The sequence below is a fragment of the Phenylobacterium kunshanense genome (assembly GCF_003254525.1).
GTDB lineage: Bacteria > Pseudomonadota > Alphaproteobacteria > Caulobacterales > Caulobacteraceae > Phenylobacterium > Phenylobacterium kunshanense.
In genome coordinates, this window is sequence record NZ_QFYS01000009.1 from 1 (window position 1) to 110,792 (window position 110,792).

Genomic DNA, 110,792 nt, shown 5'->3' on the forward strand with positions numbered 1-110,792 from the left:
CTCGTCACCGTCGCCGTCATGCGAAAGCTCATCGAAGCCGCCAACCTCATCCTCAGCCGCGGCCAACCCTGGCTCGCTCACCCGGCCACCTGAAACATGGTTGCTCCCGCCGCTTCGCGGGGGAGGTGAAGGACGAACAGGGACATTGCGAGCTGAAAAGGACCGCTAAGGGTCGAACACCGTCATGGGTTCTTCGCCAGGAGCCGGACACTCGCACCAGGTCCGCTCTGAGCTCGGGCGGCAATCCCGGGGTGTTACCCTTGGCTCACGTTTCGCCTCCTCGGCCCCGGGCGAGCGTCGAGAGGGGAGAGGGTGGCGAGCGGGCGTCGCAACCTTGGCTGCTTGCACAGGGCGCCAGCCATGGTCAGCCTACAGGCGCTTGTGCGATGGCGGGGGATGCGATGACGATTGCGGCGAGAAGCCTGCTGGATCAGATGGCCCGGCATCATGTCTGGGCAACGGAGCGCCTCCTGTCTTCGCTCGAGGCTCTGCCGGAAGACGACTACAGGCGTCCCTGCGGGCTCTTCTTCGGTTCCATCCACGGCACCCTGAACCACCTGCTCCTGACCGACCGTGAGATCTGGTTTCCCAGGTTTGCCAGCGGCCGCTCGCCAAGCCTGCCCCTGGATGCTGAGCTCGAGCGTGATCGGCGCCGTCTGGCCTCCGGGCTGATCGAGGCGGCCGCGCAGTGGTCCGACTATCTTGAAGGTGTCAGCGAAGGCGACCTGGCTGGCGACCTCCACTACGTCATGACGACCGGGCAGCCGCGGACACTCCCCACGGCGGCGACGCTGCTCCACGTCTTCAATCATGCCACCCATCACCGGGGCCAGATCACCGCTGCCATCTCGCTGCTGGGCTATGAATTCCTGCCGCTCGACCTGGCCTATCTGCTCATCTCAGAACGAGCTGCGCAGCTGACGCCCTGAGAGGCGAGCGCCAGCGGGCAACCTGAGGTGTTTTGTGAGCGCGTGCAGGCCCATCTGATCGGTTGCCCGGTCGCGCAAGTCTGGTGAGCGGGGAGGAAAGAGGGGGACAAATGGCGACGGAATTCGGAGCGTTGATCCTGGACGTCGGCGGGGTGCTCATCGAGACGCCGACGCGGGACGCGCGCAGCGCCTGGGAGCGGGCTCACGGGTTGGGGCAGGGTCAGCTCGACCGGATTCTCGTCGAGGCGATCGGGCCCGGCTGGGAAGGCGGTCGGACCGAAGCCGAGATCGAGGCCAGACTGTGCGCGGCGTGCGGGATCGCGCCGTCCGGGCTGCCCGACCTGCTCGAGGCGCTGGCCGCCGACGAGCGGGTCTGCCCGCGCTGGCGGCTCGCGCTGGACCGGATGGCGGGGAAGCTGCCCCTGGCGCTGCTCACCAATTCAGGCCCGAAGACGCGAGAGACCCTTGTGGCGCGACATGGGCTGGAGCGCTGGTTCTCGGTGATCGTGATCTCGGCCGAGGAAGGGATGTCGAAGCCCGATCCGCTGATCTATCGGCGAACGTGCGAGCGACTCGGATGTGCGCCGGGGGACTGCCTGTTCGTCGACGATCGGCCTTCAAATGTCGCGGGAGCGGAGGCCGCGGGGCTCGGGGCGCTCCATTTCGCCTCCTCCGCCGAGACGATTCCGGTCGTTCTCCAGCGCCTTGGCCTGGCGCATCTACCGTAGAGTTACGCCGACAGGTAAGCCATCGTCATCGTCGCCGCCGGAGCGCCGGCCGCGGCGCTCGCCGGCTTCGTGTTCGTCGGCGCTGCGGTGGCAGCGGGCGCAGTCCTGGATGTCGCCGCGGACGCCTTCCTCGCGGTGTTCGGCCTCGATGCGGGCGGGCTGGTGCTCGTGGCAACCGTAGCAGGTGTAGGCGCGGTAGGCGCCGCCCGTGTGGCAGGTCGAGCAGGTCGTGTCGTGGGGCGAGGCGAGGCTGAAGTAGCGGTCGTGATCGAAGCTGGCGGGCTTCCAGGCGGTGGTGGCGTGGCACTGGGCGCAGGACCCGGTGACGCCGCGGTGCAGATCGTCCTTGGGCGGGGTGTGGCAGGTGGCGCAGCGGGCCCGCAGCTCGGGCTTCAGGAGCTGGTGGTCGAAGGCCAGGGTCAGGTTGCGCGTCAGGCGGGGACGCGGGTGATCGGTGTGGCAGGCCATGCAGTTCTGCTGGAGCAGCGCTTCGTGGAAGGGCGGGATGCGCGACCAGGCGATCGGCGCGCCCTTGGTGGTGCGGCGGCCGATGTCGGCGACGGCGTGGCATTTGACGCAACGCTCAGGCGCGGCGCCGCGAAAGGCGTCGTGGCAGGCGAAACAATCCTGCTGCAGGCTCGCGTGGGCGGGCTGCAGGTCGCCCGGACTGACCATCTGGTGGGGAAAGATGACGGCGAGCGCGAGGATGGCGGCCAGCGCTGCGCCCAGCACGATCCAGACCCAGCGCGGCGTCATTTCCAGCCCCAGAAGATGAACACGGCGACGATGTGGGCCAGCGCCAGGACGGCGAAGGCGAGCGAGATCGGCAGGTGGATCTTCCGCCACTGCCGAACGAGGTCGACGGTGAGGCTGTCCCGATGGAGGCGCGCCTTGATGTCCGCGTCGGAGAGCCCCTCGTCCTTCAGCTCGGCGCGGGCGGCCTTGAGCCACGCCTGGGCCCGGCGGAGCAGGAACTTGCCGGTCAGTCCGCTACTGATGTTGACCAGCATGGCGGCGAGGGCGAGCCAGGCCAAGACGGCGTTGAAGTGCACGCCGGCATGGACCAGCACGAGCAGGGAGCCCGCCCAGGCCAGCCATTCGTGCAGGCGCAGCAGGAAGACGGGGTTTCCGCTGTGGATCACCCCGCGCTTGCGCAGGGAGTGGCCGAACGAGACCAGGATCAGGATGACGCCCGGAATGCCGAGGTAGCGGCCGATCCAGACGGCGTCGAGCAGATGCAGGCCCGCGTCGACGAGGAGCGTCGTGGCGATCAGCGCCATCAGCGACAGGAAGAACGGGAGAACCTCGCGCAGGAAGACGCTGGATCTCATCTCCTCACGCGCTCGGCGGTCATTCCCTTGTGCTCCGCAGCTCACGACATGCGCCCCAGGCAGGCGCCGCTTCGACATGCCGCCAGACTCGGACCAGCGCCTTGACCCAGATCACTGTGGACACCCGCGGCGCCGAAGCCGAGGGAGCCCCCTCATGCGTGGTGCGCTTCGTACTCCGTGCGGGTGGGGAGTTCGTCGAAGGGGGGCTCGTGGCAGGCGGCGTCGTATTCGGAGCGGGGCACGTCCAGCTCTGAGCCGTCGGGGAAGCGCACGCGGGCGCTGTCTTCCGTGCCCCAGCCGTCCGTTTCCCTGTAGAGCCCGATCGCCATGGCGGACCCTATAGCATGAAGGCGAACATGGCGGCGACGGCGAGGGCCATGACGCCGGTGGCGGTCCAGCCGAACAGGCGCTGGCCGGTGGTGGCGACGTAGCGGCCCATCTCCTGGCGGCGGCTGGCGACGATCATCATGGCGGCCATGATCGGCACCGAGATCACGCCGTTGAGCACGGCGCTCCAGAACAGGATGCGGATCGGATCCAGGGGCGAAAAGACGACGCCGATGGCCAGCAGCATGGCGGCGACGATCACGGCATAGAAGGCCCCGGCGTCCCTGGGCGAATACTCCAGGCCGGTCTTCCAGCCGCGGGCCTCGCCGATGGCGTAGGCGGCCGAACCGGCGAGGACGGGCACCGCCAGGAAGCCTGTGCCGATGATGCCGAGGGCGAAGAGGGCGAAGGCCAGTGGGCCGGCGATAGGTCGAAGCGCCTCGGCGGCCTGGGCGGAGGTCTGAATGTCGGTGACGCCGGCCTCGTGCAGCGTCACGGCCGTGGTCAGGATGATGAAGAACGCCACCAGGTTGGAGAAGGCCATGCCGGTGAAGGTGTCCCAGCGGATGCGGGCCAGTTCCTGTTCGGCGCGCGGGGCGGACTCATGCAGCAGGTCGGCGCCGTGGTTGGCCTCCAGTTCCTCCACCTCCTCCGAGCTCTGCCAGAAGAAGAGATAGGGGCTGATGGTGGTGCCGAAGACCGCGACGATGACGGTGAGGGCCGGGCCGGTGAGCTCGATCTGCGGCGACAGGGTGCGGGCGACGACCCTCGGCCAGTCGATATGGACCGTGAAGACCACCCCGACGTAGGCGAACAGCGCCAGGGTCAGCCATTTCAGCAGCCGGACGTAGCGGTGGTAGGGCACGAAGAGCTGCAGGCCGAGCGAGCCCAGGGCGAAGACGACGGTGAAGGCGGCGGCGCTCCAGCCGGTCATCAACTGGGCGGCCGCGCCCATGGCGGCGATGTCGGCGCCGATGTTGATGGTGTTGGCCACGAAGAGGAGCGCGACCAGCACCGCGACGACCGGGGCGGGAAAGACCCGCCGCAGGTTGGCTCCGAGACCCGCGCCGGTGACGCGGCCGATGCGGGCGCTGATGAGCTGGATCGCCACCATCAGCGGATAGGTGAAGGCGACGGTCCAGAGCATGTTCAGCCCGAACTGGGCGCCGGCCTGGGAGTAGGTCGCGATGCCGCTCGGATCATCGTCGGCCGCGCCGGTGATCAGCCCGGGGCCAAGGCGCCGGAGCAGGGGCTGGCGTTCCCCGGAGGCTGGATCGACGCGGTTCACGCGGCCCTCAAGGCCACAACCACCGGCGCCCGCGCAAGGGCGTTGCGGCGCCAGGTCGCCCCTGTGGCGTGCGTCAGTAGCCGCCCTGGGCCCGCGGCGGTCCGTCGCCGCACGCCAGGGCGCGGACCTGGACGGCCAGTTCCAGCGGATCGAATGGCTTGGGGAACATCAGCGCCTCGACCTCGGCCGCGTAGATGTTGCTGGGCAGGCCAGTGACGTAGACCACGCGAACGTCGGGGTTGGCGGCGCGCGCGGCGGCGGCGACGTCGAACCCGGTGACTCCGTCGCCGAGATTGATGTCGGTCACCAGCACCTGGAAGCTGCGCGGCTCGGCCGCCAGACAGCCCAGGGCGTCGCGGCCCGAGTGGAGGGTGCGCACGTCGAGGCCTTCGTCCTCGAGGGTCTCGCGGACCAGTTCGGCCACCAGCGGTTCGTCTTCGACCAGCAGGACCCTGCCCATGGCGTTGCGCCTCCTAGCAAAGGCCCCTGGCCGGTTGGGGAGAGCGGCCAGGGGCTGAACGTCGCGGCGGACGACGGCAGGCCCGAAGGGGCGGCCGGCGCGGCGCCAAGTCAGCATGAACGGAGACGGGCGCGGGAAGGTTCCAGCGCCCTCGGAACGCAGGAGAGAGGCGATGACAGAGACGTCGAGGCGCGCACGGCCCGCGCGACCCAGGAAGGAGGCCGCCAAGCCGGAGGCCTCCAAGCAGGCGGTCCAGAAGCACCCGAGGAAGCGGCGCGTGGGGTTCACGCCCGAACTGGGGGAGACGATCTGCGCGCGGATCGCGGCGGGCGAAACATGGTCGAGGATCTGCGGCACGCGCGGCATGCCCTCGTATGCGGCCCTGTACCAGTGGCGGGACCAGCATCCGGACTTCGGGGCCGCCCTCGCGCGCGCCAAGGACATGGCGGCCGACGCGCGCGCCGACGAAGCTCTCGATGTGGCGAAAGGCGCGACGGCCGGGACGGTCCAGGCGGACAAGCTCAGGGTGTCGACACTGATGTGGCATGCGGCCAGGGCGGCGCCGCATCGCTATGGGTCGAAGGTGGAGGCGGTGGTCGGGAAGACGGGTGTCTCCGCCATCTCGGTGCGCATTCGGGCCTTCACGCCGGTGATGCGCGAGGACGGGTCGGTCTTCGCCCGCGAGATCCTGCCGGACGGGAGCTTCCTGGACCATGAAGGCTGAACTGGCGCTGCCGATCGAGTGGAAGCCCCGCGGCTATCAGGCTGGGCTCTGGGAAGCCCTGCTGAACGGTTGCCGCCGGGCTGACGTGGTGGCGCACCGGCGCTGGGGCAAGGACGAGGTGGCGCTGCACTGGACGGCGGCGTCGGCGCTGGCCTGCCCGGGTATCTACTGGCACCTGCTGCCCGAGGCGGCGCAGGGACGGAAGGCCATCTGGGACGCGGTGAACCCGCACACCGGCCGACGTCGGGTGGACGAGGCGTTTCCGCCGCCGATGGTCGCCCGGGCCGTCGAGGGAGACATGAAGCTGGAGCTGACCAACGGCTCCATCTGGCAGGTGGTGGGATCGGACAACTACAACAGCCTGATGGGCGCCTCCCCGCGGGGCGTGGTGCTGTCGGAATGGTCGCTGGCCAAGCCGCAGGCCTGGGACTACCTGCGGCCAATCCTGGTGGAGAACCGCGGCTGGGCGCTGTTCCTCTGGACGCCCCGGGGCCGCAACCATGCCACGCGGGCGTTCGAGGCCCGGTCGGGTCGGGATGGCTGGTTCTGCCTGAAGTCGCCGGCGACGCAGACCACGGTCTTCGAGCCGCATGACCTTGCGCGCGAGAAGGCCGAGCTGGTGGCCGAACTGGGCGTGGAGGAGGGCGAGGCGCGGTTCGCCAGCGAGTACCTGGTCGACTTCGACGCCGCCGCGCCCGGCGCCTACTACGCGAGCCTGCTGGGGGAGGCGGGACGCGCGGGGCGGATCGGCGGCGTGCCGGTGGATCCCGCTCTGCCCGTCGATACGGCCTGGGATCTCGGCATCGACGACTACACCGCCATCTGGTTCTTCCAGCAGGCTGGCCGGGAGGTGCGGGTGGTCGACTACTTCGAGACCAGCGGCGAGGGCCTGCCGGCGATCGTGCGCCGCGCCATCGCGGAGCGGCCCTATCTGTGGGGAACGCATCACCTGCCGCACGATGTGATGGTGCGCGAGCTGGCGACGGGCCGGTCGCGGTACGAGACGCTGACATCGCTGGGACTGTCGCGCATCCAGGTCGGCGCCGCGGCCGATCCCGAGGAGCGGGTGAACGCCGCGCGCCTGATGATCCCGATCTGCTGGTTCGACGCCGAGCGGTGCGCCACGGGCCTGGAGCGGCTGCGGGCGTACCGGAAGCGGTGGAGCCGGGCGACGCTGAGTTTCGGCGGGCCGCTTCACGACCGCGCGAGCCACGGCGCCGACGCGTTCGGCGAGTTCGCGCTGAACCGGCGGGCTGCGGCGCCTGCAAGGCCGCCAGCTTCGGCGCGTTCGGCTGGCGGGACGCTGTCGTGGATGGCCTGAGCGCGCGCAGTTAATCGTCTTGGCTTAAGAGGCGTTAACCGCCTTGAATCGAAAAGGAATTGTCGGGGGACGCGGGCGGCTTTTGGAGACGTCATGCCGGACCTCTTGCGGCAGCTGATCGACCTGGTGGAGGCCCGCCCGATGACGAGCGTGGGGGTCGCGATCGCGGTGATCCTCTATCTGCAGCTCATGATGTCGGACCCGCACATCCGCTGAAGCGGTGCAACCCGCCGCCGCCCTCCGCATTTCCGTCGCCGAGGCAGACGGAGGACACTCGAATGGATGGCGTAGGAATTATCGGCGCGATCATCATCGGCATCGTGGCCGGCTGGATCGCGGAGAAGGTCATGCGGCGCAACCATGGCCTGCTGACCAATCTGATCGTGGGCGTGGTGGGCGCTTTCCTCGGCAGTTTCGTGGCGACCATGCTGGGCTTCAGCGCCGGCGCGGGCGTGATCCCGAGCCTGGTGGTGGCCACGGCGGGCGCGATCCTGCTGCTGTTCCTGCTGGGCCTGTTCCAGCGCGGCCGGGCCTGACGGCGCGTAGCTGATCGGCCGGTTGACAGGGTTTGTTACGTGTGTAGTTTTGATTTGCTACACACGTAACAACACTGGGAGGCCGTCCGATGGGACGCGAGTTCATGACGATCCTGGCGCCCGCGGCGGGCCTCGTGCTGGCCGCGGGCGCGGCGCGTGCCGAGGAGGTCGCCTACCGCCTGGTCCCGGCCAGCGAGCGCCTGACGTTCGGCGACGTCTTTGCGGACGCATCGCTGGAGATGAAGACGGTGTTCGCCATCCTGATCCTTTCGGCGGTTGGAGCCGTGGCGATCTGGGCGATGAGCCTCGGAAAGGTGGGGCGCGGCGACGCGGCGGGGCTCGCCACGGCGCTTGGTCGGCTGAAGATCGTCCGCGCCGGGGGAACGCCGCTGGGCGCGCTGGCCGCGGCCTATGTGCTGCTGTGGGGTTTCATCGGCATCGCCAATGTACGCCCGGCTCCGGCGATCACGGTCATGGCGCCCGGGTGGGCCGAAGCCGCGCTGGCGGTGATGCTGGGCCTGCTGGCGACGACCGTCGGCGTGCTATGCGAGCGGCATCTGGAGGCGCGGATCCGGCGCGCGGCCGCGTAGGCGGATGACGGAGCCGAGGATTTCCGAGGCGGAGAGCCGCGTCATGGCGGTGATCTGGGATGGGGCCGAGGCCGGACGCGGCGGGGCGGGGGTGGAAGACATTCTCGCGGCCGCCGGCGCCGCCAACGGCTGGAGCGAGACGACGGTCCGGACCCTGATCCACCGGCTGATCCGCAAGGACGCGGTGGCGTCCGAGCGGCGAGGCGGTCTGGCGCTGTACACGCCGAAGGTGAGCCGCGAGGCCTGGGTGACAGCGGAGAGCCAGGGGTTTCTGGATCGCCTGTTCGGCGGCCAGATCGCGCCCCTGGTGGCGCATTTCGCGCGGCAGCGGGGGATGGACCCTACGGATCTGGCCCGCCTGCGGAAGCTGGTCGCCGAGTTGGATGCGGAGGCGGCCGAAGACGACTGAGGTCGAAATGGTTCGCGTTTTGTTCTTGACGGGCGCGCGCGAATTTGATAGGTTTTCACTACGGTTGATCACTGCGCCTGAGGCGCCCCGCTGAGGCGGGGGACCAGTCCTCGGCGCCGCTCGAGTGATCGCCGAAAGATTCGACATGCGGCGACCGCTCGCGGTCGCGTTCACCCGCCGGGCCCCCCGCGCGGGCCTTTTGTCATGGGGCTTTGCCATTGTCAGACGACGAGATCCTGGCCGAGGCGCGCGAGGCGTTCGCGCTGGCGGCCGACGCCGAAGCGGAGAACCGGCGCGAGGCGCTGGACGACCTGCGCTTCGCGCGTCTAGGCGAGCAGTGGCCCGAGCGCGTCCGCCGCGAGCGCGAGCTGGAAGGGCGGCCTTGCCTGACCATCAACAGGTTGCCGGCGTTCATCCGCCAGGTCGTGAACGATGCGCGCCAGAACAAGCCGGCGATCGCGGTCCACCCGGTCGACAGCGGCGCCGATCCAGAGACAGCGGAGGTGTTCAACGGGCTGATCCGGCACATCGAGCAGAGCTCGGATGCGGATGTCGCCTACGACACGGCGCTGGACTTCGCGGTGACGTCCGGGATCGGCTATTTCCGGATCAACACGCGCTACGCGACGGATGACGGCTTCGACCAGGACATCGTCGTCGAGCGGGTGTCGAACCCCTTCTCGATCTACGGCGATCCGGAGTCGGTCGGGGCGGACTCGGCCGACTGGAACACCGCGTTCGTGGTGGACAGCCTGCCGCGCGCCGCGTTCGAGGCGCGATGGAAGGGCGCCGAAGCAACCGACTGGAACGGCGAGCGTGCGGACGGACCACAGTCTGACGGCCCGCGGGTGACCATCGCCGAATACTGGCGGCGTGAGCGGGCCAGCCGGACGATCCTGGCGCTGTCGGACGGCCAGATCATCGAGGAGGGCGCATACAAGGCGCAGAAGGCCATGTTCGACGCGTTGGGCGTGAAAGTGGTCGGCCGCCCTAGAACGGTGGCGGGGCACAAGGTGACCCAGCGGATCCTGAGCGGCGCCGAGGTGCTGGAGACCGTGGACTGGGCGGGGCGGTTCATCCCGATCGTGCCCGTCTACGGCGAGGAACTGATGGTGGATGGCCGGCGCCGGCTGCGCAGCCTGGTGCGCGACGCCAAGGACCCGCAGCGGATGTTCAACTACTGGCGCTCGATCTCGACCGAGCTGGTGGCCCTCGCGCCGCGGACGCCGTTCATCGGCCGCAAGGGAGCTTTCGACACAGACTCGGCGAAGTGGGCCACGGCCAACACCCAGAGCCACGCCTACATCGAATACGACGGGCCGGAGCCGCCGATGCGGCAGGGCTATGCCGGCGTGCCGGCCGGGGCGCTGCAGGAGGCGATGAACGCCTCGGACGACATGAAGTCGATCATGGGCCTCTACGATGCGAGCCTGGGGGCGCGGTCGAACGAGACCTCGGGCCGGGCGATCATGGCGCGCCAGCGGGAAGGCGATGTCTCGACCTTCCACTACATCGACAACCTCAGTCGCGCGATCCGCCACGCCGGGCGCGTCCTTTTGGACCTGATCCCGAAGGTCTACGGGACGGCGCGGGTGGTGCGCGTGCTGGGGCCGGACGGGGCGGCGCAGTCGGTCGGGGTGGCGCCTGGACGCCAGGGCGGCGAGGCGCTGAAGGCGATCGGCCCGATCTACGACCTCTCGGCGGGGAAGTACGACCTGACCGTGCGCTCGGGACCGAGCTTCACGAGCCGCCGGGAAGAGGCGGCCAACCAGATGATCGAGCTGATCCGGGCGTATCCGGCCGCGGCGCCGCTCATCGGCGACCTGCTGGCGCGGAACCTGGACTGGCCGGGCGCCGACGAGATCGCCCAGCGACTCGGCGCGCTGTTGCCGCCGCAGGCGCGAGGCGAGCGCGCCGAGGGGCAGGCGGCCCAGGCGCAGCTCGCGCAGCTGGGCCAGGCGCTCGCCGCCGCGCGCGCCGAGGTCGCGGCGCTGAAGCAGGACCGATCGCACGCCGCGCGTCGGCTGGAGATCGAGGCCTTCGAGGCCGAGACCAACCGCCTGAAGGCGATGCGCGGGGCGGCCGCAACCTGAACTTGACGTTCGGGTTCTGTTCTGATGGAGTTGTGGATGAGCGAAGCGCCTTTCCGCAAGAGGCCAGAGTTGTTTCCAAGCACGCCACCGCGAGCGAAGGCGTCGAGGTTGGCGTTGCCCACCAGCATGCCGTCCTGCCTTCCCGGAATTCTGCCAGCCGAGATGATCGAGGCTGGACCGCGTGCTGTCCTAGACCGTAGCCGGGCACGGTCGGGCCGGATGATCGTCTTCCAATCGACGCCTGGATGGCTGCGCGAGGCAGGCGTGTGGAACGTCGCAAGTGAGTGAGCCGCCGGTGACCGTGTTCACGTTCTGGAGCTATCTTGCGGGCGCCGTCTGGTCGTTGGGCCTCCAGCCCGGCAGCTACGTCACCTGGGTGCGGATGCTGTTCATGTTCGGCCTGCCGACGCTGCCGCTCTGCGCGCCGCTATTCTTCTTTGGTCGGCGGCATGGCGTCTGGAAGGGGGTGCGGCTTGTCGGCTCCGTCGTGCTCGTCGTGCTGGCGCTGGCATGGGTGGCGTTGCTGGGCACAAGCACAGGATCGCAGGATTTGCGGACGGCGCTGCGCATGCTGTCGGCTCTCGTCATGGGCTTCGTGACCGGGATTTGGGCGCCACTATCGATCGTGGCGGTGCTGCTTGGCGCATGGCGACGAGAAATCGAACGACGCCGCGCCACCAGCGGCTGAGGCGTTCGCCCAAGGCGGGGCACGGCCCCGGATCCACCTCTCGACCTTAGAGTCATTCAATATCTGTTCGCTGCCGGAGGATTTCAGCCTCCTGCTCGCGGCGCCGGCGGCGTCGCGTCATCCGCGCTGCGACCTCTCGCGGCGCCAGACCCAAGGGACATCCATGACCGATCACGACCCCTTCGCGGCGGGCGGCGACGACGCGCGCCTGGACGAGGCCCAGTTCGTCGAGACCGACGGGCTGCAGCCCGAGCCGGAAACCTTCGAGCTGGAGGTGGACGGCGAGATCCACGCGCTGCCGGCATCGCTCAAGGGCGCGTTCCTGCGGCAGGCGGACTATACCCGCAAGACGCAGGAGCTGGCCGAGGGCCGGCGGGCGCTGGAGGCCGAGCGGCAGGCGCTGTCCGACCATCGGCGCGGCCTGGATGGCGAGGCCAGCGACCGGGCGACGCTGGCGGCGCTGGATCGCCATCTGGACGAGTTCGAGGGGCTGGACTGGGAGCTTCTGGCGCACGAGGAACCGCGCCGGGCGCAGGCGCTGTGGGAGACCTTCCAGGAAACCGAGGCCCTGCGCGAGAGGTTCGCCTATGCGCTCGCCCACCACGACCAGCAACGCGCGCTGGAGGCCGCGCGGGAATCTGCTGCGGCCATGGCGGCGACGGGCGCGAAGCTGCGCGAGGAGATCGAGGGCTGGTCGCCAGAGGTGGCGGCCAAGCTTGTGGAATACGGCCAGGCGTTCGGTGTGACCCTGGACGAGTTGGCCCAGATGGCCGACCCCCGTCTGTGGAAGGTTCTGCACAGAGCCTGGCGCGCCGATCAGGCTGGCCAGGGGGATGCGGAAGCCGCGGCGCGCGAGCTGCGGCCCGCGGTCACTGTGGGCGGGGGCGGTTCCGGAGCGGGCGGCGTGCGCGACGAGCTTGGCACTCGTGAGTGGATGCGCCGCCGCGGCGAGCAACTGGCGCGGGGGCGGTGATGACGGAGCGCAATCCGATCGACGGCCTCCGGGCGGCGGCGCAGCGGAGGCTGGTCGACAACACGCGGACGCTCGCGCGGTTCTTCGATCGGCGGCCGGATTCGCCGCTGACGCTGGAGCAGCGCGCGGGGCGGGTGTGGGACCTAGGCGCCAAGACGGCGTTCGCGGAGCGGGTCATGGACGAGGAGATCAACCGCTCTTTCGCGGAGTCTGCGGCCGCCGGCATGGGGCGTCCGCACAACAACGACTTCGACGCCCTACGGCACGCCCGTGCCTCGAAGCGCATCGCCGAGGTGGCGGGACCGGCCTTCGCCACGGCCGCCGGCGTAGGGCATGAGGTGGACAACTTCGTCGGCAGTCTGCGGAAGCACAAGCGCGCCACCGGGGACTATGGAGGTCCGTACTCCCACCGGGAGAAATCGCCGACGCCGGGGCAGACGCTCGACGAGATCCGCATGGACCTTCGAAACAATCTCGAGGGCGTGAGCGCGGCGGTCCGCGGGGGCGAGATCGACCCGGGCCGGCTCCAGACCCGGGTGAGGGAAACGCCGACCGGGCCGCTCTACCGATTCCCGCCCGCCGGGCTGGAAGGTCTTCCACGCCGCTGATGGTTCCTGTTGTGTTCTCGGGCGGACTTGCTAAGCTCAACCATGAAACGAGTGGAGTGGTGATGCCGTCAGAGCGAGAGTTGAGCGCCGCCAGGGGCGGGATCGCTCGTGGTTTGCGTGGAAGTGTCAGGCTGTTCCTGGGCCTGCTGGCCGGCATGGCTACGCTCCCGGCGCTGACGCTGATCGGACTGTTCGGCCTCGACCTTGTCGGCCGTGTCTCCCTGGTCACGCGGGAAGACAATCCCCATCTGCCCATGGGACCGCAGGGCCAGGCGATCACCGCCGCCGGCGGATCGACGGTCATCTGGCGGGGGGCCTCGACCGTCACCGGCCAGACCTGTCGCGGGGCCTGCGACGACCTGCTGTTCCAGAACGATACGCCGGTCCGGGTGGAGATCCATGGCCGCGACGGCGGCTGTGTGGTCTGCGAGGCGCCCGCCTTGAAGGCGCGGCTATCGCCCTGGTGGAATGGGCCCGCCGCCGTGGAGGTGCAGATCGCGGACTTGAAGGGGGCTCGGCCGTGAACCTGAAGTCCATTCTTCGCCCGACTGCGTTTCGGCTGGGCTATGCGATCGGGCTCAGCTTCGTCCTGCTCGTCATGGCCATCTTCCAGTGGGCTTCGAACAACCAGCCGGACTACGAGATCGAGATCATCGGCGCGGGCGCGGACCTGGACGCCCACCGCGTTCGCGAACTGGTGCTGAAGACGGACAACGGGGTCCTGTTCTCACAGGCTTGCCGCGGCGGATGCGACGACCTCTGGCAGCGGGCCAGCCTGCCAGAGGGCGCCTACGAACTGCGGGTCCTCGACCAAGACGGCGCGTGCGTGGCCTGCAGCACCGCGGGATATGTCACCAGCGGCTTTCCATCCGGCTGGAACCTGCGGGGACGCGAGCACCTGGACGGGGCCGTCCATTTTCTGAAGGGCGCGCCGAACATCAGGCTCCAGGACTGGCGTCCTGTCATGCCGAAGGGCGACTGACGCCGTCGGCGGCCCGCCCTCGCTCCTGAGCTGGAGCCTCTACAGACCTGACGTCATTGGCGATCTTCCTTCGCCAGCGATGAGCTGAGCCGACGTCTCGGGCCGAGCTTCCGCGGCGAGACAACCCGCGCTCGAGCCTCCCAGATCGTGGCCGATCCTCCCGCCCCGCGGGGACAGGGTCGCGCCCTTCCGACATCCGCCGCCGCCGGCCCGGCCGGCTCGCGACCGAGCACCCGCGCCCAGGCGCGGCTCGGACGCCTGTGCGCGGTTTTCCCAAACTCCAAAGGACAGACATGCCGAATACGATCCTCACGGCCACCGCGGTGACGCGGGAGGCCCTTCGCGTGCTGCACCAGAAGCTGAACTTCGTGGGCACGATCACGCGGGACTACGACGACCGCTTCGCCCAGCAGGGCGCCAAGGTCGGCGACACGCTGAAGATCCGACTGCCGAACCAGTACACGGTCCGGACCGGCGCCACGCTGTCGGCTCAGGACACCACCGAGAGCTCGGTGGACCTGAAGGTGCAGACCCAGAAGGGCGTGGACCTGAACTTCACCTCGATGGACCTGACCCTGGGCCTCGACGACTTCTCCGAGCGCATCCTGGAACCCGCCATGAGCGTGCTGGCCGCCAACATCGAGGCGGACGCCATGGGCATGTACCGCGACGTCTGGAACCAGGCGGACAATGCGGGCCAGCCGGCGAGCTTCGCGAAGGTGCTCGAGAGCCGGAAGGTGCTGGTGGACAACCTGGCGCCGCTGAACGGCCGCACCTGCAACCTCAACACCCAGGACAACGTCGACCTGGTGGACGCTCTCAAGGGCCTGTTCAACGACAAGTCGACCATCGCGAAGCAGAACCGCGAAGGCTTCATGGGGCGCACGGCCGGCTTCGACTTCATGGAGAACACCCTCTGGCCGCGCCACGCCCGAGCCGCCGGGACGGGATATCAGGTGAACGGCGCCGGCCAGACCGGATCGGCGCTGGCGGTGAACACGGGCACGGGGGCGCTGAAGCAGGGTGACGTCTTCACGTTGCCGAACGTCTTCCGCGTGCATCCCGAGACCAAGCAGACGACCAATGTGCTGCAGCAGTTCGTGGTGACGGCCGACTATGCGGGCGGCGCCGGCGCCCTGCAGATCGCGCCGGCGATCGTGACCAGCGGGCCGAACCAGACCGTCTCGGCCTCGCCGGCCACGGCCACGTTGCTCGGGTTCGCGGGCACGGCGGGGCAGAGCTACGGCATTTCCATGGCCTACCAGAAGGGCGCCTTCGCGTTCGCCACGGCCGACATGGTGATGCCGCGCGGGGTCGACTTCGCCAGCCGCGAGGTGTTCGACGGGATCTCGATGCGGATCGTGCGTCAGTACGACATCAACAACGACAAGTTCCCGTGCCGGCTGGACGTGCTGTACGGCTTCAAGACCATCCGGCCGCAGCTCGCCTGCCGCCTGGCGAACCGATAGCCGGCGGGCGCCCGCCGCAGCGCGGCGGACCGCCATTCACCACCCTTGCGGGGCCGCCTTCGGGCGGCCCCTTTCATTTGCGGAGATCCCGATGGCGATCACCACCTACGCCGAGCTGCGTGCGGCGGCGGCGAACTGGCTGGTGCGGGCGGACCTGACCGACCGCATCCCGGAGTTCGTCGCCCTCGCCGAGGCGCGTCTCAACCGCGTGCTGCGGAGCCGTCTCGCCGAAACCGAAGTTGAGCTGACCACCACGGCCGGCTCGCGCCTGGTCCCGCTGCCGGCGGGCTTCACCGAGCCCCTGAGACTGTGGATCGAACGGTCCGACGGCCGCTGCGAGCTGCCCTTCATGGAGGCCGCGCTGATCGGCCGGTCCTCTGTGCGCGGTGAGCCGGGCGCCTGGGCGGTGGACAGCGGCTCGGTCCGTTTCGACCGGCTCTGCGACCAGGCCTATGTCGTCATCCTGCGGATGCTGAAGGCCTACGCCCTGTCGACCGCCGCGCCGACCAACGCGCTGCTGGCCGAGGCGCCGGACGTCTACCTGTTCGCGACGCTGAGCGAGGCTGGCCCGTTCCTCCGGGACGCCGAACTGGCCGGCGCCTATGAGACGAAACTGGCGCGGGCGATCGAGGAGCTGAACGCCAAGGACGCCCGCAGCCGGGCGTCGCGCCGTCTGACCACCGAGCTGCCGGCCCTGGTCGGCGTGGGAGCGGGCTGATGCTGCTGCCCATCGGGCCGGTGACGCCCGAACCCCTGCGCGGCGTGTTGAGATCGTTTCACGACGCGCTCCTGGCGCTGATCGCGCCAGCGGCGCCGACGCCGCTGTTCGCGTCCACCCTGGCCGGCCTGCCGGCGGCGGCCGCGCATCCGCACACCCTCGCGCTCGTCACCGACCTCAACATCCTCGCCCATTCGGACGGGATCCACTGGATCCGCCAAGACACGGGAGCCGTGATCGCCTGATGCCTTCCTCCTGGTCTCCCTCGCTCCGGTTCGAACTGCAATTCACCGGCGAGAACATCAATCTGTGGGGCGAGAAGCTGAACGCCGTCCTGCAGCACGCCGACTATGCCGTGGCCGGCTGGCTGACAAAGCCGCTGTCGGGCCCGGCCGCGCTCAGCACCGCCAACGCCGGCGACGACGAGGCGCGGGCCGCGATGGTGAAGTTCACCGGCGGGGCCGGGCCCTTCACCGTCACCATCCCGCCGGTCAGCAAGAGCTATCTCGTCTGGAACGCCTGCGACGGGCCGGTCACGCTGACGACCGGGGCGGGCGCCACGGTGACGGTGGATCCCGGCGATATCCTCTGGATCGTGACCGACGGCGGCGCGGTGAAGACGCCCGGCTATGGCGGCGCCTCGATCAAGGACTGGGTGTCGAGCGTGGCCTGGTCCTACAACGCCGGCGCCCTGCCGGCTCAGGCCGGGAACGCCGGCAAGTTCGTGAGAACCGACGGGTCCAGCGCGAGCTGGCAATCGCTCTCGACATCAGACCTCAGCGACTACGCGGGCGCCGTAAAGGGCCTCGCGCTCGCCTTCGCCATCGCCCTTTAGGAGACGACCATGCCCGTGACGCCGAACAGCATCGTGACGCCCCAGACGCCGAGGGCCAACGTGGTCAATGTGGCCGCGGCCAACGCCACCTATTCGACCAGCCCCACCAACACCCAGCTCCTCGTGACGGCCGGGCCGAATGGGGCTCGCTTGACGAAGCTCCAGGCCATCCCGTGCGAAACCATCACCTCGGCCAATCAGCTGCAGGTGTTCCGGTCGGCGGATGGCGGAACCACGCGGCACCTGGCAGACAGCGCCCTGATGGGCGTCTACACCATGGCCCAGACCACGGAGGCCCCGACCACGGACTTCGGCTACTCCGACGACTCGCCCGTGATCCTGCAGCCGAACGAGCGCCTGTACGTCGCGGAGGGGCAGGCCAAGAGCGTCAACTTCATCGCCGAATGGGCGGACTACTGATGGCGGTGGGGCAGAAGATCAGGGGCCTTGTGGGGCAGGGGCTGAACGGGCGGCGGGCCCGAGCGCCGATGCTGGCGTACAGCTTTCCGGCGGGATCGCACACTTGGACCTGTCCACGAACCGGCGTGTGGCGGTTCGTGCTTTGGGGCGCAGGGGCTGGGGCGGATCAAGCTGCACCCTTCGGCGGAGCATCAGGAGCGTTCCACCTCGCAGAAAGATACATCCTCAAAGGGGCACAGGTGTCGCTCTCAGTGGGCGCCGGCGTGCAGCCTGGTGCATCGGCCGGCACGGATGGTGGCAACACAATTGCTGCATTCCCGGGTGGCGAAGTCTTGAACGTCGGCGGCGGCCGCGGCGCGGGCGGAATCAATGCAGGCGGAACGGCCATCGCAACCCGGCATTCGGATATCGTGCTTTCTGGGACTGCTGGCGTCACTGCCACCACTGCAGGCGCTGGAGGGGATGGTACCAATCCGGGACTTGGCGGCACCGCTTCAGGTTCGCAGCGACCTGGCTCAGGAGCTCCCGGACATGGGCCATACCGAGGCGGCAATGGGGCAAGTGGGCTTAGTGCTCGGGGCGGGTTTACGCCGGGTGGCGGCGGCACAACCACCTCCACCGGGGGTTCAGCCGGCGGCGATGGTCTAGTGCTTGTTCATCTTGTGCGGGCAACTACGTAGTCGACAGCGGAAGCCCAGTCTCCCTCCTGGGGTTGTCTAACCAATTCAGCGCTGTCGTACCAAGGCGAACGGCTTGAATGTGTGAACCAGCGCCAGCAGGCAACGTAGGGGAGAAGGATGAGCGTCCTTATACCCATTCCGCCTGCCAAATGTGCGGAAGCAGTGTCGACACTAATTACGAGATCTAAGCCAGCCATCAATGAAGCTGTATCGAGAAAATCTCTGGCACCGGTGTGCTCTGGGGCGAGATCAATTGCTCCCGGGATAGCTCGAATACGATCTGCCTGAAGCGGTGGCAGAGACTTCTGTGGACCGTCAGCGTGTATCGGGGATGCGCTTGTTACGACGCCAATGCGTGCTCCCCGGATATCGGCCGACGGGGGCGCAATGAATGGGTGCCCTTCAATTGCCGAGAGAGTTACACCAAAGACCTGGGGGAGCGCGCTCGACGGACAATAGAAATCGGCGTCCGAGATAGCAAAGGGTTGATCGTTCGGAAGCGGGGATATGCCCATGTGGGCGATGAGGCTGGCAAGTGGAGGGGGACAAATCCACGATACGCGGGCGCCCCGTCGAACAAGAGCGACGGCGTATCGCATGTACATGATCTGGTCGCCGAAGCCGTCCTCACCCCAGATTAGAAAATGCCTGCCTTCAACAGGCTGCCCGGCCCAGGCAGGAATTGGAAGGCGAATTGCAGCTCGCCGCCCTGCCTCGGCGCTCCTCCAACGGTTGAGTAGAGGGTAGCCGGATTGAAGGTCACCAGCCTTTAGCAGGGCGCAACCAAGGGCATAGCCGTAGGCGGCATTCTCCGGTGCCGCAGTTGCCGCCGCGCGAAGTGAAGGGATTGCCGCCCTCGGGTCATTCCGAAGCCATGCGGCGCGACCCTGCTGAAATAGGACTTCAGCGTTAAGTTGAGCTTCTAGCATTCCGGTATACTAACAGGCGAGGTTGTAGCTGCTAACTGGCAGTTCGCGGCGATTTCGGCCGACCGCCATCAAGTTTGAGTTTCGATGGCCGAGAAGGGCGGTTGGTCGTCGCCTAGGCAGGCCACCCCCATCTTAAGCAGCAACCCCGCAGCCCGGGTGGTTGGGGCAAGGCTGGCGCCGAGGGTGGTGGCGGCTTCGGCCAGGGTGATGTCGCCGGCCTTGATCAGGGCGAACAGGGCCTCGATCGAGTGGTGCTCAACGAAGAGCGAGCCGAACAGGGGGTGGGTCAGAGCCGCCCGCAGGTCGGCGATCGTCGCTGAAGGCGCGAGTCTGAGCCGCGTCTGGCCGTCGAGCGTGGCGGTCGGGTAGTGGCCGAAGGTGTGGAACGGGTCCATGCGGGATGGAGCGACATTGGGTGCGGCCTCTATCCAGCGTCGCGTGTCCGGATCGCAGAGGGCCGCGGCGCGGCGGGCGTTCAGGTCCGCCCAAAGGGCCTGGTACTGACGATAGATGACGGGCCAGTCGTAGACCTCGCGGGCCCGCTGGCGTCCGGCCTCGCCCATCGTGTGGCGCAGGTCAGGACTCTGCACGAGGGCCGTGACCGCATCTGCCGTCTCGGCGATGTCCACCGCGATCGCCGAAGCCGTGGCCCAGCAGTACTGGTCATAGCTGAGCGCGCGGGACTCCGCGCCGCGGGCGAGGGCGACGCCCATGCCGTCCGCCGGCGCAAGGGTGCGGACCCGGAAGCCGTCCACCTTGTGGCGCACCGTGTCGCGGTAGCCGTCCCAGTCGCTGACGACCACGGGCAGACCGGCCGCCATCGCCTCGACGGGGGTGAGGCCGAACGTCTCCTGGATGTTGTCGGAGAGCGAGATGAAGAGGTCGGACGCCGCCCAAGCGTGGATCCGGAGGGTCGGATCGCGACCTTCAACGAAGATGACGCGGACATCGGGCGCGAACTGCTCGGCGCCCGAGCGAAAGGCCGCGGCGATGGAGTCGTTCGGCGCCCACCCGGAGAGGACGAGCGCGATCCGCTGGCCTGTCCGTTCGGCGGCAAGCTGCAGCGCCCGATACATCGGGAACGGGTGAGCCTTGGCGTGGAACACGAGGCGGCCGACGAACAGGGCCGCGACTTCGTCGGGCTCCAGGCCCAACGCCTGGCGGGCGTCCTCCCTCGCGCCAGGGTCGAACGCGTAGTCTTCGCAGTGGACCCCGAGCGGAATGACGGGCAGCTGCGGCGCCTCCGCGCGGTTCTCCACGCCGAAGCGCCAGCGGAAGTAGTCGCGCTCGGCTTCGTGGATCCGCCGCACGGTTTCAACGACGGACGACGAGGTGCAGACGAGCGCATCCCAGGGCATCACCGCCTCGCGCAGCAGCCCGCCGATCTCGTCCATGGTTCCCAGCGAGGCTGTGGTGTGTGTGACGCCGCAGATCGAGAAGGCGGCCACGCCGGTTCGCTGGCGCAGCCGCGCATGGGTCGGAAGGGTCGCGTCGGCGATGTAGAGGACCCCGACGTCGGCGATCCGGCTCAGGCGGTCCGGAGAGATCCATTCGAAGTCGGCCGCGGGGTCGATGGAGCCGACGATCGCGCGAAATCCGTTGGCCAGCGCCCGGCCGGGCGAAAAGCCGTAGATCGGCTGATCACCCCGCGCCTGGACGGCCGCTCGGAGGAAGCCGTGGCCCGCCGACTGTCGTCCCATCAGCCCCGGCTTGGCCATGTCGTAGCCGTCCGGCTCACCGCGGATCACGGCTTGAACAAGCGACGGGTCTGACATCTGCGCCTTTTCGGAGGACCGAAGGGGAGGCGGATCAATGGGGCCTGCTGGCGCCGGAGACAAGCGCCGGCTGTGGCCGCGGCGCGCGAGCATCGAAGCAGCGAGATCACGATGAAGATTGCCCTGGAGCTCCCGCCGGGACTGAACGGCGACGACACCACCCTGGCCGGCGCAGGTCGCTGGTCAGACGGATCGAACGTGCGCTTCCGGCTGGGTCGAGCCGAGACGATCGGTGGTTGGGAGCGCCTGACGAGCGAGCCGCTGACTGGCGTCTGTCGAGGGGTGTTCCCGTGGACCGACAACGCGGGGGTGCTGAACATCGGCTTCGGCACGCACGCCAAGCTGCAGCTCTGGCGTGGCGGCGAGCTGTTCGACCTGACCCCGACGAGCGGGTTCGCCGCCGGAGCCATCGACGGCGCCGGTTCGGCGGGCTTCGGGACGGGCGCCTATGGCGTCGGCGGATACGGCCTGCCGTCGGAGTCGGATTATTTCCCCCTGACCTGGTCCTTCGGCGCCTGGGGACAGCATCTGCTGGCGAGCCCGCGCAACCAGACCATCTTCGCCTGGACAAACGACACGGGGCAGAAGGCGCAACCGCTGGCGAACGCGCCTGCTCAGGTCACCCATATGCTGGTGGCTCCACTGAACGGCGGCTACCAGGTGTTCGCTCTGGGCTGCAACGAGGAGGTCTCCGGGACCTTCAACCCGCTGTGCGTCCGGCACTCATCGATCCGGAACAACACGCAGTGGAGCACCGCCGCCAGCGGCTCGACCGCCCGAGAGTACGTTCTGACCGGCGGCGGACGGATCGTGGCCGGCCGGATGTGCGGTCCGTCGATGCTGGTCTGGACTGGTGACGCCCTTTTTCTGGGAACCTATGTGGGCGCGCTCAACCAGCCGTGGCGGTTCGATCGGGTGGGGCGCAATTGCGGTCTGATCGGTCCAAACGCGGCGGTGGTGGTCGGACAGACAGCGTTCTGGGTCAGCCCTGACCGTCAGTTCTACAGCTATGCGCCGGGCGGCCAGCCCGAGCCGATCGCCTGCCCGATCCGTCGCGACTTCGCCGAGGAACTGGCCGCTAGCCAGGGCGACAAGGTGGTCGCCTCGTCAAACGCCGAGTTCTCCGAGGTTCGGTTCGACTACCCGGACCGGCGAGAGGGCTACGAGAACAGCCGCTACCTGGCGCTGGCGATCAGCGGTCCGGATGCGGGCGCCTGGCATCGCGGCGTCATGGCCCGCACCGCCTTCGTGGACGCTGGCCCCACCGCCTATCCCATCGGGGTGAGTTACGACGGCGCGGTGTTCCTGCATGAGAAGGGACGCTCGGCGGACGGCGCCGCGTTCTCCTGGTTCATCGAAACGGCCGACTATGCGCTCGAGGCCGACACGACGATGCTGGTCCGCGGGGTCTGGCCGGACTTCAAGGACCAGGCGGGCCCCGTCACGCTGACGCTCACGTCCAGGCTGTTTCCGCAGGGCGGGACGCAAGTCGCGGCCACGCCTCTCGCACCGGGCGAGACCAAGACGGATGTGCTGGCCACCGGCCGCTACTTCCAGGTGAGGTTCGCTGGCGAGAGCGCGCCGACGGGGTGCCGCATAGGCGCCCCCGCATTCGACGTCGTTCCGGCGGGTCGACTTTGACCGGCGGAACCTGGCGGCGGTGTGCGCCCTGGCTCGACGCGGCGCTGGCGCACGCCGGGCGGACACATGCGCTTTCCGACGTCTGGGAACTGGTGGCCGCGGGGCAGGCGCAGTTCTGGCCGGGCGAGCGCGCCGCGATGGTCACGCTTGTCGAGGATGATCCGGGCGAGCGCCGCCTGCTGATCTGGTTGGCGGGAGGCGATCTGCAGGAGCTGGTCGATCGCTTGCGCCCCGCTGCCGAGCGCTGGGCGAGGGGCCAGGGCTGTCGCCGAGTGTTGGTGATCGGCCGCCCCGGTTGGGAGCGGGCGCTGGCGTCCGAGGGCTACGCGCCGCTGGCGCGCATTATCGCAAAGGAGCTGTAGATGAGCCTGAAGATCGGTGGCTCTGCGGAGAAGAGCAAGACAACGACCAGTCGCAACAGCACGACGCGCGGGAGGACCACGCCGATCGTGCCGGATTGGGCGCTGGGACCGGTGCAGCGCGGCGCGGAGCGCGTCGGTGGTCTCTTCGACCTGGATCCTCAGACGCTGGTGGCGCCGAGCCATGCCCTGGAGAACCAGGCGGCGGCGAGCGCCGCGACGCTGGGTCGCTCGAACTGGGGTGACGCCGAACCCGGGCTTCCTCAGGGGCCGGGCGACACCTCCTGGCTGTCAGGGTTCATGAATGCGGACACGCCATTCGCCTCCGGCGGCAAGGCCTACAACTACATGGACCGGTACGTGAACCCGTACCTCAGCGAGGTGGTCGACGCCTCGGCGGCCGACTTCGACGCCAATGCCGGACAGGTGCGGGCCCAGCAGGCGCTTGATCTGGCGGGCGCCGGAGCCTTTGGCGGCTCGGGCGCGGCGCTGACGCAGAGCATGACCGAAGGAGAGCTGGCCCGCGGCCGGGCCTCGACGCTTTCCGGCCTGCGCTCCAAGGCGTGGGAGACGGCGCTGGGCGCGGCGGCCGGCGACGCTGACAGGGCCACACAGGCCCGTATCGCCAATGCCCAGACGGCCCTGCAGGACCGGGCGCAGAAGGCGGGCTTCGGCTTCAGAAGCCAGGAGCAGCAACTGGCGGCCCAGGCCGCGCAGCGCGCGAACATCGCCACCCAGGCCGAGCTGGGCGCCACGCTCCGCGGCGTCGATCAGCAGCAGCGGGCCGCGCCGATCACCACGGCGCAGCAGATCGTGGCGATGCTCAGCGGCCTGCCGATCGGGCTGTTCGTCGGGCAGGAGAAGGACGAATCCAGCAGCGAGACGGGGACGAGCAAGACGAAGGGCGTCAGCGCGACGTTCAGCGCCGACATCCCTCTTGCCAAGGGATAGGGCGACATGAGCACGCCATCGGAGAGGCTCGCCGCCCTTGAGCAGCGGCTGAACGACCACGAGGCCCGCTGCGAAGAGCGGCTGGTGGAGATCAAGGCCACGGCCGCCTCGACGCTGCAGGCGGTCGAAGGCCTGAAGAACCGGAGCTGGGGCGTAGCGGCCGCGTTGCTGGCCTGGGCTCTGGCGCAATTGTGGAGCGCCAACGCCGCGCGGTTCGAGCGGCTGGAGGCTGGCCCGCCCGCCCCCCTCCACGCCACGGCCGGCGTCCGCGCCGGCTGACGTCCAACACGGAGACAAGGGATGACGACCAAGCTTACGGCGCACTTCGCGCTGGAAGAGCTCACGCACACCCAGCACCGGGAGCTCGACAACACCCCGCCTCCGGAGGTGGTGGCCAATCTGCAAACCACGGCCGCCAGGATGGAAGAGGTGCGCCGCCTGCTCGGCGGGCGGGTGATAACCGTTACAAGCGGCTATCGCTCTCCGGCCCTGAACCGGGTTGTGGGCGGGGCGCGAACCTCGGCGCACCTCGACGGGCATGCGGTGGACTTCAACTGCTACGGCTTCGGATCGCCCAAGGCGGTGTGCCGCAAGATCGCGACGTCCGACGTCGATTTCGATCAGCTCATCGAGGAGGGTTCGTGGGTCCACATATCGTTCGCGCCGAAGCTTCGCCGGCAGGTTCTCACGAAGCGGCAGGGCGGTGGCTACGCGCTCGGACTGGAGGTCGCACGATGAGGGGCCTGCTGTGCGGACTGGCGATGCTGGGTCTTTCCGGCTGCGGCACGCTATCGACGATCGCCGGCGCGTCGGGCGGATCGGACAACGCCGAGATGCTGCGGGCCCTGGGGGCGCACCTGGACGGATGTGACCGGCACTACCAGGGCGGTCTGGGCGTCGGGGCGAGCTTCACCTTCACCATCGACTGCAAGGCGCAGGCCTCGATCCCGCCGGAGACCTAGTCGGCGGCGCTCGCCCGGACGCTTGCTGAGAGATGAGAAAGGTAGGCGGCCACGTCCGGGGGCCATCGCGAGAGGACGGCGTCGAAGGCGCCCCAATCGGGCCGGAACAGCGCCCGCGAAGCTTCTTCGAAGCCGGGCAGGTCTCCTGCCAGGGCGGCCATCGCCCGATAGGCGGCGTCACGGGCCTGGCGCAGTCGATCGCCCGGCGCGCTGGTCCGCCGGGCCGCGTCCACCAGACGTCGGAGGGCTGCCGATGCGCCGCCGGGCTGGCCGGCCAGCCAGTCCCAGTGCTGAGGCAGAAGAGTCACTTCACGCGCCGTAACGCCAAGCCTGGGGCGGCCGCGTCCCGATCGGGCAGGTCCAGGTTCCACCTGGGGCAGGGTGCGCCGGCGAAAGTCCGCTATGGCGGCGTCCGGACCATGCCGCAGGTCGAGCTCCACTGCGGCGCCGGTGGCGTCATCGAGAATGAGCGGCGGCGGGCCGGCGGAGAGGTCGGCCAAAGCGACCGCCACGTCTTCGATGGAGCCCGACCCCACGCAACGCGTGTCCACGAAGGCGGTGTAGCTGGAATGGGGAATCAAGGTGGCGCCGCCGTTCGAACAACGTCGGCAGACTATATTCCGACACTATCGGCGAGAAGCCGGTGCAGCCCCAGGCTGGCGCGGGACATCCGGTTCTGATCGGGAGTGGCGTCCCCCCGGGCCATAAGGACCGGGGGGACATGGTGCCGCCGGGCAGGATTGAACTGCCGACCTCAGCCTTACCAAGGATGCGCTCTACCACTGAGCTACGGCGGCGAAGGCGGGCGCTATAGCGGGAGCCGGGCGCGGCGTGAAGCCCCAAATCGACATGGATGTGCTTGACGAGCGGGACGCCTCGCCGCACCTGCAGGCCATGCCCGGCCATGATCCCAAGGACAAGAAGGCCAGCGACTCGCGCGAGGCGAAGCTGGCGCAGGCGCTGCGGGCGAACCTGCGGCGACGCAAGGCCGCCGATGCGCCTGCCGCTGCACAGAAGGCTGACAAGCCCTCGGCCGATTGACCGCTTGGCGCGTCCGCCGACGCCGCGCTAGATACGGCGCCGAGGCGTCGCGACGGAACGCGGCCCACGCGTGCTTCGTAAGGATGACTATTGGATCGCATCGCCATCACCGGCGGCGCGCGGCTTGAGGGCGAGATCCCGATCAGCGGCGCCAAGAACTCGGCCATCAAGCTGATGGCGGCCAGCCTGCTCACCGAAGAGCCCCTGCGTCTGACCAACATGCCCCGGCTGGCGGACACCCGCTTCCTGGGCAAGCTTCTTCGCCGGCTGGGGACGGACGTGGAAGAGCAGGATGGGCCCGAGGGGGGTGAGACGCTGCTCACCACCCGAGAGATCGTCAGTGGCTTCGCGCCCTACGACCTGGTCCGGCAGATGCGGGCCTCCTTCAATGTCCTGGGACCGCTGCTGGCCCGGACCGGGCAGGCGAAGGTTTCTCTGCCAGGCGGGTGCACCATCGGCGCGCGGCCGGTTGATCTGCATCTGAAAGCGCTCGAGGCGCTAGGCGCCAAGATCGACCTGCATGAGGGCTACGTCTACGCCCAGGCGCCGCGCGGCTTGAAGGGCGGCGAGGTCGAGTTTCCCTTCGTCTCGGTGGGCGCCACCGAGCACACCCTGCTGGCCGCCGTCCTGGCGGACGGCGAGACGGTGATGCGCAATTCCGCCTGCGAGCCGGAGATCACCGACCTCGCCGATTGCCTGAACAAGATGGGTGCAAAGGTCAGCGGCGCTGGGACGCCGACCATCACCGTCCAGGGAGTCAGCCGCCTCTCGGGGACCACCCACGCGGTGCTGCCCGACCGGATCGAGACCGGCACCTATGCGCTCGCCGTCGCCATGGCCGGTGGCGAGGTTCGGCTTACCCGGACCCGCAGCGACTTCATCCAGGCGCTGGTCGACAAGATGATCGAGGCGGGCGTCGACGTCAGCCCGAACGCGGACGGACTGACCGTGAAGCGCAACGGCGGCCGGCTGAAGGCGGTCGAGATCCACACCGACCCTTACCCGGGCTTCGCGACGGACCTGCAGGCGCAGTTCATGGCGCTGATGACCCTGGCGGACGGGGAGAGCGTGATCCGCGAGACCATCTTCGAGAACCGGTTCATGCACGCGCCCGAGCTTGGGCGACTGGGCGCGGACATCTCGGTTCATGGGGGCGAGGCGCGCGTGCGGGGGGTGGCCGCCCTGGAGGGCGCGCAGGTTATGGCCACGGACCTCAGGGCTTCGGTCAGTCTGGTGATCGCCGGGCTTGCAGCGCGGGGCGAAACCATCGTGAACCGCGTGTACCACCTTGATCGCGGCTTCGAGCGGCTCGAAGAGAAACTTGGCGCCTGCGGCGGACAGGTCCGTCGGCTTAAGGGCGAGAGCGTCGAACCCGAGGTGGACTAGCGATGTCCGAAGCGCGACCGCTGCAATTGCTCGCCGAGGACGAGGGGGATCTCGCCGTGCTCTCGGCCGCCCTGCAGGATGCGGTGGCCAAGGTGGGCGACATCGCGTTCGAGCCCCGCAGCCGTCGTCTGACGATCGTCTTCAATCGCTACAGATGGGAAGCGGGCGTGCGGCAGCGGGTGCGTTCGGCGCTGCAGTTGGGCGGGGTCATGCAGGTGCAGACCCGGAAGATCCGGCGCGACCGTCCTGACGGAGTGGTGGAACTGCTGGCCATCGGGTTCCAGCCTGAAGAGGCGCCCGGCGGGACGCTGACCCTGAGCTTCGCCGGAGGTGGTGATCTCCGGGCCAGGGTCGAATGCGTGGACGCCGTGCTGGCCGACGTCTCGGCGCCGTGGCCGACGCCGCGCACACCGTCGCACGAGGCCTGAGCGCCATAGCGTTGCCGGGCCAGCGCGGCTAATAGACCGCGCCATGCGCCGCTTCCGCTTTGATGATCCAGGTTTCCGGGCCGCCTTCACCTCCTTTGTGGCCGAGCGCCGCGATACGCCCGAGGAGGTGGACGCCCTTGTCCGGGACGTGCTGGCGGCTGTCCGGTCCGAAGGCCTCGACGCGCTGCTGAGATATGCTCGTGAGTTCGATCGGATCGAGCTGACTGAGGCGACGATGCGGGTCAGTTCCGAGGAAATCGCCGACGGGGCCGCGGCGTGCCCTGCGGACGTGCGTGACGCCATCAGCTTCGCGGCGGCCAGGATTCGCAGCTACCACGAGCGGCAGCGCCCCGCAGACCAGCGCTTCACAGACGCCTCTGGGGTCGAACTCGGCTGGCGATGGACCCCGCTGGAAGCGGTGGGGATCTATGTGCCAGGCGGGCGCGCAGCCTATCCCTCGACGGTGCTTATGAACGCGGTGCCGGCGTCGGCCGCGGGCGTAGAACGGATCGCCATGGTGACGCCACCTGGCCGGTTGCAGCCCGCCGTGCTGGCGGCGGCGCAGGTGGCGGGCGTGACCGAGATCTGGCGAGTGGGCGGTGCGCAGGCGGTGGCCGCGCTGGCCTATGGAGCAGGGCCGATCAGGCCGGTGGACAAGATCGTCGGCCCGGGCAATGCGTTCGTCACCGCCGCCAAGCGGCGCGTATACGGAACCGTCGGAATCGACGCGCTCGCCGGCCCTTCCGAGATCGTCGTGGTGGCCGATGGCCAGAACGACCCCGAGTGGATCGCGGCCGACCTTCTGTCGCAGGCCGAGCATGATCCCGCGGCGCAGTCGATCCTGATCACCGACGACGCGGACTTCGCCCGTCGCGTGGAGCAGGCTGTCGACAGGCAGCTCGCTGCGCTGAGCACCGGCGAGGATGCTCGCGCATCCTGGCGGGACCACGGCGCGGTGGTGATCGCCCCCCTCGACGAAGCGCCCGGGCTGGTGGACGAAATCGCGCCGGAGCACGTGGAGTTCGCGCTGGATGAGCCCGAACGGCTCGCGGACCGCGTCCGTCACGCAGGGGCGATCTTCCTGGGACGCCATGCGCCGGAAGCCGTGGGCGACTATGTCGCGGGCTCCAATCACGTGCTGCCTACCAGCCGCGCCGCGCGTTTCTCGTCCGGGCTGTCGCTCTACGACTTCATCAAGCGCACCTCGATCGTGAAGTGCGACGCTGAGTCGTTTGCCGCGCTGGCGCCTGCGACTATCGCCCTTGCCGAGGCGGAAGGACTGCCCGCGCACGCGAGGTCCGCGGCAATTCGACTGGGGCAGGGGCGCCCGCCTCAAAGCTGAACGATTCCTGTCGCGGTGGCTCCCCGCGCGTTCAGGCTGGCTCGCCTAACTCTCCATCGACTGGAAGCAGATGACGGAGATTCGGCCATGCGGAATGCGATGGGCAAGATGATCACCAGTGGCGTGATGACGGTGGCCCTGGCAGGCGGTTTGACGCTCGGCGGCGCCACGATGGCGAACGCCGGAGTCACGAGCTGTTCGGCGCCCGGCGGAAAACAAGAGGTTGGCGCGGTCATCGGTGGGCTGGTCGGCGGCCTGATCGGAAACAAGGTCGGCGGTCGGCGCGCCACCGGCGAGACGATCGCTGGGGCCGCGGTCGGCGCAGCGGCAGGCTCGGCGATCGGCTGCGAAGTTCAGAAGAGTTCGGCGCGAAGCCCCGGAACCTACACGCGCAGCGGCTATCGCCTGCAGTCGAATATCTTGCCCGCCAGCTATCGGAGGATTGGCGAGGCCTTCGTGGCCGAGGCCGGGGTCAACCTGCGAGCCGCGCCGACGACGAACTCGGCCCGCGTCGGTCGGCTAGCCGCCGGCGAGCGGTTCCAGGCCCTGGCGGAGGTGCGCGGAACCGACTGGATCCTCGTGGGCCAGGGCGGTGTTGGCTTGGGCTATGTCCGTGGAGATTTCGTGCGACCGGTCGGACAGCGGTATGCGGCGTACTGATCGGCCCTGACCCGCGCGACGCAGACGCCCGGCGCCCAGCGGCGTCGGGCGTCCTTTGCATATCTGCGCATTCCGCGCGCGGCGGGATGACGACTGGCCCCGGAATGCAATAAAGCTCGGCTCCTAAGCCATGGCCGACGACGCGATAAAGAATCACAGGCTGCAATCCGTCGAGCTCGACGAAGAGTCGCTCGCGGCGGTTTCGCGCGACCAAGAGCAGGAACGGCAGATCGCGATCTTCGATCTGCTGGAGGAGAACCATTTCCACCCGGATGGCGCGGAAGGCGGACCTTACGATCTGCGGATGGGTCTGCTGGAGAACCGCCTGGTCCTGGACGTGCGCGGACCGGGCTACGAGCGGCGGCACATCCTCTCGCTTTCGCCGTTCCGGACGCTGATCAAGGACTATTTCCTTATCTGCGACAGCTACTACCAGGCCATCCGGCACTCTACGCCCCAGCAGATCGAAGCCTTGGACATGGGTCGCCGCGGCTTGCACAACGAGGCGTCCGAGCTGCTGCAGACGCGGCTCACGGGTAAGATCGAGACGGACCTGGACACCGCCCGCAGGCTCTTCACCCTGATCTGCGCGCTGCACTGGCGAGGCTGACTCCGGATGTCTGACGACCCCGGGGAGCGGCTGCCGGACGCGGTCCTCTTCTGCTGTAACTTCAATCAGGTGCGTTCGCCGATGGCGGAAGGCCTGCTGAAGGAGCTCGCCGGAACCCGCATTTTCGTCGACAGCTGTGGCCTGAAACGCGGCGCCTTCAATCCCGACGAGGACGACATGGAGGTGGACCCGCTCGCCGCCGAAGTCATGAAGCAGGTCGGGATCGATATCAGCCAGCACCGCTGCAAGACCTTCTCCGAGCTGGAGGACGACTCCTTCGATCTTGTGGTGTCGCTGACGCCCGAGGCTCAGCACAGGGCGGTGGAACTTGCGCGGGGCAGGGCGGCCGACATCGAGTACTGGCCCACGCTCGATCCCACGCTGGCCGAAGGCTCGCGGGAGAGCCGGCTGGAAGCCTATCGTCAGGTGCGTGACAGCTTGGCGGCCCGAATCCGCAAGCGCTTCCGGCTATGAGCGGCGCCCATCGACGATCACAATCGCGATGCGCTATATTGACAACGTAGAATGCGGCTCGCAGCCAGACGGCGCGAGCCGTCGTCTTATTGAAACCGCCTAGGAGCGCAGGGAGCCTGCATGGCGAAGGAAGAGTTGCTGGAGTTTCCAGGCACGGTGAGCGAGGTGCTGCCGAACGCCACGTTCCGCGTGAGACTCGAGAACGACCACGAGATCATCGCCCACACCGCCGGAAAGATGCGAAAGAACCGCATCCGTGTATCGGCCGGCGACAAGGTCCTCGTGGAAATGACTCCCTACGACCTTACCAAGGGCCGTATCACCTTCCGCGTCCGCTAAGCGTATCCAAGGCCTGACCTGGTGATTGAACAGCGCCTCGTTCTGGCCTCAGGGAGTCCCCGCAGGCTGGACCTCCTCCGTCAGATCGGACTGTCGCCCAACGCCGTCGATGCGGCCGAACTGGACGAGACTCCTCAGCATGATGAGACGCCGCGGCAATTGGCGCTACGCTTGGCTCGAGCCAAGGCTGCGCTCGTCGCCGGCCGCAGCCCGGAGGCCTATGTCCTGGGGGCCGACACCGTTGTCGCGGTCGGGCGGCGGGTGTTGCCCAAGTGCGAGAACGAGGGCGAGGTTCGCGCATGCCTCAAGCTGCTGTCCGGACGCTCGCATCGCGTGCTGACTGGCGTCGCTGTCTGCGGGCCGGGCGGCCGGGCGGCGGCGAGGCTCGTCGAAAGCCGCGTTCGCTTCAAGCGGCTGGGGCCGCCGGAAATCAAATCGTACGCGGCGAGCGGCGAGGGGATCGGCAAGGCGGGCGGGTACGCCATCCAGGGCCGTGCGGGTGCGTTTGTCGTGACGTTGCAGGGTTCCTATTCGGGAGTCGTCGGTCTGCCGCTGTACGAAACCGCCGCGCTTCTTGAGGGGCTTGGATTCCGGACGGCATGAACGAGCGGCTCATCTTCCTCGATCGAGGGGTCGGCGAAGTTCGGGGCGTCGTCACCCTCGATGGTCGTCCCGAGCGCCTCATCCTCCAGCGCGATGATGACGACCCGCGGTTGGCGCTCGGCGCGGGCCTGATCGCCCGGGTCGCGACGATCGAGGCTGCGATCGGCGCGGCGTTCCTGGATCTCGGGGGCGGTCTGGAAGCCATCCTTCCCTTCAAGCCCGATGCTCGCCCCGTCCGTGGGGCCGCTGTGGAGGTGGAGATCCGCAGTGAGCCCAGGCGCGGCAAACTCGGGATCGCCCGCCTGGTCGGCCAGGCCGAGGGGCCGCCCCGCCTCCTGCGAGAGCCTCCCCAGATGGCGGACATACTCCGGGAGATCGCACCGGACGCGCAACTGACAGAAGGGCGTGAAGCCCGCCAGATGGCCGACGAGGCCGAGCTTGAGGTGCTCGAGACGATCCATTCGCTGCCCGGTGGCGGCAACATCTCGATCGAACCCACCCGGGCGCTGACGGCTATCGATGTCGATCTGGGAGAGCGCAAGGGGCAGGACTCCAAGCGGGTGACCCGGCAGGCGAATCTGGCCGCGCTGGCGGAAGCGGCGCGGCTCCTGCGGCTGAAGGGTCTCGGCGGATTGGTCGTGGTGGATCTCGTGGGGCGAGGGCATGAGGGCGCGGCGCTTGTGGCGGCGGCCCGGATCGCCTTCGGTCCCGACAATCCCGGCGTGGCGATCGGTCCCGTGGGGCGCTTCGGCACCATGGAGATCTCGATTCCCCGACGCACGAGCCCAGTCCTCGAGCGCCTTCAGCGGGCGGAGGGCGGGCTCACCGACCGAGCGCTGGCCCAGCGCGTGATCCGACGACTCGAAAGTGAGGCGGCGGCTCAGCCGGGGTCGCGCCTCACCGCCCGCTGCGCGCCGGCGGTCGCCGGCGCCGCGGAGCCCCTGGCCCGGAAACTCGCCGAGCGGATAGGCGCCCGCTTTTTGATCAAGGCCGATCCGACCGTCCCACGCGAAGTGATTGACGTGGCGGCGGCATGACCGGTTCTGGATGTCCGATCTGCCGGAAACCACCCGATCCGTCGTATCGGCCCTTCTGCTCGAAGCGTTGCGCTGACGTCGATCTTCAGCGGTGGTTGTCGGGTGCGTACGCCCTTCCTGCGGAGGATGAGGGCGGTCAGAACCGAGACGATTCCGGCGACGAATGAAGAGGCTCGATTCCTCTCTTCACCTCGCTGGACTTCGGCGATCCGCTCTTCTATAGACGCGGCTCCCGCGCGGCGGGACCCAAGCCTGGGTAGCTCAGTTGGTAGAGCAGCGGATTGAAAATCCGCGTGTCGGTGGTTCGAATCCGCCCCCAGGCACCATTCTTCCCATACCAATGTGACGCACCGGGGCTGGCGGATTTGCTGCGTCGCAGCATCCTGCGCGACGAACGGTGGTGAATCCGCAGGCTCAATACGCTTCTTGCTTGTGCAGCGCACAATCCGTGCTCGTGCGTCAATAATTTGACGATGGAGGGGAAGCTTCTGCCCCTTGACGCTTCGACAAGGGGTTGCCAAAGGGTCCGGGCCGCTTGTCTTACAGAGCGGTAAGACTTTGGGGTCCCCTCGTGGGAGTTCAAGGCCGTCCGCACTTCGAAACGCCAATCCCTGCGAAGAGTTGGGAGTCGCGTTCCGGGTCGGGCGCCGCGACAGCGCCTCTGGAGTCACGAGCTGCGTTTGCAGTTTGGGGCCCCGGGCTTGTTTCAACTAGGGTGGAGACGCTCTCGCGCGACGACCCTCCGGCCAATCGTGCTAGACCAACCAGGAACTGGCGACAGATGCTCGACAACAAACTGAAGATGACCTTTTCCGCTCTCCTCGGCGCTGTGGCGCTGAGCGTGAGCGCGCCGGCGTTCGCTCAGGACGCCGCCGCCCCGGCCGCTGACGCCGCCGCTGCGGCCCCCGCCGCCGATGCGGCCGCCGCCGCGCCTGCCGCCGCCCCCGCTGACGCTGCGGCCCCGGCTGGCGAAGCCGCCGATCCGCCGACCATGAAGCACGCTGGCAAGCTCAACGTCGGCACCATGTTCATGGACGCCGACCCCGTCGTGAAGGTGATCATGATCGGCCTCGCTCTCGCCTCGGTGCTGAGCTGGACGATCCTCGTCACCAAGATCCTCGAGTTCCGTGCGCTGACCCGCGTGTCGGACAACTTCGTGGAAGCCTTCCGCGGCGCCAAGTCGATCACCGACATGAGCCGCATCGCGCTCTCCGAAGAATATGATGGCAACCCGCTGGCCGACATGGCCGCCGCGGCCGCTCAGGAAATCGAACTCAGCCGTCAGGCTGGCCTCGCGATTACCGGCGAGCACCGCGACACCACGATCGATCGCGCGCAACACGCGGTGAGCGCCGTCCAGGCGGCCCTGACCCGTCGCCTTTCGGGTGGCATGCAGTACCTGGCCTCGGTCGGCTCCAACGGCCCGTTCATCGGTCTGTTCGGCACCGTCTACGGGATCATGAACTCGTTCATCGGTATCGCGAACACCAACACGACCAACCTGGCCGTCGTCGCGCCCGGCATCGCCGAAGCGCTGCTCGCGACCGGTCTGGGCCTGTTCGCCGCCATCCCCTCGGTTATCTTCTACAACTACTTCCAGACCCGCATTTCCGCCTTCGGCGCGCGGTCGGAAGGGTTCGTGGCCGAGCTGATGAACGCGATCTCCCGGCAGCTCGACAAGGGGGCGTAATCTAGATGGCCGCCAAACTCTCGAGCGGAGGGGGCGGGCGCTACGAGGAGAGTCAGAACGCCGACATCAACGTGACGCCTTTCGTCGACGTGATGCTCGTTCTTCTGATCATCTTCATGGTTGCGGCGCCGATGGCGGCCGTGACGGTCAAGGTGGCTCTGCCGCCGGCCGTCGCACCGCCCGGCACCAACCCCCCGAAGCCGGTCTACATCTCGATCCAGCCGGGCGGGAACCTGTTCATCCAGGATTTCCGGACCGACCTGGCCATGCTGGGCGACGACCTCCGCAAACAGCTGGGCGAGTCGCGGAACCCCGAGAAGGAGCGCATCTTCATCCGTGCGGATAAGGACGTGCTCTACGGCGACTTCATGGGCGTTATGAACATGTTGCAGGACAACGGGTTCTATAGCGTGGCCCTGGTCGGCGAAGACGACAGCTAGGTGGTGACCCATGTCTGATACTCACCACGAAGCTCTCGCTCGGCATAACCCGTTCGACGATCCGAAGCCGAAAGCCCGGCCTGGCGTGATCGTCGCCCTGATCGGGGCGGTGATCGTGCACGGTCTGCTGGGGCTGTACCTGTGGAAGACGCGGTTCGAGCCGAAGTACAAGGAGTACTCGGACGAGGTGACGGACGTGGCGCTGATCAAGCCCGTTCCGCCGCCGCCTCCGCCGCCTCCGCCGCCTCCGCCGCCGAACACGCCGCCGCCGCCGCCGCCGAAGCTGCAGCCGCGACCGCCGGTCGCCGTGGCCGATGTCCCCACGATCCCGCCGCTGCCGGTTCCGCCGGTCGAGCGTCGGATCGAGGAGCCCCGGCCTCCCGCGGCGCCGCCGCCGGAGCCGCCGCGGCCGTCGGTCATCACCAACCCGGACTGGCAGCGTCGCCCGTCCGCCGATGACCTGGCCCGGTACTATCCGGACCGCGCTCAGCGGATGGAAGTTGAAGGTCGTGCGACCCTCAGCTGCTCGGTGAACGCGCGGGGCACTCTGGAGAGCTGCTCGATCATCTCGGAAGACCCGGCCGACATGGGCTTCGGTGACGCCGCGATGAAGATGAGCCGGCTGTTCAAGATGCGTCCGCAGACGCGGGACGGCCAGCCGGTCGACGGGGGAACGGTGCGTATTCCGCTCCGGTTCACCCTGCCGAAGGGCTGATCTTCAAGGCCGAACGAATGGGCCCCGGTCGCTGACGCGACCGGGGCCTTTTCTTTTTCTGCTATCCGACAGCGGCGGGTTGGTTCGCCGACGGGCGTGGCAGGGGCTTCAATCCAAGGGGAAGCCGCAGCATCGGCACGGCGCGCGCGATGGCGTAGGTGGCCCAGCAGCTTCCGATGGTGAGCGCGAGGATCGTGACCGCTTCGACGGTAAGCGACAGCTCAAGCCGCTTCAGCAGATGTCCGGCCACCACGATCGTCGTCTGATGGATGATGTAGAATGGAAAGACGGCTTCGGTGAGCGTGCTGAGGATCGGCGATCCCGAGCGGATGTAGCGGCGGGCGTAGCCGAACAGGGCGCAAATCGTCGTCCAAGCGTAGCCTTCGCGGAGGAACGCAAAGCCGATGGCGCCGGGGCCGCCGCCGGTCTCGACGTCCTTGAGCGCCAGTCCCGTAGCGAGGAGAACAACCGCCGTGAGCGCCAGCCCAGTGCGGAGGCGCTGAAAGAGACCCCAGGCGGCGTCCATGCGGGCCAGCAGCAATCCCAGCAGGAAAGCTGAACCATACTGCAGGTGGCCGTACGCATCCGCCCATACGACGTGGGTCTCGCCCCACGTGCGCCCAGCCGTGGCGAGGTACAGGCCGAAGAGCGCCGGCGGGACCAGCAGGAGGCCTGGCCCTTTCAGGATCCGTGCGGCGAGCCAATCCAGGCGTTCCCAAAGGGGGCGCGTGGCGATCGCCAGCATCGTGTAGAGCCAAAGGTAGGCCACGAACCATAGGTGGTTGTAGGTCGGGAGGATGATCCCAAAGCTCTGATCGAAGCCCAGGTAGCGAGGCCAGAAGTCGAGGAACGAGCCGGCGTAGCCGTTCTTCTCGACCACTTCGGCCCAGCTTTGCGGCGCGACGACGACCAGGATGCCGAAGGCGAGGGGGATCAGCAGCCGCTGCGTTCGCTGAGCCGCCAGGACAGGCGCCGGCATGCGAACCGCCATGAACCGCGTTGCGGCGCCGGAGATCACGAACAATAGGGTCAGGCGCCACGGATTGATCGCCCCCATCCAGGGTTCGAGCTGGGGGACCAGGTGGTCGCTCTTCACGTGCCACCCCCAGGGCACGTAGAACATTCCGAGGTGGTAGAGGATCAGCAGCAGGAATGCGGCGACGCGCAATGCATCCAGGTCGTGCCTGCGCGGCGTGGCGAGAGTCATGGGGCGGCTCCGGTGAGTGAACATCTCGGCCATGCCGCAGCGGCCCCGCCTGCCGCCACGGGCGAGGGATGCGCGGCGGAGGGATTGTGACGGACCGCGGAACCCCAGGGACGAGCGGTGGGCCTCTGGTGACGAGCGGGAGGCGGGACGATCTGCTGTTCGTGGCGATCGCCGCGGTCACGGGCCTGGCCGTGACGGTCTTCAACACCCTGAATGTCGTGGACGATCGGGCGCGGGTTGGCCGTCCCATTCCTGTCTGGGAGCCGGCGGTGTGGGAGGGGACGAGCGTGATCGTCCTGCTCTGCCTGCTGCCGGTGGTCATGTGGGCGACGAGGCGGGCCTGGCCGTCCAGGGCGGCTGTCGTCCAGTTGGCCGCGATCCATCTGGCGACCTTCCTGGCCATCTTCCTGGTTCACGTGACGGTCATGGGCCTGCTTCGGAGCGCGATCTATGGGCTCGCCGGCGCGACCTACGAGCCGCTTCAGCCGCTTCGGGATTGGCCCTACGAACTGCGCCAGGACCTGCCGATCTACGTGGCGGTCGTTCTATTCTACGTGGCGTGGACGAAGCTGCGGCGATCAGGGGGGACGACCGCTGCGCCCGACCGGAACAGGCTTGAGGTCCGCGACGGCGCGCGTCGCATCTATGTCCCAGTGGACGAGATCGACTGGATCGAGGCGGCCGGCAACTACGTCGAGCTGCACCGGGCTGCAGGGTCGCTGCTGCACCGGTCCTCGCTGGCCGAGATGGAGCGCCAGCTGGCGGGCCGGGATTTCGTCCGAATCCATCGCTCGCGCCTCGTGCGGCGGTCCGCTGTCCGCCAGGTGGAAACCAAGCCATCTGGCGATTTCGTCGTCCGCCTCAGCAGGGGCGGAGAACTCGCGGGATCACGTCGCTACCGGCGCCCGCTGCTGGAGCCTTGATCGGGCGGCGTCACACGACTAGAAAGCGCGCTCGCGATGCGCCGCCCTAGCTCAGTTGGTTAGAGCGCCAGATTGTGGCTCTGGAGGTCTCCCGTTCGATCCGGGAGGGCGGTACCATCGCTCCGACGTTGAAACGTCGGGATTTTCCGGTGATCCGGCGATACGCTGAGATGGGCCGATTAGACACTTCTAGACGTCCCTTTAGACAGATCGCGTTCAGCGCCTGTTCCGGCACCCCGTTCTCGCAGCGCCGATATCAGCGCAGCGCCATCGTCGGACATCCGCAAACGGCTCGCCTGGCGTCGGTAGGTCGAGAATGAGTTGGGGCTGCTGTCATGCTTTGCCTGTCCAATAGGTCCTGGTCGCAGTCAGCTGCTGTTGCTGCGATGGGGAGTTGGTGACGAAAGGCGAGGGTGCGCAGCGCTCAGCGCCGCCGTTCAGGTAGGCAGTCGCCCTTCCTAACTCGCTGAAAACACGCCGTACTCCCCAGATTGTGGCTCTGGGTGTTCCCGCGTTGATATTGAAAGGCGAGGAGGACCCCAGGCCGATATCGGCGGCCTTTCGCCTGGGTCCGGGTGAACAACCTCTCGGCAACGACAGCTAGAGAACGACCACCGCATTGAGCTTGTCTGCCGTCGCCCGGACCTCGCCATTGGCTCGCTCCACCAGTCCGGCTCTCTCGAGCACTGTCACGTCTTCATGGACGCGGCGGTATTGCCTTTGAAGCGATTGGGCGAGTGCGTTGATGGACTTCTCGGGGTGGGAATGCAGATGCCGCAGCAGCCGGTAGCGTTCGCCGGTCATGACCGAGGCGAGGCCTTCCCAGCTCTCGAAAGAGAGGATGCGTTCCTTCTGAAAGTCTCCGCCCTCGGCCCGCTTCCACGCCTCGCGGAACGCGACAAGATCGTCGCGGAGGGTCCCTCCAACCTGAACCTTCACTTCCTTCGTCATGATGTCCTGCCTCTGACCTTCGCCACGTCCGCTTCGAAATCCGCGATCAATTGGTCTACGGACCTGAACATGTATGGCTCTTCCCGGTCGCCGTAGTGGCGGTGGTCGCCCTTCCCACGCTCGTTGTCGTACCCAACAAGGCGAGCGCCGCGTTCGCCGTAGAAGAGCGAATACTTGAGGGTGTGGCCTGAGCCGAGAACCGGGCTCTCAAGGAGCCAGATCTTCAGCTCAACGATCGCACCATCGTCGTAGACGCGCTTCGAGTGAAAGAGCAGTTCTGCGGACGGCATGGGTGTAGCTATGCATGCTCGACTATGACGTCAAGAGACATGTGTCAAATTATGTCATAATCCTCGGCGAGGAATAGGCCGCGCGTAGTGGTGAATGAGCTATGGCCAGGTTGATCCTGCGCGCCTGAAAGGCGAGTCCCTTAGACGATGGTACCTGAGGACGCCCGATGAAATCGAGGCCGAGCGAACGGCGGCTGCAGAGCAGGCATACAATTCCGTCTTTTCGGAACCCAATAGCAGGGCTGCATCCGACTTCGGCAATACCACCAGAGGCGCAATTGCACCTGCTTCCGACAGGTTCGGGGCAGTTGGAAAATCGGCGGCCTTCGGCTCTGCTCGGCAATATCATGCCGGAGGCGATGAACTCTCGCTCAAGGTGGAGGGCAGAGCCGGCCCATACGTTCAAGCGGCGGCGGCGAGATCGCCGGGCTTCTGGGACTACTGGTCGCCGCAAGGCTGCGCGAATTGCCATGGGTAAGGCCCGGCACGCTCCCGCCAGTTGGTGGCCAATCGCCGTTTCCGCCCAACTACAGCCCCCGCTCTGGGGGAGATGGCCAGGGTCGTTCTCAGCAGCCTGAGCGGCGGGACAAGAAGGAGTGTGATTTGCAGCTTGAATCTGACAGCCAGATCTGCGGGCGATTGCCGCGACCCAGCGACGTCACAATTTGTCGTGGAACAGCGTCTGAGCGATACGCCCATTGCCTAAGGCCCGACGGCACGATCGGCTTCCCTCATCTTGAAACGAGAGGCGGCCGTCGCCGCTGAGCTGATCCCGTCGGCGCGGTGGCTGTCGCCGAACTAGGCCTCACCTGTCGGGTCCGCCGGAGCCTCTGCCGAGAACCCGAAATGGATGACTGATTGGGGCTCAGCGTCGTCGTCAATCCACATATGGATCTGGCGCCAGATCGAGCCAAGGCAGAAGATCACCCTTTGCAGAGTGTCCTCAGGCAGGAACAGGTTTGCAGAGAAATCGAGATCTTTGTGTTCCTCGTGTTCCGTGTACAGGCTGCCGACGTCCCGCTCGTCGCGATCTCGGAAAATGACATCGCGTGGCAACGGCAAGAGTCCAATGTGTATGACTTTGGATCGATGCTCTTGCGGCTCCAGGACGAGCCCTTCGATCGCGATGGTTTCCACGCACATCAGATCGTCGTCGAGGCCGCGTTCCGCACTAGCGGGACGCGGCCTCACCCCAACGTGGAGGGGCCAGTCCCAACTCCGGATCTCGACGACAAACAGGGTTGAACTCATCGGTCGTGCGTACGTGTTTTGTTCCAACTGTACAAGCCGCGATCGTCGGGATCGAAACGCCGCAACCGTGTCCGCGCGCCTCCCTGTCAGACGTAGGGCGCGATAGACCGATGACGTAGCCAACTCATGGAAAAGGCAACGCGTTCTCCAGATTGTGGCTCTGGAGGTCTCCCGTTCGATCCGGGAGGGCGGTACCATCGCAAGACTTAGAAAGGGCCGGGGAACTTCCTGGTCCTTTTTCGTTTTCAGCGACCTTTCTCACACTTCAAGTGTCCGGCACGCCGCCGGCGCCAGGCATCGCGCGCCGCCTTGGCGTGTGAGAGCGGGCGATTCCTGCGCACTCCCCTCAGCGTCGGCGGCGTCGGCCCGGCCGCACGACGTCCCGACGCCGGCCCGCGTTTCGTCCAACGACTGTGCACTCCGGCGTCTGGGCGTCGAACTCGTAGGCATCGGGACGGACTCTGGTCGAGGCGCCGCCGCCGCGGGTTGGCGCGACACCGGTGCGACGCCCAGCGTGACCGGCGACAGACCACAAATATAACAAGGGGATCATCATGAACTATGGGGAAGGTCGCGCGCGTGCGGCCCGGTTACTGAAGCTTGCATTGGTGTCGGGGACGGCCCTGGCGATCGCAGGACCGGCCTGGGCGCAGTCGGCGCCCTCGGATGTCGAGGAGTTGGTCGTGACCGGCGCGCGCCTCTCGGAGGCGACGGTCGCCATCGGGACGGACGAGCCGACGGCCACGGTCTCGATCACCAGCGACGCGCTGCTCTCGGCGCCTGCCGGGATCACCGGTCTGAAGATGCTGGAGAGCCTGCCGGGCTTCAACGTCCAGGCCAACGACGCGCTGGGCATGTACGAGTTCGGTAACTCGGTCTCAGTGCGGGCCTTCAACTTCCAGCAGATCGGCTTCCTGCTGGACGACATCCCGATGGGGCGTTCGGATCAGTTCGGCGGCAGCCCGATCTATCGCTATGTCGACAACGAGAACCTGGCCCGCGTCACCGCCTCGTCCGGCGCGGGCGACGTCTCGCTTGCCAGCTATGCCTCGCTGGGCCCCATCGTCAGCTACATCGGGCGCGGACCGGCCGAGACGTTCGGCGGCCGGATCAGCTTCAGCCGCGGCAGCGACGAACTGCTCCGCGCGTTCGGGCGGATCGACACCGGCGAGCACAACGGCTTTTCGGCCTTCGTCAGCGCCTCGACGGTCTCGGGCGAGCTGTGGCGAGGGCCGGGGACCATCGACCGCGACCACTATGAGGGTCAGGTCCGCTACCGCTGGGGCGCGGGCTCGCTGACATTCCAGACGGTGCACAACAAGTACTTCGACTATGACAGCCCCTCGCTCAACAAGGCGCAGTACCTCGGGACCGCGGGAGATCTCTTCGGCCGCAGCGGACGCGATTTCGCCTATCTCGGCTACATTCCGACCCCCGGCGCGCTCGGCTCGACCGCCAGCGCCACCTCGCTGCCGATCACAGCGGCGGGCGTGCCGTACTCCAACGCGGCCTACAACCAGTACTACAAGTTCGCCATCAACAGCCGGGAAGACCACCTCTACGGCCTGACGCTGAAGACGGCGCTGACCGACGCGATCGACCTGTCGGTCACCGGCTACTTCGAAGACAAGGAGGGCTATGGCGTCTCGCCCGAGGCGTATTCCACCTCGCTGGCGAGCCACAACGCTCAGCGCCTCATCGTGGCTGGACTGACGGCGCCGCGTGGCATCCAGTACGGCCTGTCCACCATCGATGGCACGCGGAAGGGCGTGAACAGCAATCTCGTCTGGCGTTGGGGCGTCCACACGATCCAGGCCGGCGCCTGGTACGAGGATGACGACTATCACCGCACCCAGCAGCGCTACAACGTGGAGAACGGCCACCCGGATGGCGCGCCGCTGCTCAACGAGCCGGTCCACCTGCAGCGGAACTTCGAATCCACCCGCAAGACGACGCAGGTGTTCCTGAAGGACACCGTGAGCCTCCTGGACGATCGGCTGAAGCTCGATCTGGGCTTCAAGGGGCTTGATATCGACTATGCGATCGAGGGCTACCGAAACCCGGCGGACTTCATCAATCGCCGCCAGCCGCGGATCACGGCGAACTGGAAGGACTACTTCCTGCCGCAAGTCGGCGCGGTCTGGAGCTTCGGGCGGGAGCAGGTCTTCGCGTCGTACTCGGAAAACCTGGCGCTGCCCCGCGGGGCTGACGATATCTTCGCCCTGGCGAGCCCCGCTGCCCCCGGGCCGGACGCCGAGCGGGCGAAGAACTACGAGATCGGGCTGCGGACGAACCGGCCCACCTTCAACGCCTCGCTGGTCGCCTACTTCACCCGGTTCGCGAACCGGCTGCAGTCGTTCGCCTCGCCAGTGCCCGGCAGCACGACGACCGAGACCTTCTTCCAGAACGTGGGTGCGGTGGAGGCGCATGGCGCCGAATTCAGCGGCCAGTGGAAGCCTGAGGCGTTCGGCGGCAAGGTCTATTTCAACAGCAACCTGTCGTACAACGTCTCCGAGTTCCAGGATGACTTCGCGACGTTCCGGATCGCCGGAAACCGGGTGCCGGACTTCCCCAAGTGGGTCTTCCAGGGTGGGGTGACGTTCGAGCCCACGGCGGGGGCGATCTTCAATCTTTCGGCGCGTACGATCTCCAAGCGCTACACCAATTTCCTGAACACCGAGACCACCGGCGGCTACACGATCCTGGCGGCCTACGTGGACCTCGGGGATGGCGTGGACTGGGGCCATCTCAAGAACGTGAAGGCCCGGATCAACGTCGATAACCTGCTCGACAAGGACTATCTCGGCACGATCAGCACCACGATCAACACGCCGGCGACGTTCCGACCGGGCCCGCGGCGGACCGTGCAGTTCACGCTGTCGACCGAGTTCTAGGCCATCGCCCGCGGCGTTCCGCTCGGAGCGCCGCGGGGTGTATGCTGGTGGCCGGCCGGCCAAGGCCCGCGACCAACGGTCTCGCCAAATATCTGTGAGCTTAACGACTCCGGTCACTCTTCTATGGTCTCAGGATGTTGAGGCCAGGGTGACAGGGGCGGAAGCTGAGCGAGGCTGAGGCGGTAGGACCGGAGGACGCGACGTTCGAGGCGGCGTTCCGGCACGCATCCATCGGGATGGCGGTGGTGGCCTTGGACGGGGCGTTCCTGCGGGTGAATCCGGCATTCTGTCGGATAACCGGCTATGCCGAGGCCGATCTGCTCGCGCGGGATGCGCCCGGCATCACCCACCCCGACGATCGCGCTGAGTCCGCGGCCCTCATGGGCCGTCTCGGGTCCGGTCAATGCGAGAGCTACGAGGTCGAGAAGCGCTATCTACGCCTCGACGGAAGCGTCGCGTGGGTTCACCTGTCGGTCTCCGCGATCCGCAACCGCGACGGCTCGATCCGGCACTTCCTGGGCCAGGCGCAGGACATCGGCGCGCGGCGGGTAGCGGAGGCGGCGTTGCGGGCGAGCGAGGCGCGCTATCGCACGATCGCCGAGACGACGTCGGACATCATCGTGCTCACCAACCTCAGGGGCGAGGCCGAGTATGTCAGCCCCTCGGTCCGGCTCGCGGGTTGGCGACCGGAGGACCTGATCGGCAAGCGGTTCGTCGACCGGCTGCACCCGGATGACATCGGGGTCGTCAAGGCCGGGGTCGGCCGGCTTCTGAAGACCGGGAGCGTGGATCGACTGCGTTGGCGCGCGCGTCATGGGGTGACGGGCGAGTGGCGCTGGTTCGAGTCGAACGCCAGCCTCATCCATGATGGCGACGGGGAAGTCACCACCATCCTCGACGTAGTTCGGGACGTCCACACGCAGGTCATCGCCGCCGCCGAGATCGCAGCCGCGCGGGCGGCGGCCGAGCAGGCCGCGCAGGCCAAGGCCCAGTTCCTGGCGAACATCACCCACGAAATCCGCACGCCGCTCACCGCGGTGCTGGGCTTCACGGATCTGCTTCGTCGCCGGACTGATCTCCCGGCGGACGCCGCCGATCAGATCGAGCGCATCGAGTGGGCGGGGCGCGGCCTTCTGGCCCTCGTGAACGACGTCCTCGACTTCTCCAAGCTGGAAGCGGGGCGCTTCGAGATCCGCCCGACGCCGACCGAGCTCGCGGTCCTGGCGGAGGAAGTGGCGGCCATCTTCGAGGAGACGGCGCGATCCAAGGGACTCCAGCTTGACCTGACGCTTGATCCGGATCTGGCCGACGCCGTCAGTCTCGATCCCGACCGGGTTCGTCAGATGCTGCTCAATCTCGTCGGCAACGCCCTGAAATTCACCCAGGAGGGGCGGGTCGGCCTGGCGTTTCGGACCGACGATCTCCCGGACTGGATCCGCGTCGAGGTGAGCGATACCGGGCCGGGCATTCCATTGGAGGCGCAGGGAGAGCTGTTCCAGCGCTTCAGTCAGGTCGATGGGACGCGCGCCCGGGGGTACGGCGGCGCCGGCCTTGGCCTGGCGATCACCCGCGGGATCGCCGAGGCGATGGGCGGGGAAGTATCGGTGCGCAGTGCGCCGGGCGAGGGCGCGACATTCACCCTTCGGCTTCCGGCGCCGCCCGCCGTGGTCGAGGCCGGCCGGTCCGCGCCGGAGGCGCCGGGCATTGCCGGCATGCGGGTTCTGGTGGTCGACGACAACGCCGCGAACCGCGTTCTGGCCGCACAACTCCTGGACATGCTGGGCGTCGTCGTCACGACCGTCGATGGGGGCGAAGCGGCGCTTCAGGTCATGGCCGCAGAGCCGTTCGACGCCGTTCTCATGGATCTTCGCATGCCCGGGCTCGACGGTGTTGAGACGCTGGAGCGCCTGCGGGCCGCTGAGGGACCGAACCGCGCGGTTCCCGTCCTCGCCTTCACGGCCGATCCGGAGGCGGAGGTGGCCTCCTGTCAGGGCTTCTTCGGGGTGGTGGGCAAGCCGGTCGATCCCGCGGCGCTGGCCCTGGCCCTGGCTGCCTGCGGCGAGGGCGCCGCCAGCATCGGCTGACGCCCTTGCCTGTCGATATCCCTCGAGGGCGGTGGGCGGCCGCCGCCCTGAGTGACGACCCTAGAACGTTGCGGTGAGGCTTGCGGCCACCCGGCTGCCATAGGTTTCGCCGAACCGATGCCGGTCGGTGTCATGGTAGCGGAGGTCGAGCCCCAGGGTCTCGGTCAGCCTGTAGCCGACGCCGATGTTCCAGGTGGTGTAGTCCCCCGGACCATCGAAGGTCTGGCGGCCAAGCGCAGCGCTGAAGCTGATGTTGTCCCGTGGCGAATAGGCCCCGTTGATTTCCACATAGGTGGAATGATCCACGCCGCCGTAGCTGTCAGGCGCATGGTAGACGCCGGCGCCGAGCGTCGCCGGTCCAAGTGGCAGGCTGGCGGTCGCCTGCAGTTCCACATAGTCGTAGTCGGCCCCGGTCGGCGCATCGACATAGCCGAAGAAATAGACGCCGAAGTCCAGGGACACCGCGCCGATCGTGGGCGTGTAGCCAGCGTAGAGATCGTATTCGAGGTCGGTGCCGTCGCCATAGTCCACGTTGGAGGCCCAGGCGCCGACGTAGAACTGGCCGGCGGTGGCGTCGACTCCGCCAAACACCTGCGGGTCCTCGTCGGTCTGGCTGACGCCCCGGAAGACGTAGTCGGTGGCGACGCCCACATTGAACGAGACCTCGGGCCCCTCCTGGGCCACGGCGGGGCCGGCTGCGAGGATCGCCGCGACGGCGAAGGCGGAGCGGAGCTGGCGACGGTCCATGGACGGTTCCTTCACGGTCGGAAACGTCCTTGTGGAGCCGAATTGCTTAACCGGACCTTGGCGCCTAGCCCAGCAGGCGCTCGCCGAAGGCGCCGCGCATGCAGTGGTTCGAGCTCATCGCAGCGGCATAACCCCCGGCGTTGACGAGCGCGATCGGGTCACCCTCCTGCATGGGGGGCATCAGGTGGTCCCTCGCCCAGACATCGAGCGCCTCGTTGATGTTTCCGGCCACGGTGACAGGGCGCCAGGTCGTGCGGTCGAGGCTGCGCGGCGCGCAGGCGGCGGGCTCGCACGGCAGGTCGTAGTAGGCAGGCTCCGGCGCCAGGTTGAACCCGCCATCGACGCTCACGAAGGCGACGTCCCGCTTCATCTCGACGTCCGTCACCTGCAGCAGGAGCACGCCTGCATCCTTCACGATGTAGTCGCCGGGTTCGACCGCCACGGTGACGCCTCGGCCCTTGAAGCGCCGCGCCAAGATGGCGGCCCAGCTGTCGAGCGGCAGGGGGGCGTCGCCCGCCCGATGAGGTACGCCCAGACCACCGCCCACATTGACGACCGAGACTTCCGGCGCCGTGTCGAGGAACGACAGGGCCTCCCCGACCGCTGCGTCCCATGCGGGGAGCTGAGCCTCGAGATAGCCGCAGCCGACATGGAAATGCAGCCGCCGGACTTGGAGCCCGAAGGCGCGCGCCGTCGCCAGCGCCTCGGCCCATTGCTCGCGGTAGATTCCGAACTTGGTGACTTCCGCCCCAGAGTAGGTGAGGCGCGCATTGTCGCCGTAGCCGACGCCGCACCCGGGGTTCACCCGGATCCCGATCTCGCGGCCCGGCGCGCGCTCGCCGATACGGCGGATCATGCCGATGGTGTCGCAATTGATCACGAGGTCCGGGTGCGCCAGCAACCGGTCGAGGTCGCGCCTGGCGACGCCCGTTCCGGTGAAGCTGACGTCGCTCGCGCGAAATCCGCAGGCGAGGGCCAGGTCGAGCTCGTCGGGTGAGCAGATGTCGATGCCGCAGAGCCCCCGAACCGCCAACCTCCGGAGGAGGGGGGCGAACCGGTTGGCCTTCATGGCGTAGTAGAGGCGCGTCGGGGCGCCGATGGTCGCCAGGGCGTCACGCAGCCGCACGAGGTTCGCCTCGATCCTGGCCGCGCAATAGACGAACAGCGGCCCGTCGGCTTCGGCGGCGAGCTTGGCGAGGTCTTCGCCAGCCAGATGCAGCCGGCCGTTCACATAGCCGAGGTCGGTCCTCGACCACCACGGCGCCAGCGTCATCGGCGCCCGAGGTTCAGCGAGGCAAGGTGGGCTTGCCCCTCGGGGGCCGGCAGTTCCCGGCGGCCCGTGACCCAACGCCGGCAGTCCGGCGCACCGCACTCGCAGGCGAACTGGCGGTAGAGCCGGTCCTCGGTCTCGGCATAGTCGATCGTCAGCCGCTCGCCCGGAGCGATGTCCCGCAGCGCGGAGAGCTCGAACCGAACCATGTCCAGCCGGCAGTTGGGCTCGCAACTATGCGACAGATAGCCGATGAACCGGGTCTCGGAGATGTGCAGATCCTCGGTGACCTGCAGACTGTGCTGCCGCAGTTCCGGGCTGATCACGCCGGTGAAACGATGGAAGGTTTCGCCTGCATGGCGCGGCGCGAGGGTGCGCACGCCCAGGCCGTGGGCCGAGCCGGTGTCGCAGACCTCCAGGGCATCATCAGGGTCGCGGATGGGTTGTGCGGTAACGGACATCGTCCCCTAGGGTGCGTCAAAGGTCTTTGAGAATCGCAAACGGTTGCGACCGTCGCGTCGCTCGTAGCGCACCTCGTCCATGAGTCGGCGGACGAGATGAACGCCGAGCCCGCCTACGTCGCGGGCTTCCAGCGCAAGGGTGGTGTCCGGCGCCTCGACCGCCAGGGGATCAAAGGCTTCGCCGTCGTCCACGACCTCGACCGTCACGAGGCCCGCGACCGCGCGGGCGGTGATGCCCACGCTCTGCGCCCCGCCATGGTCGAGGACGTTGCTCAAGATGTCGTCGGCGGCGACCATGACCGGGCCCGTCACCGATGGCGCAAGGCCAAGTCCGTTCAACCACGCCTCCAGGGCGTCGAGCGCGGCCGGGAGTCCGGCGCGGCCGGCGGCGAGCGTATGGGAGAATTCCGTTTCCATATCGCCCGACCGTCCCGGGGGTCTTGCGGGGACTCACCTTTGCAGTCTAGTCGCCGGTGGCGGCGATCTCAAACGGCGCCGCTGCCGGACCGCGAGGGTTGTCCATGCAGATCCGCGAAGACATCCGCGATGGCGCCTGCGTGATCAGCGCGGAAGGGCGGCTGGACTCCGGGTCGGCCGGTGAACTGGAAGCCGTGCTTCCGGCCCGCGTCCAGGCGCAGGGGAAGGTCGTGCTGGATCTCGCCGCCGTGCCCTATGTGAGCTCCGCCGGCCTCCGCGTCCTGCTCCTCGGCGCCAAGGCGGCGCGCAGCACCGGTCACCGGCTCGTCCTTTGCGGTATCGCGCCGGCCGTACGCGAGGTGTTCGACATCAGCGGGTTCACCAGCCTGTTCACGCTCGAGGACGACCTGGACTCAGCGCTGGCCGCCCTCGGCTGACGCGCGGACCACGCCGATCAGGCCATCCACCGGGAACAGGGCCTCGATCTCCTCGATCACGGCTTCCGGCTCAAGCGTCGCCGCCCGATGCACGTACTCCAGGGCCTGACCAGCTTTTCCCCCATCGAGGACAGCCGCGGCTCGTGGTTCAGGGGGCGGCGCCTCGGCTGGCCAGATCAGCCAGTCGAACCTCGCGATTGCGAAGGCGGCGCAGGCCTCCTTCAGCCGGGCCTCGGGGGCGCCATCGAGCATGTGATCCGTCAGGAAGCGGCTGGCGGCCAGCGCCAGCGCGACGGCCTCGCCGGGCGTATCGGCTGCACATTCCCCGATCACCAATGCGCCGTGGTTCCGGGTTGAGCAGGTGGCGTGGAAGCTGCCGGCCGGCGCCTCGCCCAGCGCCCGAACCGCGATTGTTGCGCCGCCCATGGTGGCGACGACCGGGGGGAATGCGCCGTTGCGATAGATCTTCGCCGCGCGATCTTCGGTACGCAGCCGATCGCGTCGGGCCAGGTCGTGGCCACCGCGCGCAAGGCGCGCTGCGACGCTGGTCTGCATCAGCCTCACGGCCAGGGCGAGATCGCGCGTTTCGCGGAGCCTGAAACCCTCAACCTTGTCCAAGGGGGCGCCGGTCTCAAGCGCCTTGATCGCGGTCGACGTCCGAGACAGTTCACGGGCGATCCGACGCGCGGTCAGGCTGGCGAGCAGCATCCCCAGCGCGCCGGCGGCGAGGAGCAGGGCCGTCAGCACCCGCCGCAGCATGGACGCCCTGGCCATCAAGGGCCCGGCGTCGACCTGTGCGACGACGAAGGCGTCCTTCCCCGCGGGCGCCAGGGCCGACGTTACGGCCCGGCCAGCGGAACCGTGGGACCTGGACATGGCGATCGGCTTGTCTGGTCGCCGCACGGGGCCGAGGTCCTGCATCGGGTATGCCCCCGCGATCCTGGCCGATCGGCCGTCGGATCGGACGAGGTAGACGCCCCTCAGGCCGGGCGCCTGTGCGATGGCGCGACGCAGCGCCTCGGCGCGATGGGGTTCCTTCAGGCGCAGGATGAGATCGTCGGGGTCGTCGGCGAACGCCGCCAGCGCGACGGCGGCCGCCAGGGCCTGCTTCTCAAGACCGCGCTCGGCCTCCGCCTGCTCCCAGACATAGAGCAAGGCGCCATTGATCCCCGCCAGCAGCAGGAAGAGGGGAACGATGAGCAGTAGGAATCCGCGCTGGAGCCTCATGGAAGACCGCCGTCCAGCAGGTTCCGCAATCCGACGACGAACTCGGGACACTCCCGGGCGATCGTGAAGACGTGGGGTTTGGCCAGGACCAGGGCCCTGAATCCCTCAGGTCCGGACACATAGTCGGCCGTGGCGGCAAGACCGAAGAGCAGTCCGGGGGCGTCGAAAACCGGCGGCGCCGGCCGCCCTGCCACGAAGACGCTCCCGTCAGCCTCGACGAACAGCGCATCCGCGACCGTCCCCGCCGCCAGGATCACCTCGCCGGCGGAAAACGCGCGCAGGCGGGCGTGCTCGGCGACGAGCTGGAGTTCAGGTTCGTCCAACGCTCGGAAAGGCGCTGCGGCGCGCAAGGCCCTCAGCTTCTCGGCGACAGCCGCGCCGTTCATGGCTCAGCCTCCATCCGCAGCCGCCCGCGAGACGGCGCCGCCAGGACGCGCCAGCGTCTCGCCAGGGCGGGATCGGCGGCGAGGCGGGCCGCGAGCGAAGCCATCGCGCGAGCCTCCAGCCGCGAGGCGAGTTCGTCATCGGCTGGCTCCCAGATGACCCGCGTCCCGCCATCCACGGTCACGACGACTGGCGTGGCCGGTGGAAGCGCTGACTCCAGAGCGGCACGGTTCCTCGCATGGTCCGTCGTCTGCATGTCGCTCCAACTGGTGCGCATGGCCGCGATCAGACGTGTTGCCACGTCCGAAAGCTCCCGGCGCACCCGCGCGACCTCGCGGGGGCCGCCCCTCTGATCCGGGGGGGCGCGATCGCCGGCCGCGATGCGGAGGGCGTCGGCCTTGAGGCCTTCAATGGGCCGCGCCACCCAGCGCACGATCACCAGGGTCACGATCCCACAGGCGGCGAGGGAGGCGGCGCCGATCAGGGCGCTGGCGAACAGGGCGTTCTGGGTCGCGACCTCGATCACCGAGATGTTGACGTCGGCCCCTGCCGTGGCGACGACCTTTCCGCTGCGGTTGCGGATGGGCGCCGCGGCGGTCTTCAGGAGGCCCCACTGCTCCTGGAACTCGATCGGCGAGATGTAGATGGCGTCGTCCCGCGCCACCCGTGCGAGCCCGGCCCGCGTCTCCGCCGTGAGTTCGTCTTCCGCGCCGAGGGCCGAGTGTTCTTCGCCCTCGGTGGCGTCCAGGACATAGATCACGTCCTTCGTCCCGCCCAACACCTGTGTGTAGAGATAGGTCAGTCCAAGTTCGTTGCGTATGCGACGCAAGGGTTCGACGTTGCGGCGGTAGGCGGGCAGGGCTTCGACGAGATCGGCGGGCGCGCGCACTGTCGCCGCCTCGGTGAGCCACTCGTGGTCCGCCGGATCGATCAGCGCGCCGGCGAGCGCGCTCGTGGTGACAAGCTGGCGGGAGAACCCGTCCAGGATGGTCTCATAGAGCCGCGTATAGACCAGCGCGGCGAGCGCGATGGCGAGAACCACGATGGCGGGCGTGAACGTCCGCCAGATCAGGGCTTCGATGGGGGTTCCGTCAGGCCGCATAGGATCGGGCGTCCCGCGCCTTCAGCATCGCCAGCGCCAGGTCCGGATACCTCGCCGCAAGGTCCTCAACATCCGCCGCGTCCAGCCACCAGGTTCGTCCTTGAAGCCGCAGCTCGATCGCGCCTGCGCCTGTGGCGTCGGGCGCCGCGCGTTCAGCAAGCGCCTGCTGGGCGTCGAGCGAGGCGGGGGCGAAGTCGGACCGCTGTCGGATCGCGCAGACGAGGTCGACCAGGGTCGGGCGCTCGTCGAGGCCCATCAGGACGGCGAAGCTCTCGCGGATCGCGGAGGGCGTCTCAAGCGAGACGGCTCCGCGGAGTCGCTGGGGCATTTCGCGAGGCGCGACCCGGTCGCGCAAGGCCTGGGCGGCGCAGAGGGCTTCGAAGCCACGGCGCGACCTGGCGGCGTCTTCCAGCCGGGTCACCAGATCGCCGGGCTCGTGGATCTGGTGGGAGGCTGTCCGGCGATTGAGCAACGGGTCCAGGCGGCTCCAGGTGGCATGGTCCACGCCGCTGGCTATCGCCTCGATGGCATTGCCGCGCACCTTCGGATTCGCGGAATGGAGCGAGACCACCAGGAGGTCGAAATCCGGGAGGCGACCGCCGAGGGCAAGGAGCTCCAGGACGAAGTCCACTGCCTGGCCGACGCGCTCCCGGTAGGCGTGCGCAAGCAGGGCCAGGGCTGGCGATGGCTCGGCATCCGACTCGAAGTGCTCGGCGAGGTAGAGGGATCGTCCAGCCTCATCCAGCTCGTCATTCGCGATGGGGTGGAGCTGCGCTTCGAACTGTGCGGGCGAAAGGTCGCTTAGCGCGCGTGCGGCGACCGAGCGGGCGCGATACGACGCCTGCGGTGAGGCGAGAACCTGGATGAGCCTGGGGACCGCGGCCTCCCCGAATTCGACCATCAGGGCCTCAAGCCGGCGAAGGTCCCGCGGGCCAAGCTGCGGCGCCGCGCCCAGCACCTGGGGGATGGTCTCCACGTCGCCGATGCGCGCGAGCGCCTCCAGGGCTGCGGCACGCCCCTCGCGATCCAGGTTCGGCAGGATCGACACGAGCGGAGTGACCACCCCGATATCGCCAGGCCCCGCCGCGGTGCGCAGCGCCCCCACGGCCGCCTTCAGGGCGCTGGGGTCAAGCCCGGCCAGACCCTCGGCGATCCGGTCGGCCGATGCATGCGACGCGTCAGAGGCCGGCCCCCTCTGCGGCCCTGGCGCCCTGGCTGCCAGTTCGCCGAAATTGAGCCAACCCCGCCGCATATTGGCCGCCATGGCCTGTGGATAGAGGTGGCGCAGGCCCAGCACGATGGCGATCAGCACGGCGCCCAGCAGGACGCCAATCCCCGAGAGCTCGCGCATGTCCACCTGGGTCGCCATGGTCAGAAGGAACCCGCCGGCGAGCAAGCTGGCGAGCGGCTCGGCCATGCCCTCGACGACGGTCCGAAGGGGGCGTCTCACATCGGACGGCGTCGCGTTGAACAGCAGGTTCTGATTGTTGTACTCGATGGACGTCAGCACGCCGTGATAGGCGAAGAACGCCGCCAGGGCCGCGAGTGTCCCGCCCGCCAGGAAGAAGACGGCGAACACGATGAAGTAGGTCGCCGGCAGGATAAGGGCCACGTTCCGCACGCCGATCCGCGTCACGAGGCGATTGAAGACGAACAGGCAGACCACCAGGTTGAAGACGTTGGCGGCCGCGTAGAGGCGCCCGAACAGGGCCGCGAGTTCAGCTTCGCTCCGTCCCTTCTCAAGGATCACGGCGTACTGATATTCTGCCAGGTTGGTGAGCAGCAGCGTGACGAACATGGTCAGCGCGAGGGCCGCGGCATAGGGCGAGGTTCGAAACGTACGGGCGACCTGGGCGAGCTGTGCGCCGACGCTCGCCGGCTCTTCATCGAGGTCCACCTCGCCGTCCGACAGGCGCCGCCAGCGTAGGCGAAGCCGCCGGGCCACCGGCGCTGTGAGAAGCGCCAGGCCCGACCAGACCAGCAGGAAACCGTGCATCGGAAGGCGCCCGGCGAACAGGCTCACGATCAGCGCTCCCAAGGCCGTTCCCAAGGCGCAGAACGCCGCGAACAGGGGGAACAGGCGCTTGGCGTCCTGGATGTCGAAGTAGGCGTCGGTGAACGTCCAGAACAGCGTGTAGATGCCGATGTACCACATCGCCAGGTACAGCTTGAACGCGTAGTACGGCGCGCCGCCCCAGGCCGGGGGACTCAGTTCGATGAAGGCCCAGAGCAGGGCGCCGCCGGCGATGAGCGCCGCGAGCGTCACGTCGACGATCTGGTCCGGCGACAGGCGGACGGTGAGAACCGAAAACACCGCCGTGTAGACCAGCATCACGCCTGGCGTGAGCAGGAAGATGAGCGGAAGCCTGTCCGGACCCACGTGGCTCAGGAAGGCGGCGTCGCCCGCGGCGAATCCGACGCCCATGCCGGTCTGCAGCAGCAGGCCGAACAGGCCGAACTGCAGCAGCTTTGGCCATTCGCCGGTTTCGATCCGGAACAGGCGGTTCAACAGCCGCAGCACCCTTGCCCCTCGCGTTAACGTGCGCCGAAGTTCCGATGGATTAGCTTCGGATTCGCGAACGCATTCCTCATGGGCCCTGACAAGCGATGAACCATGCCGCCGGAGAGACCCAGCGTCGCCGCTGGCGGTTCGGGCTGAAGGCCCAGCTGCTCCTGCTGCTGCTCGTGCTGAACCTCGTTGCGGCCGTAGCCTACTCGATGGTGCTCTACACGGTCGACCGTTCCGAGATCATGAGCGGGATCGATGGTCGCCTGCGTACCGCGGTGCTGGCGGCGAACGAGATTGTTCCTGACGCCTATCACGCGCGGATCCAGGGCGCGGACTCCATTCCTCAGGAGGAATTCGACGCCTTGCAGGCCCGCCTCTCGCGGTTCGCCGCGCGCGCTGATCTGGCCTACGTCTACACCTACATGCAGTTCGGCGAGGAGATCCGAACGGTCTCGACGAGCGCGACGCCGCGTGAGCTGAGCACGGGCGCCCAGACCCGCTTCTACGCCCTCTACGACACCGCGCCGCCCAAGCTGCGTCGCAGCTTCCGGGACGGGCGCATACGATTCGACGAGTACAGCGACGCGTTCGGGGATTTCCGCTCCATCTATCTGCCGGTGCGCGGCGCCGACGGCCGGACCTATGTGGTCGGCGCCGACGTCGAGCTGGGGATGGTGCAGGCCCGCCTGGTCCAGGCGCTTCGGATGTCGGTCGGCGTCGGTATCGCGATGTTCGCGCTCTCGATGGCCCTCGGCTGGCTGCTCGTGGACCGGATCGTCAGCCCGCTGATGCGGCTGACCGACTTCACCCGCAACATGGGGCAGCGGAACTTCCAGCCCGACGAGCGGGAGATGGCGGCCATGGAGGCCATCGGCGCCCGTCGCCGGGACGAGGTGGGCAGCCTCGCCGAGGCGATGACCGCCATGATCGCACGGCTCCAGCGTTACCTCGTGGAGATGGAGGCCGCGACGGCGGCGCGCGAACGCGTCGAAGGCGAGCTGTCGGCGGCGCGCGACATCCAGGTCGGGATGCTGCCGCGCACCTTTCCGCCGTTCCCGCAGCGGCGCGACATCGACGTCTACGCCCTCCTGGAGTCCGCCAAGCAGGTCGGGGGCGATCTTTATGACTATGTCCTCGTGGATCGCGACCGTCTGTTTTTCGTCGTGGGCGACGTCTCCGGCAAGGGAGTGCCGGCGGCCCTGTTCATGGCCATGACGACGACGCTGTTCAAAGCGACGGCGCTCTCAGGGCAGGCGCCCGACGAGGTCATGGCGCGGGTCAACGCCGAACTGGCTCGAGACAACGCGGCTGAGATGTTCGTGACCGCCTTCTGCGGCGTCCTCGACCTGCGGACGGGTGCGGTGGCGTATAGCGACGGAGGCCACGAGGCCCCCTTCGTGCGCCGCGCCGACGGCAGGGTCGAGCGCCTGCCGAAGCTGAAGGGCATGGCCCTCGGGGTCATTGACGAGGCGACGTTCGAGACCGGGAACTTCCGATTGGAGGCGGGTGACGCGCTTGTCCTCTTCACCGACGGCGTCTCCGAGGCGACCAATGCCGAGGATGCGCTGTTCACGACCGCCCGGATCGAGGCGGCTCTGGCCAGCGCCCGCCGGGAGCCGGGCGCCCGCGACCTGGCGGAAGGACTGGCCGAGGACGTGCGCGTCTTCGTCGGCGCAACGCCCCAGTCCGACGACATCGCCATTCTCGTCGTACGCTACGAGGGCGGCGAGCCTGCCGGATCAGCCTGACGGCTCACGGCGAACGGCCTCGATGGTCTGGCGGAGGTCGTGCGTCGACGCCGGCGAGGAAGAGGCCGCCGCCGCCATCTGCGGATTCTGCTCCACGTCGGTCTGGCTGAAGACGAAGGCTTCGCCCGCGCCGAGCATCCAGATGATGGGGTAGGGACGGCCGAACATCACGCCCTTGAGCGTCTCGGACCCGACGATCCGAAAATCGGCCCGGGCCCGGTTTTCCGCTCCAAGGATCATCTCCAGCACGTCCGCCGACACCACGAGCGCGCCAGGAGGGGCATGCTTGCTGATCCGGAAGCCCAGGTCGATGTCGGGGCCGATGAAGTCGAGGTGAGTTCCCCGTGCGGCGCTCGAGAGTTCGGGGATTTCGATTTCGATGTTCCGGCCGTCGAAGTCCGCCAGCCAGGCCGTGGCCTTGAGCCGGAGCGGCAAGTCGCGGAAGTGGCGCTCCTCGTAGAGGTTCAGCGTGCGAAGCAGCGCGAGCAGTGTGGAGGTGACCTCTTCGGGGCTCTGGGGCGTGGAAACGAACACCACCTCGTCGCCCATGACCTTCCAGACATCGATGGCGGGCGTCGCGTCCTCATCGAGGAACTCGAAGCCGATCTGGCCGGCCACCATCAGGGGAAATCGCGTGAAGAAGGCCTGGAAGATCTCCAGCCATCCATCGGCCCCCTGCGCGCCGAGCCGCGACTTGAATTCCGTCGATCCCGCCATGTCCACGGAGAGGAAGAGGCGAAGCATGCGAATCTCCGGCGGCGGCGCTCCCGTCGGTCCCTATCGCGCCAGCGTCTGCCGAAGCAAAGGCGAACCGGCGGATGACTGGTCAGCCGTGCGAGGACGGCCGGCCCTTCTCCTGTGCAACGTCAGAGCGAACTTGCCAAGCTGAGCCGCAGGAGGTGTATTTCCTGCCGCGGGGCGGGGTGTGTCCATCCCCCAGAGTATCGGGGGATACATGCCGACGGTTACGACTTATGACGCCATCCTGAGCGGCGTTTCCTGGAACGGTATTGGGCTCACGGGCCGACCGACGTTCGTGACCTACTCCTTCGATGCTGTCGCCTCGGCAAGCTACGCCGGCGCCTTTAGCGCGGCCTTCCTGGAGAGCTTTCAGCCTTTCACGGACGCGGAACAGGCGATCGCCCGCCAGGCCCTGCAGGCCTGGGCCGACGCCAGTGGCCTGACGTTCTTCGAAGTTCCGGCGGGACAGGGCGATATCCGCTTCGGGACCTATGACTTCCGGCTGGGCCCGGAGGACATCGAGGATGCGGTCGCCTTCGCGTTCGAGCCGCTGGTGCTCAACTATTCTGACGGGGCGGTGGAGTACGAGATCGGCGGCGACGTGTTCGTGGACGTCGGCCAGGCGAATTTCGACACGCTGGTGCACGAAATCGGTCACGCCATCGGTCTGAAGCACCCGTTCGAGGGGACCGTCACCCTCGATCCGTCGGTGGATAACCTGGCCAACACGGTGATGACCTACAACCCCACCGGGGGGCCGGCGACAGCCCTGGGCGTGCTGGATCTGGCCGCGGCGCAGTTCCTCTACGGCTTGCCGTCCACGGATGGCGCCCAGGCTCTGAGCTGGTCCTGGGATGCGGCCCGCTTCGTGCTCACCCAATCCGGCGGCGTGGGCGCGGACACTCTGGCGGGTGTCGCGACCCGGGACGTCATCACGGCCGGCGCCGGCGACGACTACGTCATGGGGCGGGCGGGCGAGGATCGGCTGGATGGCGACGACGGCGCCGACACCCTGTCGGGTGGCGACGGTTCGGACACCCTGAACGGAGGGGCCGGCGCGGATGAGCTGAATGGCGACTTTGGCGACGATGCGCTGAACGGTGGCGAGGACGGCGACGATCTCTGGGGGCTTCAGGGCGCCGACACCATCAACGGTGACGGCGGCGATGACACGCTGCACGGCGGGTCCGGCGTCAATCGCCTGTCGGGCGGCGTCGGCAACGATGTCCTGGTCGTGGTGGACGGGCGGAGCGTCGTCGATGGCGGCGAAGGCTACGACGAGATCAGGCTGTCGCCCCTGTCCAGCGCCAGCGTCTCGCTGAGCTATGCCGACTTGACGTCGGGTGGTGGCAGCTACACCGGCATCGAAGCCGTTACGATGTTCGGCGATGTCAACATGGACACCCTCCAAGGCGGGGCGTTGCCCGACGTCCTCGTCGGCGGCGCGGGCGCCGACTCGCTCTCGGGCGGCGCCGCGGACGACGAGCTGTTTGGCGATACGGGGGCCGACACCCTCTCCGGCGGAGACGGGTCCGACTATCTGGAGGGGTGGAGCGGCGACGACCTGATCATTCCGGGCTCCGGCGCAGACACCATCTGGGGCGCCACCGGCGTGGATACGGTCGACTTCTCGGGCGAGTCCGAGGGGGTGGACGTCACCATCAATGCGCCGCGTTCGGTGGGCGGCGCGACGGAGATCATGGAGGATATCGAGAACCTCATTGGCTCCCGGTTCGACGACAACATCGTCGGCGACATCGGCGCCAACAGGCTCTTCGGCGGCGGTGGAGCCGACACGATCCGGGGCGAGGCGGGCGCCAACTACCTGCGGGGGGATGACGGCGCCGACAGCTTGATGGGCGGGGCGGACTTCGACGATATCAACGGCAACGTGGGGAACGATACGGCTGCCGGCGGCCTCGGCAACGACTGGGTGGTCGGCGGCAAGGACCACGATCTCCTGACCGGTGACGACGGGAACGACCTCGTCTACGGCAACCTGGGCGACGATACGTGTGAAGGCGGCGCCGGCGCGGACACCATCCGTGGTGGTCAGCAGAATGACGTCCTGCGCGGCGGGGATGGCGCCGACTATCTGTCGGGGGACAGGGACAACGACACGGTCGCGGGCGGGGCCGGCGCGGACATCTTCCACACGTTCGGCGACGCGGGCGTCGACCGCGTCACCGACTTCAGCCTGACCGAGGGGGACCGCGTCATGCTCGATCCCGGAACGACCTACACGGTCGCCCAGGTCGGTTCGGACACGGTGATCAGCATGGGCGGCGGCGGGCAGATGATCCTGGTCGGTGTCGCCATGGACACGCTCACCACCGGCTGGATATTCGGCGCATAAGGGCCGTCAGCCCGCCCCTTGCGCAGCGGTTCCGGTCCCCTTCACGAACCGCTGCGGCTTCCACTGGACCAGCGAGCGCCAGGCCCATTCGAAGGGGCCGTAGTGGAAGTGCTCCAGCCACGGCCGGCTCCACAGCAGGATGAAGGCCCAGACGCCGGCGACGACGTAGATCAGCTCGAAGCGGGAGAGCTGTCCGTACAGGCCGAAGCCGTATCCGCAGAACACCAGGCTCGTGATGATCGAGGTCATCAGGTAGTTGCTGAACGCCATGCGGCCCGCCGCGGCGAAGCGGTCGATCAGCCACCCGGCCGCGCCGGCGCGGACGACCAGCAGCACGACGCTGGCATGCGCCAGGCCGATCAGGGTCCGCGTCGTCTGCTGCCAGACCTCCTGCTCATGCAGCACCAGCGGGTCGAAGCCGCTGCGGACGATGTTGGACGCCAGCCAGGCGGTGACCGGCACGCAGACCAGATACCCGACGGCGATCATGGCCGCGTAGGCGCGGCTGGACCAGCCGAGGGTGAAGAAGCCCATCCGGAACAGGGCCATGCCCACGAACATCTGCCCGATCGCCTCCGGCAGCATGTCGGTCGGCAGCAGCACGAAATAGAAGAGCTGCAGCATATTGAGGCGTGCCGCCGTCGCCGCGGCGAAGTCGCCGCCGAAGCCGGCGATGTCGGCCTGGGCGGCCTCGGGCGAGGCCTGGATGGCGACGGAGACCTCCTGCCAGGCCTTGACCGCGGCGGCCGTGGCGCCCGGCGCGTTGGCGGCGGCGTGCAGTGCTTCCAGCTGCTGGGCCTGCCAGACATTCTTCGCGAGCAGCGCGACGAGCACCACGACCCCGATCACGAGCTGGGTGCGGGGGGCCAACTTGCGGAACGGGAAGATCAGCAGGCCGGCCAGGGCGTAGAGCACCAGGACGTCGCCGAACCAGGCGAAGACCGCGTGCGCGAACCCGAAGAGCAGCAGCCAGAACATCCGCCGGTAGTGCGTCGCCGCCGGGCCCAGTGCGCCGCCGGTCGCGCGCTCGGCGATCAGCACCGTGCTGGCGCCGAACAGCATGGTGAAGAGGGCGCGCATCTTGCCGTCGGTCAGCACGTTGTTGACCGCCCAGGTCCAGAAGTCGGCGCCGGTCGCGCCGCCCGCGTGGGTCGGGTCGATGTAGGCGAACGAGGGCAGGCCCATGCCCACGATGTTCATGAGCAGGATCCCCAGGACCGCGAAGCCCCGGACGGCGTCGATCGAAAGATGCCGTTCGGCGCTGGCCGTGGTCATGGTCGTCTCCCCCCTTATCGTTGTCCGGAGGATGGACGTCGCGCCGCCGCTGTCAACGCATGCGAACAGTGCTAGCTGAAGGCTTGGCCGCAGGGGAGGGCCGATGGCGCGGGCAGACGGACAATCGGGCGGCGCGATCCGGGGGCGACGCAGGAAGGGCGAGGGGCCTGATCTGCGCCAGGCCATCCTGGATTCGGCCGAGGCGCTGTTTTCCAAGCACGGCTTCTATGGTGTCACGGTCCGCCAGGTGGCCGCGGAGGCGGGCGTCGATACGGCGCTGATCCACTACTACTTCGGCGCCAAGCGGGAGCTGTTCGACAGCGTCTTCGCGCGCCGGGCCGAGATCCTGAACGACGAGCGGATCGCGGCGATGCGGGCCTACGCCGACGCGCACCCGGGCGCCATGACGGCCGAAGGGATCATCGAGGCCTTCATCGGCCCGCTCGTGGAGCGCTCTCTGACCAACGATGAGGGTTGGAAGAACTATTTCCGGCTCGTGGCGCTGGTGAACAACACCCCCGCCTGGGGCGGCGAGACCATGCACCGGTTTTTCGATCCGGTGGTGCGCCAGCTGATCGACATGTTCAAACTGGCGCTGCCGGGCGCGGAACTTCGTGATCTCTACTGGGGATATCAGTTCCTCACCGGGGCCATGATGCTGACTCTGTCCGAGACCGGCCGCATCGACCAGCTGTCCGATGGGCTGTGCCGTTCAACTGATCTGGAGGCGGTGAAGGCGCGGCTCTACGCGTGGTGCGCGGCCGGCCTGGAAGTGATCGTCGAGCGCCGGGTCCCCGCCTGAGCGGCACTGTGTCGCAAATTCATCAGTTGATTAAAAATGCCGCGCCGGTTCGCCCGGGCCTCTGGCGCATCGGGCCGGATCGCGCCAACACTCCCGCCTAATTCACCCATGGGTGAAAAAACTTCGACGCCGCTCCGTCCATGGGGGACGTCCCGGCGCCGTCGGGAGGAAACATATGAAGAGCTTTCTGAAAGCCGCCCTCCTCGCGGGGGCGGCCTGGTCGGTCGTTCCCACCCTGGCCTTCGCCCAGTCCGCTGCGGATGATGTCGCGGTCGAGGAAGTCACCGTCACCGCCCGCCGGCGGGAGGAGAGCCTGAAGGACGTGCCGGTCGCCGTGACCGCTGTTTCGGGCGAGCGGCTTGAAGTGACCGGCGCCGTGGATATCACGACGCTGCAGCAGTCGACCCCGAACCTGACCGTCCAGGTCGCGCGCGGCTCGAACTCGACGCTGATCTCGTTCATCCGCGGCGTTGGCCAGCAGGACCCGCTGTGGGGCTTCGAGCCCGGCGTCGGCCTCTACATCGACGACGTCTACATCGCCCGGCCGCAGGCCGCGGTGCTCGACATCTTCGACGTCCAGCGCCTGGAAGTGCTGCGCGGCCCGCAGGGCACGCTTTACGGCCGCAACACCATCGGCGGCGCGATCAAGTACGTGACCGCCAAGATCGAGGGCGAGCCCGAGCTGAAGCTCAAGGCCAACGTCGGTTCCTACGACCAGCGTGATTTCGTCGCCTCGGGCAAGGCGATGGTGAACGACTACCTGGGCGTCGGCCTGACCTGGGCCACGTTCAACCGCGACGGCTTCGGCAAGAACCTGACCACCGGCGCCGAGCACTACGACAAGGACGTGGTCGCCGCCCGCGGCACCATCGAACTGACCCCGACCGACAACCTGTTCTTCCGCCTGTCAGGCGACATCGTCACCGACCGGTCGAACCCGCGTCACGGCCACCGCGAAGTGCCTGGCCTGAACGTCCTGGGCCAGCCGATTCCGACCGCCACGGTGCTGGACGACGTCTACGACACCCGCGCCGGCGCGGGCGACAAGAACCACGTGGAAGCCCGTGGCGTGTCGTTCCTCGGCGAATGGAAGGCCAGCGACACCCTGACCTTCAAGTCGATCACTGCCTACCGCGCCGGCGAGACCGAGGGCGTCATCGACTTCGACAACGAGCCGGCCGCGCTGCTGGACATCCCGGCCCGATACAACGACCACCAGTTCACGCAGGAATTCCAGGCGCTCTACACGAGCGACCGGCTGCAGGGCGTGTTCGGCCTCTACTACCTGAACGCCACGGCCGCCGGCGCCTTCGACACCGTCGTCGGCCAGGCGAACCTCAGCATCGCCACCGCCGGCCATGTGGACACCAAGAGCTATTCGGCCTTCGCCGACGTCAGCTATGACGTGACCGACCAGCTCTCGATCTCTGTCGGCGGCCGCTACACCAAGGACAAGAAGACCGGTCAGGTCTATCGCCAGAACTTCACCGGGCTCAAGAGCCCGCTGTTCGGCAACCCGACCGCCATCCCCGGCCTGGTCCGGTCGAACTTCACCAGCTCGGACACCTACGAGCGGTTCACGCCGCGGGTGAGCATCAGCTACGACATCACCCCGGACGTGACGACCTACGCGTCGTTCAGCCAGGGCTTCAAGTCGGGCGGCTTCGACATGCGCGCCGATGCGATCCTGACGCCGACCTCGATCAACGGCTACGACCCCGAGAAGGTCGACAGCTACGAAGCCGGTCTGAAGGGTAATTTCCTCGACGGCCGCCTGTCGCTGAACTCGGCGGTGTTCTACTCGAAGTACAAGGACCAGCAGGTCACCCTGCAGACGCCGGTCGGCGCCTCGATCGCCTCCCAGGTCGCCAATGTCGGCAAGTCGCACATCTACGGCGCCGAACTGGAAGGCGTGGCCCGCTTCACGCAGGACATCTTCGCGAACTTCTCGCTGGGCTACACCAAGGCGGAGTTCGACGAGTACCGCGCCCTGGACCTCACGCGCACCCCGCCTGTGGTGCGCGACTTCGCCGACGAGCGGGTGTTCCAGAACACGCCGAAGTGGAACGGCTCGGTCAGCCTGACCTGGCGCCACGACCTGGGCGACCACGGCTCGATCGCCTTCATCCCGTCGGCGTCGTACCGCTCGTCGTTCAACATGTTCGAAGTTCCCTCCATCCTCGACCAGGACAGCTACTGGCTGCTCGACGCGAGCCTCGTGTGGACCTCGGCGAACGACCGCTACCGCGTCGGCCTGCACGGCAAGAACCTGGGCGACGAGGAGTACCGCGTCGGCGGCTACAACTTCCCGCAGACGGCCGGGGTGCTCTTCGGCAACTCGGTGACGGGCTACTACGGCCCGCCGCGGACCGTCACGGTCTCGCTCGAAGCCAAGTTCTAAAGCGACCCCAGCGCCCGGCTTCACCAGAGGCCGGGCGCTTCTCTTTGCCTGGAGGATGACAGTGGAAGCCAGCCCGCGCCGCGGCGCCTATCCGATCGTCGTGCTGGTCGTCCTGATCATCGCCTACACCTTCAACTTCCTCGATCGGCAGATCCTGGGGATCCTGGCCGGGCCCATCAAGGCGGACCTTGGCCTGACCGACAGCCAGCTTGGGCTTATGGGCGGGCTCGCGTTCGCCTTGTTCTACACGGGCCTCGGCGTGCCCATCGCCGCCCTGGCGGATCGGACGAGCCGAACCTGGATCATGACCATAGCGCTGGCGCTGTGGAGCGGCTTTACCGCGCTCTGCGGCCTGACCGGCAATTTCTGGCAGCTCTTCCTATGCCGGATGGGCGTCGGCGTGGGGGAGGCGGGCGGCGTGGCGCCGGCCTACTCGCTGATCAGCGACTACTTCCCGAAGGAGCAGCGGGCGAGGGCGCTGGCGGCCTATTCCTTCGGTATCCCCATCGGCACGGCGCTGGGCATCCTGTTCGGAGGCCTGATCGCCCATGCGGTGAGCTGGCGGGCGGCCTTCATCGTCGTCGGGCTCGCCGGCGTCGCCCTGGCCCCGCTCTTCCGGCTGATCGTGCGCGAGCCTCCACGGGAAGTCGCGCCGGCCTCCGCGCCGACCGGCGGCGTCGGGCTGCTGATCCGCAAGCCCAGCTTCTGGCTGATCTCGCTGGGCGCGGCGGCGTCCTCGGTTTGCGGCTACGGCGTGGCGTTCTGGCTGCCCAGCTTCTTCGAGCGCAGCCTGGGCATGAACCTCGTGGACCGCTCGCTCTTCCTGGGGTCGATGAGCCTTGTTGGCGGCGTTCTCGGCGTGTGGTTGGGCGGAGTGCTGGGCGATCGTCTCGGACGCGCGCGGCCCGCGGCCTACCTGCTGGTGCCGGCGGTCGCGTTCCTGGTGGCCCTGCCGTGCTTCGTGCTGGCGGTTCAGGCCAAGACGCTCTGGATCGCTTTCATCCTCTTCCTGATCCCGACAGGTCTGAACCTGGTCTGGCTGGGACCGGTGATCACCGCCGTCCAGCATCTGGTGACCCCGGCGCAGAGATCGACGGCCTCGGCCTGCTTCCTGTTCGTGAACAACCTGATCGGCCTGGGACTTGGCACCTGGTATTTCGGCGCGGTGTCCGACGCCCTGACGCCGCGGTTCGGGGTGGAGTCCCTTCGCTATGCGATCTATTCGGGCCTGGCGTTCTATGTGGTCAGCGCCGTGCTCTTCGTGCTCGCCGCCCGCGGATTGAAGCGCGACTGGGTGGAGTAGAACCACCTCTCGTTGCAGTGCAGCATTTTCGGCGCAGGGTCGGAGTCCGCGACCGGTGCGGCAGAGTGACGCCGACAGCGATATATTTCACCGCAATGCGAAATTGGAGCTTGCGTGCAGTGCAGCAAAGGCGCAGAAGGGTCCTGCCCTTTTGGGCGTTTCCTCCCTATGAACTGGCCGCGCCTCCGGGCGCGGCCTTTTTTTCTTGCCGCCGGTCGCGAAGGCCTGGAGTCTGGGCGCCATGACGAGCGTCCGCGCCCCTGAGTGTCGGCGCTGGCCCGCATGGCTGGCCGCGGCGGCGGCCCTATGGGCGCCCGACCTCCGCGCCGCTCCGAGTCCGCCGCCGCCACAATCCGGCATCTATGAGAGCCTTGTGCTCGCGATCGCCGCGGACGGAACCCTGACCGGCCATTTTCGGGAGCAACTCGGCTCCCGGCCCGTGCGGGAATGCGCCTTCTTCCTGTCGGGGCGCGACGGTCAGGTGGTTGCGTGGTCGGCGGGCGAGGCCGGCGTGATCCGTGGGCGGCTCACGCCGGACGGCGCCGGCGTGACGCTCACCTTGGCCCAGGTTCGCGACCTGCCGGGGTGCGCGTCGGTGCTGAGTCCCGATGCTGGCGACGGCCTCAGGCTGGAACGGACGCAGGGCGGCGACTGGCGCGGCCTGGCGGTGGTGGCGGCGCCCCGGGCTCGGCTCTACCCCTCGGCGACCGCCTCCCGTTCGACGGCCTATGTGGTGGCGGGGGACGTGCTTGCGGTCTCCTCGGGTCGCGAGGGACGTCTGCAGGTCACCTACGTGAACGAGGAAGGCTTGGCCTTGCGCATGTGGATCGACGCGGCGCTGATCGAGGCGGTCCGGCCTCGGGCCCAGCCGTGAGGCCGGGGCGGCGCGGGTAGGCGCTGACGCTCCCGGAGGCCGCCAGAACACAATTTTCGGCCAAGCTGGAACTCCCCCAAAGACGCGGCGTTTCCCCGCGAGGGCGGGGGTATGTCTGGCTTTAGGGGCCGGACCTTCCCCGCGTTGTCAGTTGTCGGGGAAGTCATGCCTGCAGCCACCGCCGTCGCCGCCAAGCGCGCCAAGGCCCCTCGCGCGCCACGTCCTGAGCCTGAGATCGATACGGCGGAACTGCTGGCGGCGTTGCGGGCCTTTCGGCGAGGTGACTTCTCGGTGCGGCTGCCCCGAGCGAGCGGGCTGGCCGGGGAGATCGCCGAGGCCTTCAACGACGTGGTCGAGCAGAACGATCGCATGACGCGAGAGTTCGAGCGGCTGGGCGAAGTGGTCGGCCGGCAGGGAAAGATCAGCCATCGCGCCAAGCTTCCGGCGGCGCAGGGCTCATGGGCCGCCTCGGTGGATGCGGTGAACACTCTGATCACCGACATGATCCATCCCACGGCGGAGGTCGCCCGCGTGATCGGCGCCGTGGCCAAGGGCGACCTTTCCCAGACCATGGACATGGAGAACGAGGAGCGGCCGCTGCGCGGTGAGTTCCTGCGGATCGGCAAGGTCGTGAACACCATGGTGGGCCAGCTCGGCTCCTTCGCGGCCGAGGTGACCCGCGTGGCGCGTGAGGTGGGCACCGAGGGCAAGCTGGGCGGCCAGGCCCAGGTGAAGGGCGTGACGGGCGCCTGGAAAGACCTGACCGACAACGTGAACTTCATGGCTGCGAACCTCACCGGCCAGGTGCGGAACATCGCCGAGGTGACCACCGCCGTGGCCAACGGCGACCTGAGCCGCAAGATCACCGTGGACGTGAAGGGCGAGATCCTGGAGCTGAAGAACACCATCAACACCATGGTGGACCAGCTCAACTCGTTCGCCTCGGAAGTGACGCGCGTGGCGCGGGAGGTGGGCACTGAGGGCAAGCTGGGCGGCCAGGCCCAGGTGAAGGGCGTGACCGGCGCCTGGAAGGACCTGACCGACAACGTGAACCTGATGGCGGCCAACCTGACCGGCCAGGTGCGGAACATCGCCGACGTCACCACCGCCGTGGCGCGCGGCGACCTCTCCAAGAAGATCACCGTGGAGGTCCGCGGCGAGATCCTGGAGCTGAAGAACACCATCAACACCATGGTGGACCAGCTCAACGCCTTCTCGTCGGAAGTGACCCGCGTGGCGCGCGAGGTGGGCACCGAGGGCAAGCTGGGCGGTCAGGCGCGGGTGGAGGGCGTGACCGGCGCCTGGAAGGACCTGACCGACAACGTGAACTTCATGGCCGCGAACCTCACCGGCCAGGTGCGGAATATCGCCGAGGTGACCACCGCCATCGCGAACGGGGACCTTTCCAAGAAGATCACCGTGGACGTGAAGGGCGAGATCCTGGAGCTGAAGAACACCATCAACACCCTGGTGGATCAGCTGAACGCCTTCGCCAGCGAGGTGACGCGCGTGGCGCGTGAGGTGGGCACCGAGGGCAAGCTGGGCGGTCAGGCCCAGGTGAAGGGCGTCGGCGGCGCCTGGAAGGACCTGACCGACAACGTGAACCTGATGGCGGCGAACCTGACCGGCCAGGTCCGCAACATCGCCGACGTCACCACCGCCGTGGCGAACGGCGACCTCTCCAAGAAGATCACCGTGGACGTGCGGGGCGAGATCCTGGAGCTGAAGAACACCATCAACACCATGGTGGACCAGCTCAACTCCTTCTCGTCGGAAGTGACCCGCGTGGCGCGCGAGGTGGGCACCGAGGGCAAGCTGGGCGGCCAGGCCCAGGTGAAGGGCGTCGCGGGCGCCTGGAAGGACCTGACCGACAATGTGAACCTGATGGCGAACAACCTCACCGGCCAGGTGCGGAACATCGCCGAGGTGACTACCGCAGTGGCCAACGGCGACCTCAGCCGCAAGATCACCGTGGACGTGAAGGGCGAGATCCTGGAGCTGAAGAACACCATCAACACCATGGTGGACCAGCTGAACGCCTTCTCCTCGGAAGTGACGCGCGTGGCGCGGGAGGTGGGCACCGAGGGCAAGCTGGGCGGTCAGGCCCAGGTGAAGGGCGTGACCGGCGCCTGGAAGGATCTGACCGACAACGTGAACTTCATGGCGAACAACCTCACCGGCCAGGTGCGGAACATCGCCGAGGTGACCACCGCCGTGGCGAACGGCGACCTCTCCAAGAAGATCACCGTGGACGTGCGCGGCGAGATCCTGGAGCTGAAGAACACCATCAACACCATGGTGGATCAGCTCAACTCGTTCGCCTCGGAAGTGACGCGCGTGGCCCGGGAAGTGGGCACCGAGGGCAAGCTGGGCGGCCAGGCCCAGGTGAAGGGCGTGGCCGGGACCTGGAAGGAGCTCACCGACAACGTGAACCTGATGGCCGGCAACCTCACCGGCCAGGTGCGGAATATCGCCGAGGTGACCACCGCCGTGGCGCGCGGCGACCTCTCCAAGAAGATCACCGTGGACGTGCGGGGCGAGATCCTGGAGCTGAAGAACACCATCAACATCATGGTGGACCAGCTGAACGCCTTCGCCAGCGAGGTGACGCGCGTGGCGCGGGAGGTGGGCACCGAGGGCAAGCTGGGCGGCCAGGCCCAGGCGCCGGGCGTCGCCGGCACCTGGAAAGACCTGACCGACAACGTGAACATGATGGCCGGCAACCTGACCGGCCAGGTCCGGAGCATCGCCGACGTGGTGACCGCGGTGGCGAACGGCGATCTGAAGCGCAAGCTGACCCTCGACGCCAAGGGCGAGATCGCGGCGCTGGCGGACACCATCAACGGCATGATCGAGACCCTGGCGACCTTCGCCGACCAGGTGACCAACGTGGCGCGCGAGGTGGGGATCGAGGGAAAGCTGGGCGGTCAGGCCCGCGTGCCCGGCGCCGCCGGCCTGTGGCGCGCGCTGACCGACAACGTGAACGAACTGGCCGCGAACCTGACCACCCAGGTGCGCGCCATCGCCGAGGTGTCGACGGCCGTGACGAAGGGCGACCTGACGCGCTCGATCACCGTCGAAGCCTCTGGCGAGGTGGAGGAACTGAAGAACAATATCAACGAAATGATCCGGAATCTTCGGGATCAGACACTGAAGAACACCGAACAGGACTGGCTGAAGACCAACCTGGCGCGCTTCACCCGCATGCTGCAGGGCGAACGGGACCTGTCGACGGTGTCCAACCTGGTGCTGTCCGAGCTGGCGCCGCTGATCAACGCCCAGCACGCGGTGTTCTATGTCAGCGACCGGGACGAGGAGGGGGCGACGGTGCTCAACCTCGCGGCCTCGTACGCCTTCAACAACCGCAAGCACCTGGCCAATTCGTTCAAGCTCCGCGAGGGGCTGATCGGTCAGTGCGCCTACGAGAAGTCGCGGATCCTGCTGACCAACGTGCCGCAGGACTATGTGCAGATCTCCTCCGGCCTGGGGGAAGCCTCGCCGGCGAACATCATCGTGCTGCCGGCGCTCTTCGAGGGCGAGGTGAAGGCGGTCATCGAGCTCGCCACCTTCGGCGAGTTCAACGAGACGCAGCAGGCGTTCCTCGACCAGCTGATGGAGTCCATCGGCATCGTCCTGAACACCATCGCCGCCAACATGCGCACCGAGGGACTGCTGAAGCAGTCGCAGCTTCTGACCTCCGAGCTCCAGGCCCAGCAGGAGGAGCTCAAGAAGACGAACGACCGCCTGGAACTGCAGGCCGCCTCGCTCCGCCAGTCCGAGGAACTGCTGCGCACCAAGCAGGAAGAGCTGCAGCAGACCAACGCCGAGCTCCAGGACAAGGCGCACCTGCTGTCGGTCCAGAACCAGCAGGTGGAAGCCAAGAACCGCGAGGTGGAGCAGGCCAAGCTGGCGCTGGAGGACAAGGCCGAGCAGCTCGCGCTCACCTCGAAGTACAAGTCCGAGTTCCTGGCCAACATGAGCCACGAGCTGCGCACGCCGCTGAACAGCCTCCTGATCCTGTCGAAGCTGCTGGCGGACAACGCCCAGGGCAATCTGTCGGACAAGCAGGTGGAGTTCGCCCAGAACATCCACGCCGCCGGCGCCGACCTGCTGGGGCTGATCAACGACATCCTCGACCTGTCCAAGATCGAGTCCGGCACCGTCACGCTGGACATCAGCGAGATGTCCTTCGCCAGCCTGCGGGATCAGACCGACCGGACCTTCAGCCAAGTGGCGGCCGACCGGAAGCTGGACTTCGTCGTCGACCTCGACCCCTCGCTGCCCCGGTCGATGTACACCGACGACAAGCGGCTGCAGCAGATCATCAAGAACCTGCTCTCCAACGCCTTCAAGTTCACGGAAAGCGGTTATGTGAAGCTGAAGGTGTCGCGCGCCCACTCGGGCTGGAGCCCGACGAACGACCACCTGAACACGGCGGGACAGGTGCTGGCGTTCTCTGTGGAAGACTCGGGCATCGGCATTCCCGAGGACAAGCAGCGGATCATCTTCGAGGCGTTCCAGCAGGCCGACGGCACCACCAGCCGCAAGTATGGCGGCACCGGGCTAGGCCTTTCCATCAGCCGCGAGATCACGCGCCTCCTGGGCGGCGAGCTGCGGGTCGTCTCCACGCCCGGCAAGGGTTCGACCTTCACACTCTATCTGCCACTGAACTTCAGCCCGTCCCAGACGACCACGACGCGGCCCGGCGTGACGGCGGCCCTGACGCGGCCGATGATGATGCCGTCATCCTTCTCGGACGAGCCGACGGAAGCGGTCGCCGACGACCGCGACCTGATCACCTCCGAGGACGCCGTGGTCCTCATCGTGGAAGACGATCCCAGGTTCGCCTCGATCCTGCTCAACCTGGTCCATGACGCCGGCTTCAAGGGGGTCGTCACCGGCGAAGGGGGCGCGGCCCCGTCGCTGGCGCGGCGGTTCGGGCCCGACGCCATCATGCTCGACATCGGCCTGCCCGACATGGATGGCCTGGCCCTGCTGGACCTCCTGAAGCGGACGCCGGAGACGCGTCACATTCCCGTCCACCTGATTTCGGCCGATGACCAGAGGGGACTGGGCCTGTCGATGGGCGCGGTCGGTTTCACGCACAAGCCGGTCGAGCGCGAAGTGGTCGTTTCCACCCTCCAGGGCGTCAGGACCTTCGTCGGCAAGGCCGATCACCGCGTCGTTCTCGTCGGCGGAGACGGTGAGGCGGCCGACACCCTTCGACAGTGCTTCGCCGACGTCCAGCTCACCGATGAGTTCGCGACCGTACTCGCCCGGCCGGCCAGCGAGCAGCCTGACGCGGTGGTGGTCGAGGCGTCTTCGACGTCGACCGCGCAGCTCATCGAGCAGCTCAAGCAGGCGGAGGGGTGCTGCACGCCCGTGGTCGTCTATGCGCCCCAGGATCTGGGGGAAGATGACGACAGGCGCCTTCGCCTGGCCGTCTTCGGAGGCCTCGTGCGCATGGCGCGCACGCCCGAGCAACTTGTCGATCAGGTGGCCCTGCTGCTGCATGCGCCGGTGGAGACTCTGCCTGCCTCGGCCAAGGCCAAGCTCAGCCAGATCAAACACGACGACGCTGTCCTCACCGGACGCTGCGTGCTGGTGATCGACGACGACATCCGCAACATCTTCTCGCTCGCCTCCGCGCTGGAGGAGTACGGCATCGACATCCGCTACGCCGAAAGCGGCCGGGCGGGGCTCGAGATCCTGGAAGACCAGCCGGATGTGGACGTGGTGCTGGTCGACATCATGATGCCCGACATGGACGGCTACGAGACCATCCGCGAGATCCGATCGCGGCCGCCCTCCGCCGACCTGCCGATCGTGGCCGTGACCGCCAAGGCCATGAAGGGCGACCGGCAGAAATGCATCCAGGCGGGCGCGTCGGACTATGTCTCGAAGCCCGTGGATATCGATCATCTCGTCTCGGTGCTGCGGGTGTCGATCCAACGCGCCGACGCCTTGCGCCTGGCGAGCGAGGGCGTGGTTTCCCTGATGCCGCAAGCGAGCTGACGTGACCGACCCTCAAGCCGCCAGGACCCCTCCGCGGCCCTGGCGGGTGGAGCCGCCGGCTCCGCCCGACCGGGATGCGCCCCTCAAGGCCAGGATACTGATCGTCGACGACGATGAGAGGAACGCCTTCGCCGCCGTGGAGGCGCTGGCCGATCTTGGCCACGAGCTCGTCGTCGCCCGATCGGGCGAAGAGGCGCTCAAGCGCGTGCTGGCCGAGGAGTTCGCTCTGATCCTTCTCGACCTGCACATGCCGGGCATGGACGGGTACGAGACCGCGGCCCTGGTGCGCTCACGAAAACGGACGGCTCTGACGCCGATCGTCTTCCTCACCGCAATCTTCCGCGACGAGGCCCACATCTTCCAGGCCTATTCGGCAGGGGCCGTGGACGTGGTGTTCAAGCCCATCGATCCCTTCATTCTCAAGGCCAAGGTGCAGGTATTCGTGGACCTGTACCTCAAGACCAAGGAGGTGGAGCGCCAGTCGGCCTATCAGCAGTGGCTCCTGGACGAACACGCCCGGGTGAAGGCCGAGAAGGCCCGCACCGAAAAGGTGCTGCGCAAGACCGAGGCCCGGCAGGAAGCCATCTTGCGGACACTGCCGATCGTCTTCCACTCGCGCAGCATCGATCCGCCCTTTGCGCCGCTCTTCGTCTCGGAGTCCGTGGAAGCGATCACCGGATTCCCCGCCGAGCGCTTCCTGGCCGAGCCGGAGTTCGGCGCGAGCCGCATCCATCCGGATGACGCCCGCACGGTGATCCAGCGGGTTTCGGCCGCCGCTCAGACGGGCCACTACGCCGTGGAGTTCCGCTGGCTGTGCGCGGACGGGGCGTATCGGGTGCTGCAGGACCAGGGGGTGCTGGCCCCCAGTGAAGACGGCGAGGCGCGCGAGATCTTCGGCGTGATCCTGGACGCCACCGACCGCAGGAGCCTCGAAGAACAGCTTGCCCAGGCGCGCAAGATGGAGGCGGTCGGCCAGCTCACCGGCGGGGTGGCCCACGACTTCAACAACCTGCTCACCGTGGTGCTTGGCAACATCGACATGCTGGCGACCCGCAAGGAGGAGGAAGAGCGACGGATGCGGCGCATCGAGGCCGTCCGGCAGGCGGCCGAGCGCGGGCGCGATCTTACCGGCCAACTCCTCGCGTTTTCGCGACGCCAGCACCTGTCTCCGGTCACCCTCGACGTCAACGCCCTGATTCAGGAGTTCGCGCCGCTTCTGCGCCAGGCCGTGGGAGAGGCGGTCACGCTGGAGGTCGAACTGTCGTCCGAGGCCCTGAAGGCTCACGTGGACCCAACCCAGTTGGAGACAGCCCTGCTCAACCTCGCCGTCAATGCGCGCGACGCCATGCCCGATGGCGGCCGGCTGTGGATCCGGACCTGGAGGGAGGCGGCCGGCAGCGACCTGGGCCGGGTGTGCATCGAAGTCGCGGACACGGGCGTCGGCATGCCGGAGGAGGTTCGGAGCCGGGTGTTCGAACCCTTCTTCACGACGAAGGAGGTCGGGAAGGGGTCCGGGCTGGGCCTGTCGCAGGTCTACGGGTTCGTGCGTCAGTCCGAGGGCGAGGTGCGGTTGGACAGCGAAGTCGGCGCCGGAACGAGATTCCAGCTCCTGTTGCCCCCCAGCGCTCGCCGCGCCGAAGCGCCCCGTCGGCTCGCGCCGCCGCGGAAGACCGTCGGCGGAACCGAACGGATCCTGCTGGTCGAGGATGATCCGACGGTTCTGTCGCTGACCTACGACGTGCTGACGGGGCTGGGCTACAGCGTCCAGACGGCGACCAATGCGGCCGAGGCGCTGGAGCGGCTGGATGCCGATCCGCAGATCGACCTGCTCTTCACGGACGTGGTCATGCCCGGCGGGGTCAGCGGCCTCAACCTGGCGCGGGCGGCGCGCGAACTCAGGCCGGAGCTCCACGTGCTGCTGACATCCGGCTTTGTCGGCGAGGGTCGGCTGGTCGAGGACTGCGAGTTCCCGCTCGTCGACAAACCCTACGAGGCGCCGGTGCTTGCGGCCGCCCTTCGGAACCTGCTCGACCAGCCCGGGGCCGGACCGCGTCGGCGCGCCGGCGCGCGGGCCGGCTAAGCCTTCTCTGCCTTGCCGAGCCGTTTCAGGGCGGCCGCCAGGCGTCGGGCATGGGCCCGGTTCATCTCCTCATCCCGCCGGCCGGCCGAAAGCTCCGCCGCGAGCCGGACGAGGTCGGCTCCGCCACTCGGAGCGAACGCCCCGGCGAGCAGCTTGGCTTCGGCCATCAGGTCTGCGCGCTGCTCTGCGTCGCAGGCGTTGAGCCAAGCCTCGTCGAAGTCGATGATCTTGCAGGCCGGCTGGCCTTCCTGTCTTCGTGCATGCGCCATGGGATGCGACTAACCCCTTGGCTGGTAGGGAGTTCCGCGCCGCCTGCGACAGATGATCGCTGTTCTCCGGAACGCTCGCCTGGGTTGCTTGCATTCGCCTGATCGATCGTCGAGTTTTCGACAAAAGAGGGCCACATGGATTCGGACTACGGTAAAAAGTTGGCCCAAAACCTCGTGGAATTCCTGTTGTCCTACGAGGAAGAGTTGATCCAACTCGAGCGTGATCTGCCGGCCTATGCCCCATTGAGAAGGGCGGTCGGCATCTCCATCGCGGAAGCTTGTTATTTCATTTCTGACCACCCTTCGCCGCAAGAAGACCTCGTCCCCCCACCAAATGACGAGGCGAACCGGGCGCAATAGTCCGGCGGCGATCATCAAGGAGACTCTGACGACTGATGGCCAACAAACCTGAAGCAGTGGCCGATCCCGTAGACGTGGCGGTCGGCGCCCGTATTCGGTTGTTGCGAAAGGTGCGCGGGCTGTCGCAGCAGGCCCTGGCCGAAGCGGCGGGCGTCACCTTCCAACAGATCCAGAAATACGAGCGCGGCGCCAACCGCGTGAGCGCATCGATGCTGACCCGGATCGCCAGGACGCTGGACGTCCCGGTGGCCGAGATGTTCGGCGAGGCCTCGGTCAACAGCGGGGCGGTCGACGAAGTGGCCGCGCTGCTCGCCGAGCCCGGAGCGCTGGAACTGCTCAAGGCCTACGCCGGCCTGCCGCGGGGTGTCTCGCGGTCCGCGCTGGTGGAGTTCGTGCGCAGTCTGCGTCAGCCCGGCTGACCCCATGCGTCCGCTTCTGACGGCGACCGCCCTGGCGGCGGCCATGTTCGCGTTCGCGTCGCCCGGCCAGGCGGCGCCCCGCGATCCAGCCGAAGCCAAGATGGTCGCGGTCATCGAGGCCGAGCGCGACCGCAATGTGAAACTCCTTGAGGCGCTGGTCCGGGTGAACTCCGGAACCATGAACCTCGCCGGAGTGGAACGGGTCGGCCAAATGCTGCGGCCGGAATTCGAGCAGCTCGGTTTCGAGGTGCGCTGGGTTCCGATGGCCAAGGTCGGCCGAGCGGGTCACCTGATCGCGACGCACAAGGGCGACGGGCGCGGCAAGCGCCTGCTGCTCATCGGCCATCTCGACACCGTGTTCGAGCCTGACAGCCCGTTCCAGGACTGGATGGTCCGCGGCGACGTGGCCGAAGGTCCGGGGGTGGGCGACATGAAGGGCGGCGATGTCGTCATCGTGGCCGCGCTCCGCGCCATGCATGCCGCCGGGACGCTGAAGAACGCCGACATCACCGTCGTGCTGACCGGCGATGAGGAGAAGCCGGGCGCGCCGCTCGCGGACGCCCGTGCTGACCTCATAGCTGCTGGCAGGAACAGCGACGTCGCGCTTGATTTCGAAGGGCTTTCCCGCGACGCGGCGGGCCGTGACATCGGCTCGATCGCGCGCCGCTCGTCGACGTCCTGGACCATCACCGCCAAGGCGCGTTCGGGCCATTCCTCCGGGGTCTGCAAGCCGGCGGTCGGCTGCGGGGCGATCTACGAGCTCGCACGGATCATCGACGCGTTCCGGGAAGAGCTTCCCGAACCGAACCTGACCTACAATGTGGGTCTGGTCGTCGGAGGCTCGCAGGCGAAGCTCAACGACGGCGACACCGGCGGCGAGGCGGCCGGCAAGCCCAACATCATCTCCGCCGAAGCCATCGCGCGCGGCGATATCCGCACGCTTTCCCCCGAGCAGGAAGAGCGGGTGCGCGGCAAGATGCGGGCGATCATCGCGCGCCACCTCGACAAGGCGACCGCCGAGATCGAATTCTCGGACGACGGCTATCCGCCCATGGCGCCGACCGACGGCAACAAGGCGCTGCTGGCCAAGCTCAATGAGGTGAATGCGACCCTTGGGCTTCCTGAGATGCCGCAAGGCGATCCAGCCAACCGCGGGGCCGGCGACATCTCGTTCGTCTCGTTCATCGACGGCCTCGTGGGCCTGGGGATGGCAGGCGAGGGCAGTCACGCGCCGGGCGAGACCGCCGACCTCAAGAGCCTCGACGTCCAGGCCAAGCGCGCCGCCCTTCTGATGACGCGCCTGTCCAGGGAGCCGCGGCCGGCGCGCTAGGTCTCAGGCCGCCACGCCGAGCGCCTTCAGGGCGTGGTCCTTGATCGCCTTGTAGTCGACCTTGCCGTTCGGGGCGCGGCCGATGGTGTCGACGACCACCAGTTCGCGGGGCGCCTTGTAGCCGGCGAGCTGTTCGTGGACGTGGGCAGACAGCTCGGCCAGCGTCGGTTGCTTCCCGGCCTCGGGCTCGACCACGGCGCAGATGCGCTCCCCGAAACGGGGGTCGGGCACGCCGACCACCACCGCGTCGCGCACGCTCGGATGCCGCTTGAGAGCCTCCTCGACCTCTTCTGGGAAGACCTTCTCGCCGCCGGTGTTGATGCAGACCGAACCGCGGCCCAGGAGCTTCAGGGAGCCGTCGGTGTTCACCTCGGCCCAGTCGCCCGGCACGCTCCAGCGCACGCCCTCCATGATCCGGAAGGTCTTGGCCGTCTTCTCCTCGTCCTTGTAGTAGCCCATGGGCAGGAACCCGCTGACGGCCACAAGGCCCCGCTCGCCAGAGCCAGGAGCGACGCGCCGGCCGTCCTCGGTGAAGACGCCGGTGTTCGGCCCCAGCATGAAGGCGGCCGTCTGGGCTTCCATCCCGGCGGCGGAGGCGGACGCGCCCAGGCCGACGGCTTCGGAAGAGCCGAAGCTGTCGGCGATGAGGGCCTGCGGCATGTGCTTCAGCAGCCCGCGCTTGTTCTCCTGGCTCCACATCGAGCCCGACGAGCTCATCGAGCGCACGCTGGACAGGTTCCAGCGGCCCGGATTGGCCTCCAGCGCCTCGAGCATCGGGGTCGAGAAGGCGAGGCCCACGAGGACGATGTTGGAGGCGCCCAAGCGCTCGACCTCGTTCCACAGCTCGATGGCGTCGAACTTGCGCGAGGGCAGGGAACAGATCGTCCCGCCGCCGTTGAAGGCGATGAAGGCCGAGAACTGGCCGGTGCCGTGCATCAGCGGCGCGGCCACGATCATGATCGGGCGCAGGTGCTCGGGACCGTGGATCCGGGCGACCAGTTCCTCGACGGACTCGGCCGGCGGGATGCCCATGGCCGCATTGCCCCCGGCGCCGATCACCTGGAACAGGTCGTCCTGCCGCCACATCACGCCCTTCGGCATGCCGGTGGTGCCGCCGGTGTAGAGCAGCAGCAGGTCGTCGCCCGATCGACCCCACGCCGCCTTCACGGGGCGCTGCGCCGGCGTCTTGGCCACCACGGTCTCGTAGTCGTCCGCCCAGGCGGGCGCAGGGTGGCCGGGTTCGGCGACGGCGATCCAGGCCTTCACCTTTGGCAGGCGCGCGCGGACCTTCTCGAGCAGTTCCGTGAAGCCGGCATGGAAGACCACGGCCTCGGCGTCGGCGTTGTCGAAGAGGTAGACGATCTCCTCCGGGCCGTAGCGATAGTTGGTGTTGACCGGGGCGAGGCCGGCCTTGAAGGCGGCGAAGTAGGTCTCGAGGTACTCGGGCCCGTTGAAGAGATACCCGGCCACCTTGGCCTGATGTCCCAGCCCTTTCGTCAGCAGGTGCGCCGCCAGCGCGTCGGCCCGCGCATCGAACGCGCCCCAGGTGACGACGCGCTGCCCCTGCACCAGCGCCGGGGTCTCCGGCTGCGAAGCGGCGATCGCCTCCCACACGTCCGCGAACGTCCAGGCCATCCAGGTACCTCCCACTGTCTTATGTTCTTGTGGGGAATTTGGCCGCCTGCCGTGGGGTTATGTCAAACGGGGAGAGCGGTCGTAGACTTGATCTGCTCCATGGCGAAGGCCGAGGAGACGTCCGACAGCGGCACCGCCGCGATCAGCCGCTTGTAGAAGGCGTCGTAGGCGGCGATGTCCTTTACCAGCACCTTGAGCAGGTAGTCGGTGTCGCCCGACAGCCGGTAGAACTCCACCACCTCGGGCATCGCCGCGGCCGCCTTCGCGAAGGCGTCGAGCCATTCCTGGTCGTGGCGGCTGGTGCGGACCGAGACGAACACCACGAGGCCCAGGTCCAGTTTCACGCGGTCCAGCAGGGCGACACGGCGCGTGATGACGCCAGCGTCGGTCAACCGCTTGATCCGCTTCCAGCAGGGCGTCTGCGACAGCCCGACGCGCTGGGCCAGGTCGGCGATCGCGATCGTGGCGTCGCGCTGAAGTTCGCGAAGGATGCGGCGATCAATCCCGTCGAGAGCAATGTCCATGTGAATTCCCACTGGCGGAGAATCCCATTCTGCAGACCTTTTCGCCCGCGCGCCTAGCCTTCCACCTTTCGGCGCACCTGAAGGCCGCCGGGATCCACGGCCATTCCGTGCACCTGCATGTTGTGGCTGTGCGCGAGCTGGTGCAGGGCAAAGGCGGTGTTCATGGCGCCCGCGCGGCCCTGGGCGTCCTCGGCGGCGTTGACGGCCTCCTTGGCGAGCTTGAGGGCGAACAGGGGCTTGGTGGCGATCCGCTGGGCCAGGGCCAGGGTGAAGGCTGCGAGTTCGGCCGCCGGGACGACGTGGTTGACCATGCCCAGGGCCTTGGCTTCGGCCGCGGTGAGCCAGTCGGCGGTGAACAGCAGTTCCTTGGCCTTGCGGGGCCCCAGTTCCCAGGGGTGCGCGAAGTATTCGACGCCACCCACGCCCATTCCGACGGTGTTGTCGCAGAAGGCTGCGTCCTCGGCCGCGACGATCAGGTCGCAGGGCCATGCGAGCATCAGTCCGCCGGCGATGCACTTGCCCTGGACCTCGGCGATGGTCGGCTTGGGAATGTTTCGCCAGCGCTCGGAAAGCCCGAGGTAGATTTCCTTCTCCCGCGCCATTCTGCCTTCGGCGCCCGAGCAGCCGAACCCGCACCAGGTTCCCACCGGGTCGAACGGCGCCATCTGGTCGGCGATCGAGCCCCCCTCGCGCAGGTCGTGGCCGGACGAGAAGTGGGGTCCGTTCGCCGCCAGGATGATCACCTTGATCGCATCGTCCCGCGCGGCGCGGTCGAACGCGTCGTTCAGGGCGTAGAGCAGGGTGGTGTCCTGCGCGTTGCGGCTCTCGGGCCGGTTCAGGACCAGGCGCGCGACGTGGGGCGCGGGGCTCTCGAAAAGTATGGCGTCGGTCATTGGCGGCCTCCCTGTCGCATATCAGCCCGCGACCTCGTCGCTGTCACGCCGGACGGCGACCTGGAGCCCTGCGAAGGGGAGGTGGGTAGGAAATATGATGATTATCATATTATGATGCGTGCATGCGCTACTCCGACACCCGCAAGGAAGAAACCAGGAAGGCGATCCTGCGCGCCGCGGCCAGTGCTGTGCGGGCCAAGGGCCCCGATGGCGTTGGGGTGGCGGAGATCATGGCCGAGGCCGGGCTCACGCACGGCGGGTTCTACGCTCACTTCCGTAGCAAGGAAGCGCTTGTGGCGGCCGCGGTGGAGGAAGCCTTCGCGCAAAGCGCGCGCCGGTTCGCGCGGATGACCCAAGGGATGTCGGCGCCGGAGTCGCTCGCCGCATTCGTCGACGCCTACGTTTCGCCCGAGCATCGCGCCCACCCGTCGCGGGGTTGTCCGCTGGCGACGCTGTCCAGCGATCTGCCGCGGCAGGGCGAGGCGGTGCGCGCGGCGTACGAACGCGGGGTGAAGGGATTGATTGCGCGGCTCGCGGGCTGGCTCCCGGGAGAAGCCGGGGATCTGCACGGCTTGGCCGCCTCCGTGGCCGCGGAGATGGCGGGCGCGGTCGCTCTGTCCCGCGCAATCGCGGATGACGACGAGGCGATACGCCTGCTCGCCGACGCCCGTGCTCGCATCAAGTCACGCATAGGGATTTTCCAATGAACGTCGTCACGCCCACTGAGGAACTAACGGGCCTGGAGCAGCTTCGCCGCGCCTTCGACAAGGATCGTCCAGGCTACCGCCGAGGCATCGGTCGGACGCTGAAGTTCGAGATGATCGAGCTCGAGGAGGGGCGGGTCGTCTTCGGTGGAGAGCCTGATCAGGACGTCTACAATCCGATCGGCACGGTCCATGGCGGCTATGCAGCCACACTGCTGGACTCGGCGGTCGGCTGCGCTGTCCACTCGGCTCTTCCGGCCGGCAAAGGCTACACGACGCTGGAACTGAAGGTCGCCTACCACCGCGCGATGACCGAGGCGACCGGGCCGGTTCAGGCCGAAGGCAAGGTGGTCCAGCTTGGCCGCCGGGCCGCCTTCGCGGAGGGGCGGCTCACCGACGCGCAGGGCCGCCTCTACGCCACCGCCACCTCCACGCTGCTGGTGTTCGATCGCTAGCCGCCAGGATCGCGTTAACCTTGCGTTCGCATCTCCGGTGGCGCCCGGCTGACTCCGCGCTAGGATGCGTCAAGCGACTCGGCCCGGCGACCCCCGCCGGGACGTCGCGCAAACTCTTTAGCTGGGGGAGCCCATGGCCACTGGTAAGAACACGAACGCCCTTCAGAAGCCGCTGACGCCCTCCGCCGAACTGGCTGCTGTCGTGGGCTCGGCTCAGCTCTCGCGCGGCGAAACCGTGTCGAAGATCTGGGAATACATCAAGAAGAACAACCTCCAGAATCCCGCCAACAAGCGCGAGATCCTGGCCGACGCCAAGCTGAAGCCGATCTTCGGCGGCAAGGACAAGGTCAGCATGTTCGAAATGAACAAGCACCTGGCGGCCCACCTGAAGTAGGACCGGCGGACGCGCCCTCGAGGTGCGTTGCTTGTGGACACGAGAGACCTCGCGGGCCGCTCGCCCTGCGAGGTCTCTTCACATTTGGGCTCCGGCCCGACATAAGGCGCGCCTTCCGCTGCGTCGCGCGGCCGGTCCTCTTTGCTGCTACGGATTCCTCCCGTGACCCGAGCCATCATCCTCGCCGCCGGCCAGGGCAAGCGGCTCCTGCCGCTGACCGAGGCGCGGCCCAAGTGCCTGATTGAGCTCTCTGGACGCAGTCTGCTGGCCTGGCAGCTCCTCCGGCTCCAGTCCGCCGGCGTGGATGAGGCGGTGATCGTCACGGGTTTCCGCGCGGACGCGGTGGAGGCCGAGGTGGCGCAACTCGGGCTGAAGATGCCCGTGCGCCTGCAGTTCAACCCCTTCTACACGGTCTCTGACAACACGGCGTCCTGCTGGATCGTCCGCGAGGCGTTCGAGGGGCACGTGCTGCTGCTCAACGGGGACACCCTGTTCGGCCCGGGCGTGGCTGAGCGCCTGCTGGACGCCCCGCCGGCCGAGATCACCGTCACCATCGACCGCAAGCCGGCCTATGACGCCGACGACATGAAGGTGCTGACGGACGGCGGACGGCTAAGGGCCATCGGCAAGACCATCGAAGCCTATGACGCCGAGTCCATCGGCTTCCTGCGGTTCTCACCTGAGGGCGCGGCGAAGTTCGTGGCGGGGGTGGAGCAGGTCCTCCAGAAGCCTGAGGGACTCAAGCGCTGGTACCTGTCGGTGATCGACGAGTTGGCCCGGTCGGGCGTCGACGTGCGCGTCTGCTCGATCGAGGGCCTTGAGTGGGGCGAGATGGATTTCCCCCAGGACGTCGAAAACCTGACCCGGCTGTCTGGCGGCTGGTCGAAGGGCTGACCGCCCCTTAGGCGCCGCTGCGACAACTTTAGGCGCCTGCCGACGGCGGCGCGCTTGATCGCGGTTATGGTTACATTGGTTACCACTCATCAAGCTTTACCGATTGTCCTCGAAACGAGGCGGCGGGAGGTTGGGGTGTCCGATTCCGGAGAGGGCTTGGTCCCTGAGCGCATTCTGGAGCTGTCGGAGCGTCTTTCGAAGGCGGCGGCGGACAGCATCGGCGAGATCTCGGACGTCAACCGTGAAGCCAAGATGCTGGCGATCAACGCCCTCATCACCGCCGCGCGGGCGGGGGAAGCCGGCAAGGGCTTCGCGGTGGTGGCCGAGGAATTCAAGCGGATCTCCAGCAATATCGACGAAGTGACGCTCTCCCTGCAGAGCCGCGTCCAGGCCGACCTGCAGGAATTGTCAGCCGTCGGCGCGGCGATCCTCGACCACCTGCGGGGCCAGCGCCTGGCCGACCTGGCGCTCAACGCCATCGAGATCATCGACCGGAACCTCTACGAGCGCACCTGCGACGTCAGGTGGTGGGCGACCGACTCGGCGGTGGTCGACTGCGTGGCGCTGGGATCCGAGCCGGCTGCGAAGCACGCCAGCGGCCGGCTCAAGGTCATCCTGGACGCCTACACGGTCTACCTGGACCTCTGGGTCTGTGACGCCAACGGTCGGGTGATGGCGACGGGCCGCCCTGAGCGCTACCCGCGGGTCGTGGGCAGTTCGGTGGCCGGCGCGGACTGGTTCAACCAGGCGCGCCGAACGGCGTCCGGGCAGGAGTTCGTGGCCTGCGACGTGGGCTGCCAGCCGCTCCTGGGAGACGCGGCCGTCGCGACCTATGCGGCGGCGATCCGTAAGGACGGCGCGGTCGATGGGCCGGTGATCGGCGTGCTGGGCATCCATTTCGACTGGCAGCCCCAGGCCAACGCCGTGGTGGATGGGGTTCGGTTGACCGACGAGGAGAGAGGTCGTTCCCGGGTCCTGCTGCTGGACGCCAGCGGCCGGGTCCTGGCGTCTTCCGATCGCCAGGGCGTCCTCTCCGAGACTTTCAGGCTGCCGGCGCAGTCGCAGGGCATGGGCAGCTATGCCGACGGCGGCGTCACCGTGGGCTATGCCCTGACCCCGGGCTATGAAACCTACCAGGGCCTGGGCTGGTACGGCTGCATCGTCCAGGGCGAACGGAAGTCGGTGGCGCGGACGGCGAGCCGGGCGGCCTGACGCTCAAGCTTCCCCGACGATCCGCCGGACGAGGTCGAGGTCGGCGGGCTTGTCCACGTCGACGGAAGCCAGGCCGTAGGGCGTCTCGACGATGGCGGCGTTCACGCCTGCCAGACGGCCCAGACGGATCGCGGCGTCTCGGAGCGACAGCCGGCGGGTCGCGTAGCGCAGCAGCATCCCCGGGCCCAGGATCTGCGCCATCTTCCAAGGGCGCTTGCGCTCGGCCTCCACGCGACGCCAGAGGTCGATGACCGCGAGGGCGCGGTCGTTGGCCAGATAGAACAGGTTGCAGCCCGACCAGTCGCCGTCTGAGAGGCGCAGCCAGGTGCGCTGGGTGGTCGGCGCGGCGGCCTCCACGGCGGCGCGGGAGGCCACGAGGGCGGCGACGTCCAGGCCGGCGGGCGTGTCGTCCAGGAATCGCCGCACCCAGGCCGCATCGAGCAGGGCGTGGTCGGCGGTGGTGACGAGCAGAGGTGTCCCGACACTCCGCGCGCCCGCCAGGACGCTGAGGCTGGGGCCGGCGGCTTCATCCAGCGGCTCGACGCCGAGCCGGGCGGCTTCGGCGCGCACGTCCGGATGGCCGCCGATCACCGCGATCCGGCTGGCGCCGGCCTCGCGCAAGGCTTCGACCACCCGCGCCAGCAACGTCCGCCCCTCAAGTCGGATCAGGGCCTTGTGCGGGACGCCGGCATAGTCGGCCACAGGGTCGGCTCCGCCGCGCGACCCGGCCAGCACCAGGGCGGAGAAACCTGTCACCCCAGCGCCTTCTCGTAGAGACGATAGGTCTTGTAGACCTTGGCGCCGCCCGCGTCGCAGATGCGGCGCATGGGCAGGTTGTCCTCCAGCACCCACGACAGCTCATAGCGCTCGTAGCCCAGCTTCCGCGCCGCCTGGGCGGTGGCGTCGATGAGCAGGAAGGGCAGGAGCTGGCCCCGCAGGCCGCTGGCGAACTTCCGTTTCACGCCCATCAGAGGCACGCGCCCGGTCTTCACGCCCCGCACCTTCAGCCGCCACAGCAGCTTGGCCCAGCCGAAGGGAAACAGCTTGCCGTTCAGATCGGCGATGGCCTCGTTGAGGTTGGGCAGCAGGACCATGAAGCCGGCCGGTTCCCCGTCGATGTCGGCGAACCAGGTGAGACGCGGGTCGATCAGGAGCTTCAGGTTGCCCGCCAGCGCCTGGGTTTCCGCTTCGGTGGTTGGGGTGAAGCCCCAGTTGCCGGCCCAGGCGTCGTTGAGGATCGAGGTGAGGGTGCGGACCTCCTCGCCGAACCGCTTCATGTCGACGGTCCGCAGGGTGACCCCCTCGGGCAGGCCCTTTCGGATGCGGCGCAGGATCGGCGCGGGCAGGTCGTCGGCCACGCTGCAGACGTAGGCGTGGATGTCCTTGGCCCTGGCGTAGCCTTGGCCCTCGATCCGCGAGCCGACATGGCGGGCGTCGTGGCCCATCATGAACATCGGCGGGCTGTCGTGGCCCTCGACCAGGAGGCCGACCTCCTCGTTGGTGGAGAGGTTCACGGGGCCGATGGCGAACTTGCAGCCGCGGGCCTTCAGCCACTCTTCGGCCGCGGCGAACAGGGCGGCGAAGACCTCCGGATCGTCCTCGGCGGCGATCATGCCGAAGTGACCGGCGCCCTCCTTGGTCTGGGGATTGAGGTGGTCGATCTGGGCGCTGATGCGGCCGACGTCCCGGCCGTCGCGCACCGCGAGCCAGAACTGGACATCTGCATGTTCGAAGAACGGATTGCCCTTGGCGGTCAGGGCCTCCTGCCGCTCGAAGATCAGGGGGGGGATGTAGTTGGGCTCGGCGGCGCCCAGGCGCATGGCGACCTTGATGAAGCGGTCGAGCTCGGCCTTGCCGCCGACCGGCACGATCTGGACGGCCCCCAATGCGGTCATCCCTCGCGATAGAGCAGCATGGTCGCCCCGAACGCGGCGAACATCACCGGAGCCGCCCAGGCGGCCAGGATGGCGGGCGCGGCGCCGTTTTCGCCAAGGGCCGTGAAGGCGCCGTCGAAGACCAGGAACAGCAGCCCGGCGGCCAGGCACTGGACCACGATCGTCGCCCCGCCGCCGCGGAAGTTTGCCAGGGCCGACGGGGCCGCCAGCAGGAGCATGACGATACACGCCATCGGCGCGGCCCAGGTCCGCTGCAGCTGGGTGTCGTAGAAGGTGCGCGGGCGCGTGGAGAGGCCGCCAGCCAGGGCGCGGCTGGCCTCGGCGGGCGTCACCGAGGTCTGGCCCATCGAGAGCGTGCGGATGTCGCCCGGCGTCAGGTTGCGGGTCCAGTCCATCGACCGGGCGGCCCCCTGCGCGACACTGGCGGTTCCGAGGGTCTCGAAGCGCGGTTCGACGAGGCGCCAGACCTTGTCGTCATAGACTGCCGCCTGTGCCGTTGTGCGCTGGACGAGCCGACCTTCCGCGTCGCGCCGATAGATGGTCACCTTCTCGAGGCTGCGGCCGTCTGGGTCGCGGGGCACCGCCACCACCAGTTCGTCGCCGACCCGGAAGGTGACGGGATCGACGACCTTGGCCGGGTCCTCCGGGGTGCTTTGCTGCCACCATTCGCTTAGCCGGGCGTCCGTTCGCGGCGCGATCGCCATGCCGATGGCGAGCTGCAGGATCGCCAGGGCAAGCGCGGCGGGCATGGCGTTGAAGGTGATGCGGTAGGCGGAAATCCCGGTCGAACGCATGGCGGTGACGGCGCTGTCCCCGGCGAGCTTGCCGAAGGCGAACAGGGCCCCGGCGAGAACCGCGAGGGGGGCGGCCTGCTCGATGAGCCGCGGCAGGCGCAGGAGGGCGTAGTAGGCGACGCCCTGGGCGCCAAGCTGGCGGTCCAGGATCTCGGTCGTCACATCCAGCAGGTCCAGGATCTGCAACACCCCGACCAGCACTGCGAGGGCGGTCAGGATGCGGCCGCCCATGAGCTTCAGGAGGTAGGTCGACAGCGTCATGTCGCCGCCTCGGCCGCCTTGCGGGTCCGGAACCGCGCGGCGAGCGCCCCGAGGTGCTCGGTCATCCGCCCGATGGGCGTCTCCCCCGGTCGGTCACGGCTGGTGAAGAAGACGAGGAACGCGATGCCGGCGAAGACGGCGAACGGCAGGCCGACGGCCAGCTCCGCCGGCGCGCGCCCGGTCTCGGCCATGCCCTGGCCGAGCTGCGTCAGGTGGTGGAACGCCAGCAGCAGCAGCCCGCCCACCAGCGCGCCGGGCGCGCGGCCACTGCGCTTGGCGGCGAGGCCGAGCGGCACGGCCAGAAGCGGCAGCAGCGGCAGCGACAGGGAGCGGGCGAGGCGGCCATACAGCTCAGCCTTGAGCGTCTCGCGCGGGATCAAGGTGTGTTCGCTTCGGGTCTGGCGGGCCAGCTCCAGAAGGGTCAGCTCACGCTCGTCGCCGCCCCGGGCGCGCAGCAGACGCGCGGCCCCTGTTATGGGGAGCTGCATCGTGAAGTCCTTGAAGCTCAACATCTGGGGCTCGCCCCGGTCGTTGAACCGAAGTTGCTGGCCGTCCTTGAGCATGAGCTGCACGTTTCGGCCGTCGCTTGTCCGGCGGACTTCGGCCATGCCGGCCGTAGTGATCTCCTCGCGGCCGCTCTCCGTGATGCGCCGGATGAAGATGCGCGACAGCCGCTGGCCGGCGGCGTCGGCCTCGTCGGTCGTGACCGTGAGGGTCTTGGATGGGGACAGGATCGTCTCGGCGGGGACCAGACCGTTCCAGCCGGCGTTCTGGGCCGTGTGCAGCACCGCTCGGTAGGCGTAGCGGCTGTAGGGCTGCAGGAACCCGAAGACGATCAGGCTCACCATACTGAGCGCGGCGGCGAGCACGAGGTACGGCGCGGCGAGCCGCGTCAGGCTGACGCCTGAAGCCAGCAGGGCGTCGACCTCGGACGCCTGGTTCATCCGGTTTACGACCACGATGAGCGCCAGGAAGAAGGCGGCGGGCAGGGTGAGGCCCACGTAGTGGGGCACCAGGTTCACCGCGAGCTGGGCGACGAACCCGAAACGGTCGCTGGACGCGGCCAACATATCGAGCAGCCGCAGCGTGCGCTCCAGCAGCAACGCGATGAGGGTCACCCCAGTCGCGCCCACCATCGGCCAGAAGGCGAGGCGGAGCAGGTAGCGGTCGATGAGGCTCAACAAGGTTCCCCGGGGCCGAACGGTCAGGACCGCCAGCGGGCTGCGAATTCAGCGGCGAGCGCCTTGGCCTCCTCCTCGCCCAGCGCGACGTGGGACGCAAGGGCGGGCGGCCCCGGCCAGCCTGCATCCCTGAAGGTGTGGCCGCCGTGCGTCCGCTCGCCGTCATAGCGCGGCAGGACGTGAAAGTGGACGTCGGGGTCCACCATCATGAGCATCAGATAGTTGATCCGCTCATAGGCGACCGCCTCGCGCAGCAACGTCTCGATGCCGTCGACGGCCGATTTGAGATCGGCGAAGGCGGCGGGCGAGAGGTCGGAGAACGCCTGCGCCTCCTCCTTGCAGACCAGCACGAGGGCGCCGAACGTGGGCTGCTGGGGGCGCACCAGGACCAGCCAGTGCGAGGTCTCGGCGACCTTCGTGTGGGGATATCCGAACTTGCGGGCCGTAGCGTTTGGCACGGGTTGTCCTGCGGAATGAGGCGCCTGGCGACGGATCATAGGGAGCGCCGCGAGACGGTGAAAGGGCGAAGGCCCGCGTCAGGCCAGGGTGAACCGGCCAAGCGTCTCGAGAGTCAGTTGCTTCGTGACTCCGCGGGCCGTGACCTGCGTCAGGAACGCGGCCCCGTCCCGCAGGATGGCGATCTCGTTCCAGCGAGCAGGCTCGCCATGTCCGCCTGCGGGGGTCGAGGCCGCCGGAACCGCCAGCACGGGGATGGGGCCAGCCGGGCCGCGAACGCTGGTGAGCAGCGCCTGATGCGCGTGACCGTGGAGGACGAGCTCGGCGCCCGTCTCCGCAAGCACCGCGCGCAGCGCCTCGGCGTCGACCAGTTCCTTGCGGCCGGCCACCACCCTGGGCGCTACGGGATGATGGACGAGCACGACGCGATAGAGGCCTCGGCCGCCGGCGTCCTTCAGGAGGGCGCGCGCGGCCTCGATCTGAGGCGCGCCCAGCTTGCCCTGGGCCAGGTGAAGCGCAGTGGGAACGGCGGATGACAGGTTCACCAGCGCGACCGGGCCCCGCACGCGAAGGTGCGGGAACCCGGCGGCGGGATCATCGCCCAGCCAGGGCCGCCAGGGCGCGAAGGCTTCTGGCGCGCCTCGGGCGGTGAGGGCGTCGTGATTTCCGGGGCTGATGGTCACGTCGGCCGGGTCGCCCAGGCCGGCCAGCCAGCCGCGCGCGGCCTCGAACTCCTCGGGCGTGGAAAAGTTGATCACGTCGCCGGTGATGGCCACATGATCCGGAGCGCGGGCGCGGATATCGGCCGCGATGGCGTCGAGGACCGCCTGGACGTGCCGGCGCCGCTTGCGTCGCCAGGCGATCCGGCTGAGCAGGCGCTTCGAGGCCACATCGCGCCAGCGGAAGGGCAGGGGCGGCGGCGGGAGCTGCAGGTCCGACAAATGGGCGAGGCGGAACGCGGTCACGAGCTTTCCTAAGGGGACGGCGCTCGGTATCAGGTTCCACCGATTTGCGTGAGAGGCGCTGCGCGATTCCAATGACTGAGATGGCCGCCCCGGCGGGCATGATCCTGGGCGCGGGCGAAGTCCGCATCTGGGGGATGACGGCGCGCGAGCGCCTGCGCCGCACCTTCGTCCGCGCCGGCCTCTCGGTGGCCGATGCGCCGCCGGCCGCCGGCGGCGTCGTCCTGGCCCTCGGGAGCTGGGTCTATGACGAGAGCCTCATCAAGACGCTGGCCGCGCGGCCGGGCTCCGTCCTGACCACCGACGACGGCGTGGCGGTCGCCGCGCACGTATCGGCCGGGCAGGTCGCCGAGGCGTCGGCGGCGCTGGAGCGCGGCGAGGCGCCGGCCGGACTGACGCCTCTGTCGCTGGCCGAGCTTTCGTACAACGAGGCGCTGCGAAAGCGCGAGGCGCCGGTCCTGGTCCGTCTGACGCCCGAGAACGTGCGGGCCGTGGAGGCGCGGACCTTCGCCGGCTCGTACAAGGGCGTCACCGACGTCGTCACCAAGTACTGGTGGCCCATCCCGGCCCGGATCGTCACCCGCTGGTGCGCCATCGCGGGCCTGAAGCCGAACCACGTGACCTTCATCGGCTTCCTGATGGTGCTGGCCGCCTTCGGGCTGTTCTGGAAGGGCGAGTTCGGCTGGGGCCTCGTCTGCGCCTGGATCATGACCTTTCTCGACACGGTGGACGGCAAGCTGGCCCGCGTGACTCTCACGTCCTCGGCGATCGGCAACGTGTTCGACCACGGCATCGATCTGGTCCATCCGCCGTTCTGGTGGTGGGCCTGGTACGTCGGCTGCTTCGGCGCGGTGGCGATCACGCCCGACCTCGCCGGCTATGGACTGGCGGTTATCCTGGTCGGCTACGTCGTGCAGCGGATCTTCGAGGGGATCTTCATGCGTCGCTATGGCTTCCACGTGCATTCCTGGCGGCCGTTCGACAGCTTCTTCCGCCTGATCACGGCGCGGCGGAACCCGAACCTCCTGATCCTGACGCCCGCCTGGCTGGCCGGCGTCCTGGTCCCGGCCTGGGGCGTGGGGGCGACGCAGGCCGGCTTCCACCTCGTGGCGCTGTGGACCGCGCTCAGCCTGGTCGTGCATGCGGTGCAGCTGGTCCAGGCCCTGTCCACGCCGCGTGAGCGGGTGGTCTCCTGGCTGTCGCGTTGACCCGCGCCGGCGTCATCTGGAACCAGAAGAGCCACCGCAACCAGGGTGGCGATGTGGATCCCCTGCCCGGCGTCGTGGTGGAGGTGGCGCCTGAGCGGCCGGCCGAGCTGATGAGCACGCTGCGGCGGTTCGCCGAAACGGGCGTGGACCTGGTGGTGATCGACGGCGGCGACGGGACGATCCGGGAGGTGCTGACGCGTCTGCCTGAGGCTTATGGCGCGACCCTGCCGCGGCTGGCGGTCGTTCCGAACGGGAAGACGAACGCTCTGGCCCTGGATATCGAGACGCCCCTGGGAACGAGCCTCGACCAGTTGCTGGACGCGGCGGCGGCCGGAAGGCCCACCAAGCGGCGGCAGTGCCTGGAGGTGGTTCGGCGGGGCGAGGCGCAGCCGGAGCACCGCGGCTTTCTGTTTGGCATGGGGGCGTTCGTCCGGGCGACGGAGCTGGCGCAGCGCCATCACGGCCTGGGCGTGTTCGACAATGCGGCCATCGTGCTGACCATGGCCGGGGCCATGGGGCGCACCCTGGTGGGCGGGGTTACCGATCCGTGGCGGAAGGGAGAGCCTGCGAAGGCGTCCTTCGCCGGACCGGACCAGCGCGACTGGTTCCTGATCATGGCCTCGACGCTGAAGCGCTTCCCGCTGGGCCTGAAGCCGTTCGGGATCCCGCGCGAGGGGCTGAAGACACTGTCGGTGGAGGCGCCTCCGCGGCGGCTGATGCGAGCCGTTCCGACGATCCTGAAAGGCCAGGATGCGGCGTGGCTCGAGGCCTGCGGCTATCGCCGGCACGATCTGGAGGCCTTCAGCATCGATTTTTCGGGCCGGTACGTCCTGGACGGCGAAATCTATCCGGGCGGCGAACTGACCATCCGGCAGGGGCCAGAGCTGGAGTTCGTGGTCCCGTGAGCGGGGCGCTGCAGGCGCGGATCGAGGCCGAGCTCGCGAGCCCGGCGCCGGAAGCCGTGCGGGCGCTCGCCGAGGCGCTGGCCCAGCCTGGCGACGCAGCGGTGCTCTACTACGGATCGACCCTGCGGACGGGCGACCTCTCCGGGATCCTCGACTTTTACCGGCTGACAAAGGGGCCCCACCGGCGGGGCCCGCGGGGCTGGGTCGAGCGGCTACTGTGGCCCGAGGTGAGCTACCACGAGGTCGGCGACCTCAAGGCCAAGGTGGCGACCCTGCCGCTGGCGACCTTCCGGCGGGCGGCCGAGGGGCGGACCCTGGACACCACGATCTGGGCCCGCTTCGTGCAGCCCTGCCAGCGGGTGTGGAGCGCCGAAGCCGCCTCGGCGGAGGCCGCGGCCCAGGCGGTGACCGCCGCCGTCGTGACCGCCTCGCGCTTCGCTGCTGCGCTGGGGCCGGCGAAAGGACCGGCGCTGGCGTTCTGGGGGGCGCTGTTCCGCAAGACCTATGCGGCGGAGTTCCGGGTCGAGACCACCGACCGCGCCGACACCGTCGTGGGGCACGGGGAGGGGCGGTATGCCGAGATCCTGCCGCTGGCATGGGCGGTGGGCGGCGTGGCGTTCACGGTGGACGGGCAGGATCTGGCGCCCCGCAAGGCCGGGCTGCCGGGATGGACGCTGCCGAGCCTGGCGGGCAAGCCATTGAATGTGCTGAGGATCCTGAAAGCCGCCTTCACATTCGACGGCGCGGCGCGCTATGCCGCCTACAAGATTGCGCGGCACACGGGCGTGGAGATCGAGGTGACGCCGTTCCGCGAGCGCCACCCGTTCCTGGCCGCGCCCGGGGCGTGGCTGGAGCTGCGTCGCCGCCAGCGGGAGCTGGCGGCCGCGGGGAAGTGATCAGGCCGAGGCGCGGCGGGGGCGCTGGAGAAGGCCGTACTCGAGGCCGAGGCGCTCGAAGATATCCAGCACCGCGTCGATCTGCTCGGGCGTGTGGGCCGCGCTGACGCTCGAGCGCAGCAGCGACTTGTTCTCGGGCGTCGCCGGCGGAATCGCCAGGTTCAGGTAGACGCCATTGGCCAGCAGGGCGTTCCACATCATCACGGCGGTGGCCTGGTCGGGCATCACCACGGCGGTGATCGGGCTGGCGTGCGGTCCGACCGCGTAGCCCATGTCGCGCAGGCCGTCGTAGAGCCGGTCGGCGTTGGCCGCCAGGCGCACACGGAGGTCCTTATCGGTCTCAAGGCGTTCGAGGGCGGTCAGGGTCGAGGCGATCACGGCCGGCGGCAGCGAGGCGGTGAACATGTACGGCCGGCTGACGATCCGCAGCAGGTCGAAGTTGTCTTCGTCGGAGACGAGGAAGCCGCCCACGGCGCCCAGGCTCTTGGAGAAGGTGCCGACGATGAAGTCGACGTCGGCCTCGACGCCGGCGGCCTCGGCCAGGCCGCGGCCCTTTTCGCCCAGGACGCCCATGGAGTGGGCCTCGTCCACCAGCAGGTAGGCGCCGGCTTCCTTCTTGACCGCGACCATCTCCTTGAGCGGCGCGACGTCGCCGATCATCGAGTAGATGCCCTCGACCACGATCAGGCTGCCCTTGGCGGCGTCGCCCATCCGGCGCAGGCGCTTGGCGAGGTCCTCGGGGTCGTTGTGGCGGAAACGGATGACCTCGGCGCCCGAGAGCTTGGCCGCGTCATAGATCGAGGCGTGGCTGTCGGCGTCCAGGATCAGGTGGTCGCCGCGGCCCACGAGGCCGGAGATGCCGCCCAGGTTCGCCTGGTAGCCGGTCGTGAAGACCATCGCGTGCTTGCGGCCATAGAACTTGGCCAGCGACGTCTCCAGCGCTGTGTGCCCGGCGAAGGTGCCGTTGGCGAAGCGCGAGCCCGTGGTGCCGGTGCCCCACTGGCGAACGGCGGCCGCCGAGGCCTCGATGCAGGCCGGGTCGAAGGTCAGACCCAGGTAGTTGTTGGTGCCCAGCAGAATGACCTTCTGGCCATTCAGCATGCCTTCGGTGGGCGAGAGGACCGCGTCGAATCGAACGGAGGAGGGATCGGCGCCCGCCGCGCGGATACCATCCAGCGGGGCCCGATAGCCCAGGTGCTTGTCGAGCAGCCCCATTCTTTAAGCCTTCACCCGCAGCTTGTTGATCAGTTCGGAGAGGTCGCCAACCGTCTCAACCGTGGCGAGACGATCCAGCGGAATCGAGAGGTCGAAACGATCCTCAAGCTCCATGACGATGTTCATCAGCGCAAGCGAGTCCACGGCAAGGTCCCGGGCAATGTCCGTCTCCGCGGTGACCTGGACGCTGCGGCCCAACACCGTTTCGGCCGCTCGCGCGACTTCGCGGACGGTCAGATCCGTCGCCAGTTCAACCATGAATGAGCCCCCCAGTGGCTCTTTCCCTGCTAACGCCAGCCGCGTAACTAAGCATGTTGGACCCGGATTTCTACCGCGCTCTCAAGGCCCGGTCACAAATCCGCGACTAATGTTTCATCCATGCCGCATTGCGGTACCACGCGACGGTCGACGAAAACCCGCTGGAGAGATCGAACTTAACCGGCGCGGCGGTCTCCATACGCTCTTCAGGCGAAATTGCCCAATCCGGATGCAGCAGTTCGCGCGCCTTGGCCGAGGTGAGCATGGGTGTCGACCCTAACAGCGCGGTGAAATCATTTGTGATTCCGAGGGTGTGGATCAGGGCCTTCGGAACCGGTGCGAACCGCGGCGAACGGCCGCAGGCCCGGGCCGCCTCGGTCATCAGCTCACGCCAGCCATAGCCCTCAGGGCGCGAATCGCTCAGCGCGACCGTTCGCCGAGGCGGGGGCGCCGCAGCAAGGGCGGCAGTCTGGCGGGCGGCGTCCTCCACATGGATCATGCAGATGCGCGCGTCCGGATCCAGGATCGGCAGGACCGGAACCCGGGCGGCGGCCTGGAACACCGGCAGCAGCTCGCGGTCGCCGGGACCGTAGATGGCGCAGGGGCGGACGATGGTGAGGCGGTCGCCCAGAGCGTTGGACATCGCCCGCTCGCCGGCGTGCTTGCTGGCGCTGTAGTGAGACAGGGCCGGCTCGCGCGCGGTCAGGCTGGAGACCAGCAAGACGTGGGCCGCATCGCGGGCCGCCTCGGCCACCCGGACCGAACCTGCCACGTTCACGGCGTCGAAGTCCGCGCGACTGCGCGCCTTCACGAGGCCGGCGGCGTGAACCACGACGTCGGCGCCGGCGCAAAGGCGGGCGAGGGCGGCCGGATCTTCCAGCCCGCCGACCACCACCTGCGGCGCGACATCCTGCCAGAGCGCGTCGATCGGATCCCGCCGGGCGAGCACCCGCACCGCCCACCCGTCGTCGGCCAGGGCGCGCACGAGATGGCGGCCCAGGAAGCCGGTGGCGCCGGTGACGGCGACGAGGCCGCGGGTCAGGCCGGCTCCTCCTGGCGGAAGGCGCCGGCCAGGAAAAGGGCGCGGGCCTTGGAGCGGGAGAGCTTGCCCGACGAGGTCTGGGGCAGGGCGTGGGCGCCGACCAGCTCGACCTGAGCCTCCACGCCATGGCGGGCGCGGAGCACCGCCGCGACGTCCTCGGTCAGGGCGCGGCGCACCTCGGGGTCGCTGGACCGGGCCTGGACGAGGACCACGAGCTGCTCGCCCGCGTCCTGGTCGACGGAGAAGGCGGCCACGTCGCCGCTCCGAAGGCGCTCGATCTCGGATTCGGCGGTCCACTCCAGGTCCTGCGGCCAGACATTGCGGCCGTTCAGCAGGATCAGGTCCTTGGCGCGCCCGGTCGGCACGATCTCGCCGTCGGTGAGGTAGCCTAGGTCGCCGGTGTCGAGCCATCCGTCATCCGACAGAACCCGCGCCGAGGTCTCGGCGTCCCCGAAGTACCCCCGCATCAGGCTGGGGCCCCGCACGAAGATCCGGCCGACCTGCCGTTCCGGCACGACGTTCCCGGACTCGTCCCGCACTTCCAGCTCGTGATCGGGCAGCACCGGGCCGCAGCGCACGAAGGCGCGGCTGCGGGCGCCGGAACCGGCGACTACCTGGCCGTCCCGCTCCATCCGGTCGACATCGACCGTGTCGAACCGCAGGCCCTGGCTCAGCGGCGCCATGCTGAGCGCCAGCGTGGCCTCGGCCATGCCGTAGCTGGGGACGAAAGCCTTGGCGTCGAACCCGGCCGCCGCATAGCGTTCCGCGAACGCGAGCAGCGGACCCGGACGGACCATGTCGCCGCCGCAGCCGGCCGAACGCCATGCGGACAGGTCGAGGCCTTCCCGCGTGCCGTCGCCCCGCCGGGCGCACAGGTCGTAGCCGAACGACGGACTGTACGAGATCGTCGCCTTGTTCTTCGACATCAGGTCGAGCCACAGCAGCGGCCGGCGCACGAACGCCCCGGTGGGCATCAGGTCGACCGTCATCTGGGCGGCCAGCGGGCTCATCAGGAAGCCCACCAGGCCCATGTCGTGATAGAGCGGCAGCCATGAGAAGGCGCGGTCCTCCGGAACCACCTTCAAGCCGTGCCTGGTGATGGCGTAGGTGTTGGCCATCAGGGCGCGGTGGGTGCAGAGCACGCCGGTCGGGTTGCGGGTGCTGCCCGAGGAGAACTGGACGTAGCAGGGATCGTCCGCCGTCGGCGCCGGCAGGTCCGCCACCTCGGCCTCGGGCAGGTCGGACACCTGCATGGCGAAGCGGGCGCCGGCCTGTTTCGCGGCGTCTTCCAGCCAGGGCAGGATCGCTTCGGGACCGAACACCGCCGCGGCCTGGGCCGAGGTCAGCATGCGGCCGATCTGCTCCACATAGGCGTCGCGGCCGCCCAGCGGCGTCGGCAGCGGCAGCGGCGCCGGCGTCAGGCGGGCGTACTGGCAGGCGAAGAAGGCGGTGACGAAGTTCGCGTCCGTCTCGGCCACAAGACCCACGCGATCATGCGGCTTCAGGCCCAGCGCCAGCAGGCGGGCGGCCATGGCGATCGCGCGCCGGCGCAACTCGGCATAGGGGATCGCCTCGAGGAGCTCGCCGCGCAGGCCATAGAGGTTCACGCCGGTCGGGCCGCCGGCGGCGAAGTCGAGCGCCTCGGTCAGGGTGGCGAAGCCGCCGAGCCGGAACGGACGCTCCGGAGCGGTCGGGGTCGGGGTCGCAGTCAAACGTCGCCTTTCGAAGTCTCCGCGGACTCGGGCGCAGGCGTCGCCGCCTTTCGTCGAGTCCCGTTCTCTCTGAGGATGAACCACAGCATGCCCAGGGCAAGGGCGCCGGCGGACGCAGCCAAGCCGGCGCCCGCGCCTATAATCCCGAACTGCGCTACGAGGAAGGGCAGGGCGGCCAGGAAGACGATGCTGACGGCCAGGCGCACCCGCACGGCCGCCCCCGGCTTGCCCAGCGAGACCAGCATAGGTTCCAGCGGGAGAGCGAACACGCCGATCACGGCCGCGCCCACCTGCCAGGTCATCACGGCGGCGGCCGGCGCGAAGGATTGGCCCATGACCAGGGTCAGCAGCGTGGGGCCGAACAGCGCGCTCACCGCCAGCAGCACGACGCCCACGCCGCCGGCCAGGAGCCCGACATTGCGGGCGAGACGCCACATGGCGTGGTGGTGATCCTCGGCGCGCAGGCGCGCCAACTCGGGGTAGAGCGCGGGCGTCAGCAGCTTGGCCGGCTTGGCCAGGGCGTCGGCCACCTGCCGGCCCACGCGCCAGAACGCCGCCTGCGACGGGCCCACCAGGGCGCCCACGATCAAGGTTGCGACGTGGGTGAAGGCGACGTCGAGGGTCGCCGCCAGATTGGTGTTCCAGGCGAAGCGCCACACCCCCGGCAGGCCCGCGGCCAGCGGCCCGCGCCACGTGAATCCCGTGAGCAGGCCCCGCTTGCGCATTTCCGCGTAGGCCGAGCCGGCGAGGTAGAGCCAGCTACCCAGCGTCCCAGCGGCCCAGGCCAGCAGGAAGCCTTCCATCGAGGCGCCGAACCCCAGCGCCACCAGACTGCCCATCACCCGGATCAGCGAGATCAGCCCCGCCTGCCAGGCCAGCACGTCGAAGCGGTCGAACAGCCGCAGCAGGCCCATGGGCGTCGCCGACACCATGAACGCGATCGACAGCATGAAGAGCGCCGCGACGGGCGCCTGCGCCGGGGTCCAGCCAAGCTCGCCGGCGAAGACGATGGCGCCGATCACGCCGGCCAGCACACCGATCAGCGTGCTGCCCAGGTCGAGGACCAGGCTGAAGCGCAGCACCTGCTGGAACTCGGCGGGTCGGTTCTCCGCCACCGGGCGCGCGCCGTAGTGGATCACCGTCTGCCAGGACTGGAACTTCACGACCTCGCCGAGGAACTGGGCGAACGCCTGGATGAGGATCAGAACCCCCATGGCCGAGGCGCCCAGGGCCCGGGCGGCGATGGCCATGTAGATCAGGCCAAGGACGGCGTTGACCGTCCGCCCACCCAGCAACAGGCCGGCGTTGGCGACCACCCGCCGCAGGATCGGCCGCACGCCGGCGATCTGTTCGGCCTCCGAGGCGGTCATCGGCGGGTTGGTCTCCTGGCCATCGCCGTTCCGTACGGCGTCGCGGCCTGGAGTACCCCTTCGGACCGCGCCGCGCCAAGTGCGGCAAGATCGGCGTGGCGCGGCCGTGCGCGTCCGGTCAGGACGCTTCGGCGATCACGAGGGTCTCGCGCAGCTCCCGCTTTAGGAACTTGCCGTTGGCGTTGCGCGGGATCGGCTTGTCGAGCAGCCAGATGTAGCGGGGCGCCTTGTGGCGGGCGATCAGGGCGATGCAGTGCTCGCGGATCGCCTCGGCGGTGAGCGTCTCGCCCTGCTGGAGCAGGATGGCGGCGGCCACTTCCTCGCCCAGGCGGTCGTCGGGCACCCCGAAGACGCAGCATTCGGCGACGGCCGGGTGCTGGTGGATCGTGGATTCGACCTCTGCGCAGTAGATGTTCTCGCCGCCGCGCAGGACCATGTCCTTCTTGCGGTCCACCAGGTAGATGAAGCCCTCCTCGTCGAGCCAGGCCACGTCGCCGGTGTGCAGCCAGCCGTCGGTGAGCGATTCGGCGGTGGCCTCGGGGCGGTTGATGTAGCCCTTGATCACCGAGGAGCCGCGCACCCACAGCTCGCCCGGCTGGCCAGGGCCCAGTTCCTCGCCGTTGTCGCCCACGACCTTGGTCTCGAAGGTGGGCATGGCGCGGCCGCAGCTGGCTGGCTTGTCGACGAAGAAGTCGCCGGCGATCGAGGTGATGATCCCCGAGGTCTCGGTCATGCCGTAGCCGGTGTTGGGCCGGGCCGTGGCGACCGCCTTGTCGATCTTGGCGACCAGGTCGGGCTGGAGCTGGGCGCCGCCGCCACCGACGCTGAGCAGGCTGGAGGTGTCGTACTTGTCGAAGTCGGGGTGGCTGATCAGCTCGCGGGCCATCACCGGCACGCCGCTGGCGGTGGTGCAGCGCTCGCGCTCGATCAGCTTCAGCGCCTCGCCGGCGTCCCAGCGGTACATCAGCACCATCTTGCCGCCCGCCGCGGTGGTGGCGTAGGCGCCGCAGTTGTTGGCCGTGACGTGGAAGAGGGGCGTGGTCACCAGGGTCACCGGGATCGGCGGCGTCGCCGGGGGCTCAACGCCGGTGGCCCGCTGGGTGGCGAGGCCGCTGACCTGGCCCGCGAACATCATGTTCATCAGGTTGCTGACGCAGCTGCGGTGCGTGAGCTGCGCGCCCTTCGGGAAGCCGGTGGTGCCCGAGGTGTAGAAGATGCAGAGGTCGTCCTCGGGATCGATGGCCACGTCGGGGAGGGCGCCGCCGTGGGCGATCACCTCGGACCAGGCCACCGCGCCGGCGGGAGGCTCGGCGCGGACGGCGACCAGCAGGGCCTCGCCCAGCATGCCGGGCTGTTCCTCCAGGCGCGCGATCCGCTCGGCGTCGGCGAACAGGATCTTCGGCGCGGAATCGGCGAGGCCGTAGGCCATCTCGGGCGCGGTCCACCAGGCGTTCATGCCGACCGCGGCGACGCCAGTGCAGGCGCAGGCCCAGTAGATCAGCATCCATTCCGGATAGTTGCGCATGGCGATCGCCACGCGGTCGCCGGGCTTCACGCCCCGGCTGAACATCCAGTTGGCGATCGAGGCGACCTGGCGGTGGGCCTCGGCGTAGGTGATGCGCTCGTCCTCGTAGACCAGGTAGTCGCGCTCGGCGAAGGCGGCGGTGGAGAGCCACAGCGCCCGCACGTTCGGCGGCGCGTTCTTGAAGGCGCGGATCGGCGCGCCGCGGACGTTGATGGTCTCGATCTCGAAGGGCGCGCCCGGCTGGGTGAGCTCGGCCCAGGCCTGGTTCAGTTCGGCGTAGTGCATGGTTCTTCCCCGTTCGCGCCGGCGTCTCGATCGGCCGGCTGCGGGAAACCTCCTAGCGCCAGGAGGGGGCGTTCCGCGAGGCCTTTCGTCGTTCTGCGGGCGTGACAATGCGTCGGCGCCGGCGGGAACGGCGCCGCCTGCCTCCGGAGCGGCTGCCGCTCCGTACTTCCAGGCGCCACTTCCGCCGAGGCCGAGGCGGGGGCATTCTGGGATGTGTCGGCAGCGTGCAGGGGGATGGGATGCGCAGGATGATGGCCGGACTGGCGGCGGCGACCGCCCTGTCCCTGGCGGCGCAGCCGGCCCAGGCCGAGATCCGGGCGCTGATCGTCGCCGTGTCCAAATACACCGATCCGATCCCGTCCCTCGACGGCCCGCCCAACGACGCGGGCGCGCTGAAGGCGGTTCTGGAGCAGCAGGGCTCCAGGGACATCGTGACGCTGAACGACGCCGCCGCGACCCGCGGGAGCATCCGTGCGGCCCTGGAGGCCCTGGGCCAGCGCGCCAAGCCGGGCGACTGGGTGATCTTCTACTATGCCGGCCACGGCGCGCAGGCGAAGTCCAGGGACCCCGCTGAAGAGGACGGCCTGGACGAGTTCATGGCCTTGTCCGGCTTTCGCGTGACCCGGCCCGACACCGAGCAATACATCCTCGACGACGATCTGCGCGGCTGGCTGACGAACTTCTTCCCGACCAGCGTGAACGTCCTGCAGATCGCCGACGCCTGCCATTCGGGCACGATGAACCGCTCGCTGGCCGGCCCTTCGGTGTTCCGCAAGCGGACCCTGGACAATCCCCTGGCCATCTCGCTGCCGCCACGGCCCGCCGATCCGGCGGCGAGGGCGCCCGCGGGCCTGGACCCGCCAAACCTCGTCTATGTCGGTGCGGCCCAGGACGACCAGTTCGCGCTGGAAGGGCCGCTGCCGCGCAGCGATTCGCCGCCTCGGGGCCTGCTGACCTATGCCCTGGAGGGGGCGCTGAAGGACCGTCGGCCCAATGGGCGGCTGGCCGCCGACCAGGATGACGACGGGCGCCTGTCGCTGGCCGAGCTGGCCTCGACGCTTGAGACGCGGACCCGCGAGCTGTCGGCCACGCAACAGTGGTCGAGCGCCGCCGTGCCTGCGCGGAACGAGCGCAGCGTGATCTTCCAGCCGCTGAAGCCGCCACCGGCGGACGAGCGGCCGGTGGAGGTGAAGGCCGCCGACGACCAGGCCGCCGAGCTGCTGGGCGAGCGGGGGCCCTGGGCCTCGATCCCGCGGGGGACGCCGGACCTCACCTGGTCGGCAAAGGAAGGCTGGGTCACCGACAGCCGCGGCGACCGGGTGGCCGAAAACCTCACCAGCCCCGAGCAGCTCGCCGGGGTGATCAACAAGCGAAAGGCCCTGGCCCAGCTCGCGGCCACGGCCAACGAACGGCGCGTGCGCGTCGAGATCGGGCCGAAGCCCAAGGGCCAGCTCTACAAGAGCGGCGAGGGCGTGGACCTGGCCGTGGTCCATCGGGGCGCGGCCTCGTACCTGACCGCCTTCAACCTGGCCGGCGACGGCACGGTGCAGCTGCTGTTCCCGCTGGAAGGCGACGGGGACGGGAAGATGGTCGAGGGCCAGACCCGCGTGGTCATGGCCCGCACCAAGGCGGCGCCGCCGTTCGGGGTCGACAATGTGGTGGCGGTGGCGACGCCGGTGGAGCCGACGGTTCTGCGAGCGGCGCTGAAGCGCATGGACGGCAAGCGGGAGGCCATGGCCGCGGCCGGCGTGGTGCAGGACGAACTGGCCCAGGCCAAGGGACAGGCCGCGCTGGGGCTGGGCGAGCTCTACACGGCGCGCTGAGGGGCGGGATCTTGTCCGTGCAAAGATTTTCGAGGGACCGGGAAACGCGCCTTGCCAACGGCGCGATATTGCGTATGTTCCGCGCCCTCGCCGCCGGGCCTCTTTGAGGGTCGGAGCCGGGACGGGTGTATAGCTCAGTTGGTAGAGCAGCTGACTCTTAATCAGCGGGTCCAAGGTTCGAATCCTTGTACACCCACCATTCTTCCGAAAATTAGTCATTGAACGCGGCGGAAGCGCCGCTGGGCCCTGGCCACTGGCCATGGGCGTTCGGACCTGCTTAATCGCCGTTACAGTGTAACGGAGAGATTCATGCGCCTTGTCGTCGCCGCCTCGATCCTGGCCCTGAGCGCGGCCGCTGCGGAAGCCCGCCCCATCACCTTCGCCACGACCGCGCCCGCCGACGGCACGCTGGTGCTGCCCCTGGCCTCGGCCGCCGACCTCGCCACGCGGGGCGCGAGCCTGGACGCCGCCACGCGTGAGGCGGTGGCGCGGGCGCTGGCCGCCGCGAAATTCGACTTCAAGGCGAAGAGCAGCCTCAGCCTCCGCGGCCTGGGCGCCTATGACGAGATCCTGGTCCTGGGGGCGACGCCGGCGGGCGGAACGCTGAGCGCTGTCGAGGTGCAGAACCTCGGCGGCGCGGCGGCCAAGGCGACGGCCAAGTCGGCGAAGCCGGTGGCTTTCGTAGCGGCGGGGCTGCCCGATCCGGCCCAGGCGGCGGCGGGCGCGGCGCTCGGCGGCTATCGCTTCGCCGGCTACAAGGCGCCCAAGCCCGACGAGGCCAGGCCCACGACGCCGTTCGTGGTGGTGGCGCCGGAGGCGGCGGCGGCCCAGCAGGCCTATGCGCGGCGCGGCCAGGCCCTGGCCGAGGCCGTGGCCTTCGCCCGCGACCTGACCATCGAGCCGGCCAATGTGATCTATCCCGAGACGTTCGTGGAGCGCACGCGGACGGCGTTCCAGGGCGTGGCCGGCGTGACCATCGAGGCGCTGGACGTGCCGGCGATGCAGAAGCTGGGCATGAACGCGATCCTCAGCGTCGGCCAGGGCTCGACGCGGCCGCCGCGGATGCTGGTGGTGGAGTACCGCGGACCTGGCGCGAAGGGGCAGCCCGTCGTCATGGCCGGCAAGGGCATCACCTTCGACAGCGGCGGCACGTCGCTGAAGCCCGGCTCGGGCATGTGGAAGATGAAGGACGACATGGCCGGCGCGGCCTCGGTCGTCGGCGCCGTGCTGTCGCTGGCGAAGTCGCAGGCGCCGGTCCACGTGGTGGCGATCGCCGCGCTGGCCGAGAACATGCCTGACGGCGGGGCGGCGCGGCCGGGCGACGTGATGAAGGCCTACAACGGCAAGAGCATCGAGCGGCTGAACACCGACGCGGAGGGGCGCATCGTGCTGGCAGACGCGGTGGCCTATGGCGAGCGGCGCTTCAAGCCGGCGGCGATCGTCGACCTGGCGACCCTGACCGGCGCGGTGGGGACGGCCCTGGGCGACGACTATGCGGGGCTCTTCAGCCGGCACGACGGCCTGGTGGCGCAGATCGAGGCGGCGGCCAAGGTCACCGGCGAGCCAGTCTGGCGCCTGCCGCTGCATCCCAGCTACGCCAAGGACCTGGAATCGCCGATCGCCGACATCCGTGACATCGCCGAGGGCGGCGGGCCGGGCGCGGGCCTCGGCGCCCACTTCATCGGCTTCTTCGTGGAGCCCGAGACTCCCTGGGCGCACCTGGACATCGCCGCGGTGACCTGGTCCAGCGAGGACCAGCCGACGACGCCGAAGGGCGGGACCGGGTATGGCGTGCGCCTGCTGGACGAACTGGCGCGCAGCTTCGACGCCGCTGCGGCGGCGCGGAAGTAGCGGGGCCGGGATGGAATTCGACTATCTGGAAGGCTTCGCCGCCGGCGACATGCAGGTGGTGACCGAGGTGCTGGCCCTGTTCCAGGGCCAGGCCGAGGGCTGGCGCGTGAAGCTGGAGGCGCCCGGCGAGGGCTGGCGCGATCTTGCCCACACCATCAAGGGGGCGGCGCGTGGCATCGGCGCGACCGCCCTCGGCGACGTGGCGGACCGGGCCGAGCGCGGCGACGCCTCGATGGCGCCCGAGCTGAAGACCGCCCTGGACGCCACCGTGGCCGACATCGAGGGCTATCTCACCCGGATCGGCGGCGGCTGAGCAGTCAGGGCACCAGGACGCGGTCCGAGTAGGTCTCGACCAGCAGGCTGAACGGCCGACCGTCGGGCGTCTGCAGCAGGGCGCGGTGCTGGAGCACCTCGGGGGGAATCGTCACCGCCTGGTCGAACGCAGCGGCCGGCTGGGCCTCCCAACCCGGGGGCAGGGGGGCGAACAGCAGGTTCGCCGAGAGCGTCCGGCGCTGGAAGGCCAGCGGCTTCACCGCGACGCCGAAGGGCGTGTCGGTGGTGTCGAGCTGCCGGTTCATCTCGGGCGTCAGGCGGGTGGGCAGGTACCAGTTGTCGGCCCGCGACAGCACCGCCTCGCCGCAGGTCAGCTCGACCCGACGGTGGATCACCGGCTCGTTGGAGGCGGCTGCAAGGCGCTTGCGGACATCGGCCAGAACCTCGGGCGCGTCTTCAAGGATGGAACGGCGCGCGCGGATCCGGGGGGCGGCCGGGTCGCGACGGTCGCAGAGGTCCTGCAACACCCCGGTGGCGCTGTCGCGGCCCAGGAGTTCGGCGTTCAGGGTCTGGAGCTGGGCCTGCAGGCGCAGGCGCTGGACGTAGTGCGACGCTGGCGCGGCGGCTCCATCCGGAGCGAGCGCGGTCGCGGCGAGAACTGCCGCCAAGAGACCTCCTACCAACCTCAACTGCGGGCGCCTCGCTACCCTAGATCCCGGCCCCGTTGTCGATGGCCCGCAGCGCCTCTTCGTGCGCCAGCGCCTCCGCCTCGATCCAGCCGATGAAGGCCTTCACCTGCGGCAGCCGTCCCTTGGCCTTGGGATGGACGAGGTAATAGGCGAAGTCGACGGCCTGCGCCATCTGGAGTGGCGCCACGAGCCGGCCGGCGTCGAGGTCGGCCTGGGCCAGGGTGCGCTTGGCGAGCGCCACCCCGCGCCCGTTGGCGGCGGCTTCGATCACCAGGCTGGACTGGTTGAAGCGTGGGCCGCGGTGACCATCGATGCCGCGCAGGCCGCGGGCGGCGAGCCACATGGGCCAGTCCGGGCAGGAATCGTCGATCTCGGGCGAGCCGTCGTGCAGCAGGACATGGCCGGCCAGGTCCTCGGGCTTCTCGAGCGGGATCTCCTTCAGGAGATCGGGGCTGAGCACCGGCACCACGCTCTCGCTGACCAGGCGCTTGACCTCGAGGCCCGGATATCGGCCGCCGCCGTAGCGGATGGCGAGGTCCACCTCGCCGGCGGTGAGGTCCACGAGCTCCATGCCGGCCGAAAGCCAGACGTCGACCTGCGGGTGCGCCCTCTCGAACGCGCCGAGGCGCGGCACCAACCACTTGGCGGCGAACGAGGGCGGGGCGGTGATGGTCAGGCGACGGCCGTCGACGGCGGCGGTGAGCAGGCTGGCGGCCTCGGCCAGGCGGTCGAACGCCTCGCGAAGGGCGGGCAGGGCGGTCTGGGCCGCGTCGGTGAGCAGCAGGCCCTTGGGCGTGCGCTTGAAGAGCGCGGCGCCGACATAGTCCTCCAGGTTCTGGATCTGCTGGCTGACGGCGCCGGGCGTCACCGACAGCTCGTCGGCCGCGCGGCTGAAGTTGAGGTGCCGGGCGGCGGCCTCGAACGCCCGAAGGGCGTTGAGCGGCGGCAGCCGGCGGCGTTGGTTGTTCCGCTGCTCCATCGAGAATTCCTGAACGCCCCGGCAGAAGTCCTTGGGTTGCGAATTTGGGGGCGCCCGCCCTTATTGCAAGCGTCCGCCGGTGTATCGGCCCTTTTCATCGGCGGGCGCGAGGCGGGGCGGGCGCAAGTCCGTCCCGCCGTGTTTCTAAGGGTCGCCGCGTCATTAGAGAAGCTAAAGATGGCCCACGGCCGCGACACGAAGAAGCGCACCGACCGCCTGGTGGTGCTGGACGGGACAGCCCGCCGCCGCGGCCCGGGTCGCGTGTGGCTGGTCGGCGCGGGCCCTGGCGAGCCGGACCTGCTGACGATCAAGGCGCTGAAGGCGCTGCAGGGCGCCGAGGTGGTGGTCCACGACGGGCTGGTGAGCGACGAGATCCTGGGCCTGGCGCCGGCGTCGGCGCGGCGGATCTCGGTGGCCAAGCGCAAGTCTCGGCACAGCTATAGCCAGGATGAGATCAACCGGATGCTCGTGGCGTTCGCGCTGGAGGGACTGGAGGTCGTGCGCCTGAAGGGCGGCGATCCGTTCATCTTCGGCCGAGGTGGCGAGGAGCTCGAGGCCTGCCGCGAGGCGGGCGTCGAGTGCCTGATCGTGCCCGGCGTGACCGCGGCCCTGGCGGCCGGCGCTTCGGCCGGCGCGCCGCTGACGCACCGCGGCTCGGCCCAGGCGGTGACCTTCGTGACCGGCCATGCGGCGAAGGGCGGGGAGCCCGATCTGGACTGGGACAGCCTGGCGAAGGCCAACCAGACGGTTGTGATCTACATGGGCCTGTCCATGGCGCCGGTGATCGCGGGACGGCTGCTGGCGGCCGGGCGCGACGGCTCCACCCCGGCCCTGATCGTCGAGAACGCCAGCCGCGCGGACGAGCGCCGCATCGTCACCACCCTGTCCGGCCTCGCCGCAGCGGCCGAGGCGGTGTCGGGTCCGGCGCTGCTGATCGTCGGCGAGGCGATGGCGATGGCGACCTCATCCGCTCATCCCCGCGCAGGCGGGGATCTCTTGGAGGCCCAGCCGGGTGTCGAATTCAGCATGGATTCCCGCCTTCGCGGGAACGAGCGGGGTGTGAAATGAAGGCCCTGACCGCCAATCGCCTGACCGACGGCGAAGTCGTGTTCTGGAAAGACGGCCGCTGGGTCGAACGCTTCGCCGACGCCCAGCTCTGGGCCGTCGACGATCCCGCGGCCGTCGAGGCCGAGGCTCTGGGCAAGGGCCAGGGAACGACCGTCGTCGACGTCTACCTGATCGATCTCGTGGAATCCGAAGGGCTGTGGGCGCCGCTCAGCTATCGCGAGCGGATCCGCGCCCTGGGCCCCACGAACCACCCGCATCACGGCAAGCAGGCCGAGGGCGGGGCGGTGGTCGAGGCGCTGCAGCATGCCAGCGGCGCGGCGCGGTCGACCGGCCGCGTGAACCTGATCAAGCGGAAGTAGGGCCGCCATGTACCAGTACGACACCATCGACAAGGAGATGCTGGCCGACCGCTCCGCGGAGTTCCGCGGGCAGGTGGCGCGGCGTCTGTCGGGCGAGCTGACCGAGGACCAGTTCAAGCGGCTGCGGCTGATGAACGGCCTCTACCTGCAGCTCCACGCCTACATGCTGCGGGTGGCCATTCCCTACGGCTCGCTGAACCCGACCCAGCTGCGCAAGCTGGCCTGGATCGGCCGCACCTACGACAAGGGCTACGGCCACTTCACCACGCGCACGAACCTGCAGTTCCACTGGATCAAGCTGAAGGACGCGCCCGACATCCTGGACCACCTGGCCAGCGTGGACATGCACGCCATCCAGACGTCGGGGAACTGCATCCGCAACACCACGACCGACCCCTATGCCGGGGCGACGGCCGAGGAGGTGGACGATCCGCGGGTGTGGGCCGAGGCGATCCGCCAGTGGTCGACCTTCCACCCCGAATTCTCGTTCCTGCCGCGCAAGTTCAAGATCGCCATCACCGCGGCGCCGAAGGACCGTACGGCGGCCCGGGTGCACGACATCGGCCTGGTGCTGAAGCGGGCGCGGGACGGGGCGCTGGGCTTCGAGGTGATCGTCGGCGGCGGCATGGGCCGCACCCCGCACATCGGCCCTACCATCCGCGAGTTCCTGCCGGTGAACCGGCTGCTCTCGTACCTGGAAGCGATCCTGCGCGTGTACAATCGCCACGGTCGCCGGGACAACATCTACAAGGCCCGGATCAAGATCCTGGTCGCGGCCCTCGGCAAGGAGGAGTTCGCCAAGCAGGTCGAGGCCGAGTGGGCCAAGATCGGCGACAGCGTCGACCTGCCCGACACCGAGCTGGCGCGCATTCGCGGCGCGTTCGCCCCGCTGGGCTTCGAGACCCTCCCGGACCGCTCCGAGGCCTTCGAGACGGCGAAGGCGTCGAACCCCGCCTTCGCTCGCTTCGTGCGCAACAACGTCAAGCCGCACAAGAAGTCGGGCTACGGGATCGTCGAGATCAGCCTGAAGGCCATCGGCGAGACGCCCGGCGATGCGACCTCGGACCAGATGGACGTCGTGGCGGACCTCGCCGAGCGCTACGGCCAGAACGACATCCGGGTGACGCACGAACAGAACCTGGTGCTGCCGCATGTGAAGCTGGACGACCTGCCGGAGGTCTGGGCCGGACTCGCCGCGGCGGGGCTGGCGACGCCGAACATCAACCTCGTCAGCGACATCATCGCCTGCCCGGGGCTGGACTACTGCGCGCTGGCCAACGCCCGGGCGATCCCGATCGCCCAGCACATCGCCGAGAAGTTCCGCGACCAGGACCGTGCCGAGCAGGTGGGCGAGCTGAAGATCAAGATCAGCGGCTGCATCAACGCCTGCGGCCACCACCACGTTGGCCACATCGGCATCCTGGGCGTCGATAAGAAGGGGGAGGAGTTCTACCAGCTCACCCTCGGCGGCTCGGGCGCGGAGGACGCTGCGGTCGGCTCCATGCTCGGCCCGGCGCTGCCCTACGACAAGGTCGCGGACGCCGTGGACACCCTGGTCGACGTCTATCTTCGCGAGCGCCAGGACGGCGAGCGCTTCCCCGACACCTTCCGCCGGACCGGCGTCGCACCCTTCAAGGAGGCCGTCTATGCCGACGCTCATTGAGCTGCATGAGGGGATCGCCAAGACCGTCCCCGACGCCTTCACCCATGTCGCCGACGACGAGGACATGGCCACGGGCGACGTGATCCTGTCGCTGGCCCGGTTCCAGTCCGACGGCGACCGGCTGCTGTCCGAGGGCCGCCGGATCGGCGTGAGGCTGAAGAGCGACGAGGAGGTCGAGGCCCTGGCCTACGACCTGCCGCGGCTGACGCTGGTGGCGCTGGAGTTCCCCAAGCACCTCGACGGCCGCTCGTACACCAATGCCCGGCTGCTGCGGGAGCGGTTCAAGTTCGCCGGTCAGATCCGCGCGGTCGGCGACGTCCTGCGGGAGCAGGCGCCGTGGATGGTCCGGGTCGGGTTCGACGCCTACGAGCCGGCCGACGACGCCAGCGCCAACGAATGGCAGGCGGCGCTGAACCGCTACCGTCACGTCTATCAGCGGGCGGCGGACGGCCGCGTCCCGGCCTTCGCGGAGCGGGAGGGATGAGCGTGGCGTACGATTCCGTCGACCAGACGGCCGCGGCGGCGATCCGTCTCGACGCCGAGCTGCGCCGCGCCCACCCGCGCACGATCCTCGAGGCCGCCGTCGAGAGCTTCGGCGACAAGCTGGCGCTGGTCTCCTCGTTCGGGGCCGAGAGCTCCGTGCTGCTGGACATCGCCGCCCGGGTGAAGCCCGACATCGCCGTGCTGTTCCTCGACACCGGCATGCTGTTCGGCCAGACGCTGGACTACAGAAGGAACCTGGCCGAGCGCCTGGGACTGACCAACGTCCGGGACCTGCGTCCCGCCTACCAGGACCTGGCCACCGCGGATCCCCAGGCGAAGCTCTGGCAGACCGACACCGACGCGTGCTGCCATGTGCGCAAGGTGCTGCCCCTGGATCGGGCGCTCGGCGAGTTCGACGCCTGGATCACCGGCCGCAAGCGCTTCCATGGCGGCGACCGACTGAACCTGCCGGTCGTCGAGCACGCGGACGGCAAGGTGAAGTTCAATCCGCTGGCGAACTGGGGCAAGTCCGACCTCGACGCCTATGCGGCCGAGCACGACCTGCCGGCCCATCCGCTGGTCGCCCAGGGCTTCCCGTCCATCGGCTGCTGGCCCTGCACCCAGCCGGCCGAGGAGGGCGAGGACGTCCGCGCCGGCCGCTGGAAGGGTCTGGACAAGACCGAATGCGGGATCCATGTGGCGCGTGCGCCGGGGACGCCCAACAACGTCGGCGGCGACATCTGAGGTTTCAGGAATGAACGACGTGTCCGTGGCCCAACCGGCCGCCGGTTCGGCCCTCAAGGCGTCCGGGGCTTTCTTCGTCGAGACGGTGACGTGGGTCCATCACTGGACCGACACCCTGTTCTCGTTCCGGACCACCCGTGATCCGGGCTTCCGCTTCCAGAGCGGACAGTTCGTGATGGTCGGCCTGATGAAGGAAGACGGCAAGCCGCTGGTGCGCGCCTATTCCATCGCCTCGCCGTCGTGGCACGAGGAGCTGGAGTTCTATTCCATCAAGGTGCCGGACGGCCCGCTGACCTCGCGCCTGCAGCACCTGAAGGTGGGCGACCAGGTCCTGATCGGCCGCAAGCCCACCGGCACCCTGGTGCTGGACGGCCTGAAGCCCGGCAGGCGGCTCTACATGCTGGGCACCGGCACGGGCCTCGCCCCCTGGCTGTCGCTGGCCCGGGACCCAGAGGTGTATGACCGCTTCGAGCAGGTGATCGTTACGCACACGGTGCGGGAGGTGGCTGACCTGAACTACGCCGACCTGTTCGAGACGGACCTGCCGAACGACGAGATCCTCGGCGAGCTGGTGGCCGGCAAGCTGCGCTACTACCCGACGGTCACGCGCGAGGAGTTCCGCACAAAGGGCCGGATCACCGACCTGATCGAGAGCGGCCAGCTGTTCCGCGACCTGGGCAATCCGCCGTTCGACCCGGCCGAGGATCGGGTCATGCTCTGCGGCGGCCCCTCGGTGCTGGCTGACCTGAAGCAGCAGCTCCTGGACCGCGGCTATGTGGAAGGCTCGATCGCGGCGCCGGGCGATTTCGTGCTGGAGCGGGCGTTCGTCGAGACCTGAGGCCGTCTGGCCGAGCCAAGCCGGCCCCGCCTTCGCGGGTAAGGGTCTACAAAACCTTAAGGCGAGTGCGAGGCGCGATGTCTCAGCACTTTCCCTTAGGTGTTCTGCCGAAATTTAACCATAACGCGAGTTGTGCGACTCTGGGCATGGTTGGAGACGCACCATGTCGGTTGTCACGTTCGAGCCCGTCGAGGGCCGGCCCTCGCTGCTGAGTCAGCTGGCGGGCCTGTTCGGCGCGCGCCCCCGGACCCATCGACGGGTGACACCTGACAGCGAGGCCCCCGCGCTCTCATGGCCCGGCATGGCGGGTCTGTCGCCGGATGAGGTAGAGGCCTGGCGGCCGATCTGCGATGTCGCGGCCCGGTTGGCGGAGGCCCCGCCGCCGGCGACGCCTGCCGCTCCGGCCCACATTCTGGACCGCGTGCTCGCCGAACTCGAGGGCGTCGCCGCTCACCATGAGACCCGGGACGTGACGGTGCTGTTCGCCGACGTGCGCGGCTTCACCAGCTTCGCCCAGGCGCTACGCGACAATCCCCGCCGCCTCGCCGACCTCATCGGGGGGATCCTGGACCCCCTGAGCGACGTGGTGTTGGCGCACGGCGGCGTCATCGACAAGTACATGGGCGACTGTGTGATGGCCTTCTGGGGCGCCCCCGACGACGACCCTGACCATGCGCGCCACGCGGTCCAGGCGGCGCGGGCGATGCTGGGCGCAATGGACGCGGTGAACGCCTGGGTGGCCGAGGCCTTCGCCGACCTGGGACTGCCGAGGATCGAGATCGGGATCGGCGTCAACTCCGGCGAGTGCGTGGTCGGCAATGTGGGGAGCCGCCGCCGCTTCGACTATTCCGTGCTGGGCGACCCGGTGAACGTGGCCTCGCGCCTTGAAGGGCTCTGCAAGGATTTCGGGACGCCCCTGATGGTGGGGGAGGAGACGGCGCGCCGGCTGACCGGCGACGCCGTTCTCCAGGACATCGGCCAGGTGGCGCTGCGGGGCCGGGCCGGCCGCCAGCGCGTCTACGGGTTGGCCTCGGCGGCCGACTGAAGCACGAAGTCGGCGCGCCAGGCGACGTCACCGCGCGGAACGATGACCGGCGTGTAGCCGAGGATCGGCAGCCGCTGGCGGATCAGCTCGAAGGTCCGCTCGGCCTCGGGCCAGTCCTGACGCCGTTCGGCGTCGGTCTCGTAGATCTCGCGCCAGGGCGGGAAGAGAAACACCTTCGGATTGTAGCGGCGGGTGCGGACCGCCTCGTCCAGCTCCGGCCAGGGCGGGACGCCGTTGGCGCCGTGGCTGTCGATGATCCCACGGTCGAATAACACGCGGCGGGTCTCCCCGGCCATTCGGTCGAAGATCGCGATGTCCCGGCGCGCACAGGCGGCGACGAAGGCGGGATTGTCCAGCCAGGGCGTCTCCTGTCCGCCGCTGGCCATCGCCTCGCGGACCACGGCGCGTGCGGTCTCCTCGACCACCTGTTCGCCGAGGCTCGCGAGACGGCGCAGAACTGTTGTCTTGCCCACGCCGGGACCGCCGGTGAGGACGAAGAAGTTCGGCTTGTGCATCGGATGTCCCTCGCCCTGACGGTGAGGGGCGGGCCTCAGGCCGGCGGGCAGCCCTTGAACTGGCCGACCTTCACCGCCGTGAGCGTGGCCAGGTTCAGCTTCTGCATCGGCTTCATCGAGGCCGCGCCGTGGCCGGTGTAGAGGTCGATGCGTTGACCCTTGATCGCG

At 68.6% G+C, this 110,792-nt stretch carries 113 protein-coding genes and 4 tRNA genes (1 of these 117 running past the window's edge); 75 read left to right on the forward strand and 42 right to left on the reverse strand.

Annotated features, from left to right (window positions below; translation table 11 throughout):
- The first annotated feature begins 386 nt into the window (after window positions 1-386).
- Window positions 387-929: a DinB family protein gene (locus DJ019_RS17040; RefSeq protein WP_205854195.1), complete on the forward strand. Its 543-nt coding sequence runs from the start codon at window positions 387-389 to the stop codon at window positions 927-929.
- A 110-nt stretch (window positions 930-1,039) separates the two neighbouring features.
- Entirely contained in the window at window positions 1,040-1,657 is a 618-nt protein-coding gene (locus DJ019_RS17045) for an HAD family hydrolase (protein ID WP_111277278.1), read from the forward strand.
- Here DJ019_RS17045 and DJ019_RS17050 read toward each other — a convergent pair.
- From DJ019_RS17050 to DJ019_RS21035, 5 genes are all read right to left on the reverse strand, one after another.
- Window positions 1,649-2,413 carry a cytochrome c3 family protein gene (locus DJ019_RS17050; protein WP_111277279.1) on the reverse strand — a complete coding sequence of 255 codons (765 nt, stop codon included), beginning with the start codon at window positions 2,411-2,413 and terminating at the stop codon, window positions 1,649-1,651. The two genes, DJ019_RS17045 and DJ019_RS17050, sit on opposite strands and share 9 nt — an antisense overlap.
- Window positions 2,410-2,988 carry a hypothetical protein gene (locus tag DJ019_RS17055; protein WP_111277280.1) on the reverse strand — a complete coding sequence of 193 codons (579 nt, stop codon included), beginning with the start codon at window positions 2,986-2,988 and terminating at the stop codon, window positions 2,410-2,412. The genes DJ019_RS17050 and DJ019_RS17055 overlap by 4 nt, the downstream gene beginning before the upstream one ends.
- Before the next feature lie 152 nt (window positions 2,989-3,140).
- Window positions 3,141-3,317, reverse strand: a complete 177-nt coding sequence (locus DJ019_RS21030; RefSeq protein WP_165844053.1) for a hypothetical protein — start codon at window positions 3,315-3,317, stop codon at window positions 3,141-3,143.
- 8 nt (window positions 3,318-3,325) lie between these two features.
- Window positions 3,326-4,603, reverse strand: a complete 1,278-nt coding sequence (locus DJ019_RS17060; RefSeq protein ID WP_165844054.1) for an NRAMP family divalent metal transporter — start codon at window positions 4,601-4,603, stop codon at window positions 3,326-3,328.
- Window positions 4,604-4,676: 73 nt separating this feature from the next.
- The gene (locus tag DJ019_RS21035; protein ID WP_165844055.1) at window positions 4,677-5,063 is read right to left on the reverse strand and encodes a response regulator; all 387 of its coding nucleotides are present in this window, start codon (window positions 5,061-5,063) and stop codon (window positions 4,677-4,679) included.
- A gap of 172 nt (window positions 5,064-5,235) precedes the next feature.
- Between DJ019_RS21035 and DJ019_RS21040 the strand changes: the two genes are divergently transcribed.
- From DJ019_RS21040 to DJ019_RS17145, 17 genes are all read left to right on the forward strand, one after another.
- Complete coding sequence (locus DJ019_RS21040) at window positions 5,236-5,787, forward strand: terminase small subunit-like protein (RefSeq protein ID WP_165844056.1); 552 nt, start codon at window positions 5,236-5,238, stop codon at window positions 5,785-5,787.
- The gene (locus DJ019_RS17075; RefSeq protein WP_111277284.1) at window positions 5,777-7,108 is read left to right on the forward strand and encodes a hypothetical protein; all 1,332 of its coding nucleotides are present in this window, start codon (window positions 5,777-5,779) and stop codon (window positions 7,106-7,108) included. Before DJ019_RS21040 ends, DJ019_RS17075 begins: the two co-directional genes overlap by 11 nt.
- Before the next feature lie 93 nt (window positions 7,109-7,201).
- Window positions 7,202-7,324: a hypothetical protein gene (locus DJ019_RS21585; RefSeq protein ID WP_276310035.1), complete on the forward strand. Its 123-nt coding sequence runs from the start codon at window positions 7,202-7,204 to the stop codon at window positions 7,322-7,324.
- A gap of 62 nt (window positions 7,325-7,386) precedes the next feature.
- Complete coding sequence (locus DJ019_RS17080) at window positions 7,387-7,644, forward strand: GlsB/YeaQ/YmgE family stress response membrane protein (RefSeq protein ID WP_111277285.1); 258 nt, start codon at window positions 7,387-7,389, stop codon at window positions 7,642-7,644.
- Window positions 7,645-7,733: 89 nt separating this feature from the next.
- On the forward strand, window positions 7,734-8,234 hold the full coding sequence (locus tag DJ019_RS17085) for a hypothetical protein (RefSeq protein ID WP_111277286.1): 501 nt from the start codon (window positions 7,734-7,736) through the stop codon (window positions 8,232-8,234).
- 4 nt (window positions 8,235-8,238) lie between these two features.
- Complete coding sequence (locus DJ019_RS17090) at window positions 8,239-8,643, forward strand: BlaI/MecI/CopY family transcriptional regulator (RefSeq protein WP_111277287.1); 405 nt, start codon at window positions 8,239-8,241, stop codon at window positions 8,641-8,643.
- A gap of 218 nt (window positions 8,644-8,861) precedes the next feature.
- Window positions 8,862-10,736, forward strand: coding sequence for a portal protein (locus tag DJ019_RS17095; RefSeq protein ID WP_205854196.1), 1,875 nt, complete (start codon window positions 8,862-8,864; stop codon window positions 10,734-10,736).
- Window positions 10,737-11,031: 295 nt separating this feature from the next.
- The gene (locus tag DJ019_RS17100) at window positions 11,032-11,424 is read left to right on the forward strand and encodes a hypothetical protein (protein ID WP_133255326.1); all 393 of its coding nucleotides are present in this window, start codon (window positions 11,032-11,034) and stop codon (window positions 11,422-11,424) included.
- Between the two features lie 163 nt (window positions 11,425-11,587).
- Window positions 11,588-12,397 carry a hypothetical protein gene (locus DJ019_RS17105; protein ID WP_111277291.1) on the forward strand — a complete coding sequence of 270 codons (810 nt, stop codon included), beginning with the start codon at window positions 11,588-11,590 and terminating at the stop codon, window positions 12,395-12,397.
- Window positions 12,397-13,005 carry a hypothetical protein gene (locus tag DJ019_RS17110; protein WP_111277293.1) on the forward strand — a complete coding sequence of 203 codons (609 nt, stop codon included), beginning with the start codon at window positions 12,397-12,399 and terminating at the stop codon, window positions 13,003-13,005. The genes DJ019_RS17105 and DJ019_RS17110 overlap by 1 nt, the downstream gene beginning before the upstream one ends.
- A gap of 113 nt (window positions 13,006-13,118) precedes the next feature.
- On the forward strand, window positions 13,119-13,529 hold the full coding sequence (locus DJ019_RS17115; protein WP_111277295.1) for a hypothetical protein: 411 nt from the start codon (window positions 13,119-13,121) through the stop codon (window positions 13,527-13,529).
- Window positions 13,526-13,987: a hypothetical protein gene (locus DJ019_RS17120; protein ID WP_111277297.1), complete on the forward strand. Its 462-nt coding sequence runs from the start codon at window positions 13,526-13,528 to the stop codon at window positions 13,985-13,987. Before DJ019_RS17115 ends, DJ019_RS17120 begins: the two co-directional genes overlap by 4 nt.
- A 293-nt stretch (window positions 13,988-14,280) precedes the next feature.
- Entirely contained in the window at window positions 14,281-15,456 is a 1,176-nt protein-coding gene (locus DJ019_RS17125; RefSeq protein ID WP_111277299.1) for a P22 phage major capsid protein family protein, read from the forward strand.
- A 91-nt stretch (window positions 15,457-15,547) separates the two neighbouring features.
- On the forward strand, window positions 15,548-16,174 hold the full coding sequence (locus DJ019_RS17130) for a phage adaptor protein (protein ID WP_111277301.1): 627 nt from the start codon (window positions 15,548-15,550) through the stop codon (window positions 16,172-16,174).
- Window positions 16,174-16,419: a hypothetical protein gene (locus DJ019_RS17135; protein ID WP_111277303.1), complete on the forward strand. Its 246-nt coding sequence runs from the start codon at window positions 16,174-16,176 to the stop codon at window positions 16,417-16,419. Before DJ019_RS17130 ends, DJ019_RS17135 begins: the two co-directional genes overlap by 1 nt.
- Window positions 16,419-17,009 carry a hypothetical protein gene (locus DJ019_RS17140; RefSeq protein WP_111277305.1) on the forward strand — a complete coding sequence of 197 codons (591 nt, stop codon included), beginning with the start codon at window positions 16,419-16,421 and terminating at the stop codon, window positions 17,007-17,009. The genes DJ019_RS17135 and DJ019_RS17140 overlap by 1 nt, the downstream gene beginning before the upstream one ends.
- Before the next feature lie 9 nt (window positions 17,010-17,018).
- Window positions 17,019-17,429 carry a hypothetical protein gene (locus DJ019_RS17145; RefSeq protein WP_111277308.1) on the forward strand — a complete coding sequence of 137 codons (411 nt, stop codon included), beginning with the start codon at window positions 17,019-17,021 and terminating at the stop codon, window positions 17,427-17,429.
- Window positions 17,430-19,106: 1,677 nt separating this feature from the next.
- Here DJ019_RS17145 and DJ019_RS17150 read toward each other — a convergent pair.
- A complete protein-coding gene (locus DJ019_RS17150; protein ID WP_165844057.1) occupies window positions 19,107-20,813 on the reverse strand; it encodes a glycosyltransferase family 4 protein in 1,707 nt (568 codons plus the stop codon).
- Window positions 20,814-20,924: 111 nt separating this feature from the next.
- Here DJ019_RS17150 and DJ019_RS17155 point away from each other — a divergent pair, with 111 nt between their 5' ends.
- From DJ019_RS17155 to DJ019_RS17180, 6 genes are read left to right on the forward strand one after another with little or no spacing between them, the layout of a single operon-like run.
- A complete protein-coding gene (locus DJ019_RS17155; protein ID WP_133255327.1) occupies window positions 20,925-22,454 on the forward strand; it encodes a hypothetical protein in 1,530 nt (509 codons plus the stop codon).
- Entirely contained in the window at window positions 22,451-22,816 is a 366-nt protein-coding gene (locus DJ019_RS17160; protein WP_111277314.1) for a hypothetical protein, read from the forward strand. The genes DJ019_RS17155 and DJ019_RS17160 overlap by 4 nt, the downstream gene beginning before the upstream one ends.
- The gene (locus tag DJ019_RS17165; protein WP_111277316.1) at window positions 22,817-23,764 is read left to right on the forward strand and encodes a hypothetical protein; all 948 of its coding nucleotides are present in this window, start codon (window positions 22,817-22,819) and stop codon (window positions 23,762-23,764) included.
- Between the two features lie 6 nt (window positions 23,765-23,770).
- The gene (locus tag DJ019_RS17170; protein ID WP_111277318.1) at window positions 23,771-24,043 is read left to right on the forward strand and encodes a hypothetical protein; all 273 of its coding nucleotides are present in this window, start codon (window positions 23,771-23,773) and stop codon (window positions 24,041-24,043) included.
- A 21-nt stretch (window positions 24,044-24,064) separates the two neighbouring features.
- Window positions 24,065-24,502 carry a D-Ala-D-Ala carboxypeptidase family metallohydrolase gene (locus tag DJ019_RS17175; RefSeq protein ID WP_111277320.1) on the forward strand — a complete coding sequence of 146 codons (438 nt, stop codon included), beginning with the start codon at window positions 24,065-24,067 and terminating at the stop codon, window positions 24,500-24,502.
- Window positions 24,499-24,726: a hypothetical protein gene (locus DJ019_RS17180; protein ID WP_111277322.1), complete on the forward strand. Its 228-nt coding sequence runs from the start codon at window positions 24,499-24,501 to the stop codon at window positions 24,724-24,726. Before DJ019_RS17175 ends, DJ019_RS17180 begins: the two co-directional genes overlap by 4 nt.
- On the opposite strand, the gene DJ019_RS17185 is transcribed toward DJ019_RS17180, so the two are convergent.
- Window positions 24,723-25,307, reverse strand: coding sequence for a DUF2239 family protein (locus DJ019_RS17185; protein WP_111277324.1), 585 nt, complete (start codon window positions 25,305-25,307; stop codon window positions 24,723-24,725). The two genes, DJ019_RS17180 and DJ019_RS17185, sit on opposite strands and share 4 nt — an antisense overlap.
- 141 nt (window positions 25,308-25,448) lie before the next feature.
- Window positions 25,449-25,523: transfer RNA gene (locus DJ019_RS17190), tRNA-Thr, on the reverse strand.
- A gap of 34 nt (window positions 25,524-25,557) precedes the next feature.
- Between DJ019_RS17190 and DJ019_RS17195 the strand changes: the two genes are divergently transcribed.
- The 15 genes from DJ019_RS17195 (at window position 25,558) to DJ019_RS17265 (ending at window position 35,491) form a co-directional block, all read left to right on the forward strand.
- Entirely contained in the window at window positions 25,558-25,767 is a 210-nt protein-coding gene (locus DJ019_RS17195) for a hypothetical protein (RefSeq protein ID WP_133255328.1), read from the forward strand.
- A gap of 90 nt (window positions 25,768-25,857) precedes the next feature.
- Entirely contained in the window at window positions 25,858-27,153 is a 1,296-nt protein-coding gene (murA, locus tag DJ019_RS17200; protein WP_111277328.1) for a UDP-N-acetylglucosamine 1-carboxyvinyltransferase, read from the forward strand.
- A gap of 2 nt (window positions 27,154-27,155) precedes the next feature.
- Entirely contained in the window at window positions 27,156-27,581 is a 426-nt protein-coding gene (locus tag DJ019_RS17205) for a DUF2948 family protein (RefSeq protein ID WP_111277330.1), read from the forward strand.
- A 43-nt stretch (window positions 27,582-27,624) separates the two neighbouring features.
- On the forward strand, window positions 27,625-28,923 hold the full coding sequence (gene hisD, locus DJ019_RS17210; RefSeq protein ID WP_111277332.1) for a histidinol dehydrogenase: 1,299 nt from the start codon (window positions 27,625-27,627) through the stop codon (window positions 28,921-28,923).
- 87 nt (window positions 28,924-29,010) lie between these two features.
- Window positions 29,011-29,583: an SH3 domain-containing protein gene (locus tag DJ019_RS21045; RefSeq protein WP_165844058.1), complete on the forward strand. Its 573-nt coding sequence runs from the start codon at window positions 29,011-29,013 to the stop codon at window positions 29,581-29,583.
- A gap of 130 nt (window positions 29,584-29,713) precedes the next feature.
- Window positions 29,714-30,193, forward strand: a complete 480-nt coding sequence (locus DJ019_RS17220) for a UPF0262 family protein (RefSeq protein ID WP_111277334.1) — start codon at window positions 29,714-29,716, stop codon at window positions 30,191-30,193.
- Between the two features lie 6 nt (window positions 30,194-30,199).
- Entirely contained in the window at window positions 30,200-30,667 is a 468-nt protein-coding gene (locus DJ019_RS17225) for an arsenate-mycothiol transferase ArsC (RefSeq protein WP_111277336.1), read from the forward strand.
- 120 nt (window positions 30,668-30,787) lie between these two features.
- Entirely contained in the window at window positions 30,788-31,006 is a 219-nt protein-coding gene (infA, locus tag DJ019_RS17230; RefSeq protein WP_111277338.1) for a translation initiation factor IF-1, read from the forward strand.
- Between the two features lie 21 nt (window positions 31,007-31,027).
- Entirely contained in the window at window positions 31,028-31,609 is a 582-nt protein-coding gene (locus tag DJ019_RS17235) for a Maf family protein (RefSeq protein ID WP_420849887.1), read from the forward strand.
- A complete protein-coding gene (locus DJ019_RS17240) occupies window positions 31,606-32,646 on the forward strand; it encodes a ribonuclease E/G (RefSeq protein WP_111277342.1) in 1,041 nt (346 codons plus the stop codon). Before DJ019_RS17235 ends, DJ019_RS17240 begins: the two co-directional genes overlap by 4 nt.
- The gene (locus DJ019_RS17245; protein ID WP_111277344.1) at window positions 32,643-32,813 is read left to right on the forward strand and encodes a DNA gyrase inhibitor YacG; all 171 of its coding nucleotides are present in this window, start codon (window positions 32,643-32,645) and stop codon (window positions 32,811-32,813) included. Before DJ019_RS17240 ends, DJ019_RS17245 begins: the two co-directional genes overlap by 4 nt.
- Window positions 32,814-32,896: 83 nt before the next feature.
- Window positions 32,897-32,972: transfer RNA gene (locus DJ019_RS17250), tRNA-Phe, on the forward strand.
- Between the two features lie 455 nt (window positions 32,973-33,427).
- Window positions 33,428-34,336, forward strand: coding sequence for a MotA/TolQ/ExbB proton channel family protein (locus tag DJ019_RS17255; protein ID WP_111277346.1), 909 nt, complete (start codon window positions 33,428-33,430; stop codon window positions 34,334-34,336).
- Between the two features lie 5 nt (window positions 34,337-34,341).
- On the forward strand, window positions 34,342-34,776 hold the full coding sequence (locus tag DJ019_RS17260) for an ExbD/TolR family protein (RefSeq protein ID WP_111277348.1): 435 nt from the start codon (window positions 34,342-34,344) through the stop codon (window positions 34,774-34,776).
- Window positions 34,777-34,786: 10 nt separating this feature from the next.
- On the forward strand, window positions 34,787-35,491 hold the full coding sequence (locus tag DJ019_RS17265) for an energy transducer TonB (RefSeq protein WP_111277350.1): 705 nt from the start codon (window positions 34,787-34,789) through the stop codon (window positions 35,489-35,491).
- A gap of 61 nt (window positions 35,492-35,552) precedes the next feature.
- Here DJ019_RS17265 and DJ019_RS17270 read toward each other — a convergent pair whose 3' ends face one another.
- Window positions 35,553-36,698, reverse strand: a complete 1,146-nt coding sequence (locus DJ019_RS17270) for an acyltransferase family protein (protein WP_165844059.1) — start codon at window positions 36,696-36,698, stop codon at window positions 35,553-35,555.
- 128 nt (window positions 36,699-36,826) lie between these two features.
- On the opposite strand from DJ019_RS17270, the gene DJ019_RS17275 reads away from it, so the two are divergent.
- Together DJ019_RS17275 and DJ019_RS17280 are read left to right on the forward strand one after the other, a co-directional pair.
- Entirely contained in the window at window positions 36,827-37,621 is a 795-nt protein-coding gene (locus tag DJ019_RS17275; RefSeq protein ID WP_165844060.1) for a LytTR family DNA-binding domain-containing protein, read from the forward strand.
- Between the two features lie 40 nt (window positions 37,622-37,661).
- Window positions 37,662-37,738, forward strand: a tRNA-His gene (locus DJ019_RS17280).
- A 483-nt stretch (window positions 37,739-38,221) separates the two neighbouring features.
- Here DJ019_RS17280 and DJ019_RS17285 read toward each other — a convergent pair.
- The 3 genes from DJ019_RS17285 to DJ019_RS17295 all read right to left on the reverse strand — a co-directional run bounded on the left by DJ019_RS17285 (window position 38,222) and on the right by DJ019_RS17295 (window position 40,113).
- Window positions 38,222-38,572 (reverse strand): HVO_A0114 family putative DNA-binding protein, encoded by a 351-nt coding sequence (locus tag DJ019_RS17285; RefSeq protein ID WP_111277356.1) that lies wholly within the window; start codon window positions 38,570-38,572, stop codon window positions 38,222-38,224.
- Complete coding sequence (locus tag DJ019_RS17290; protein ID WP_111277358.1) at window positions 38,569-38,862, reverse strand: toxin-antitoxin system TumE family protein; 294 nt, start codon at window positions 38,860-38,862, stop codon at window positions 38,569-38,571. The genes DJ019_RS17285 and DJ019_RS17290 overlap by 4 nt, the downstream gene beginning before the upstream one ends.
- A 798-nt stretch (window positions 38,863-39,660) precedes the next feature.
- The gene (locus DJ019_RS17295; RefSeq protein WP_111277360.1) at window positions 39,661-40,113 is read right to left on the reverse strand and encodes a hypothetical protein; all 453 of its coding nucleotides are present in this window, start codon (window positions 40,111-40,113) and stop codon (window positions 39,661-39,663) included.
- 554 nt (window positions 40,114-40,667) lie between these two features.
- Between DJ019_RS17295 and DJ019_RS17300 the strand changes: the two genes are divergently transcribed.
- Together DJ019_RS17300 and DJ019_RS17305 are read left to right on the forward strand one after the other, a co-directional pair.
- On the forward strand, window positions 40,668-43,007 hold the full coding sequence (locus tag DJ019_RS17300; protein ID WP_111277362.1) for a TonB-dependent receptor: 2,340 nt from the start codon (window positions 40,668-40,670) through the stop codon (window positions 43,005-43,007).
- A gap of 164 nt (window positions 43,008-43,171) precedes the next feature.
- Complete coding sequence (locus DJ019_RS17305) at window positions 43,172-45,091, forward strand: PAS domain S-box protein (RefSeq protein WP_276310037.1); 1,920 nt, start codon at window positions 43,172-43,174, stop codon at window positions 45,089-45,091.
- Between the two features lie 60 nt (window positions 45,092-45,151).
- On the opposite strand, the gene DJ019_RS17310 is transcribed toward DJ019_RS17305, so the two are convergent.
- The 4 genes from DJ019_RS17310 to DJ019_RS17325 form a co-directional block, all read right to left on the reverse strand.
- Entirely contained in the window at window positions 45,152-45,838 is a 687-nt protein-coding gene (locus DJ019_RS17310; RefSeq protein ID WP_111277366.1) for a TorF family putative porin, read from the reverse strand.
- Between the two features lie 64 nt (window positions 45,839-45,902).
- Window positions 45,903-47,111, reverse strand: a complete 1,209-nt coding sequence (locus DJ019_RS17315) for a type III PLP-dependent enzyme domain-containing protein (protein WP_111277368.1) — start codon at window positions 47,109-47,111, stop codon at window positions 45,903-45,905.
- The gene (locus DJ019_RS17320; protein WP_111277370.1) at window positions 47,108-47,569 is read right to left on the reverse strand and encodes an SET domain-containing protein-lysine N-methyltransferase; all 462 of its coding nucleotides are present in this window, start codon (window positions 47,567-47,569) and stop codon (window positions 47,108-47,110) included. The genes DJ019_RS17315 and DJ019_RS17320 overlap by 4 nt, the downstream gene beginning before the upstream one ends.
- 6 nt (window positions 47,570-47,575) lie before the next feature.
- The gene (locus tag DJ019_RS17325; protein WP_111277372.1) at window positions 47,576-47,986 is read right to left on the reverse strand and encodes an ATP-binding protein; all 411 of its coding nucleotides are present in this window, start codon (window positions 47,984-47,986) and stop codon (window positions 47,576-47,578) included.
- Window positions 47,987-48,090: 104 nt separating this feature from the next.
- Here DJ019_RS17325 and DJ019_RS17330 point away from each other — a divergent pair, with 104 nt between their 5' ends.
- Window positions 48,091-48,423, forward strand: coding sequence for an STAS domain-containing protein (locus tag DJ019_RS17330; RefSeq protein ID WP_111277374.1), 333 nt, complete (start codon window positions 48,091-48,093; stop codon window positions 48,421-48,423).
- Here the strand turns inward: DJ019_RS17330 and DJ019_RS17335 are convergent.
- The 4 genes from DJ019_RS17335 to DJ019_RS17350 are packed head-to-tail and all read right to left on the reverse strand — an operon-like array spanning window position 48,400 to window position 53,645.
- The gene (locus tag DJ019_RS17335; protein WP_111277376.1) at window positions 48,400-49,650 is read right to left on the reverse strand and encodes a hypothetical protein; all 1,251 of its coding nucleotides are present in this window, start codon (window positions 49,648-49,650) and stop codon (window positions 48,400-48,402) included. The genes DJ019_RS17330 and DJ019_RS17335 overlap by 24 nt on opposite strands.
- Entirely contained in the window at window positions 49,647-50,036 is a 390-nt protein-coding gene (locus DJ019_RS17340) for a cyclic nucleotide-binding domain-containing protein (RefSeq protein ID WP_111277378.1), read from the reverse strand. The genes DJ019_RS17335 and DJ019_RS17340 overlap by 4 nt, the downstream gene beginning before the upstream one ends.
- Window positions 50,033-51,136 (reverse strand): HAMP domain-containing protein, encoded by a 1,104-nt coding sequence (locus tag DJ019_RS17345; protein WP_111277380.1) that lies wholly within the window; start codon window positions 51,134-51,136, stop codon window positions 50,033-50,035. The genes DJ019_RS17340 and DJ019_RS17345 overlap by 4 nt, the downstream gene beginning before the upstream one ends.
- Window positions 51,126-53,645: a hypothetical protein gene (locus tag DJ019_RS17350; RefSeq protein WP_205854197.1), complete on the reverse strand. Its 2,520-nt coding sequence runs from the start codon at window positions 53,643-53,645 to the stop codon at window positions 51,126-51,128. The genes DJ019_RS17345 and DJ019_RS17350 overlap by 11 nt, the downstream gene beginning before the upstream one ends.
- A gap of 98 nt (window positions 53,646-53,743) precedes the next feature.
- Here DJ019_RS17350 and DJ019_RS17355 point away from each other — a divergent pair, with 98 nt between their 5' ends.
- Window positions 53,744-55,393: a PP2C family protein-serine/threonine phosphatase gene (locus DJ019_RS17355; RefSeq protein WP_111277384.1), complete on the forward strand. Its 1,650-nt coding sequence runs from the start codon at window positions 53,744-53,746 to the stop codon at window positions 55,391-55,393.
- On the opposite strand, the gene DJ019_RS17360 is transcribed toward DJ019_RS17355, so the two are convergent.
- Window positions 55,385-56,137 carry a hypothetical protein gene (locus DJ019_RS17360; RefSeq protein WP_111277386.1) on the reverse strand — a complete coding sequence of 251 codons (753 nt, stop codon included), beginning with the start codon at window positions 56,135-56,137 and terminating at the stop codon, window positions 55,385-55,387. The genes DJ019_RS17355 and DJ019_RS17360 overlap by 9 nt on opposite strands.
- Window positions 56,138-56,348: 211 nt before the next feature.
- Here DJ019_RS17360 and DJ019_RS17365 point away from each other — a divergent pair, with 211 nt between their 5' ends.
- Window positions 56,349-58,490 (forward strand): matrixin family metalloprotease, encoded by a 2,142-nt coding sequence (locus tag DJ019_RS17365; protein WP_111277388.1) that lies wholly within the window; start codon window positions 56,349-56,351, stop codon window positions 58,488-58,490.
- A gap of 6 nt (window positions 58,491-58,496) precedes the next feature.
- Here the strand turns inward: DJ019_RS17365 and DJ019_RS17370 are convergent, their stop codons facing one another.
- Window positions 58,497-59,765, reverse strand: coding sequence for a DUF418 domain-containing protein (locus DJ019_RS17370; protein ID WP_111277390.1), 1,269 nt, complete (start codon window positions 59,763-59,765; stop codon window positions 58,497-58,499).
- Between the two features lie 103 nt (window positions 59,766-59,868).
- On the opposite strand from DJ019_RS17370, the gene DJ019_RS17375 reads away from it, so the two are divergent.
- From DJ019_RS17375 to DJ019_RS17400, 6 genes are all read left to right on the forward strand, one after another.
- Window positions 59,869-60,567: a TetR/AcrR family transcriptional regulator gene (locus DJ019_RS17375; protein WP_111277392.1), complete on the forward strand. Its 699-nt coding sequence runs from the start codon at window positions 59,869-59,871 to the stop codon at window positions 60,565-60,567.
- A gap of 175 nt (window positions 60,568-60,742) precedes the next feature.
- Window positions 60,743-62,968 (forward strand): TonB-dependent receptor, encoded by a 2,226-nt coding sequence (locus tag DJ019_RS17380; protein WP_111277394.1) that lies wholly within the window; start codon window positions 60,743-60,745, stop codon window positions 62,966-62,968.
- A 55-nt stretch (window positions 62,969-63,023) separates the two neighbouring features.
- Window positions 63,024-64,271 carry a spinster family MFS transporter gene (locus tag DJ019_RS17385; protein WP_111277396.1) on the forward strand — a complete coding sequence of 416 codons (1,248 nt, stop codon included), beginning with the start codon at window positions 63,024-63,026 and terminating at the stop codon, window positions 64,269-64,271.
- Between the two features lie 241 nt (window positions 64,272-64,512).
- Window positions 64,513-65,145 carry a hypothetical protein gene (locus DJ019_RS17390; protein ID WP_133255329.1) on the forward strand — a complete coding sequence of 211 codons (633 nt, stop codon included), beginning with the start codon at window positions 64,513-64,515 and terminating at the stop codon, window positions 65,143-65,145.
- A 165-nt stretch (window positions 65,146-65,310) separates the two neighbouring features.
- Window positions 65,311-71,160 (forward strand): HAMP domain-containing protein, encoded by a 5,850-nt coding sequence (locus tag DJ019_RS17395; RefSeq protein WP_111277400.1) that lies wholly within the window; start codon window positions 65,311-65,313, stop codon window positions 71,158-71,160.
- 1 nt (window position 71,161) lies between these two features.
- Window positions 71,162-73,240 (forward strand): response regulator, encoded by a 2,079-nt coding sequence (locus DJ019_RS17400; protein ID WP_111277402.1) that lies wholly within the window; start codon window positions 71,162-71,164, stop codon window positions 73,238-73,240.
- Here DJ019_RS17400 and DJ019_RS17405 read toward each other — a convergent pair.
- Window positions 73,237-73,509 carry a hypothetical protein gene (locus tag DJ019_RS17405; protein ID WP_111277404.1) on the reverse strand — a complete coding sequence of 91 codons (273 nt, stop codon included), beginning with the start codon at window positions 73,507-73,509 and terminating at the stop codon, window positions 73,237-73,239. The genes DJ019_RS17400 and DJ019_RS17405 overlap by 4 nt on opposite strands.
- 135 nt (window positions 73,510-73,644) lie before the next feature.
- Here DJ019_RS17405 and DJ019_RS17410 point away from each other — a divergent pair, with 135 nt between their 5' ends.
- From DJ019_RS17410 to DJ019_RS17420, 3 genes are read left to right on the forward strand one after another with little or no spacing between them, the layout of a single operon-like run.
- The gene (locus tag DJ019_RS17410) at window positions 73,645-73,869 is read left to right on the forward strand and encodes a hypothetical protein (RefSeq protein WP_111277406.1); all 225 of its coding nucleotides are present in this window, start codon (window positions 73,645-73,647) and stop codon (window positions 73,867-73,869) included.
- Between the two features lie 35 nt (window positions 73,870-73,904).
- Window positions 73,905-74,288 (forward strand): helix-turn-helix domain-containing protein, encoded by a 384-nt coding sequence (locus tag DJ019_RS17415; RefSeq protein WP_111277408.1) that lies wholly within the window; start codon window positions 73,905-73,907, stop codon window positions 74,286-74,288.
- A 4-nt stretch (window positions 74,289-74,292) separates the two neighbouring features.
- Window positions 74,293-75,618, forward strand: coding sequence for a M20/M25/M40 family metallo-hydrolase (locus DJ019_RS17420; protein ID WP_111277410.1), 1,326 nt, complete (start codon window positions 74,293-74,295; stop codon window positions 75,616-75,618).
- Window positions 75,619-75,621: 3 nt separating this feature from the next.
- On the opposite strand, the gene DJ019_RS17425 is transcribed toward DJ019_RS17420, so the two are convergent.
- The 3 genes from DJ019_RS17425 to DJ019_RS17435 form a co-directional block, all read right to left on the reverse strand.
- The gene (locus DJ019_RS17425; protein ID WP_111277412.1) at window positions 75,622-77,253 is read right to left on the reverse strand and encodes an acyl-CoA synthetase; all 1,632 of its coding nucleotides are present in this window, start codon (window positions 77,251-77,253) and stop codon (window positions 75,622-75,624) included.
- Window positions 77,254-77,315: 62 nt separating this feature from the next.
- Window positions 77,316-77,777: an Lrp/AsnC family transcriptional regulator gene (locus DJ019_RS17430; protein ID WP_111277414.1), complete on the reverse strand. Its 462-nt coding sequence runs from the start codon at window positions 77,775-77,777 to the stop codon at window positions 77,316-77,318.
- 53 nt (window positions 77,778-77,830) lie between these two features.
- Window positions 77,831-78,670: an enoyl-CoA hydratase gene (locus tag DJ019_RS17435; RefSeq protein ID WP_111277416.1), complete on the reverse strand. Its 840-nt coding sequence runs from the start codon at window positions 78,668-78,670 to the stop codon at window positions 77,831-77,833.
- A 122-nt stretch (window positions 78,671-78,792) separates the two neighbouring features.
- Between DJ019_RS17435 and DJ019_RS17440 the strand changes: the two genes are divergently transcribed.
- From DJ019_RS17440 to DJ019_RS17460, 5 genes are all read left to right on the forward strand, one after another.
- Complete coding sequence (locus tag DJ019_RS17440) at window positions 78,793-79,377, forward strand: TetR/AcrR family transcriptional regulator (protein ID WP_111277418.1); 585 nt, start codon at window positions 78,793-78,795, stop codon at window positions 79,375-79,377.
- Window positions 79,374-79,829 carry a PaaI family thioesterase gene (locus DJ019_RS17445; RefSeq protein WP_111277420.1) on the forward strand — a complete coding sequence of 152 codons (456 nt, stop codon included), beginning with the start codon at window positions 79,374-79,376 and terminating at the stop codon, window positions 79,827-79,829. Before DJ019_RS17440 ends, DJ019_RS17445 begins: the two co-directional genes overlap by 4 nt.
- A 133-nt stretch (window positions 79,830-79,962) precedes the next feature.
- Complete coding sequence (locus tag DJ019_RS17450) at window positions 79,963-80,223, forward strand: SWIB/MDM2 domain-containing protein (protein WP_111277422.1); 261 nt, start codon at window positions 79,963-79,965, stop codon at window positions 80,221-80,223.
- 162 nt (window positions 80,224-80,385) lie between these two features.
- Complete coding sequence (locus tag DJ019_RS17455) at window positions 80,386-81,117, forward strand: phosphocholine cytidylyltransferase family protein (RefSeq protein ID WP_240606527.1); 732 nt, start codon at window positions 80,386-80,388, stop codon at window positions 81,115-81,117.
- A gap of 135 nt (window positions 81,118-81,252) precedes the next feature.
- Complete coding sequence (locus DJ019_RS17460) at window positions 81,253-82,329, forward strand: methyl-accepting chemotaxis protein (protein WP_240606528.1); 1,077 nt, start codon at window positions 81,253-81,255, stop codon at window positions 82,327-82,329.
- 3 nt (window positions 82,330-82,332) lie between these two features.
- Here the strand turns inward: DJ019_RS17460 and DJ019_RS17465 are convergent, their stop codons facing one another.
- The 6 genes from DJ019_RS17465 to DJ019_RS17490 form a co-directional block, all read right to left on the reverse strand.
- Window positions 82,333-83,085, reverse strand: coding sequence for a nucleotidyltransferase family protein (locus DJ019_RS17465; protein ID WP_111277426.1), 753 nt, complete (start codon window positions 83,083-83,085; stop codon window positions 82,333-82,335).
- Entirely contained in the window at window positions 83,082-84,224 is a 1,143-nt protein-coding gene (locus DJ019_RS17470; protein WP_111277428.1) for a dATP pyrophosphohydrolase, read from the reverse strand. Before DJ019_RS17470 ends, DJ019_RS17465 begins: the two co-directional genes overlap by 4 nt.
- Window positions 84,221-85,279, reverse strand: coding sequence for an LptF/LptG family permease (locus DJ019_RS17475; RefSeq protein WP_111277430.1), 1,059 nt, complete (start codon window positions 85,277-85,279; stop codon window positions 84,221-84,223). The genes DJ019_RS17470 and DJ019_RS17475 overlap by 4 nt, the downstream gene beginning before the upstream one ends.
- Window positions 85,276-86,460 (reverse strand): LptF/LptG family permease, encoded by a 1,185-nt coding sequence (locus tag DJ019_RS17480; RefSeq protein ID WP_240606529.1) that lies wholly within the window; start codon window positions 86,458-86,460, stop codon window positions 85,276-85,278. The genes DJ019_RS17475 and DJ019_RS17480 overlap by 4 nt, the downstream gene beginning before the upstream one ends.
- Window positions 86,461-86,483: 23 nt before the next feature.
- Entirely contained in the window at window positions 86,484-86,918 is a 435-nt protein-coding gene (locus tag DJ019_RS17485) for an HIT family protein (protein ID WP_111277432.1), read from the reverse strand.
- 78 nt (window positions 86,919-86,996) lie between these two features.
- Window positions 86,997-87,881, reverse strand: a complete 885-nt coding sequence (locus tag DJ019_RS17490) for a metallophosphoesterase family protein (protein ID WP_111277434.1) — start codon at window positions 87,879-87,881, stop codon at window positions 86,997-86,999.
- A gap of 71 nt (window positions 87,882-87,952) precedes the next feature.
- On the opposite strand from DJ019_RS17490, the gene DJ019_RS17495 reads away from it, so the two are divergent.
- Genes DJ019_RS17495 through DJ019_RS17505 form a run of 3 tightly spaced genes read left to right on the forward strand, consistent with a single transcriptional unit; the run spans window position 87,953 to window position 90,887 of the window.
- Entirely contained in the window at window positions 87,953-89,086 is a 1,134-nt protein-coding gene (locus DJ019_RS17495; RefSeq protein WP_338066107.1) for a CDP-alcohol phosphatidyltransferase family protein, read from the forward strand.
- A complete protein-coding gene (locus tag DJ019_RS17500) occupies window positions 89,083-89,991 on the forward strand; it encodes a diacylglycerol/lipid kinase family protein (RefSeq protein WP_111277436.1) in 909 nt (302 codons plus the stop codon). Before DJ019_RS17495 ends, DJ019_RS17500 begins: the two co-directional genes overlap by 4 nt.
- Window positions 89,988-90,887, forward strand: coding sequence for a hypothetical protein (locus DJ019_RS17505; protein WP_111277438.1), 900 nt, complete (start codon window positions 89,988-89,990; stop codon window positions 90,885-90,887). The genes DJ019_RS17500 and DJ019_RS17505 overlap by 4 nt, the downstream gene beginning before the upstream one ends.
- On the opposite strand, the gene spt is transcribed toward DJ019_RS17505, so the two are convergent.
- From spt to DJ019_RS17535, 6 genes are all read right to left on the reverse strand, one after another.
- Window positions 90,888-92,102 (reverse strand): serine palmitoyltransferase, encoded by a 1,215-nt coding sequence (spt, locus tag DJ019_RS17510; RefSeq protein WP_111277440.1) that lies wholly within the window; start codon window positions 92,100-92,102, stop codon window positions 90,888-90,890.
- 3 nt (window positions 92,103-92,105) lie between these two features.
- A complete protein-coding gene (locus tag DJ019_RS17515) occupies window positions 92,106-92,360 on the reverse strand; it encodes an acyl carrier protein (protein WP_111277442.1) in 255 nt (84 codons plus the stop codon).
- A gap of 106 nt (window positions 92,361-92,466) precedes the next feature.
- The gene (locus tag DJ019_RS17520) at window positions 92,467-93,402 is read right to left on the reverse strand and encodes an NAD-dependent epimerase/dehydratase family protein (RefSeq protein ID WP_276310038.1); all 936 of its coding nucleotides are present in this window, start codon (window positions 93,400-93,402) and stop codon (window positions 92,467-92,469) included.
- Window positions 93,399-95,114 carry a fatty acyl-AMP ligase gene (locus DJ019_RS21445; RefSeq protein WP_111277444.1) on the reverse strand — a complete coding sequence of 572 codons (1,716 nt, stop codon included), beginning with the start codon at window positions 95,112-95,114 and terminating at the stop codon, window positions 93,399-93,401. The genes DJ019_RS17520 and DJ019_RS21445 overlap by 4 nt, the downstream gene beginning before the upstream one ends.
- Complete coding sequence (locus tag DJ019_RS17530) at window positions 95,111-96,484, reverse strand: lipopolysaccharide biosynthesis protein (protein WP_111277446.1); 1,374 nt, start codon at window positions 96,482-96,484, stop codon at window positions 95,111-95,113. The genes DJ019_RS21445 and DJ019_RS17530 overlap by 4 nt, the downstream gene beginning before the upstream one ends.
- A gap of 118 nt (window positions 96,485-96,602) precedes the next feature.
- Window positions 96,603-98,294: a class I adenylate-forming enzyme family protein gene (locus tag DJ019_RS17535; protein WP_111277448.1), complete on the reverse strand. Its 1,692-nt coding sequence runs from the start codon at window positions 98,292-98,294 to the stop codon at window positions 96,603-96,605.
- A 239-nt stretch (window positions 98,295-98,533) separates the two neighbouring features.
- On the opposite strand from DJ019_RS17535, the gene DJ019_RS17540 reads away from it, so the two are divergent.
- The 4 genes from DJ019_RS17540 to DJ019_RS17555 all read left to right on the forward strand — a co-directional run bounded on the left by DJ019_RS17540 (window position 98,534) and on the right by DJ019_RS17555 (window position 102,281).
- Window positions 98,534-100,117 (forward strand): caspase family protein, encoded by a 1,584-nt coding sequence (locus DJ019_RS17540; protein ID WP_165844062.1) that lies wholly within the window; start codon window positions 98,534-98,536, stop codon window positions 100,115-100,117.
- Between the two features lie 123 nt (window positions 100,118-100,240).
- Window positions 100,241-100,316 (forward strand) — tRNA-Lys (locus DJ019_RS17545).
- Window positions 100,317-100,426: 110 nt separating this feature from the next.
- Window positions 100,427-101,968, forward strand: a complete 1,542-nt coding sequence (locus tag DJ019_RS17550) for a leucyl aminopeptidase (RefSeq protein WP_111277452.1) — start codon at window positions 100,427-100,429, stop codon at window positions 101,966-101,968.
- Between the two features lie 10 nt (window positions 101,969-101,978).
- Window positions 101,979-102,281, forward strand: coding sequence for an Hpt domain-containing protein (locus DJ019_RS17555; RefSeq protein ID WP_338066108.1), 303 nt, complete (start codon window positions 101,979-101,981; stop codon window positions 102,279-102,281).
- Between the two features lie 4 nt (window positions 102,282-102,285).
- On the opposite strand, the gene DJ019_RS17560 is transcribed toward DJ019_RS17555, so the two are convergent.
- Together DJ019_RS17560 and gcvA are read right to left on the reverse strand one after the other, a co-directional pair.
- Window positions 102,286-102,909, reverse strand: a complete 624-nt coding sequence (locus tag DJ019_RS17560; protein ID WP_205854198.1) for a hypothetical protein — start codon at window positions 102,907-102,909, stop codon at window positions 102,286-102,288.
- Window positions 102,910-102,949: 40 nt separating this feature from the next.
- Window positions 102,950-103,909 carry a transcriptional regulator GcvA gene (gcvA, locus tag DJ019_RS17565; protein ID WP_111277456.1) on the reverse strand — a complete coding sequence of 320 codons (960 nt, stop codon included), beginning with the start codon at window positions 103,907-103,909 and terminating at the stop codon, window positions 102,950-102,952.
- Window positions 103,910-104,086: 177 nt separating this feature from the next.
- On the opposite strand from gcvA, the gene cobA reads away from it, so the two are divergent.
- The 7 genes from cobA to DJ019_RS17600 all read left to right on the forward strand — a co-directional run bounded on the left by cobA (window position 104,087) and on the right by DJ019_RS17600 (window position 110,109).
- On the forward strand, window positions 104,087-104,977 hold the full coding sequence (gene cobA, locus DJ019_RS17570) for a uroporphyrinogen-III C-methyltransferase (protein WP_111277458.1): 891 nt from the start codon (window positions 104,087-104,089) through the stop codon (window positions 104,975-104,977).
- Window positions 104,974-105,336 carry a DUF2849 domain-containing protein gene (locus DJ019_RS17575; protein ID WP_111277460.1) on the forward strand — a complete coding sequence of 121 codons (363 nt, stop codon included), beginning with the start codon at window positions 104,974-104,976 and terminating at the stop codon, window positions 105,334-105,336. Before cobA ends, DJ019_RS17575 begins: the two co-directional genes overlap by 4 nt.
- Window positions 105,337-105,343: 7 nt before the next feature.
- Window positions 105,344-106,999 carry a nitrite/sulfite reductase gene (locus DJ019_RS17580; protein WP_111277462.1) on the forward strand — a complete coding sequence of 552 codons (1,656 nt, stop codon included), beginning with the start codon at window positions 105,344-105,346 and terminating at the stop codon, window positions 106,997-106,999.
- On the forward strand, window positions 106,983-107,483 hold the full coding sequence (locus tag DJ019_RS17585) for a DUF934 domain-containing protein (protein ID WP_111277464.1): 501 nt from the start codon (window positions 106,983-106,985) through the stop codon (window positions 107,481-107,483). The genes DJ019_RS17580 and DJ019_RS17585 overlap by 17 nt, the downstream gene beginning before the upstream one ends.
- Before the next feature lie 2 nt (window positions 107,484-107,485).
- On the forward strand, window positions 107,486-108,226 hold the full coding sequence (locus tag DJ019_RS17590) for a phosphoadenylyl-sulfate reductase (protein ID WP_420849888.1): 741 nt from the start codon (window positions 107,486-107,488) through the stop codon (window positions 108,224-108,226).
- 10 nt (window positions 108,227-108,236) lie between these two features.
- Window positions 108,237-109,064, forward strand: a complete 828-nt coding sequence (locus tag DJ019_RS17595; RefSeq protein ID WP_111277468.1) for a ferredoxin--NADP reductase — start codon at window positions 108,237-108,239, stop codon at window positions 109,062-109,064.
- Between the two features lie 163 nt (window positions 109,065-109,227).
- A complete protein-coding gene (locus DJ019_RS17600; RefSeq protein WP_111277470.1) occupies window positions 109,228-110,109 on the forward strand; it encodes an adenylate/guanylate cyclase domain-containing protein in 882 nt (293 codons plus the stop codon).
- Here DJ019_RS17600 and DJ019_RS17605 read toward each other — a convergent pair.
- Window positions 110,082-110,624, reverse strand: a complete 543-nt coding sequence (locus DJ019_RS17605; RefSeq protein ID WP_111277472.1) for an AAA family ATPase — start codon at window positions 110,622-110,624, stop codon at window positions 110,082-110,084. The genes DJ019_RS17600 and DJ019_RS17605 overlap by 28 nt on opposite strands.
- A 35-nt stretch (window positions 110,625-110,659) precedes the next feature.
- On the reverse strand, window positions 110,660-110,792 hold the end of the coding sequence (locus tag DJ019_RS17610; RefSeq protein ID WP_111277474.1) for a 3D domain-containing protein. It continues 347 nt past the right edge of the window; only the last 133 of its 480 coding nucleotides appear in the window; the start codon falls outside the window, past its right edge — the gene reads right to left on this strand; the stop codon is at window positions 110,660-110,662.

Excerpts from the sequence above, each read along its gene's own strand:
- DJ019_RS17040 (WP_205854195.1), top strand. The coding sequence starts at position 387 with ATGGCGGGGGATGCGATGACGATTGCGGCGAGAAGCCTGCTGGATCAG.
- DJ019_RS17045 (WP_111277278.1), top strand. The coding sequence starts at position 1,040 with ATGGCGACGGAATTCGGAGCGTTGATCCTGGACGTCGGCGGGGTGCTC.
- DJ019_RS17050 (WP_111277279.1), bottom strand. The coding sequence starts at position 2,413 with ATGACGCCGCGCTGGGTCTGGATCGTGCTGGGCGCAGCGCTGGCCGCC.
- DJ019_RS17055 (WP_111277280.1), bottom strand. The coding sequence starts at position 2,988 with ATGAGATCCAGCGTCTTCCTGCGCGAGGTTCTCCCGTTCTTCCTGTCG.
- DJ019_RS21030 (WP_165844053.1), bottom strand. The coding sequence starts at position 3,317 with ATGGCGATCGGGCTCTACAGGGAAACGGACGGCTGGGGCACGGAAGAC.
- DJ019_RS21035 (WP_165844055.1), bottom strand. The coding sequence starts at position 5,063 with ATGGGCAGGGTCCTGCTGGTCGAAGACGAACCGCTGGTGGCCGAACTG.
- DJ019_RS21040 (WP_165844056.1), top strand. The coding sequence starts at position 5,236 with ATGACAGAGACGTCGAGGCGCGCACGGCCCGCGCGACCCAGGAAGGAG.
- DJ019_RS17075 (WP_111277284.1), top strand. The coding sequence starts at position 5,777 with ATGAAGGCTGAACTGGCGCTGCCGATCGAGTGGAAGCCCCGCGGCTAT.
- DJ019_RS21585 (WP_276310035.1), top strand. The coding sequence starts at position 7,202 with ATGCCGGACCTCTTGCGGCAGCTGATCGACCTGGTGGAGGCCCGCCCG.
- DJ019_RS17080 (WP_111277285.1), top strand. The coding sequence starts at position 7,387 with ATGGATGGCGTAGGAATTATCGGCGCGATCATCATCGGCATCGTGGCC.
- DJ019_RS17085 (WP_111277286.1), top strand. The coding sequence starts at position 7,734 with ATGGGACGCGAGTTCATGACGATCCTGGCGCCCGCGGCGGGCCTCGTG.
- DJ019_RS17090 (WP_111277287.1), top strand. The coding sequence starts at position 8,239 with ATGACGGAGCCGAGGATTTCCGAGGCGGAGAGCCGCGTCATGGCGGTG.
- DJ019_RS17105 (WP_111277291.1), top strand. The coding sequence starts at position 11,588 with ATGACCGATCACGACCCCTTCGCGGCGGGCGGCGACGACGCGCGCCTG.
- DJ019_RS17110 (WP_111277293.1), top strand. The coding sequence starts at position 12,397 with ATGACGGAGCGCAATCCGATCGACGGCCTCCGGGCGGCGGCGCAGCGG.
- DJ019_RS17125 (WP_111277299.1), top strand. The coding sequence starts at position 14,281 with ATGCCGAATACGATCCTCACGGCCACCGCGGTGACGCGGGAGGCCCTT.
- DJ019_RS17130 (WP_111277301.1), top strand. The coding sequence starts at position 15,548 with ATGGCGATCACCACCTACGCCGAGCTGCGTGCGGCGGCGGCGAACTGG.
- DJ019_RS17135 (WP_111277303.1), top strand. The coding sequence starts at position 16,174 with ATGCTGCTGCCCATCGGGCCGGTGACGCCCGAACCCCTGCGCGGCGTG.
- DJ019_RS17140 (WP_111277305.1), top strand. The coding sequence starts at position 16,419 with ATGCCTTCCTCCTGGTCTCCCTCGCTCCGGTTCGAACTGCAATTCACC.
- DJ019_RS17145 (WP_111277308.1), top strand. The coding sequence starts at position 17,019 with ATGCCCGTGACGCCGAACAGCATCGTGACGCCCCAGACGCCGAGGGCC.
- DJ019_RS17150 (WP_165844057.1), bottom strand. The coding sequence starts at position 20,813 with ATGTCAGACCCGTCGCTTGTTCAAGCCGTGATCCGCGGTGAGCCGGAC.
- DJ019_RS17155 (WP_133255327.1), top strand. The coding sequence starts at position 20,925 with ATGAAGATTGCCCTGGAGCTCCCGCCGGGACTGAACGGCGACGACACC.
- DJ019_RS17165 (WP_111277316.1), top strand. The coding sequence starts at position 22,817 with ATGAGCCTGAAGATCGGTGGCTCTGCGGAGAAGAGCAAGACAACGACC.
- DJ019_RS17170 (WP_111277318.1), top strand. The coding sequence starts at position 23,771 with ATGAGCACGCCATCGGAGAGGCTCGCCGCCCTTGAGCAGCGGCTGAAC.
- DJ019_RS17175 (WP_111277320.1), top strand. The coding sequence starts at position 24,065 with ATGACGACCAAGCTTACGGCGCACTTCGCGCTGGAAGAGCTCACGCAC.
- DJ019_RS17180 (WP_111277322.1), top strand. The coding sequence starts at position 24,499 with ATGAGGGGCCTGCTGTGCGGACTGGCGATGCTGGGTCTTTCCGGCTGC.
- DJ019_RS17205 (WP_111277330.1), top strand. The coding sequence starts at position 27,156 with ATGTCCGAAGCGCGACCGCTGCAATTGCTCGCCGAGGACGAGGGGGAT.
- hisD (WP_111277332.1), top strand. The coding sequence starts at position 27,625 with ATGCGCCGCTTCCGCTTTGATGATCCAGGTTTCCGGGCCGCCTTCACC.
- DJ019_RS21045 (WP_165844058.1), top strand. The coding sequence starts at position 29,011 with ATGCGGAATGCGATGGGCAAGATGATCACCAGTGGCGTGATGACGGTG.
- DJ019_RS17220 (WP_111277334.1), top strand. The coding sequence starts at position 29,714 with ATGGCCGACGACGCGATAAAGAATCACAGGCTGCAATCCGTCGAGCTC.
- DJ019_RS17225 (WP_111277336.1), top strand. The coding sequence starts at position 30,200 with ATGTCTGACGACCCCGGGGAGCGGCTGCCGGACGCGGTCCTCTTCTGC.
- infA (WP_111277338.1), top strand. The coding sequence starts at position 30,788 with ATGGCGAAGGAAGAGTTGCTGGAGTTTCCAGGCACGGTGAGCGAGGTG.
- DJ019_RS17240 (WP_111277342.1), top strand. The coding sequence starts at position 31,606 with ATGAACGAGCGGCTCATCTTCCTCGATCGAGGGGTCGGCGAAGTTCGG.
- DJ019_RS17245 (WP_111277344.1), top strand. The coding sequence starts at position 32,643 with ATGACCGGTTCTGGATGTCCGATCTGCCGGAAACCACCCGATCCGTCG.
- DJ019_RS17255 (WP_111277346.1), top strand. The coding sequence starts at position 33,428 with ATGCTCGACAACAAACTGAAGATGACCTTTTCCGCTCTCCTCGGCGCT.
- DJ019_RS17260 (WP_111277348.1), top strand. The coding sequence starts at position 34,342 with ATGGCCGCCAAACTCTCGAGCGGAGGGGGCGGGCGCTACGAGGAGAGT.
- DJ019_RS17265 (WP_111277350.1), top strand. The coding sequence starts at position 34,787 with ATGTCTGATACTCACCACGAAGCTCTCGCTCGGCATAACCCGTTCGAC.
- DJ019_RS17270 (WP_165844059.1), bottom strand. The coding sequence starts at position 36,698 with ATGACTCTCGCCACGCCGCGCAGGCACGACCTGGATGCATTGCGCGTC.
- DJ019_RS17285 (WP_111277356.1), bottom strand. The coding sequence starts at position 38,572 with ATGACGAAGGAAGTGAAGGTTCAGGTTGGAGGGACCCTCCGCGACGAT.
- DJ019_RS17290 (WP_111277358.1), bottom strand. The coding sequence starts at position 38,862 with ATGCCGTCCGCAGAACTGCTCTTTCACTCGAAGCGCGTCTACGACGAT.
- DJ019_RS17295 (WP_111277360.1), bottom strand. The coding sequence starts at position 40,113 with ATGAGTTCAACCCTGTTTGTCGTCGAGATCCGGAGTTGGGACTGGCCC.
- DJ019_RS17300 (WP_111277362.1), top strand. The coding sequence starts at position 40,668 with ATGAACTATGGGGAAGGTCGCGCGCGTGCGGCCCGGTTACTGAAGCTT.
- DJ019_RS17310 (WP_111277366.1), bottom strand. The coding sequence starts at position 45,838 with ATGGACCGTCGCCAGCTCCGCTCCGCCTTCGCCGTCGCGGCGATCCTC.
- DJ019_RS17315 (WP_111277368.1), bottom strand. The coding sequence starts at position 47,111 with ATGACGCTGGCGCCGTGGTGGTCGAGGACCGACCTCGGCTATGTGAAC.
- DJ019_RS17320 (WP_111277370.1), bottom strand. The coding sequence starts at position 47,569 with ATGTCCGTTACCGCACAACCCATCCGCGACCCTGATGATGCCCTGGAG.
- DJ019_RS17325 (WP_111277372.1), bottom strand. The coding sequence starts at position 47,986 with ATGGAAACGGAATTCTCCCATACGCTCGCCGCCGGCCGCGCCGGACTC.
- DJ019_RS17330 (WP_111277374.1), top strand. The coding sequence starts at position 48,091 with ATGCAGATCCGCGAAGACATCCGCGATGGCGCCTGCGTGATCAGCGCG.
- DJ019_RS17335 (WP_111277376.1), bottom strand. The coding sequence starts at position 49,650 with ATGAGGCTCCAGCGCGGATTCCTACTGCTCATCGTTCCCCTCTTCCTG.
- DJ019_RS17340 (WP_111277378.1), bottom strand. The coding sequence starts at position 50,036 with ATGAACGGCGCGGCTGTCGCCGAGAAGCTGAGGGCCTTGCGCGCCGCA.
- DJ019_RS17345 (WP_111277380.1), bottom strand. The coding sequence starts at position 51,136 with ATGCGGCCTGACGGAACCCCCATCGAAGCCCTGATCTGGCGGACGTTC.
- DJ019_RS17355 (WP_111277384.1), top strand. The coding sequence starts at position 53,744 with ATGAACCATGCCGCCGGAGAGACCCAGCGTCGCCGCTGGCGGTTCGGG.
- DJ019_RS17360 (WP_111277386.1), bottom strand. The coding sequence starts at position 56,137 with ATGCTTCGCCTCTTCCTCTCCGTGGACATGGCGGGATCGACGGAATTC.
- DJ019_RS17365 (WP_111277388.1), top strand. The coding sequence starts at position 56,349 with ATGCCGACGGTTACGACTTATGACGCCATCCTGAGCGGCGTTTCCTGG.
- DJ019_RS17370 (WP_111277390.1), bottom strand. The coding sequence starts at position 59,765 with ATGACCACGGCCAGCGCCGAACGGCATCTTTCGATCGACGCCGTCCGG.
- DJ019_RS17375 (WP_111277392.1), top strand. The coding sequence starts at position 59,869 with ATGGCGCGGGCAGACGGACAATCGGGCGGCGCGATCCGGGGGCGACGC.
- DJ019_RS17380 (WP_111277394.1), top strand. The coding sequence starts at position 60,743 with ATGAAGAGCTTTCTGAAAGCCGCCCTCCTCGCGGGGGCGGCCTGGTCG.
- DJ019_RS17385 (WP_111277396.1), top strand. The coding sequence starts at position 63,024 with ATGACAGTGGAAGCCAGCCCGCGCCGCGGCGCCTATCCGATCGTCGTG.
- DJ019_RS17390 (WP_133255329.1), top strand. The coding sequence starts at position 64,513 with ATGACGAGCGTCCGCGCCCCTGAGTGTCGGCGCTGGCCCGCATGGCTG.
- DJ019_RS17395 (WP_111277400.1), top strand. The coding sequence starts at position 65,311 with ATGCCTGCAGCCACCGCCGTCGCCGCCAAGCGCGCCAAGGCCCCTCGC.
- DJ019_RS17405 (WP_111277404.1), bottom strand. The coding sequence starts at position 73,509 with ATGGCGCATGCACGAAGACAGGAAGGCCAGCCGGCCTGCAAGATCATC.
- DJ019_RS17410 (WP_111277406.1), top strand. The coding sequence starts at position 73,645 with ATGGATTCGGACTACGGTAAAAAGTTGGCCCAAAACCTCGTGGAATTC.
- DJ019_RS17415 (WP_111277408.1), top strand. The coding sequence starts at position 73,905 with ATGGCCAACAAACCTGAAGCAGTGGCCGATCCCGTAGACGTGGCGGTC.
- DJ019_RS17420 (WP_111277410.1), top strand. The coding sequence starts at position 74,293 with ATGCGTCCGCTTCTGACGGCGACCGCCCTGGCGGCGGCCATGTTCGCG.
- DJ019_RS17425 (WP_111277412.1), bottom strand. The coding sequence starts at position 77,253 with ATGGCCTGGACGTTCGCGGACGTGTGGGAGGCGATCGCCGCTTCGCAG.
- DJ019_RS17430 (WP_111277414.1), bottom strand. The coding sequence starts at position 77,777 with ATGGACATTGCTCTCGACGGGATTGATCGCCGCATCCTTCGCGAACTT.
- DJ019_RS17435 (WP_111277416.1), bottom strand. The coding sequence starts at position 78,670 with ATGACCGACGCCATACTTTTCGAGAGCCCCGCGCCCCACGTCGCGCGC.
- DJ019_RS17440 (WP_111277418.1), top strand. The coding sequence starts at position 78,793 with ATGCGCTACTCCGACACCCGCAAGGAAGAAACCAGGAAGGCGATCCTG.
- DJ019_RS17445 (WP_111277420.1), top strand. The coding sequence starts at position 79,374 with ATGAACGTCGTCACGCCCACTGAGGAACTAACGGGCCTGGAGCAGCTT.
- DJ019_RS17450 (WP_111277422.1), top strand. The coding sequence starts at position 79,963 with ATGGCCACTGGTAAGAACACGAACGCCCTTCAGAAGCCGCTGACGCCC.
- DJ019_RS17470 (WP_111277428.1), bottom strand. The coding sequence starts at position 84,224 with ATGACCGCATTGGGGGCCGTCCAGATCGTGCCGGTCGGCGGCAAGGCC.
- DJ019_RS17475 (WP_111277430.1), bottom strand. The coding sequence starts at position 85,279 with ATGACGCTGTCGACCTACCTCCTGAAGCTCATGGGCGGCCGCATCCTG.
- DJ019_RS17495 (WP_338066107.1), top strand. The coding sequence starts at position 87,953 with ATGACTGAGATGGCCGCCCCGGCGGGCATGATCCTGGGCGCGGGCGAA.
- spt (WP_111277440.1), bottom strand. The coding sequence starts at position 92,102 with ATGGGGCTGCTCGACAAGCACCTGGGCTATCGGGCCCCGCTGGATGGT.
- DJ019_RS17515 (WP_111277442.1), bottom strand. The coding sequence starts at position 92,360 with ATGGTTGAACTGGCGACGGATCTGACCGTCCGCGAAGTCGCGCGAGCG.
- DJ019_RS17530 (WP_111277446.1), bottom strand. The coding sequence starts at position 96,484 with ATGACCGCCTCGGAGGCCGAACAGATCGCCGGCGTGCGGCCGATCCTG.
- DJ019_RS17535 (WP_111277448.1), bottom strand. The coding sequence starts at position 98,294 with ATGCACTACGCCGAACTGAACCAGGCCTGGGCCGAGCTCACCCAGCCG.
- DJ019_RS17540 (WP_165844062.1), top strand. The coding sequence starts at position 98,534 with ATGCGCAGGATGATGGCCGGACTGGCGGCGGCGACCGCCCTGTCCCTG.
- DJ019_RS17550 (WP_111277452.1), top strand. The coding sequence starts at position 100,427 with ATGCGCCTTGTCGTCGCCGCCTCGATCCTGGCCCTGAGCGCGGCCGCT.
- DJ019_RS17555 (WP_338066108.1), top strand. The coding sequence starts at position 101,979 with ATGGAATTCGACTATCTGGAAGGCTTCGCCGCCGGCGACATGCAGGTG.
- gcvA (WP_111277456.1), bottom strand. The coding sequence starts at position 103,909 with ATGGAGCAGCGGAACAACCAACGCCGCCGGCTGCCGCCGCTCAACGCC.
- cobA (WP_111277458.1), top strand. The coding sequence starts at position 104,087 with ATGGCCCACGGCCGCGACACGAAGAAGCGCACCGACCGCCTGGTGGTG.
- DJ019_RS17575 (WP_111277460.1), top strand. The coding sequence starts at position 104,974 with ATGAAGGCCCTGACCGCCAATCGCCTGACCGACGGCGAAGTCGTGTTC.
- DJ019_RS17580 (WP_111277462.1), top strand. The coding sequence starts at position 105,344 with ATGTACCAGTACGACACCATCGACAAGGAGATGCTGGCCGACCGCTCC.
- DJ019_RS17585 (WP_111277464.1), top strand. The coding sequence starts at position 106,983 with ATGCCGACGCTCATTGAGCTGCATGAGGGGATCGCCAAGACCGTCCCC.
- DJ019_RS17595 (WP_111277468.1), top strand. The coding sequence starts at position 108,237 with ATGAACGACGTGTCCGTGGCCCAACCGGCCGCCGGTTCGGCCCTCAAG.
- DJ019_RS17600 (WP_111277470.1), top strand. The coding sequence starts at position 109,228 with ATGTCGGTTGTCACGTTCGAGCCCGTCGAGGGCCGGCCCTCGCTGCTG.
- DJ019_RS17605 (WP_111277472.1), bottom strand. The coding sequence starts at position 110,624 with ATGCACAAGCCGAACTTCTTCGTCCTCACCGGCGGTCCCGGCGTGGGC.